78 protein-coding genes, 3 tRNA genes and 3 pseudogenes are annotated in these 88,227 nt (G+C 54.2%); 59 read left to right on the top strand and 25 right to left on the bottom strand.

The genetic code is table 11. The annotated features are described in order from the left end of the window. The 3 genes and pseudogenes from ACT3TY_RS10145 to ACT3TY_RS10155 form a co-directional block, all read left to right on the top strand. A partial coding sequence (locus tag ACT3TY_RS10145; protein ID WP_444628081.1) for a hypothetical protein occupies positions 1-327 on the top strand: 327 nt, incomplete at its 5' end. A 25-nt stretch (positions 328-352) separates the two neighbouring features. Continuing rightward, on the top strand, positions 353-694 hold the full coding sequence (locus ACT3TY_RS10150; protein WP_444628082.1) for a hypothetical protein: 342 nt from the start codon (positions 353-355) through the stop codon (positions 692-694). Between the two features lie 120 nt (positions 695-814). Then, positions 815-925: pseudogene (locus ACT3TY_RS10155) on the top strand (DUF1993 domain-containing protein); the annotation flags it as partial. Between the two features lie 106 nt (positions 926-1,031). On the opposite strand, the gene recD reads toward ACT3TY_RS10155, so the two are convergent. Together recD and recB are read right to left on the bottom strand one after the other, a co-directional pair. Next, a complete protein-coding gene (gene recD, locus ACT3TY_RS10160; protein ID WP_444628083.1) occupies positions 1,032-3,344 on the bottom strand; it encodes an exodeoxyribonuclease V subunit alpha in 2,313 nt (770 codons plus the stop codon). Continuing rightward, positions 3,341-7,102, bottom strand: a complete 3,762-nt coding sequence (gene recB / locus ACT3TY_RS10165; protein ID WP_444628084.1) for an exodeoxyribonuclease V subunit beta — start codon at positions 7,100-7,102, stop codon at positions 3,341-3,343. Before recB ends, recD begins: the two co-directional genes overlap by 4 nt. Before the next feature lie 245 nt (positions 7,103-7,347). Here recB and pncB point away from each other — a divergent pair, with 245 nt between their 5' ends. Next, complete coding sequence (gene pncB / locus ACT3TY_RS10170) at positions 7,348-8,526, top strand: nicotinate phosphoribosyltransferase (RefSeq protein WP_172116057.1); 1,179 nt, start codon at positions 7,348-7,350, stop codon at positions 8,524-8,526. Between the two features lie 30 nt (positions 8,527-8,556). On the opposite strand, the gene recC is transcribed toward pncB, so the two are convergent. Further along, positions 8,557-12,183: an exodeoxyribonuclease V subunit gamma gene (recC, locus tag ACT3TY_RS10175; RefSeq protein ID WP_444628085.1), complete on the bottom strand. Its 3,627-nt coding sequence runs from the start codon at positions 12,181-12,183 to the stop codon at positions 8,557-8,559. Positions 12,184-12,345: 162 nt separating this feature from the next. On the opposite strand from recC, the gene ACT3TY_RS10180 reads away from it, so the two are divergent. The 4 genes from ACT3TY_RS10180 to chrA all read left to right on the top strand — a co-directional run bounded on the left by ACT3TY_RS10180 (position 12,346) and on the right by chrA (position 16,681). Further along, a complete protein-coding gene (locus tag ACT3TY_RS10180; protein ID WP_172116059.1) occupies positions 12,346-12,666 on the top strand; it encodes a type II toxin-antitoxin system RelE/ParE family toxin in 321 nt (106 codons plus the stop codon). Further along, on the top strand, positions 12,666-12,953 hold the full coding sequence (locus ACT3TY_RS10185) for a helix-turn-helix domain-containing protein (RefSeq protein WP_172116060.1): 288 nt from the start codon (positions 12,666-12,668) through the stop codon (positions 12,951-12,953). The genes ACT3TY_RS10180 and ACT3TY_RS10185 overlap by 1 nt, the downstream gene beginning before the upstream one ends. A gap of 100 nt (positions 12,954-13,053) precedes the next feature. Continuing rightward, positions 13,054-14,739: a dihydroxy-acid dehydratase gene (gene ilvD / locus ACT3TY_RS10190; RefSeq protein WP_441679712.1), complete on the top strand. Its 1,686-nt coding sequence runs from the start codon at positions 13,054-13,056 to the stop codon at positions 14,737-14,739. A gap of 748 nt (positions 14,740-15,487) precedes the next feature. Next, positions 15,488-16,681: a chromate efflux transporter gene (gene chrA, locus ACT3TY_RS10195; protein ID WP_172116062.1), complete on the top strand. Its 1,194-nt coding sequence runs from the start codon at positions 15,488-15,490 to the stop codon at positions 16,679-16,681. 77 nt (positions 16,682-16,758) lie between these two features. On the opposite strand, the gene ACT3TY_RS10200 is transcribed toward chrA, so the two are convergent. Next, entirely contained in the window at positions 16,759-17,031 is a 273-nt protein-coding gene (locus ACT3TY_RS10200; protein WP_018918645.1) for an XRE family transcriptional regulator, read from the bottom strand. A gap of 203 nt (positions 17,032-17,234) precedes the next feature. Here ACT3TY_RS10200 and purE point away from each other — a divergent pair, with 203 nt between their 5' ends. Continuing rightward, positions 17,235-17,750: a 5-(carboxyamino)imidazole ribonucleotide mutase gene (gene purE, locus ACT3TY_RS10205; protein ID WP_087108461.1), complete on the top strand. Its 516-nt coding sequence runs from the start codon at positions 17,235-17,237 to the stop codon at positions 17,748-17,750. An 11-nt stretch (positions 17,751-17,761) separates the two neighbouring features. Next, positions 17,762-18,898: a 5-(carboxyamino)imidazole ribonucleotide synthase gene (locus tag ACT3TY_RS10210; protein WP_444628086.1), complete on the top strand. Its 1,137-nt coding sequence runs from the start codon at positions 17,762-17,764 to the stop codon at positions 18,896-18,898. A 126-nt stretch (positions 18,899-19,024) separates the two neighbouring features. On the opposite strand, the gene ACT3TY_RS10215 is transcribed toward ACT3TY_RS10210, so the two are convergent. The 6 genes from ACT3TY_RS10215 to ACT3TY_RS10240 all read right to left on the bottom strand — a co-directional run bounded on the left by ACT3TY_RS10215 (position 19,025) and on the right by ACT3TY_RS10240 (position 24,440). After that, complete coding sequence (locus ACT3TY_RS10215; protein ID WP_444628087.1) at positions 19,025-19,831, bottom strand: TraX family protein; 807 nt, start codon at positions 19,829-19,831, stop codon at positions 19,025-19,027. A 283-nt stretch (positions 19,832-20,114) separates the two neighbouring features. Beyond that, the gene (locus ACT3TY_RS10220) at positions 20,115-20,885 is read right to left on the bottom strand and encodes a transporter substrate-binding domain-containing protein (RefSeq protein ID WP_172116066.1); all 771 of its coding nucleotides are present in this window, start codon (positions 20,883-20,885) and stop codon (positions 20,115-20,117) included. Between the two features lie 131 nt (positions 20,886-21,016). Continuing rightward, the gene (locus tag ACT3TY_RS10225; protein WP_193057385.1) at positions 21,017-21,748 is read right to left on the bottom strand and encodes an ABC transporter permease; all 732 of its coding nucleotides are present in this window, start codon (positions 21,746-21,748) and stop codon (positions 21,017-21,019) included. 1 nt (position 21,749) lies between these two features. After that, positions 21,750-22,451, bottom strand: coding sequence for an ABC transporter permease (locus ACT3TY_RS10230; protein ID WP_444628088.1), 702 nt, complete (start codon positions 22,449-22,451; stop codon positions 21,750-21,752). A gap of 14 nt (positions 22,452-22,465) precedes the next feature. Next, on the bottom strand, positions 22,466-23,236 hold the full coding sequence (locus ACT3TY_RS10235; RefSeq protein WP_406565410.1) for an ABC transporter ATP-binding protein: 771 nt from the start codon (positions 23,234-23,236) through the stop codon (positions 22,466-22,468). 205 nt (positions 23,237-23,441) lie between these two features. Continuing rightward, positions 23,442-24,440: a succinylglutamate desuccinylase gene (locus ACT3TY_RS10240; protein ID WP_444628090.1), complete on the bottom strand. Its 999-nt coding sequence runs from the start codon at positions 24,438-24,440 to the stop codon at positions 23,442-23,444. 346 nt (positions 24,441-24,786) lie between these two features. On the opposite strand from ACT3TY_RS10240, the gene wrbA reads away from it, so the two are divergent. Beyond that, positions 24,787-25,386: an NAD(P)H:quinone oxidoreductase gene (wrbA, locus tag ACT3TY_RS10245; protein WP_087108478.1), complete on the top strand. Its 600-nt coding sequence runs from the start codon at positions 24,787-24,789 to the stop codon at positions 25,384-25,386. A 67-nt stretch (positions 25,387-25,453) separates the two neighbouring features. Here wrbA and ACT3TY_RS10250 read toward each other — a convergent pair whose 3' ends face one another. Continuing rightward, a complete protein-coding gene (locus ACT3TY_RS10250; protein ID WP_193053912.1) occupies positions 25,454-26,527 on the bottom strand; it encodes a tartrate dehydrogenase in 1,074 nt (357 codons plus the stop codon). Positions 26,528-26,638: 111 nt separating this feature from the next. Here ACT3TY_RS10250 and ACT3TY_RS10255 point away from each other — a divergent pair, with 111 nt between their 5' ends. Further along, positions 26,639-27,580 carry a LysR family transcriptional regulator gene (locus tag ACT3TY_RS10255; RefSeq protein WP_444628091.1) on the top strand — a complete coding sequence of 314 codons (942 nt, stop codon included), beginning with the start codon at positions 26,639-26,641 and terminating at the stop codon, positions 27,578-27,580. 205 nt (positions 27,581-27,785) lie between these two features. Here the strand turns inward: ACT3TY_RS10255 and ACT3TY_RS10260 are convergent, their stop codons facing one another. Then, entirely contained in the window at positions 27,786-28,736 is a 951-nt protein-coding gene (locus tag ACT3TY_RS10260; RefSeq protein ID WP_444628092.1) for an ABC transporter substrate-binding protein, read from the bottom strand. 285 nt (positions 28,737-29,021) lie between these two features. Here ACT3TY_RS10260 and ACT3TY_RS10265 point away from each other — a divergent pair, with 285 nt between their 5' ends. The 4 genes from ACT3TY_RS10265 (at position 29,022) to ACT3TY_RS10280 (ending at position 32,563) form a co-directional block, all read left to right on the top strand. Next, the gene (locus ACT3TY_RS10265) at positions 29,022-29,897 is read left to right on the top strand and encodes a LysR substrate-binding domain-containing protein (protein ID WP_172116073.1); all 876 of its coding nucleotides are present in this window, start codon (positions 29,022-29,024) and stop codon (positions 29,895-29,897) included. Positions 29,898-29,992: 95 nt separating this feature from the next. Next, entirely contained in the window at positions 29,993-31,444 is a 1,452-nt protein-coding gene (locus ACT3TY_RS10270) for an alanine/glycine:cation symporter family protein (RefSeq protein ID WP_172116074.1), read from the top strand. Between the two features lie 169 nt (positions 31,445-31,613). Further along, the gene (locus ACT3TY_RS10275) at positions 31,614-32,222 is read left to right on the top strand and encodes an FMN-dependent NADH-azoreductase (protein ID WP_172116075.1); all 609 of its coding nucleotides are present in this window, start codon (positions 31,614-31,616) and stop codon (positions 32,220-32,222) included. 35 nt (positions 32,223-32,257) lie between these two features. Further along, on the top strand, positions 32,258-32,563 hold the full coding sequence (locus ACT3TY_RS10280; RefSeq protein WP_087108490.1) for an MGMT family protein: 306 nt from the start codon (positions 32,258-32,260) through the stop codon (positions 32,561-32,563). Between the two features lie 153 nt (positions 32,564-32,716). Here the strand turns inward: ACT3TY_RS10280 and ACT3TY_RS10285 are convergent. From ACT3TY_RS10285 to ACT3TY_RS10305, 5 genes and pseudogenes are all read right to left on the bottom strand, one after another. Next, positions 32,717-33,892, bottom strand: a pseudogene (locus tag ACT3TY_RS10285) (multidrug effflux MFS transporter); the annotation flags it as partial. Further along, positions 33,885-34,487, bottom strand: a complete 603-nt coding sequence (locus ACT3TY_RS10290) for a TetR/AcrR family transcriptional regulator (RefSeq protein ID WP_172116077.1) — start codon at positions 34,485-34,487, stop codon at positions 33,885-33,887. The gene ACT3TY_RS10290 and the pseudogene ACT3TY_RS10285, both read right to left, overlap by 8 nt. Before the next feature lie 176 nt (positions 34,488-34,663). Beyond that, complete coding sequence (locus ACT3TY_RS10295) at positions 34,664-34,924, bottom strand: nuclear transport factor 2 family protein (RefSeq protein WP_253926933.1); 261 nt, start codon at positions 34,922-34,924, stop codon at positions 34,664-34,666. Further along, positions 34,914-36,479 carry a GNAT family N-acetyltransferase gene (locus tag ACT3TY_RS10300; RefSeq protein WP_441678261.1) on the bottom strand — a complete coding sequence of 522 codons (1,566 nt, stop codon included), beginning with the start codon at positions 36,477-36,479 and terminating at the stop codon, positions 34,914-34,916. The genes ACT3TY_RS10295 and ACT3TY_RS10300 overlap by 11 nt, the downstream gene beginning before the upstream one ends. Before the next feature lie 47 nt (positions 36,480-36,526). Next, positions 36,527-37,438 carry a DMT family transporter gene (locus ACT3TY_RS10305; RefSeq protein ID WP_172116079.1) on the bottom strand — a complete coding sequence of 304 codons (912 nt, stop codon included), beginning with the start codon at positions 37,436-37,438 and terminating at the stop codon, positions 36,527-36,529. Positions 37,439-37,598: 160 nt separating this feature from the next. On the opposite strand from ACT3TY_RS10305, the gene ACT3TY_RS10310 reads away from it, so the two are divergent. The 5 genes from ACT3TY_RS10310 to ACT3TY_RS10330 all read left to right on the top strand — a co-directional run bounded on the left by ACT3TY_RS10310 (position 37,599) and on the right by ACT3TY_RS10330 (position 46,031). Beyond that, a complete protein-coding gene (locus ACT3TY_RS10310; RefSeq protein ID WP_444628094.1) occupies positions 37,599-39,620 on the top strand; it encodes an FAD-dependent oxidoreductase in 2,022 nt (673 codons plus the stop codon). Between the two features lie 144 nt (positions 39,621-39,764). Next, positions 39,765-40,820 carry a threonine aldolase family protein gene (locus ACT3TY_RS10315; RefSeq protein ID WP_087108506.1) on the top strand — a complete coding sequence of 352 codons (1,056 nt, stop codon included), beginning with the start codon at positions 39,765-39,767 and terminating at the stop codon, positions 40,818-40,820. Positions 40,821-41,190: 370 nt separating this feature from the next. Beyond that, a complete protein-coding gene (locus tag ACT3TY_RS10320) occupies positions 41,191-43,113 on the top strand; it encodes a PrkA family serine protein kinase (RefSeq protein WP_444628096.1) in 1,923 nt (640 codons plus the stop codon). Positions 43,114-43,153: 40 nt separating this feature from the next. Next, on the top strand, positions 43,154-44,443 hold the full coding sequence (locus ACT3TY_RS10325) for a YeaH/YhbH family protein (RefSeq protein ID WP_444628097.1): 1,290 nt from the start codon (positions 43,154-43,156) through the stop codon (positions 44,441-44,443). Positions 44,444-44,468: 25 nt separating this feature from the next. After that, entirely contained in the window at positions 44,469-46,031 is a 1,563-nt protein-coding gene (locus ACT3TY_RS10330) for a SpoVR family protein (RefSeq protein ID WP_444628098.1), read from the top strand. Between the two features lie 65 nt (positions 46,032-46,096). Here ACT3TY_RS10330 and ACT3TY_RS10335 read toward each other — a convergent pair whose 3' ends face one another. Next, positions 46,097-46,411, bottom strand: a complete 315-nt coding sequence (locus tag ACT3TY_RS10335; RefSeq protein ID WP_441678271.1) for a high-potential iron-sulfur protein — start codon at positions 46,409-46,411, stop codon at positions 46,097-46,099. A 277-nt stretch (positions 46,412-46,688) separates the two neighbouring features. On the opposite strand from ACT3TY_RS10335, the gene ACT3TY_RS10340 reads away from it, so the two are divergent. Then, positions 46,689-46,964, top strand: coding sequence for an Lrp/AsnC family transcriptional regulator (locus ACT3TY_RS10340; protein WP_172116086.1), 276 nt, complete (start codon positions 46,689-46,691; stop codon positions 46,962-46,964). 81 nt (positions 46,965-47,045) lie between these two features. Continuing rightward, entirely contained in the window at positions 47,046-47,909 is an 864-nt protein-coding gene (locus ACT3TY_RS10345) for a DNA/RNA non-specific endonuclease (RefSeq protein ID WP_444628100.1), read from the top strand. A gap of 194 nt (positions 47,910-48,103) precedes the next feature. Here ACT3TY_RS10345 and ACT3TY_RS10350 read toward each other — a convergent pair. The 3 genes from ACT3TY_RS10350 to ACT3TY_RS10360 form a co-directional block, all read right to left on the bottom strand. Next, a tRNA-Leu gene (locus tag ACT3TY_RS10350) sits at positions 48,104-48,190 on the bottom strand. A 41-nt stretch (positions 48,191-48,231) separates the two neighbouring features. After that, a tRNA-Leu gene (locus tag ACT3TY_RS10355) sits at positions 48,232-48,318 on the bottom strand. Between the two features lie 78 nt (positions 48,319-48,396). After that, positions 48,397-48,483, bottom strand: a tRNA-Leu gene (locus ACT3TY_RS10360). Positions 48,484-48,516: 33 nt separating this feature from the next. On the opposite strand from ACT3TY_RS10360, the gene ACT3TY_RS10365 reads away from it, so the two are divergent. The 20 genes from ACT3TY_RS10365 (at position 48,517) to rloA3 (ending at position 66,465) form a co-directional block, all read left to right on the top strand. After that, positions 48,517-48,744, top strand: coding sequence for a hypothetical protein (locus tag ACT3TY_RS10365; RefSeq protein ID WP_441678273.1), 228 nt, complete (start codon positions 48,517-48,519; stop codon positions 48,742-48,744). Continuing rightward, positions 48,741-51,131: a ribonuclease R gene (rnr, locus tag ACT3TY_RS10370; protein ID WP_192527945.1), complete on the top strand. Its 2,391-nt coding sequence runs from the start codon at positions 48,741-48,743 to the stop codon at positions 51,129-51,131. Before ACT3TY_RS10365 ends, rnr begins: the two co-directional genes overlap by 4 nt. Positions 51,132-51,133: 2 nt before the next feature. After that, positions 51,134-51,931, top strand: coding sequence for a 23S rRNA (guanosine(2251)-2'-O)-methyltransferase RlmB (gene rlmB / locus ACT3TY_RS10375; RefSeq protein ID WP_172116090.1), 798 nt, complete (start codon positions 51,134-51,136; stop codon positions 51,929-51,931). A 240-nt stretch (positions 51,932-52,171) separates the two neighbouring features. After that, entirely contained in the window at positions 52,172-52,567 is a 396-nt protein-coding gene (rpsF, locus tag ACT3TY_RS10380) for a 30S ribosomal protein S6 (protein WP_087107800.1), read from the top strand. Between the two features lie 33 nt (positions 52,568-52,600). Then, the gene (rpsR, locus tag ACT3TY_RS10385; protein ID WP_009097135.1) at positions 52,601-52,828 is read left to right on the top strand and encodes a 30S ribosomal protein S18; all 228 of its coding nucleotides are present in this window, start codon (positions 52,601-52,603) and stop codon (positions 52,826-52,828) included. A 12-nt stretch (positions 52,829-52,840) separates the two neighbouring features. Further along, positions 52,841-53,692 (top strand): hypothetical protein, encoded by an 852-nt coding sequence (locus ACT3TY_RS10390; RefSeq protein WP_087107798.1) that lies wholly within the window; start codon positions 52,841-52,843, stop codon positions 53,690-53,692. Between the two features lie 15 nt (positions 53,693-53,707). Beyond that, entirely contained in the window at positions 53,708-54,154 is a 447-nt protein-coding gene (gene rplI / locus ACT3TY_RS10395; RefSeq protein ID WP_444628101.1) for a 50S ribosomal protein L9, read from the top strand. Between the two features lie 248 nt (positions 54,155-54,402). Beyond that, complete coding sequence (gene dnaB, locus ACT3TY_RS10400) at positions 54,403-55,788, top strand: replicative DNA helicase (protein WP_172116092.1); 1,386 nt, start codon at positions 54,403-54,405, stop codon at positions 55,786-55,788. A gap of 72 nt (positions 55,789-55,860) precedes the next feature. Further along, a complete protein-coding gene (locus tag ACT3TY_RS10405; RefSeq protein ID WP_087107793.1) occupies positions 55,861-56,154 on the top strand; it encodes a hypothetical protein in 294 nt (97 codons plus the stop codon). Positions 56,155-56,299: 145 nt separating this feature from the next. Further along, a complete protein-coding gene (locus tag ACT3TY_RS10410; protein WP_172116093.1) occupies positions 56,300-56,602 on the top strand; it encodes a DUF6482 family protein in 303 nt (100 codons plus the stop codon). 427 nt (positions 56,603-57,029) lie between these two features. After that, positions 57,030-58,109, top strand: a complete 1,080-nt coding sequence (gene hemH, locus ACT3TY_RS10415) for a ferrochelatase (RefSeq protein WP_444628102.1) — start codon at positions 57,030-57,032, stop codon at positions 58,107-58,109. A 387-nt stretch (positions 58,110-58,496) separates the two neighbouring features. Beyond that, positions 58,497-60,848, top strand: a complete 2,352-nt coding sequence (locus ACT3TY_RS10420) for a putative monovalent cation/H+ antiporter subunit A (RefSeq protein WP_444628104.1) — start codon at positions 58,497-58,499, stop codon at positions 60,846-60,848. Beyond that, complete coding sequence (locus ACT3TY_RS10425) at positions 60,841-61,272, top strand: Na+/H+ antiporter subunit B (protein WP_087107785.1); 432 nt, start codon at positions 60,841-60,843, stop codon at positions 61,270-61,272. The genes ACT3TY_RS10420 and ACT3TY_RS10425 overlap by 8 nt, the downstream gene beginning before the upstream one ends. 18 nt (positions 61,273-61,290) lie before the next feature. After that, the gene (locus ACT3TY_RS10430; protein ID WP_192527950.1) at positions 61,291-61,638 is read left to right on the top strand and encodes a Na+/H+ antiporter subunit C; all 348 of its coding nucleotides are present in this window, start codon (positions 61,291-61,293) and stop codon (positions 61,636-61,638) included. Beyond that, positions 61,635-63,230, top strand: a complete 1,596-nt coding sequence (locus tag ACT3TY_RS10435; protein WP_193054999.1) for a Na+/H+ antiporter subunit D — start codon at positions 61,635-61,637, stop codon at positions 63,228-63,230. Before ACT3TY_RS10430 ends, ACT3TY_RS10435 begins: the two co-directional genes overlap by 4 nt. Continuing rightward, entirely contained in the window at positions 63,227-63,700 is a 474-nt protein-coding gene (locus ACT3TY_RS10440; RefSeq protein ID WP_172116098.1) for a Na+/H+ antiporter subunit E, read from the top strand. The genes ACT3TY_RS10435 and ACT3TY_RS10440 overlap by 4 nt, the downstream gene beginning before the upstream one ends. Continuing rightward, a complete protein-coding gene (locus ACT3TY_RS10445) occupies positions 63,700-63,969 on the top strand; it encodes a monovalent cation/H+ antiporter complex subunit F (protein ID WP_192527952.1) in 270 nt (89 codons plus the stop codon). The genes ACT3TY_RS10440 and ACT3TY_RS10445 overlap by 1 nt, the downstream gene beginning before the upstream one ends. Next, the gene (mnhG, locus tag ACT3TY_RS10450) at positions 63,962-64,366 is read left to right on the top strand and encodes a monovalent cation/H(+) antiporter subunit G (protein WP_193055000.1); all 405 of its coding nucleotides are present in this window, start codon (positions 63,962-63,964) and stop codon (positions 64,364-64,366) included. The genes ACT3TY_RS10445 and mnhG overlap by 8 nt, the downstream gene beginning before the upstream one ends. A gap of 323 nt (positions 64,367-64,689) precedes the next feature. After that, positions 64,690-65,868, top strand: coding sequence for a lytic murein transglycosylase (locus ACT3TY_RS10455; RefSeq protein ID WP_444628124.1), 1,179 nt, complete (start codon positions 64,690-64,692; stop codon positions 65,866-65,868). Between the two features lie 45 nt (positions 65,869-65,913). Next, the gene (gene rloA3, locus ACT3TY_RS10460) at positions 65,914-66,465 is read left to right on the top strand and encodes a retropepsin-like aspartic peptidase RloA3 (protein WP_444628106.1); all 552 of its coding nucleotides are present in this window, start codon (positions 65,914-65,916) and stop codon (positions 66,463-66,465) included. Positions 66,466-66,475: 10 nt separating this feature from the next. On the opposite strand, the gene ACT3TY_RS10465 is transcribed toward rloA3, so the two are convergent. Further along, positions 66,476-67,189 carry a 16S rRNA (uracil(1498)-N(3))-methyltransferase gene (locus ACT3TY_RS10465; protein WP_444628107.1) on the bottom strand — a complete coding sequence of 238 codons (714 nt, stop codon included), beginning with the start codon at positions 67,187-67,189 and terminating at the stop codon, positions 66,476-66,478. A 133-nt stretch (positions 67,190-67,322) separates the two neighbouring features. Between ACT3TY_RS10465 and phaR the strand changes: the two genes are divergently transcribed. The 7 genes from phaR (at position 67,323) to ACT3TY_RS10500 (ending at position 71,981) form a co-directional block, all read left to right on the top strand. Then, complete coding sequence (phaR, locus tag ACT3TY_RS10470) at positions 67,323-67,784, top strand: polyhydroxyalkanoate synthesis repressor PhaR (protein WP_193057051.1); 462 nt, start codon at positions 67,323-67,325, stop codon at positions 67,782-67,784. Positions 67,785-67,851: 67 nt separating this feature from the next. Next, complete coding sequence (gene purD, locus ACT3TY_RS10475) at positions 67,852-69,138, top strand: phosphoribosylamine--glycine ligase (RefSeq protein WP_441678289.1); 1,287 nt, start codon at positions 67,852-67,854, stop codon at positions 69,136-69,138. 62 nt (positions 69,139-69,200) lie between these two features. Beyond that, entirely contained in the window at positions 69,201-69,641 is a 441-nt protein-coding gene (locus ACT3TY_RS10480) for an acyl-CoA thioesterase (protein WP_441678291.1), read from the top strand. Further along, positions 69,641-70,513: a phosphoribulokinase gene (locus ACT3TY_RS10485; protein WP_172116106.1), complete on the top strand. Its 873-nt coding sequence runs from the start codon at positions 69,641-69,643 to the stop codon at positions 70,511-70,513. Before ACT3TY_RS10480 ends, ACT3TY_RS10485 begins: the two co-directional genes overlap by 1 nt. A 51-nt stretch (positions 70,514-70,564) precedes the next feature. Next, positions 70,565-70,906, top strand: coding sequence for a histidine triad nucleotide-binding protein (locus ACT3TY_RS10490; RefSeq protein WP_172116107.1), 342 nt, complete (start codon positions 70,565-70,567; stop codon positions 70,904-70,906). 78 nt (positions 70,907-70,984) lie between these two features. Then, positions 70,985-71,626, top strand: coding sequence for a 2-polyprenyl-3-methyl-6-methoxy-1,4-benzoquinone monooxygenase (gene coq7, locus ACT3TY_RS10495; protein ID WP_444628109.1), 642 nt, complete (start codon positions 70,985-70,987; stop codon positions 71,624-71,626). A gap of 196 nt (positions 71,627-71,822) precedes the next feature. Then, on the top strand, positions 71,823-71,981 hold the full coding sequence (locus ACT3TY_RS10500; RefSeq protein WP_018918588.1) for a DUF1328 domain-containing protein: 159 nt from the start codon (positions 71,823-71,825) through the stop codon (positions 71,979-71,981). Positions 71,982-72,120: 139 nt separating this feature from the next. Here the strand turns inward: ACT3TY_RS10500 and ettA are convergent, their stop codons facing one another. The 3 genes from ettA to ACT3TY_RS10515 all read right to left on the bottom strand — a co-directional run bounded on the left by ettA (position 72,121) and on the right by ACT3TY_RS10515 (position 75,786). Next, entirely contained in the window at positions 72,121-73,782 is a 1,662-nt protein-coding gene (gene ettA / locus ACT3TY_RS10505) for an energy-dependent translational throttle protein EttA (protein WP_172116109.1), read from the bottom strand. 192 nt (positions 73,783-73,974) lie between these two features. Next, on the bottom strand, positions 73,975-74,181 hold the full coding sequence (locus ACT3TY_RS10510; protein ID WP_172116110.1) for a PA3496 family putative envelope integrity protein: 207 nt from the start codon (positions 74,179-74,181) through the stop codon (positions 73,975-73,977). Positions 74,182-74,472: 291 nt separating this feature from the next. Continuing rightward, on the bottom strand, positions 74,473-75,786 hold the full coding sequence (locus ACT3TY_RS10515; RefSeq protein WP_444628111.1) for an MFS transporter: 1,314 nt from the start codon (positions 75,784-75,786) through the stop codon (positions 74,473-74,475). An 82-nt stretch (positions 75,787-75,868) separates the two neighbouring features. On the opposite strand from ACT3TY_RS10515, the gene ACT3TY_RS10520 reads away from it, so the two are divergent. The 9 genes and pseudogenes from ACT3TY_RS10520 to ACT3TY_RS10560 form a co-directional block, all read left to right on the top strand. Then, on the top strand, positions 75,869-76,138 hold the full coding sequence (locus ACT3TY_RS10520) for a SelT/SelW/SelH family protein (protein ID WP_287077975.1): 270 nt from the start codon (positions 75,869-75,871) through the stop codon (positions 76,136-76,138). Next, positions 76,135-77,022, top strand: coding sequence for a DMT family transporter (locus ACT3TY_RS10525; RefSeq protein WP_444628113.1), 888 nt, complete (start codon positions 76,135-76,137; stop codon positions 77,020-77,022). Before ACT3TY_RS10520 ends, ACT3TY_RS10525 begins: the two co-directional genes overlap by 4 nt. Before the next feature lie 256 nt (positions 77,023-77,278). Beyond that, entirely contained in the window at positions 77,279-78,730 is a 1,452-nt protein-coding gene (locus ACT3TY_RS10530) for a TolC family outer membrane protein (protein WP_444628115.1), read from the top strand. A gap of 142 nt (positions 78,731-78,872) precedes the next feature. Further along, positions 78,873-81,053, top strand: coding sequence for a type I secretion system permease/ATPase (locus ACT3TY_RS10535; protein ID WP_444628117.1), 2,181 nt, complete (start codon positions 78,873-78,875; stop codon positions 81,051-81,053). Continuing rightward, positions 81,053-82,483, top strand: a complete 1,431-nt coding sequence (locus ACT3TY_RS10540; RefSeq protein ID WP_444628119.1) for an HlyD family type I secretion periplasmic adaptor subunit — start codon at positions 81,053-81,055, stop codon at positions 82,481-82,483. Before ACT3TY_RS10535 ends, ACT3TY_RS10540 begins: the two co-directional genes overlap by 1 nt. Next, positions 82,483-83,091, top strand: a complete 609-nt coding sequence (locus ACT3TY_RS10545; protein WP_444628121.1) for a LuxR C-terminal-related transcriptional regulator — start codon at positions 82,483-82,485, stop codon at positions 83,089-83,091. Before ACT3TY_RS10540 ends, ACT3TY_RS10545 begins: the two co-directional genes overlap by 1 nt. A gap of 127 nt (positions 83,092-83,218) precedes the next feature. Further along, positions 83,219-86,413, top strand: a complete 3,195-nt coding sequence (locus tag ACT3TY_RS10550) for a Mur ligase family protein (RefSeq protein WP_444628122.1) — start codon at positions 83,219-83,221, stop codon at positions 86,411-86,413. 366 nt (positions 86,414-86,779) lie between these two features. Beyond that, positions 86,780-87,562: a hypothetical protein gene (locus tag ACT3TY_RS10555; protein WP_444628123.1), complete on the top strand. Its 783-nt coding sequence runs from the start codon at positions 86,780-86,782 to the stop codon at positions 87,560-87,562. Further along, positions 87,543-88,227: pseudogene (locus tag ACT3TY_RS10560) on the top strand (ABC transporter ATP-binding protein); the annotation flags it as partial. The gene ACT3TY_RS10555 and the pseudogene ACT3TY_RS10560, both read left to right, overlap by 20 nt.

An 88,227-nucleotide genomic window follows, 5' to 3' on the forward strand; every position in this document is an offset into this window, starting at 1 on the left:
GTTCAAGAAATAGATGTCTATAGTGCAGACATTCCTGTTAATTTGAATAAGCTTGAAAATATAGTGGATGAAGACGTTTCGGATGCTATAGCAACGTGTTCCGCCACCCAGAGTGTATGGCTAACTGTTGATACTTTGTTAGCGACCCTTGTTAGTGAAGATGGTATTGTCTGCATAAGTGCCGAAAAAGTTGTTAGCGAGCATGCTTATAAGCTACCTTACACTAAAAGAAGGCCTGGTATTCAGTTATTTGCCTTTGATGCTGTTCATGTGCCGGTATTTGAATCAGATATTAGAGAGCTTTTTGAAATAAAAAAACAACGATGATTTAATAGTGTTGCGGAAACTTATGATGAAAATTGGCAATAATATAGCCCAACACCAATCTTTCTCTGATGGATTTTATCTTATACCGATACTGATTCAGATGAAATTGGCGGAACCTAATAATAAGCTCAATAAGTTTTTAGCAGAATCTCTGATTAATTTATCTTTAAGAGCCCAGGTTTTTGTGCAAGATGAAATGACATGTGAATTTCGCTTGGCCTCTTCGTATTTTAAAGTGCAAAGATTTTTGCAAAAACATAATCTTAAATCGCCAACAACTTTATACTATTACGAGCGCTTTGCTCAAGGGCATTTCATGGATATTAATAGTATAAACGGACATTTAAGAGGGTTTTTTGAAGAATGAGACATGCTTGATATCGACCTAGACAGCGTTCTGGTATACGGGTTTCCGAACGGTGTAGTGCTCAGTTTGGTCGCCGAGTAATATACGCGCGACTGGACGCTGGCTTAGTCCTATTTTCGCGTCATGACCGCCTATTCCATCTTGCGTAGCGAGAAGGTGGGGCTTGGAAAAGAAGATTATGTCGCGTACTTGTTTCCATATATTCGCCCTGAAACGATTCTTAAAGCTTGAGCGCAGGGTGCCCGCGTAACTATTGAGCGCGCTTAGCCTGTCCGTGCATACTCTCCGGCTGGTTTTTCTCTGCACTAAAACCAGCCTCGTGTTCAAGTAGTGAGCTTCACGCCTCAGCCCCACTCACCCGCATAACCTCCCTAACCACCGCATCATTCAATATCCCTCGTTTGGCTTCCACCAACGTAAGCCATTCGCGGGCGCGGGTGATGCCGGTGTAGACAAGCTCCCGCGTTAGAATCGGGTTGGGCGTTTGCGGTAGTAGCAGTGCGGTGTGCAAGAACTCTGAGCCCTGGGACTTGTGTACCGTCATCGCGAATACGGTTTCTACCGCGTGCAGGCGGGAGGGCAGTACCCAGCGGATGGGATTTTTCGTATCGCTGGTCGGAAAGGCGACTCTATATAAGGTTCTTCCTACGCCGCGCGGGTCGGGCACTGCTAGCGTAATGCCAATATCGCCGTTCATTAGCCCCAGGCTGTAGTCGTTTTGCGTGACCAGCACTGGGCGGCCTTCATACCAGCCTTTCTCTAGTTCGATATCGCTTGCGCTTAATAGCGTGTGGCTGCGCAGTACCTTGGCGATGCGTAAATTCAAGCCTTCCACGCCCCACGGCCCTTTGCGTAGCGCGCAGAGCAGTTGGAAGTGGCCGTAGGCGTTTAGCACCTGGCTGGCCCACGTGTCGTAAATGCCTTTGTTTTCCTCAAACGCTAGCGTTACCTCGGGGCGCTGTTGGTCCAAAACCGTGAGGTAGTGCCGGTATCCCGTGGGTGGCGCTATTTCTTTATTGGTTTTCTTATCAAGGCGGCCTTTACCGGCATTGGGGAAGCGCTCCGGGGAGCCGGTCACCACTAGGCGCTCCAGGGCGCTGTCATTTTCCCCGCCCAGCACCAAATGATGCAGGTCGGCATAGCCGTGGCGCAGGGCGTTGTGTACGGCATTCTGTTTATCGCGCTCGTTAAGCGTGGCGCTTAACGGCTGGTTAATCGCCTCGGCCAACTGGCCAATGCCGCTGGCGGTGTCAAAGCGGTGGCTTACCCGCAGCATGGTAATCGCTTGGTCGAGCGCCTGGCCGTTGGGGCAGGTTAGCGCTTCGGGCAGCGGCTGGCTGGTGAGTTCGGCAAGCCACTGGGCGGTTTCCGGCGTGTAATGCGCGGCCTCGGCGCGGCGGCATAAATCACCCAATACGGCACCGGCTTCAACTGAAGCGAGCTGGTCTTTATCGCCCAGCAGCACCAGCTTGGCGTGAGCGGGCAGGGCGCTTAACACGGCGGTCATCATTTCGATATCGACCATAGAAGCTTCGTCGATTACCAGTACGTCCAACGCCAACGGATTGTTGGGGTTGTGGCGGAAGTGGCGGGTGTCGGGCCTGGCGCCTAGCAGGCGGTGTAGGGTGGTGACTTCGGTGGGGATGGAGATTCGTAGATGCTCTGTGCCTGAATCATCGCCGAATGAATTCGGCTCCCACAATTCGCTCTGCTCCCATAGCGCCGCAAGGTCTTCGATAGGCAGCTGGCTTACCTGCCCGGCAATGGATTCATTCAGGCGGGCGGCGGCTTTGCCGGTGGGGGCGGCCAAGCGAATGCGCAGCGCTTGCGTTGGCGAGTGGGCCAGTTGTAGGGTTTGCAGCAGGGCGAGCAGGCGCACCACGGTGGTGGTTTTACCGGTGCCGGGGCCGCCGGTAATAATCGCAAAGTGGCTGCGGGCCGCCAGCGCGCAGGCGACCTTTTGCCAATCCAGGGTGCCGTTGTCGGGGAACAGGGTGTTCAGGGCTTGTTGGAGCAGGCCTGAATCAAGCACATCACTACCCATCACCGAAAGCGGCTCATGCCCAATTGCCGTGTTAGCGCCTTCTTCAAGCGCCAAGCGAGCGGCGATTTCCTGGTGCAGGGTTTGTTCGTACTGCCAGTAACGGCGCAGGTAAAGCCGGGTGGTGTGCGGGGTGTCGGAGCGTACCAGCGGTGTGTTGCCGTGGCCGTTGCTGATCAGCGAGGGGTGCTCAAGCGCGGCCTGCCACTCGGCAAGCGTTAGCGTGGCTAATACCTCGCTGGGTAGCGGCGGCGGGTCGCTTAGGTCATCGCCTTCTGGCGGTAACGAAAGAGCGAAATCCGGTGCGTTCAGTGTGGCGTTTAAGTCCAGGCACACATGGCCTCGGCCCAACTGATGGCTGGCAAGCGCGGTAGCCAGCAGAAGCAGCGGCGACACCTGGCCTCCCTCGCGGGCGAAGAAGCTGACCAGCGCGCGGTCCAGGTCGCGTAGCCAGCCTCTGGCGACCCAGCGCTCGCAAAGCGCCATTAAAGTGCCCGTATCATTCAGCGCAGGGTGCCGTTGGTGGCCAGGTGCTACTGTGCTGTTACGCGGTGTGGCAGGCGCAGGCTCGTTTTCGCCGAACAGGTCCAGGGTTTGTGAATCTTTCATGCCGTTTCCTTAAGGCCAGTGCCGCTGGCCGTGCCTGCAAATAATGCATCCAGCGCTTCAATCAGCGCCACCGGGGCGGGTTCGGGGTGTACGCCGCGTGCAGGCGTACGGCTGCCACGCAAAAATACGGTCAATGAGCCGCCCAAATGGACGTGCGGGTCGTAGTCGGGCAGGCGGGCTTTTAACAGTCGGTGCAGCGCCAGCAGGTACAGCGCGGCCTGTAGGTCGTAGCGTTTTTCCAGTAGCGCGGCACTCAGTGCCTCGGCACTATAAGCGCTGTCGTCTGCGCCCAGGTAGTTGGATTTCCAGTCCAGCACGTAAAAGCGGCCATCAAACTCAAACGCCAAATCGATAAAGCCTTTGAGCATACCGTTGAGCGTGTCGGCATCCAGCGCGGGCCGGGCAAGGCCGGGAAGTAAGTGCTGGCTAACCAGCGCATCCAGCGCCTGCGTATCCACCTGGTGGGCAGCAAACCAGAACTCTAGTTCTACCTGATAACCGCTTAGCTGTTGAAGCGCCACGGCACTTTGCTGGCCGGGAAGCGGCAGTTGAGTGCCGAGCAAATCCTCAAACCAGCCTGCCAGCGGTTCATACCACGCTTGCCAGCCGCGCAGTTGCAGGCGGCGGCGCAGAGTGTCTTCACGGGCGGCGGCGTCTTCAAGCGCCTTGGCAAAGCCCAACTGGCCTGCCCATTCCAGCAAGCCGTGTAGAAAGGTGCCAGGGCCGGGGCCGCGAGGGAAACGGTGCAGGTGGCTTGCGTTTGCACTCGGCTGGTCGCTGTCAGCTGGTAATGGGGAGTGAGTGGTTACACTCGCCATGGGCTGCCCGGTCAATGGAGAACCTTGCAGCAGGTCTTGCGGTTCATCCAGTACTTCAAACGTGGTGGCTTCCTGGGGCGTGGTGGGTTCCGGCGTGGGGGCAGCGGTGGATAGCAGCCCTGAGATGCCGCCCGTGGTGCGCAGCGCCGAGTAGCTGGCGATCCACCACTGCTCGCGGGCCGGGCGCGTGGGCGTGCGGGCTTGCCCCAGCGCTTCTTGCTGCTGGGCGGGCGTAAAGCACAGTGCGGTAGGGGCTGGCGCAGGCTCCAGGGCTATGTCGCTTTTATGGACCAGCGCGCCAAGTGCTTCGCCGAACTCATTGGGCGCAATGTAGTCACCGCCATTAAGCAGGTAACCCAAGGCGCTGCCTTCACCATCCTTTAACGGCGCAAGCCCCAGCCAGGTGGCGTGGCGGGCACGGGTAAGCGCCACGTAAAGCTTGCGTAAGTCTTCGCCTAACCGTTCGCGGTCGGCGGTGGCGAGTGTTTCTGCATCGGCGCTTAGGCTTAGCTGTAAATTGCCTTCGCCATCGTGCCAGCGCAGTGGCACATCGCCTTTTTTAGTGGGGCGATGATTAGCAATAAACGGCAGAAAGACCAGCGGGTACTCAAGCCCCTTGGATTTATGGATGGTCACGACCTTGACCAGGTCCGCATCGCTTTCCAGGCGCAGCTTGTGGCTGTCGCCGTGGCTTTCCGGGTCGGCAATCGCTTCCGCCAGAAAGCGAATTAGCGCGTGCTCGCCATCCAGTTCCTGGCTTGCCTGCTGAAGCAGTTCGCCCAGGTGAAGCAAGTCGGTTAGCAAGCGCTCACCGTCGGTCAACGCAAGCAGCCGGGTAGGAATATCGAAGTCCACCATCAGCTTGCGCACCAGCGGCAGCACGCCTTGGCGCTGCCACAGGCGGTGGTAACGGCTGAACTGCTCTACCCGGGTCTCCCAGGCAAGCTCGCTCTCGTTAAGGTGATCAAGCTCGCTAAGGCCCACCCCAAGCAGCGGCGTGGCAAGCGCTGCGCGCAGCTTGGCTTCAGCCTGGCGTGAATTGGCCTGGGATTCCGCACAGGCGCGCAGGCAGGTTTCCACCTGCTGGGCGATAGATGAGCTAAATACCTTATCGTGATCCGAAAGATAAACGCTTTTAACCCCACGGCTGGCAAGCGCCAAGCGAATAGCGCGGGCTTCCTGAAGGCCGTTCACCAGCACCGCCATGTCGGAAGGTTTGAGTGGCGTGAGTTCATCCTCGGTTTTAAAACCCGCTTGCCGCTTGCGACCCGCTTCCAGCAGGGCGGTCATGTGGGAAGCGCAGCCTTCGGCCATTTCAAGCTGGTAGGCGGTTTTGGAAAGCGGCTCGTCAGCCGCCATTTGCCACAGCGTCATGGCGGGCAGTGGCGCGCCGTTCAACACCAACTGATCGGCGCGGCCTTTGGCGTCTACCGGTAAAAACGGCAGAGGGTTCTCGCCGCCTTGTTCACGAAATAAAAACGCGCCCGCTTCATGCTTGTCGGCGTAGTTAAAGCAGTGGTTAACCGCGTTAACCATTGCAGCGCTTGAGCGAAAGTTAGTGCCCAGCGTAACGTGGCGGCCATCGGTGTCGTGGCGGGCTTTCAGGTAGGTGAAAATATCTGCGCCACGGAAGGCGTAAATGGCCTGCTTGGGGTCGCCAATCAGCATCACGGCACTGTCGCGGCGCGGTGTAGCAACGTTATACACCGCGTTAAAAATGCGGTACTGGATTGGGTCGGTGTCCTGAAATTCGTCGATCAGCGCGACCGGGAACTGGCGCTGGATTTGGGCGGCCAGCGCTTCTTTATTGGGGCCTTGCAGGGCGCGGTCGAGGTGTGTGAGCAGGTCGTTGGGGCCCATTTCAGCGCAGCGCTCCTGCTCGCGTTCCAGGCGCTTGCGGCACCACTGCACGGCGTGAATCAGCAGGTCGTTGCGCGGTTCGGGCAGAGCATTAAGCTCGCCGGGCAGTTGGGCGAGCGCTTCCCACACCGCTGGGCAGGGCGGCGTGCCCACTTTCCAGATATCGGCCATGCCCTCAGGCGTCATGCGCCGCCAAGCGGCATCGGTAAGCTGGGGGCGGTCGGCATCGCTGGTGCACCAGTCACGCAGCGCGCCCAGCCAGTTGGCGCGGCTTTTGGCGTTAAAGCTTTGGCCCTTAAAGGCTTTTTGCTGGGCGGCTTCTTCCAGCGCGGGCACCACATCGTTCAGCCATGCAGCCCAGGGAGCTTTTAACGCGCTGAGTTTGGTGGCTCGGGCGGCCTGGCAGTTCGTCAGCGTTTGCAGAGGTGCCGGGCGTTGTTCGCCCAGCGCGTCGCACTCGGGCAGTAGGCGCTGCAAGCTGGCGTGCAGGTCGTCGGGGGATTGCCAGTAGCTAACAATGCCTTCCAACGCGTCGCTCTCAAGGGCGTAGTAAAAGCTGCGCCAGTAGTCGCGCACGACGTCTTGTTCTAGCTCGCGCTGGTCGTTCTCCAGGTTCAGCGAGAACAGGCTGCCGCTATCGAAAGCGTGCTCGCGCAGCATGCGATAGCACCAGCTGTGAATGGTGGAAACGGCGGCTTCGTCCATCCACTCGGCGGCCAGTGCCAAGCGCCGTGCGCAGGCGGGCCAGGCCGAGGGTGGGTACTCACTGCGCAGCTCAAGCAGTAGTTTGTCGCCTGCGTTTTCATCACTGCGGAAAATCTCAGCGGCTTCCACCAGCCGGTTACGAATCCGCTCGCGCAGCTCCTGGGTCGCGGCATTGGTAAACGTGACTACGAGAATTTCCGGCGGCGTGAGCGGGCGGATAAAGGCGTCGTCATCCTCTTTGCTGCGCCCGCCCAATACCAGGCGCACGTATAAAAGCGCGATGGTGAAGGTTTTGCCGGTACCGGCGCTGGCTTCGATCAGGCGGCTGCCGTGCAAGGGCAAGCTCAAGGGGTTGAGTGGGGCGGGATGGCTCATCACTGGTCTCCAGGAGCAGGCGCTAGCAGGCACAAAAACAACACGCCCCGGGTGGGGCAAATAGGGGCGGCTGGAGAACTATATCGCGATGACCCTTAGGGAGCAAAAAGCAGCGAGCAAAAGCCACAAGCGAGCGGGTTGGGCTGGGAGCCAGCGCCATCACCTGATAATCTTGTCGGCTAGCCACTTTGCGGGCGACCGGTTTACGCTACCGCGGCTTCTGTTCACGTTGATGATGAGACTTCATGCTGACCTCGCTTCTGGATAACGACTTTTACAAAATCACGATGCAGAACGCCGTGATTAAACGCTTCCCGTATGCCCATGCGCGCTACGCTTTTATTAACCGTGGCGCGCATGCCTTTCCAGAAGGGTTCGGCGCTGCATTACGCCATGAAGTCGATAATATGGCGGCGCTTCGCTTAAACGACGAAGAGAAGCGCTATCTCGAAACGACCTGCCCTTATTTGGACCCCACTTATCTCGATTTTTTGGCCGGGTTTCGTTATGACCCCAGCGAGGTCATTATCGAGCAGCAGGGGGCGGACCTTTCCGTGGTGATTGAAGGCCCGTGGTATCGCACTATCCTTTGGGAAGTGCCGTTGATGGCGCTGATCAGCGAGCTTTGGTATCGGTTGCGTGGTATTACGATTACCCCTGAAGCGGATGCGATGATCGAGCAGAACGCCCAGGAAAAAATCGAGCTTTACCACCGCATGGGGCTCAAAATCGCTGAGTTTGGTACGCGTCGACGTTTCTCCTTTAATGTTCACGACCGTGTGGTGGGCGCGCTTCGCCATCACGGCGGCGAGTCGTTTACCGGTACCAGTAATGTGCTACTGGCGATGCGCCATGATGTGAAGCCGATTGGTACGCACGCCCACGAGTGGTTCATGTTCCACGGTGCCCGGTTTGGTTTCAAAATGGCCAACAGCCTGGCCCTGGAGCATTGGGTGGATGTGTACCGGGGCGACCTTGGCATTGCGTTAACCGATACGTTTACCTCGCAAGCCTTTTTCGACAGCTTCGATAAGAAGTTTGCCAAGCTGTTCGATGGCGTGCGCCACGATAGCGGCGACCCTATCGACTTTGCCTCACAAACCATCGCGCACTATGAGCGCCTGGGCATTGACCCGCTGAGCAAGACGATTATCTTTTCCGATGCGCTCACTCCGGAAAAAATCGAGCGCATTCATGCGTTCTGCAAAGATCGTATCGGCATGGCGTTTGGTATTGGCACCAACTTCACCAATGATGTGGGCGAGGAGCCCATGAACATGGTGATCAAAATGGTCGAGGCGCGCCCTGAGGGCCAGGGCTGGCTGCCGGTCATCAAGCTTTCCGATGTGGCCGAAAAGAACACCGGCGACCCCGAAATGATCTCGCTGGCCAATCGAATACTCCTGGTTAACCACCAGCATTAAGCGAAGCGCACCTCCTTTTACCGAGCAGTGCTACTCTTTCACCGCACGGTAGAGCGGCAGGTAAAGGGCATCTGCCAGGGCGGAGAAGCGGAGGGCGGAGTTAGCCCCTTTCTGGTTACCCTCGTTAAACAGCGCTTCAAAGTTGGGCCATTGGCGGGCGAGGTAGGCGCTTTGCGCTACTTCGCCGGTTTGAAAGCGCCCGCCTTCATAGGTGCTTGCCGCTGCGCTAAAGGCGTCGCTATCGGCGGTGCTGTCCACCGTTCCCTCTTTACTCAGCCAGGCAAACGCTGCCTGGGGGGCAAGTGGCAGCGGCATGGTCATTCCTTCTTTCCAGCACTGCAAAATAGTCGCTAGATGGCCCTGGGCGGTATCCGCTGCTAGCGGTTCAAAGCGCGCATGGCCTGCCTTGGAAAGCAGCTGTGTGGTCATCGGCGACACCGCATTGGCAGCCAGGTGGGCCACCCAAGGGCGGAGTAGATGCTGCCAACGGTACTGCCCTCGACCACGCGCATTACTAATCAAGCTGTTTCTCACCAGCAGCAGGCGGCAGCGCTTGCCGCTCTCATCCGTGCGCAGTTCGTTAATCCAGTCGTTGACCGAAAGTTCGTGGGCGTTAAATGCGACCGCTTGAGGGGCTTCCACGGCGACGGGCCACTCTTCGAGCGCTTTCCGATAGGCATCAAACAGCGCCTGCATGGGCTCGGCCAGCGATTCGCTCATGCGCTCGCCAAAAGCGCCTACCGCTAGCACGCCTTGGCCCTTGATGCGCTCAAGCGCGGCAAACATGGCGTCTTCACGCGGCTCGCCGTTGTCTACCGCATGGCGCTGGGCGGCAATCAGTTGGTCCTGCAGTTGCCAGTGTTGTAGGCCGTTAAGTACAAACGGCTCGACGTCTAACTGGGTCAGCACTTCCTGCTCAAAATACACGCCCAGGCGAGTGTTGAAGAACGCCTTGGCCGGTTCACGCAGAAAACTGCCTAGCTGGGCAAGCGTCAGTGGGACATCCTGGTTAAATTCGAGCAGGGCGCTTTGCTGTTTATTTGGGTTTTCCTGTGAGGCGAGCAGCGCGTGCTGTTCGTGGGCATCGCGCCATTCATGTACATAGGTAAAGAGCCGGGCCTGGGAGGCTGAACTGCCGGGCTGGGCAAAATAGCGATGGCTAAACGGTTGTAGCGGGTGCTCGGTGGTCAGCGCTTCAATCAGTGGCTCGTCAGCCTGGTGTTGGCTTACCCAGCCTGCCGCCAAGTGATCGCGCAGTTGGCCGACCAGCACGGAAGGCGGCATGGGGTTGTTGTCGATCTGGCTGCGGCCCACCCAACTGATATAGAGCTGCTGGCGCGCCGACAGCAGCGCCTCCAGAAACAGGTAGCGGTCATCCTCCCGGCGCGAGCGGTCGCCGGGGCGGTAGTCGCTGCCCATCAGGTCAAAATCCAGCGGCGGTTGGGAGCGTGGGTATTCGCCGTCGTTCATGCCCAGCAAACACACCCGCTTGAAGGGAATGGCGCGCATCGGCATTAACGTGGCGAAGTTGACCGCTCCGGCTAAAAAGCGCTGAGAAAGGCTGTGCTCATCAATTTGCGAGAGCCAGTGTTCACGCACCATGGAAAGCGGCAAATCATCATTCAATTTGGCCTCTTCGGTGCTGTGGAACAACTGCTGAAGCGCGCCTTCCAGCTTGGTCAGCATCACGCTCTCTGCAGCGTCATCGGTAAGAAAGTAGGTTTCCAGCAGTTCACGCAGCCGAACAACCCAGTTGGCGGCGGTGGTCGGCTGGCAAAAAATCTCCCACGTGGTTTCCAGCTTCTCAAGCAGTGTTGCCAGCGGCCCGGCAAGCGAGGCTTCAAGCCCGCCGATGTCATCAAACGGCTCGATACCCTGCCACGCATCCGCCACGCCCACGGTGTAGCCCAACAGTAAACGGCGCAGGCCAAACGCCCAGGTGTTCTGGCTTAAGCCCTGGGGCAAATCAAGCCGGGTGCGCTGCTGGGCGTTTAAGCCCCAGCGGATGCCCGCACCCTCAATCCAGCGGTTTAGTGTGGGCAAATCGCGCTCTTCAATGCCAAAGCGAGCGCGCAGGGCGGGCACGTCTAACAGGTCGAGCAGGTCGCTCACTGAGAGGCGCAGCTCGGGCAGGCGCAAGAGCTTTTCCAGCGCAATCATCAGCGGCAGGCGGTGGCGGCTGGCCTGGTCTGAAAGGGTGTAGGGAATATAGCGCGGGTCGTCGCGGCCAAGCGTGCGGTAGCTTGAGCGGTACTGACCAAACACCGCTTCAATATGCGGCGCGTAGCGGTCAATGTCCGGCACCATAACGATGATATCTCGCGGGCGCAGCTCGGGGTCGGCGCTGAACGCAGCCAGCAGCTGGTCGTGAAGAATCTCCACTTCGCGCTGGGGGCCGTGGGCGATATGAAACACAATGGAGTCGTCGTGGGTTGCATCAACCGCAGGCCAGGTCGTTTGGGTTTCGGCCACTGGGCGCAGCTCGCGAATATCATCCTGAAGCTGGCTGAGCAGGCAGGCGTGTTCGGGCGTGCTGAACGGCTCGAACATATCAATACGCAGCGCCTGTTGCTCAAACAGGGTTTGGTAGTTGCCCGCATCGTCATGCTCATCCAGCAGGCGCAGATAGTCACGCCCCTGCTTGCCCCAGGCTGCCAACAGCGGTTGGGCATGCAGATGCAGCGCGCTATCTACATCGCCGTCGCCGAGTACGTCCAGCGCTTCGGGCATGCCCGTTTTACGCTGTTGGCGGTAGCGGTTGGCGCGCAATAAATCCTTGTGTTCGATGATGTCCGCCCAGTAATACTGGCAGGGGTTATGCACGCACAGCACAATTTGGCAGCAGCGCGAAAGTGCTGCCAGGGCTTCCAGCGTTTGCTGGGGCAGCGAGGAAATCCCAAAAATAATCAGCCGACGCGGCAACCCCGGCGGGCACGCCTGGCCTTCCAGCTGTTCGGCAACCTCTAAAAAGCGGCTATGCACTTGGGCACGGCTGCTATTAAGCCCGGCCTCGCCCTGGGAGGCGGCAACATCATCACGCAGGGCGCGCCACAGCTCCGGCTGCCAGCGCTGGTGTTCATCCAGCGGGCGCGCTTCGCCGCGTGCAGTAATGAGTACATCTTCGCCCCGTGCCCAGGCGTCTAGCCAGTCGGCGCGGTACACTTGGTATTGGTCGAATAAATCCGCCAGGCGCTCGGCCAGTTGATAGTGCTTGCGCTGGTCGCGGTCGGTTTCCAAAAAGCGCGCCAATGGGGCAAAGGCGGGCTTCTCAGCGAGGCTGGGCAGTAAGCGCAGCAAGCGCCATACCAGGCGCGACTTATCAAACGGTGAGGTTTCAGGCACCGCCTGGGCATCACCGGTAATATGCGTTAACACCGTGCGGTAGGCCTGCCATAAAAAGCGCGCAGGCAGGGTAACGTTCAGCGCCGCCGCAATGCCCGCGCCGCCCTGTGCCGGGTCTTCCGCCAGTGCCAGCTTCAACCACTGCCCGATGCCGTTGCTCTGCACCAGAATCGTCTCGTTCTCAAGCGGCCCTAACGGATGAAGGCGCATCCACTCAACCGCTAACCCGCGCAGGTCTTCCAGGCGGTTGGCATGCACCACCATAAAACCCGGCGTAAGAGGCGATGTATTGGCAAGCAATGAGGGTGACGACATGCGGCGATATTTCCTTCAAGGCGGTAGCGATAAGGCACAGTGCTTAAGACACGTACTTAAGACTACTATGGTGCCATAAGTTAAACGTCTTTAGTGGGTGCTATCGATAGGAACTTTTGCAGCTTATGGGTTATCATAAGTGATAACTTTAGGGGCTGTTTAATGCAATGGCAGATTGATTTCTATCCTGGTGTTGAAAGCGACATCCTTGGTATGCCGCCAAAAATTCAGGCCAGGATGCTTCGGTTGTTAGAAATGGTTGAGCAGCATGGGGCGAACTTGGGTCCGCCGCATACGGAAGCGATGGGAGACGGTCTCTTTGAGATAAGGGCAAAAGCCAAAGAGGGTATAGGGCGCTCCTTATTTTGTTACGTACAGGGCCAGCGGATAGTTGTTCTCCATGTCTTTGTTAAAAAGAGCCAAAAAACGCCTCGCCAAGCGTTAGCACTAGCCCGGTCCAGACAGCGTGAGGTACAGCCGTGATGAATTTAAAAGCATTGAAAGAACAGGCGCTCCAGAATTCTGAGGTTAACGCTGAGTACGAGCGGTTGGCGCCTGAATTTGAATTAGCCAACACGCTTATTTCCATGCGTCAGCGTGCGGGCCTTACTCAGGAAGAGCTGGCTCAGCGATTACATACTCAGAAAAGCAATATCAGTCGGTTAGAACGTGGTGACAGTAATCCTGGCTGGAAAACACTGCAGCGTTATGCTCAAGCGTGTGGGTTTGATCTGTCTGTCCTGCCTCGACCCCATAAAGCAGCTGTTTAGCTTAAATAGATAACCATGTGTTTTTCATCTTCTCTTGCGCGCAAGCCAGGGTATCCCCAAGCTATGCAGATACTTTGAGTAAAGCCAAGAGGACTTCCCCATGACCGATACACCAAACCATACTCGCCGCCATTCCGCCCCGGTGGTCGATGGCGTGGGTAAAGCCGCCAGCCGTGCCATGCTGCGCGCAGTAGGATTTAACGACGCTGATTTCAAAAAGCCCCAAGTGGGCGTGGCCTCTACCTGGAGCATGGTGACGCCGTGCAACAGCCATATTGGTGAGCTTGCCGAGCAGGCCCGCGAGGGTGCCGATGCTGCAGGCGGTAAAGGTGTGGTCTTCAACACCATCACCATTTCCGACGGTATTGCCAATGGCACCGAGGGCATGAAGTACTCGATGGTCTCGCGGGAGGTGATCGCGGATTCCATTGAGACCGTTGCGGGCTGCGAAGGATTTGATGGCCTGGTGGCAATTGGCGGCTGCGACAAAAACATGCCGGGCTGCGTAATGGGGCTGGCACGTTTGAATCGCCCCAGCGTGTTTGTATACGGTGGCACCATCATGCCGGGCAAAGGGCACACCGATATCGTCTCGGTGTTCGAGGCCATGGGTGCTCACTCGCGGGGCGATATGGATTTGATTGAGCTCAAGCAGATCGAGGAAACCGCGATTCCTGGTCCCGGTTCGTGTGGCGGTATGTACACTGCCAATACCATGGCATCGGCCATTGAAGCGCTGGGCATGAGCCTGCCGGGCAGCTCGGCACAAAACGCCATTTCCCAGGAAAAACGTGACGACTGTAAAGCGGCGGGCGAGGCGGTGCTTGAGCTGCTGGCGCGGGATATCAAACCTTCCGATATCATGACCCGTAAGGCGTTTGAGAACGCGATTACCGTGGTGATTGCGTTAGGCGGCTCTACCAACGCGGTGCTGCATCTTATCGGCATGGCGCGCACTATCGATGTTGAGCTGACGCTTTCCGACTTTACCGAGATCGGTAAACGCGTGCCGGTAGTGGCAGATCTTCGCCCCAGCGGCCACTACATGATGAGCGAGCTTGTGGCGCTTGGCGGTATTCAGCCGCTGATGAAAAAACTGCTGGAAGCTGGCCTTCTACACGGCGACTGCCTGACGGTCACCGGGCAAACACTGGCGGAAAACCTGGCAGGCGTTGAAGCCTATCCGGATGACCAGAAAATTATCGCGCCGCTGGATAAGCCGATTAAAACCGAAAGCCATCTGCGGATTCTTTATGGCAACCTGGCGCCGGAAGGTGCGGTCGCTAAAATTTCCGGCAAAGAAGGCACGCGCTTCTCCGGCACGGCGCGGGTGTTTGGTTCTGAAGAAGAAGCTCAGGCGCGCATCAATGACGGCACCGTGGTGGCAGGCGATGTCGTGGTTATTCGCTACGAAGGCCCCAAAGGTGGCCCGGGTATGCGCGAAATGCTCACACCGACGTCGGCCATTATGGGGCGCGGCTTGGGCAACGACGTCGCGTTGATTACCGATGGCCGCTTTTCAGGCGGTAGCCACGGTTTTGTGGTCGGCCACGTAGCACCGGAAGCCTTTGATGGCGGCCCGCTGGCGCTGGTGAAAAATGGCGATCTCATCACCATCGATGCCGAAGCGGACACTATCGAAGTGCAGCTAAGCGATGAAGAATTGGCAACCCGCCGTGCTGCGTGGCAACAGCCCGCACCGCGCTATACCCGCGGCGTGTTGGCCAAATATGCACGGCTGGTAAGCTCAGCAAGCACCGGTGCCGTTACCGACCAAAGCGAGTAAGTGACGCTGGCGGCCCGGCCATTCGCGCCGGGCCGTCGTTACGGAACACGCCTATATGCGGTTTGGTGGCGTGCGACGATACGTTTACCGAATTTTGTAGCGCGTGGTAAGCGCCAGCGCACCCGCGGATGCAGCGCGAAGCGGTGCCGGGGTTAGGTGGCACGGCCCGGGCGGCTGGCGCCGCCATTCGCGGGTGCCTTGCCGTTCGTTCCTCACGGCGCGTTACCGCGCGCTACGATGTGTGCAGCCATTTGGGGTGGTTCTCGTAGCGCGTGGTAAGCGCAGCGCACCCGCGGATGCAGCGCGAAGCGGTGCCGGGGTTAGATGGCACGGCCCGGGCGGCTGGCGCCGCCATTCGCGGGTGCCTTGCCGTTCGTTCCTCACGGCGCGTTACCGCGCGCTACGCCTTGTGCGGCCATTTGGGGTGGTTCTCGTAGCGCGTGGTAAGCGCAGCGCACCCGCGGATGCAGCGCGAAGCGGTGCCGGGGTTAGGTGACACGGCCCGGGCGGCTGGCGCCGCCATTCGCGGGTGCCTTGCCGTTCGTTCCTCACGGCGCGTTACCGCGCGCTACGATGTGTGCAGCCACCTGAGGGGATTCTTGTAGCGCGTGGTAAGCGCCAGCGCACCCGCGGGAGCAGCGCGAAGCGGTGCCGGAGTTAGGTGACACGGCCCGGGCGGCTTGTCATCACTGCGTAAAATGCAGCGGGTATCGTGGGCACTTTCTATTACGCAAAAGAGCCTTCCGCTATGGCTGAAGAGAACAATTTACGCACGCGCGTCAGCGAAGTCTTTAGGGTTTTTCTATGGCTTGGTCTGACCTCCTTTGGTGGGCCAGTGGCGCATCTGGGCTATTTTCGGGCTGAGTTTGTGGAGCGCCGCCGTTGGCTTTCGGAGGCTGCCTATGCGGACCTGGTCGCGCTTTGCCAGTTTTTGCCAGGACCCGCCAGCAGCCAGGTGGGTTTTGCGCTTGGGCTAATGCGCGCGGGCCCTTGGGGAGCTGCGATGGCGTGGCTGGCCTTTACGCTGCCTTCTGCCATTGTGCTGGTGCTGTTTGCGTTCGGGGCGACGGTGCTGGATGGCCCGATTGTCAGCCGTATTATTCATGGCTTGAAGATAGTGGCTGTGGCCATTGTGGCCCATGCGGTATGGGGGATGGCGCGTAACCTATGCCCGGATAAAACCCGCACGGGCATTGCGCTACTGGCCGTGTTCACGGTGTTGTTGGTCAGCGGGCCGCTAGGGCAGGTGGGCGCCATTGTGTTCGGTGGCTTGGCGGGGTTCCTGCTATGCCGCGAAGCCGTGACTGCCATGCCAAGCGAAACACTCCACTTTGCTGTGTCGCGCTCAGTTGGGGTTATCGCACTGGGGCTGTTCGCTGGGCTACTGATTGGGTTGCCGTTGCTTGCGGGAAGTGCGGTTTGGCTTGATATTGCCGATGCCTTTTATCGTTCAGGCGCGCTGGTATTTGGCGGTGGGCATGTGGTACTGCCGCTATTACAAGCGGAAGTGGTGGAGTCAGGCTGGATAACGCCGGATGCGTTTTTAACCGGTTACGGAGCGGCACAGGCCGTGCCGGGGCCGCTGTTTACCTTTGCCGCATACCTTGGGGCGTTACTGCCCGGCATTAATGGCCTTGTTGGGGCGCTAGTGGCCTTGCTGGCTATCTTCATACCAGGGTTTTTACTGCTGGTGGGTGTGCTGCCATTCTGGAACCGCTTTCGCCAATGGGGAAGTGCTCAAGCGTTGATGCGTGGTGCCAATGCCGCAGTGGTGGGGATTCTGGGCGCTGCGCTTTACCAGCCGGTGTGGACCAGCGCGATTATCGGGCCGTATGAATTTGCCTTGGCGCTTAGCGGCTTTTTACTGCTTTCCGTGTGGAAGCTGTCTGCCTGGGCGGTTGTGGTTGTGATTGCACTGGGCGGTCTTTTGATACCGGTTTAGTAGATAATGAGCCAAAACCATACAAAAACGCCTCGCTTAAGCGAGGCGTTCGTGATTTAAAGGGCTAATGGCTGCTCCTATGGCGCCTCCAGCTCTAACGTGCGGCGCAGAACATTGAGCTCGTCAATGTTCAGGTGCTCAAGCCTGCCGGCGAGCAAGTCGCTAATCTTCTGTACTGGAAGCCCTGCCTGGCGGGCAATTTCCCGGCTTCCTAGATCTGATACTGCAATTAAACGCGTGATAATGCGCATTAGGCGCGTGCGTTTTTCTAATTCCCTGACATCGAGGTCAGGGCTGCTTCGCGGAGGATCCAGCGTTTCTGCGTGAGCAGTTGAGTATGCCGTACTCATGAGACTCCATCAGTCTGAAATGACAAGGACACAATGCCGCCAACGCAGGTGCATTTCAATATTTAATTTGATGAAAATTTCGCGACACTTGCGAACACCCGCTTGCGGCTTGGCTCTGGTAAACTATGCGCCTTATTTTAGCGTGCACGGCTGCTTCTGGCGTGCGGTACTTTATATATGGCCACTGGCCGGGGAGAAATGGCATGTCGTCGAATAGCGCACCCAAAGTGGGCGTCATTATGGGGTCCAAATCGGATTGGCCGGTGATGGAGCATGCGGTGACGATGCTGGAGCGCTTAGGCGTTGCCTATGAAACGCGTGTGGTCTCTGCCCACCGAACGCCTGACCTGTTGTTCGACTATGCGAAAAGTGCCGCTGAGCGCGGTTTACAGGTAATTGTGGCCGGTGCAGGCGGTGCCGCCCACCTGCCCGGTATGGTGGCCTCACAAACGCCGCTGCCGGTGCTGGGTGTGCCGGTTGAGTCCAAAGCGCTTAAAGGCCTTGATTCACTGCTCTCGATTGCGCAGATGCCCGGCGGTATCGCCGTAGGCACACTGGCGATTGGTAAGGCCGGTGCGACCAACGCGGGCCTGCTGGCCGCACAGATTGTGGGCCTTCAGGATAGCGCTGTGCGTAACGCGGTTGAGGCCTTCCGTGCAGAGCAGACTCAACTGGTACTGGATAACCCGGACCCGCGCCCCGCGCCGGATGCTGAGTAAAAGGAGCCCCCATGAACTCTGGTACGACAAACATCGGCGTTTTAGGCGCAGGCCAACTGGGACGTATGCTGGCGCTGGCGGGCTACCCGCTAGGCAATCGGTTTACGTTCCTGGATACCACAGGTAACCCAAGTGCGGGCATCGGCGAGGTCATTGTCGACCCGGATAATCAGCACTTGGCTGAGTTTCTCGCCAAGGTGGATGTCGTGACTTACGAGTTCGAGCATCTGCCGGTGACGCTTGTGCAGGAGATCGAAAAGCACAAGCCGGTGTATCCGAGCAGCCGAGCGATCGAGGTCTGCCAAAACCGGGTTGAAGAGAAAACCTTGTTTGATCGCTTGAACATCCCGACGCCTGCTTACCGTGTGGTTGAGAGCGCAGAGCAACTGGAAGCGGCCGCTCGCGAGCTTGGCTGCCCGGTGGTGGCAAAGTCCGTCACGGAAGGTTACGACGGCAAAGGTCAGGCGGTTTTAAAAGCTCCAGAAGAGGCGGCTAACGCTTGGCAGAGTATTGGTCATACACAGCTGATCGTTGAAGCATTTGTGGATTTTGTGCGCGAAGTTTCGATGATTGCTGTACGCGGTCGCGATGGCGAGGTGGTTTTCTACCCCATGGCAGAGAACCAGCATGTGGGCGGCATACTGCGTTACTCGGTGGCGCCGCTGCCCGACCTGGACGCCCAGGTGCAGCAAACGGCTGATACGTATATTCGTGCGCTGCTGGATGAGCTGGATTACGTGGGCGTGCTGGCGCTTGAACTGTTCCAAACCCGCGATGGCAGCCTGCTGGCTAACGAGATGGCGCCACGCGTGCATAACTCCGGCCATTGGACGATGGATGGAGCGGTTACCAGCCAGTTCGAGAACCATCTACGCGCGGTTCAAGGATTACCACTGGGCAGCACAGCGGCCATTGCGCCCACCTGTATGGTCAATGTGATTGGCCAGGAGGGCGACAACGTGGCCATGCTCAAGCTTGCCAATACCCATGTGCACCGCTATGACAAAGCCGAGCGGGCAGGGCGCAAGCTGGCCCACGTTAACGTGGTGGCCGCTACCCACGCTGAACTGCTGGAAAAGGTGCGCACCTGCCAGGCACTGATACCTGATGCCCCGGCGGTTGAGTGGAGTTTTGAGCGCTCATTATAGATAAGCGTTAATAAGTTACTGAAAAGGCGCCCCACGATGTGAGGCGCCTTTTTTAATTCCGGTGTTAAGCTCTTTTTTAAGACCGTTTTAAGCTCTGTTTAAAGTCTCTCGAACCAGCTTGAACGTTTACCAACCCAGCACAATACGCCCGCTCAGCAATAGCCACAGCGCGATTAACGCAAAATGCCCAGGGTACCAGGCCAACCAAAGCCTGCGAGGCATGGCAAACGTTACCACAGGCACGCGTTGAGCCAGGCCAGCAGCCAGTATCAGGACCACGACACAGGTGCCCACGGTAAACGATTTTGCCATATCCGAGGCGTTCATTTGTCCGGCAACCCAGAGTACGGGAAAGGCGGCTAAGCCTGCCCAAAGTCGCGCCTGAAAGTGGGTGCCCGCTTGGCTAAGTGAATGCATGGCAAACATGAATAGCGGAATCAACAGCAAGCCGTTGTGGCCGTACTCCACCCAGAAACCGAGCAGGTACCATACCGTGACGCCCGCTGCTGTGCCCAACAGCAGCCAGCCAAACCCCAGCGTTTGCTGTTGGTAGTGCTGCCAGCCTTGGCGCGCTAGTGTGCCCAAGGCCAGGCCACTGGCCAGCGTAAAGCAGACGTTAAAAATCAACGTATCCGATGCGCGTGGCATCATCATATAGGGGAGCTGCGCTACCAGCCCGATAACCAGAATACGCCGTGAATAGCGCATTGGGTTACGGGTATTAAATAGCCCGTGCCAGGCGACCATGGCGGCAAACAGTGGAAAGGCAATCCGGCCAATAGAGGAGCCTGCCCAGCTAAAATCCCCAGGCAGTACATAGCGGGTAAGGTGGTCTACCGTCATGGTAATGAGCGCGAGCCACTGGCCCCAGCCTGTCCAGTAGGAAGACGGGCGTCGGTCGATGTCTGGTGTGGCGCTAAGGGTTGCTGCCATAAAACCTCCCTGTTTTTATGACTAAATTACGGTGATAGCGAAATGACGTTTCATCGCTATATGGGTTATATCAGCTATATGAACCATATCGGCTATATGCACATGGAGAATGATACAGAGACCCTTTCACGCTGACCTGGTTCATTCCAAGGGGCAGCGTACTTGTTAATGGGCCTGCGTACCTGGTTTTTAAGCCGCTGATGAAAGGAGAAAAAAGGCCAAGGCGTAAATAAATCACCCCGGCAAAGGCCGGGGTGATGGGGGCAGTCACTACGCTATGTGATTACTCTTCGCCAAAATAGCGAGCGTGAATCTCATCGTAGGTACCGTTTTCTTGAAGCGTTGCGAGGGCTTCGTTGAATTTTTCGGCAAGCGCTTCATCACGCTGGCGGAACGCGATACCAAAGCCGTCACCAAAGTACTCTTTAGGCTCAGTGATTTTTTCGCCCACAATAGTGTAGTCAGCATCTTCGTTCTCAACCAGCGTTGACTGGCCGATTGGGAAGTCGAGGAAGACGATATCCAGACGCTGCGCGTCCATATCCAGCACCATATCATCGGCGGTGGAGTAGCGGCTGATATCGGCCACACTGCCGTAGTTGTCGGTGACGTAGTTGTCCTGAAGAGTGCCGCGTTGAACGCCGATGGTCAGGCCTTCAAGGGTTTCTTCATTGGCTTCGTCGATATCCAGGTCGCTTGCGGCAAACCAGGCAGACGGCATGGTGATGTAGGGGTCAGAGAACAGCACCTGCTGGCGACGCTCATCGTTGATGGTCATGGAGGACATGACAGCGTCGTAGTTGCGTGACAGAAGGCCCGGAATAATGCCGTCCCACTCCTGCTCGATCCACTCGCAGGTCACGCCGATTTCTTCACACATGGCGTTGCCCAGCTCGATATCAAAACCGGTCAGGTCGCCTTCAGGGGTGCGGAATTCCATCGGGACATAAGGTACATCAACGCCAATACGCACCTGATCATAATCACGTGCCTGGGCGGAAGAGGCCGCAGCAACAGCCAAACCAATTAAAGAAACTGATAGCAACTTTTTCATTATTTAACTCCGTTGTAAAACAGGTTCACCCGAGGTGATCCTCTTTAACGTAACCCAGGTTGGGGCCGGCGGAAAGAGGAAAACGCCTTGTGAACCAACGTTTGTTTGACGTTCGCTCGTCATCGAACCGTTTACGGGGTTTGTGGCTTTAAGTGCGCAAGTAATTTCTTCTCTAAAAAGCGGAAGAAAAACAGAATGGCAAACGTTAAGCACAGGTAAATAGCCGCGACAAACAGGAAGGGCTCAAACGGCGTATAGAACCGTGAATAGACATAGCGGGCCGCTCCGGTCAGGTCCATTAAGGTGACCACGCTGGCTATCGCGCTGGCATGAAGCATGAAAATCACTTCATTGCCGTAGGCGGGCAGAGCGCGACGAAATGCGCTGGGGATAATGATCCGGCGCATCATCAGGCTTTGGGACATGCCGTAAGCGCGGGCCGCTTCAATTTCACCTTTGGACGTCGCCTTGATAGCACCCCGGAAAATCTCTGTGGTATAAGCGGCTGTGTTAAGAGTGAAGGCGATCAGTGCGGGGTAGAAGGCCTCACGGAAGATCGGCCACAAAAAGCTTTCCTGGATGCCGTCAAAAAACACCACGCCATAGTAAATAATATACAGCTGGACCAGCAGCGGCGTGCCACGAAACACGTAGGTATAGGCATACACAGGCAGGCTGATCCATTTACGCCGTGAGCTGCGCATAATGGCAAGCGGCACCGCCAGCACCAGCCCGATTACCAGCGACAGAAACACCAGCTGTGTGGTGGTGACAAGCCCTGTCCAGTAGTAGCCCATTGTAGTGGGGGTGAAGATCAGGTTGCCGGACAAAAGGTCATTAAACCATGCGGAAATATCTAGCATGTCACTGCTCTCCAAAGCCGATGTCGTAGCGCTTTTGTAGCCGGGCAAAAATCCACTCGGAGATGCTGGCAATCAACAGATAGGCAACGGCTACAGGGATTAAAAACACAAACGGCTCATGAGTCGCTCGGGAGGCTTCAGCGGCCACGCGAACCATATCGGTCAGGCCGATTACCGAGACGAGCGCGGTGGTTTTCAGCAGCACCATCCAGTTATTGGAGAGCCCGGGCAGCGCATGGCGCATCATTTGCGGGAAACGAATGCGGCGAAAGACCAGTGTGCTGCTCATCCCGTAGGCTTTGCCTGCCTCAATTTGGCCGTTATCGACGGCCATAAAGGCGCCCCGGAAGGTCTCGCCCATATAGGCACCAAAAATAAACCCAATGGTCAGTACGCCCGCGGCAAAGGCGTTGAAATTAATGTAAATATCAATGTCGTAGCTGTAGTAAAGAATATCACTAATCGCGTTAACACCGATTTGGCCGCCGTAAAACAGCAGCATCATCAAGACAAGGTCTGGCACGCCGCGAATCAGCGTCGTGTAAACGGTTGCCGTGCCGTGCAATAGCCAGTGGCGCGACATCTTGGCTGTGGCGGTGAGAAGGCCTAGCGCGATGGCTAACAGTAGCGATAAAACCGCTAGTTGAACGGTGACCCCGGCACCTTCGATCAAACGGGGGCCGTACCCTTGCAAATCCAGCATGGTCGCCTCGCAGATCAGTAGTTAGGAGTAAGAAACTGTTTCAGTCGGGACGATTGGGGGTTGCCTAATACGTCATCTGGCGCCCCGGCTTCTTCCACCAAGCCCTGATGAAGATAGATCACCTTGCTTGAGACATCGCGGGCAAAGCTCATCTCATGGGTAACCACCACCATGGTACGCCCTTCATTGGCCAGGTCGCGCATGACTTTCAGCACGTCGCCGACAAGCTCCGGGTCCAGCGCCGAGGTCGGCTCGTCAAACAGCATAACCTCTGGGTTCATGGCCAGTGCCCGAGCAATCGCGCCACGCTGCTGCTGGCCACCTGACATTTGCGCCGGGTAGGCGTTGGCGCGGGCGGTTAGCCCCACACGCTCAAGCAGCGCATGGGCCTGTTCAATCGCTTCTTTTTTAGGAAGGCCGAGCACATGGATAGGCGCTTCAATTATATTTTCAAGCAGCGTCATGTGTGCCCAGAGATTGAAATTCTGAAACACCATGGAAAGCTTGGCACGCATTTGGACAACCTGTTTCCAATCGGCTGGCTCGCGTCCGTGCCGGTTCACCTTAAAGCGTATCGGGTCGCCGTGAAGGATAATCTCGCCCTCATCCGGCTGCTCTAACAGGTTCATACAGCGCAGAAAGGTACTTTTACCCGACCCTGAAGCGCCAATTAGCGTGATGACATCACCTTTTTGGGCTTCGAGTGAAAGGCCTTTCAGAACTTCCGTATCGCCGAAGCGCTTTTTAATATTACGCACTTCCAGGGGAGTAGCGGCCATAAACATAGGCTCCAGTACAAAGTTGCCGCGGTAGCAACGTGTTGAGTTAACGTAGGCTAAATGCGGCTGGCGCGAAAAAAGTGGCGATTCTATCAGGCTCAGCGAAAAATGCGTGCTTTCCTTATACGATAAATGTAGGAAGGCGGCCGTAAGTGATACGCGTGTGCCTCGATATTATCTCCATGTTGTTGTTATTAAATAACTATTAAACTTATTTTGCGGTTTGACTTGAGGAGTGAACCGGGGCCACCAAAAGCGCCGCCCGCGCACCCAACGCCACGTTGGCATTAGGAAATACGACATGTAGCGGCGTCTCGCTCACCACGAAATCGCCTGCCACGCTATCCCGGGCCAAACGCGTGCCGGGCTCAAAACAGCTGAAGTTGGGCATGTCAGCATCAACGTAGAGCGTAAAGTCCTCCGCTTGGCGCTTAAGCTCATGCTCTACCTGAAAGAATACCATGCTCGCGGGGTCTTGCTGGGCAGGCGTTTCGCCTTTGCTGAGCGACGTAAGCAGCGCGCCCATTGGGATTAGCGATGCCCTGTCATTTTGCCCGAAAGGGGCGACGCGGCCTAGCTCAAAAGTAAACGCTTGAGCGCCATGGTAGTGCTTGCTGTAGTGCGAGAAGGTCCAGCTTGTCTGGTGTTGATGAAGCACGGCCTGCATGCCCGCCGCAGCAAGCCACTGCCACTGCTCAGGCAGGGTTGCAGTGTTAGCAAACGGCTCGACAACAAAAATCGGGTAGAGGCTTTCACGAATGGCTGTGTGCAAGTCGTAGTGCAACCTGGGCCGCGCGGCATGAGTTGCATAAAATCGGTCTACCGCAGCCATTAATTCACGTGCGCGTTCTGGCTCCTCACCGCTGCCCGTTAAGTCACGCTTGAAGAGGCGGTTAAGGTTGGTTGCTATAAACCGTTGCTGAGCGCGTAGCGCGGGGATATTACCAAGGATGACCAGTACGGGAGCACCCAGCGGGGTAGTGCCTGCTTCCAGGGCGCTTAGGCACTCACCGAGCAATTCAACCGGAGCCGTTTCGTTGCCATGAATCGCCGCTGAAAAAACGCAGGCATAGGCCTCTGGCTGCGGCGTATGGGGGATAAGCTCCATAATGCCGGGGGCATGAAACCGATAAGTACCGCTTGGGAATTGGCCGCTACGCTGTACGGGAAGGTGCCCATCAAGGGTCCAGTCAAGCCAGTGATTCAGCATTATCGGCCTCTTGTTATTGGTTGGAAATTCACACGCTATCTTTAACATGCTCAAAAACGGGAGCAAGCACTAGCGTCGTGGTTATGAAAATGGCGGGCACTCGAGTGTAAGACGGTACCTAAAACGCTCACGGTGAGTGGGCGTTTTAATAGGAAGGGCGCTTTGCCACGCACTTTTGGGATTCAATGCGAGAAACCAGCCGCTGCTTTGTATCAGCGTAAGGTGAAAATCGAAGAGTGCAGGGGAAAACATTCGCTTTTCGCTGCTGCAGGCTAGGCTATGTTGTAGTCATTCCCTAATCGGAATGCCATTAACGTAGCTAAAACGCAGTCCAAAGGAGTAAGCAATGACAAAGGTATTGGTACTTTACTATTCCATGTATGGGCATGTTGATACCTTGGCCAAGGCCGTTGCAGAAGGGGCAAGGAAAGTTGAAGGCGTAGAGGTAACCGTTAAGCGAGTACCTGAAACCATGCCCGCAGATGCCTTCAAAAATGCCGGCGGTAAGCAGGATTACGATACGCCCGAAGCGACTCCCCAGGAACTGGCCGATTACGATGCGATTATTGTTGGTACCCCAACCCGCTTTGGCAATATGACCGGCCAAATGCGCACCTTTTTTGATCAAACCGGCGGTTTATGGGCTAACGGCACCTTGCGTGGCAAAGTGGCGAGTGTGTTTACCTCGACCGGTACCGGCGGTGGCGATGAGATGACGATTACCTCCACCTGGACGACGCTTGCCCACCACGGCATGGTGATTGTGCCCGTCGGCTATGGCATTGAAGAGCAGTTTGATATTTCCGAAGTCAGCGGTGGTAACCCATACGGAGCGGCCACCCTGGCAGGTAGTGATGGCTCCCGCCAGCCAAGCGAGCGTGAACTGAAGCTTGCGCGCTTTCAGGGCGAGCACGTTGCGAAAATCGCTGCGAAGTTAGCGGAGTAACCAATCGCTAATAAACAGCCATCCCGTCGATAATTATCTGCGGGGTGGCTTTCCTATGGCGAAGGGATTACTGGCTTAAACGTTTGGCAATCGCGCGGCCCAGGCTTTCCGTGGTGCCTTGGCCGCCAACATCACGGGTGACCACTTGGCTGTCACCTTCGCGAAGCACGTCTTCAATGGCCGTCACCATCGCATCAGCGGCTTCTTTATAGCCCAGGTGCTCAAGCATCATGGCACCAGACCAAATTTGACCAATTGGGTTGGCGATACCTTTGCCTGCAATATCCGGTGCGCTGCCGTGTACCGGTTCAAACAGGCTGGGGAATTTGCCTTCGGGGTTAATGTTGGCCGAAGGGGCAATGCCGATAGTGCCGGTACATGCTGGCCCCAGGTCGGAAAGGATATCGCCAAACAGGTTGCTGCCGACGACCACGTCAAACCAGTCCGGATGCAGTACAAAGTTGGCGGTCAGAATATCAATATGGAATTTATCGACATCAATCTCCGGATACTGCTTGGCCATTTCCAGCACGCGCTCGTCCCAGTAGGGCATGGTGATAGAGATACCGTTGGATTTGGTGGCCGAGGTGAGCTTTTTACGCGGGCGGGTTTGTGCCAGATCAAACGCGTACTTAAGCACGCGGTCAACACCTGTACGCGACATCACGGTTTCCTGGATGACAATTTCGCGCTCGGTGCCTTCAAACATCTTGCCGCCGATGCTTGAGTATTCGCCCTCGGTGTTTTCGCGCACCACGTAAAAGTCGATATCGCCCGGTTCACGCCCAGCAAGCGGGCTTTTAATACCGGGCATTAACTTGCAAGGGCGCAGGTTGATGTACTGGTCGAACTGGCGGCGAAACTGCAGCAGCGAGCCCCAAAGGGAAATATGGTCGGGCACTTTGTCGGGCCAGCCGACCGCGCCGTAAAACAGAGCATCGAACCCTTTTAGCTGTTCAAACCAGTCGTCCGGCATCATTTGGCCGTGCTCCAGGTAGTAGTCGCAGCTGCCAAATTCAAAGGTCGTGAACTCAAGGTCGATATTAAAGCGCTTGGCTGCGGCTTCAAGGGCGCGAATACCTTCGGGCATGACTTCGGTACCAATGCCGTCGCCAGCGATCACTGCAATACGGTGGGCCATTTGGATTCCTTGTTATTAAAAAAGATGAGCGATGAACGCAGTGTAGCCGCTATCTGAGTGATAATAATCAGGCTACTATTCAAGCTATTGTTGCCTGAAAGTGGAGAATCCATGTCGGCGCTAGACGATCTTGCATTTTTTCAGCAGTTAGCACGTGCAGGAAGTTTGACAGGAACGGCGCGTGAACTGGGGCTTTCGCTGTCGGCGGTGAGCAAGCGCTTAAAGCAGCTAGAGGCGCGGTTGGGCGTGGAGCTTGCCGCACGCACTACTCGGCGGCTGACACTCACGGCAGAAGGCGAACGTTATCTCTCCCGCGGGGCGCTGATTCTGGATGAGTTGGGGGAGCTTGAGAACTCTCTCAACGACACACATAAGCATGGGCTTAGCGGACGGCTGCGGGTTAATGCCACCTTTGGTTTTGGTCGGCAGCACATTGCGCCGCTGCTCTCCACCTTTTGTGCAATGCACCCAGCGGTTGAGGGATGGCTGGAGCTCACCAATTTCCCGCTTAACCTGAGCGATCACGGCTTTGATGTCGGTATACGGATTGGCGAGCCGCCGGATTCCCGTTTGATTGCTCGGCCAATTTTGCCCAATCGCCGAGTGCTGTGTGCTGCGCCTGGTTATATCGCCCGTATGGCACCATTGAACGCGCCTGGCGACCTTGCGCGCCAGGCATGCCTGGTGATTCGTGAAAACGATACGGACTTTCCCCTTTGGCGTTTTGAGCGCTGTAATGACCCTGGGTGTGTTCAGTCAGTGAAGGTGAGTGGGCGGCTGGCCAGTAACGATGGAGAAGTCATAACTCGGTTGGCCCTGGACGGACACGGGATAATGATGCGCTCCTGGTGGGACGTAAACGAGCACTTGGCCAGTGGGGCGCTGGTGCCGCTGCTGCCTGAATGGCAGGGCGTGCGGGCCGACTTTTATGCGGTATTTGAGCAGCGCCGCCATGTGCCCACACGGTTACGCGCATTTATTGATCATGTGCAGCGTGACATAAGCGGGCGAGTACCGCCGCTGCCAAGCCTCGGCCTCGATGAACGACAGTGACCAGCTCATCACGCACTGACATGTTTGGTCAGAAACCATTGGATAAAACAAGTATCTTGTTAGGGACTCAGTTAACCCTGGGCGTGCGTGATGGGCGCTGAGTACGTGGCAAGGCCTTTGGCGAGGCGAGCACCGCGACTGGTGAGGGCCGCGGTGCATCCTTGCTACGTTACATGGTTGCGATGCGTTGGCATAAGATTCGCACTCATAATGTAAGCTGCGCTTTAATAATTGGCCAAGCGGGTTCGCCGTCGGTGTTCGTTACATCGGTAAGCATGGCTTCTACCCGCTTGGGGTGATTGCTGATCCACTCCTGGGCTACCTCGGAAAGCGCACGCTCGTCTTGGCCAAACGCCTGGATCATCCAGCTTTGTTCGTCAGCGGTGAAGCTGAACTGCTCAAAAAACGTAGTGATATTGGGGTTGGCTTCAGCATAGTCGGCGCGCAGCACGGTAAGTACATCACTTTCACCATTGTTTTCACCGAACAGATTGTCTGGATCCTCCAGGTAACGCATGGGTAGCTCAAGGTTCATCCAGTGAGGAGTCCAGCCGACCCAGACCACCGCTTGTTCACGCTCGATAGCATCGCGAGCGGCGGACAGCATGGCGATTTCGCTGGTATCAACCAGGCGCCAGTCACCCAGCTCCCAAGCGTCATTATCAATGGCGTCATGGAGAATTTCGCTGGCGGCCGAGCCGGCGCCAAAGCTGAGAATCTGACCGTTAAACAGGTCGCGGTTTTCGGCAAGGTCAGCAAAACTTTGAATGCCGCTCTCGTAAATATAGCTAGGCACCGCCAGCGTCATTTGCGCGCCGTCAACGTTGTTCGCCACATCAATCAGCACGCCTGACTCTTTGCGTGGGGTGAACATGTCACGCTGAGCAGGCAGCCAGGCGCCCAGAAATACATCGATATCACCGCTCTCCATACCCTGATAGATCACCTGCAGGCCAATTTCTTGCGCGCGGGTTTCATAACCCAGCGGGTTTAACAGCTGTTCGGCTATTTCCGTCTTTACGGTGATGCCAGGCCAAGCGGGAACACCAAAATCAAGTGTTTGATCATCGCCGTGCGTGGTGGACGCAAAGGCAGCGGATAAGAGTGCTGTGGCTACCAACGGCATGCTGGGTGAGAGGCGTAGGCGGGTTTTCATTGAGATCTCCTTGCTGAGTTTTTATATCGCGCGGGGCGGTTTATGAGTGGCGTGCCAACACACGCAGGCGAGAGGCGAGCATGTCGCGGTCCAAATACGTGCCCTGGAGGTGACGAGCGCCGCTATCAAGGGTAATGACGGGGGCACGAACGCTAATATCGGTTGCCTCGTCCTGAAAACGAAAATCGACCGGGGCTCACCCGGATAGGATGCGCACTCGTCATGGCTCAAACAAATGATTAATATGGCCTCTAAGACCTTATTTTACTTATAGGTGAATTTATCATGAGTCAGTTACCGCCACTGTTATGGCTACAGGCATTTGAGTCGGCGGCGCGAACGCTCAGCTTTACCGCGGCTGGAAATGAGTTGGCTGTTACCCAAGCGGCCATTAGTCAGCGAGTTCGGTTGTTGGAAGAGCGGTTGGGGCAAAAGCTCTTTGTGCGCCATGCGCGAAGCTTAACCCTCACGCCTGTAGGGCAAGCCTGGCTGCCCAGTATCAATGATGCTTTTTCGCGGATCAGCGAAGGAACGGCTGAGGTGTTTGGCGCTACTAGTGGGCAGCCTGTGACATTAAGAGCCACGCCGATTCTCCAGCAATCCTGGCTGGCGCCGCGTTTGGCTGCTCTTTACCAGCACTGTCCACACATCACCATTCGCCTGGTCAGCGCTATCTGGCCTGATGACTATGGGGTAGAGGGCGCTGATATCGAAATCCGTTATGGGCGGGGGGAATGGAGTGGCGTTGAAATGCACTCGCTAGGTGATGAACAATTGCTGCCAGTGTGTTCGCCAACGCTTGCTGCAACGCTAACAACGCCTGCCGATTTAAGAGGGCACACGCTACTTCACGCAGTAGGTTTTGGTGTCGGCTGGTCAGGCTGGCTACAGGCGGCGGGCGTAGGTCACTTGGAAACGCAATGTCGTTCTATGACATGCGATAACCAGGTGATGACGTTAGCGTTAGCTAGCCAAGGCGCAGGGGTAGCGCTTATTCATCACCGTTTGTTGGAGCAGCGCAATGACCTGGTGACGCCGTTTCCGGCCATTAGTGTGCCAAGCGATGAGCAGTTCTGGCTGGTACGTCCCAGCCGTCGGCAGGTAGATGACGAAGCCGCCTTAGTCTGGGCGTGGTTAGCGAAAGATATTGGGGCTGCCTAGGAGCGTTTTAAGAATAAATGCTCCAATTTTCTTGCCATTTTCGTGCAGGCGTGAAGAATGAAGCGCCTTCGATAAGTTAAAAAAAGGCGTGTTGTATGGATTTCTCGGTACCTCAACTGTTGACCGCGTTGGTTGATCGCGGCAACGGGCTGTTATGGGGCAGTGTGCTGATCTACTTGCTGATCGGCGCAGGCCTCTACTTTACGATACGAACCGGTGCGATCCAAGTGCGCTATTTCGGTCACATGTTTAAACTGCTGCGCACCTCGCGCAACGCAGGTGACGGAATTTCTTCATTCCAGGCACTCTCCACCAGCCTGGCGGCACGCGTAGGCACCGGCAACCTGGCAGGTGTGGCGGTGGCGATCTATTTTGGTGGCCCAGGCGCGATTTTCTGGATGTGGATGACCGCCATGGTGGGTATGGCGACCAGCTTCATTGAATCTACCTTGGCGCAGGCCTATAAAACAGACCATGGGGATAGCACCTTTCGCGGCGGCCCCGCCCGTTATATTGAACGTGGGCTTGGGCTGCGCTGGCTGGCCGTGCTGTTTTCCATCTGTTTGATTGTAGCGTTTGGATTGGCGTTTAACAGCGTACAGGCCAACTCCATCGCCCAGGCCATGGAGCAGGCATTTGCTGTTCCCACCTGGGCCATGGGGTTAGTCTTGGTGGTAGTTGTGACGCCGATTATCTTTGGTGGCTTAAAGTCCATCGCCAAGGTCGCGGAGCTGGTGGTGCCATTAATGGCTCTGCTTTACCTGCTACTCGCGCTTGTTGTGGTCGGGCTTAATATCGGTGACTTCCCAGCAGCCATCATGACCATTGTGAAGAGCGCCTTTGGCCTTGAGCAAGCGGCTGGTGGGGCTGTGGGGTATGCCGTGTCACAAGCGATTATGAACGGCATTCAACGCGGCCTGTTCTCCAACGAGGCGGGCATGGGTTCGGCGCCGAATGCGGCAGCCACCGCCAGCACGCGGCCTAATCATCCGGCTGCCCAGGGCTTTATTCAGATGCTGGGTGTGTTTCTGGATACGCTGGTTATTTGTACGGCCACGGCGGCCATTATTATTATGGCAGGGCCTGAGCTGTTAGCCGGTGAAGAGACGAATGGTATCCAACTGACCCAAATGGCGCTTTCAAGCCACGTAGGCGATTGGGGAGGCATGTTTGTAGCTGTCGCTATCTTGCTGTTCGCGTTTACTTCTTTGATTGCCAACTACTCTTACGGCGAGTCCAATATTGAGTATTTAGCGGGTCGCCGAGCGCCGGTAGCGATTCTCCTTTACCGCTTGGCGGTGCTGGCGATGATCATGGTGGGATCGATGGCGAGTCTGGGGGCGATCTGGAACTTTGCGGATCTTTCCATGGGTATGATGGCAATTATTAACCTGGTGGCTATCCTGCTGCTTTCACCGGTTGCTTTTGCGCTGTTCCGTGATTACGAGGCGCAGTTGAAGGCAGGCAAAGAACCTACCTTTGACCCCAGCAAATTCCCCACGTTAGCCAATAAGGTTGATCCCAAGGCGTGGCCTAAAAAGCACTAATCATCAGCCAACTAAAACCCTGCTCACACAAAAGCGGGGTTTTTTTATAGATATCATCATAATTCGATTTTATCGAACGTAACACTCATATCATTGCGCTTTTGATTAATCAAAATCATCGTAAAATAGCGTTAATTCCTTATTAACCCTACGTTGGAGCTTTTTTTAAATGACAACTCGTGCCCTGCTGGTTACCTCCTCTGTACTTGGTGAAAACGGCCAATCTATCGCCTTGGCCAACCACTTCCAAAGCCGTGCGGCTGCCCGCGAAGGCGTCGATGTCACTAAGCGTGACGTGATTGCCGATGCGCTGCCTCACCTGGATATTGCGGAACTGGGCGCATGGCAGACACCGGCTGACGAGCGCAGCGACGAGCAGAAAGCACTGGCTGCTCGCTCTGATGAGCTGTTGGCCGAACTGCGTGCTAATGACGTGTTGGTCCTGGCGGTACCGATGTATAACCTGGGTATTCCTTCGCAGTTAAAAGCCTGGTTTGACCGTGTACTGCGTGCTGGCGAAACGTTCCGTTACACAGAAAACGGCCCACAAGGTCTCGTCGAAGGTAAGCGGGTGATTATCCTGGCGGCCCGTGGTGGTATGTATGCGGGGTCGGACAGGGATAGCCAAACGCCGCACCTGAAAAGCATGCTAGGCTTGATAGGCATTACCGATGTTGATGTCGTGTACGCAGAAGGTCTGAACATGGGCGAAGAGCAGCGTGCTGCAGCACAAAAAGAAGCGTTTCAGGCAATTGATCAGTTGGTGGAAGCGCTATAAGCCCGTTAGCCTGAGGTAATTACGGAGAATTTGTTATGGCCCGTCCCGAGCTATTGGAGCAGATCTATACGATTGTTGATCAGATTCCGGCGGGGCGAGTCACGACGTATGGGCGTATCGCCGCTATGACCGAAGGCGCCACCCCCCGAATGGTGGGGTCTGCCATGCGGCACTTGCCCGATGGTCATGAGCTTCCCTGGCACCGGGTGATTGCGGCCTCACTTAAACTTGCTGACCACGGCGGTGCTACCCGTCAGCATCAGAAATTGCGTGATGAAGGCGTGATGTTTGATGCCAAGGGCCGCGTGCCGCGTCACCTGGTGTGGCCGGATGAGCCGTAGAATACGTCCTTTCAATGAGAAGCCGCGCAGTTGCGCGGCTTTTTCGATTGTACGTTTATTTATTCCTTTCTGAAAAGCGCTAAGTACGTGCCCCATCGAGGTGAACGTCCTGTGCTTTTTTGTCATGGCACCGGCAAGCCGGCAGAGCAATAAAGCGGCCACGCCACACAGCGTAAGTGTTAGTAGCATCAAGTGAGGCCCTTGGGTCGCCAGGCTGGCAACATAGCCGACGGCCGCCGCGATCACATAGTGCAGGGTACCCATCAGCGCCGACGCCACACCGGCCTGCGCCCCGCCAGCGTTCATGGTCAGCGCGGTCAAATTACCAAACACCAGCCCGAGCGCGCCGATCGCTACCGCTAGCAGCGCCACGTACGTTTCGAACGTGACCATACCCATCGTGACGACCAGATATAAAAGCGCCCCCGCCAGTGTATGTATACCAAGCCCGAGATAAGTCACCCCGGCAGGCGTCATACCGCGTGCAGACAGCGCATTGGACAGCATGCCACCCATAATTAGCCCGACGGAATTGGCGGCAAACAAATAGCTGAAATGGGTCGGTGTCATGCCAAAATGGTCGGTAAACACAAACGCCGCGGCGCTGATATAGGTGAAAAGTGACCCCAGAACAAAACCACCGGCCGCCGTATACGCCATGAAGACCCGACGACGCGACTGAGCCAGATACCCACGCACGACACTGCCTACGCTAAGCGCTGTGCGCTGCCTAACGTCAAGCGTCTCGGGAATGCCTGTCAGGCTCCATGCCAACCCGATGACGCCCAAGCCGGCCAGCGCCCAGAAGATACCGCGCCAGCCACCGTGCTCAAGCAGAAAGCCCCCCATCATGGGCGCCACGACGGGTGCAATCATCATGACTTGCATCAATAGCGAAAAGATTTTGGCAGAGCTTTTCACATCGCAAAGATCGGCCACAATGGCACGTGGAGCGACCAAGCCTGCGGCCGCGCCGATGGCCTGTAAAAAGCGTGCGGCGAGCAGCCACTCAAGCGTGGGTGCCATGGCCGCAACCACCGAACCCACCACAAAGATTACAAGCCCCACCAGAAGCGGCATCCTCCGCCCAAAACGCTCCAGCAGCGGGCCATAAAGACACTGCCCCAGCGCCAGCCCTGCCAAAAAGACCGACAGCGTTTGCTGCACGCTGCCCGCCGAGGCCTCATAGGTCTGCGCAATCATCGGCATGCCGGGCAGGTACATATCAATCGCCATGGCATCGAGTGCGGTCAAAAGGGCCAGCAGAATGACCAGCGCCATACCCACTGTACTTTGGTGAGTATTCTCACGAATGACCTGTTCAGTCATGATGCTCTCCTGCAAGCCTTGCGATACTGTCGCCCATGAGGCGTTCAAGTGCGTTGAGACGTGCCTCAAAGCGCTCGGTGCCAATATAGATAAGCGCCACGTGGAGGCTATCCACCATGCCCATGTAGGCGTGGCCTAGCATCAGGGCATCCTGGTCAGAAAGCGCCTTTCCAACATGGCGACGCAGCGCTGTCGTGAAATCTGCTAACAGCTGTTGCATGTAACCCTCGTAGCCTTCCTGAAGTTCATGAAAAAGCGACTCGGGCGGGATATATGAGGTGCGTAGCAGAAACCGAAAGTGCTCTGAGTCGGCGTAGCGTGCCAGCAACGATTCGCAATAGTGCTGGCCTGGCAGTCCAGTATTGGAGTGCTCAAAGCATTCCTGGGCAAATTGCGATTCAACTTTCAAGGCATCTTCAAACACCGCCGAAAACAGCGCGTCCTTATTTTTGATATGCGAATAAAGCGACGCTTTGCGAATACCGGCGTCGGCAGCAATTCCCGACAATGAAGCGCCCTCATAACCATGCTGGGCAAACTGGGCAACGGCTGCGTTGAGCACCCGGCGCAATGCGGGTGTCGTTGTGGGTAACATTTCTTGCTCTCCAAACATGAAGTTCTTAATGGCGCATGCGTCAAACATGTCAAACCCAAGCGATGCATCATAATACAAAAGCTACCGACCGGTAGGTAGTTTTTTTGTTTATAAAAAAGGCCCTTTAGGGCCAAATAAAATTGACTGCTACCCGATTTAAAACGTAGCTGTCTAATTTAAAACATCGTGTTGTCGTTGGCCGCTTCTTCCGGCACAGACTGGATGACATCCCAGTGCTCGACGATCATTTCATTTTCAACGCGGAAGATATCCACAACGGCCTCACCGCGATCCTCATCACCCCAGACCAGGTCGTCATCGGTCGCACTACGCACGATCTCGCTCTGGTAGTCCGGGTTTTCCTTGAAGCAGCCTGCAAAGTAATCCACGAAAGGCGCTTTGCCATCCGGTACTTCCGGTTCGCACTTATACTTCAATGGAGCCGGATTTCAAGGACCAGTCGCGCCAGCGTAGATCAAAAAGATCCTTGCGGCGGTCTTTCAGGTTGGTCACTGAGCCTTCTGCACGCACCACCGTTAGGCGAGTCAAATCCAGGTCCGAGAAGAAAATCATCTCGGTATTGGGCGTGGTTTCTGCCAGTACTGCATCATGGGGGAAGGCAAAGTCAGAAGGGGTAAAGACCGCAGACTGCGCGTACTGAATATCCAGGTTTTCAATCGAGGGCAAGTTGCCGACGCTACCGCAGAGCACTACGTAGCACTCGTTCTCAATGGCGCGTGCCTGACCGCAGTGACGAACCCGCAGGTAGCCATTTTTGGTGTCGGTCCAGAACGGCACAAACAAAATGTCCATATCCTGGTCGGCCAGTAGACGGCCGAGTTCCGGGAACTCTACGTCGTAGCAGATCAAAATGCCCACGCGGCCTGCATCGGTGTTAAACACCTGCAAGTTGTCACCGCCTTCGATTACCCAATCGCGACGCTCCTGAGGAGTGATATGCAGCTTGGCTTGCTTGTCGACTTCACCATCGCGGTGGAAGAGGTAGGCAACGTTGTAGAGCCGGTCATTTTCGCCCACTTCAATCATTGAGCCGCCAACAATATTGATATTGTAGGAGACCGCCATGCGTGAAAGTTCGGTTTTAAAGCGTTCGGTAAAGCCTGCCAGAAAACGTATCGCCGCCATTTGGTCCTGCTGAGCGGCGCGGTCTTGCAAGCCCATCAGCGGGGTGGTGAACAGCTCCGGAAAAACCGCAAAGTCACTCTGGTAATCTGAAAGCGCGTCGACAAAATACTCAATCTGCTGGAGGGCGGCTTCTACCGAGGCAAACTCACGCATCTGCCACTGTACGGCGCCAACACGCACTTGGGTTGGGCGCGTATCCAGCACGTTTTCGGCAGGCTCAAAGAGAATATTGTTCCACTCGAGCAGGGTCGCGTAGCCCTTTGACTGCTCATCTTCGGGCAGGTATTTGCGCAGCAGGCGTTTTACTTGAAAGTCGTTAGCCAACTGGAACGACAGAATGGGATCATAAATCTCCTTGCGAGAGACTTTTTCGATGTACTGGGCCGGCGTTAGCTCATCGGCATGCTGATAGTATTCGGGAATGCGCCCACCCGCCAAAATGGCGCGCAGGTTATGCGAACGACACAGCTCTTTGCGTGCTTCGTAAAGGCGCCGCCCCAGGCGGTAGCCGCGGTAGTCCGGGTGAATCAGCACATCCAGCCCGTACATCGCATCGCCATTTTCATCGTTGAGAATAATCTCACGATGGCCAATCAGGTCGTCATATTTATGCGGGTTGGAAAACTCGTCGTAATCCACCTGAACCGTTAGTGCGACGCCTACCAGATTGCCGTCATCTTCAATGGCGATCTGGCCGTCGGGAAACTCCTGAATCAGCTTGTCGATGGTGTGACGGGGCCAGGCGCCGCCAATATTATGATAGACAGCGTCCATCAATGTCTTGAGCTGATCGTAATCATCGCTCGTCAGGTTGCGCACATTTAGATGCAGGTCTTCCAGGGACATATCAGGGGGTTCCAGAATAAAAAAGAAAACAGCCTAGTGCATGATGGCTAGGCGCTGCCCGGCTTATTCACCGACACGTTTCCCACCAGTGGGCGCGTCAAGGTTTGCGCCATGATGACGCCCGCCAGAATCAGAAGTCCACCGGTAAAGTGGAAGCCTGCCACTTGCTCGCCCAGCATCGCCATGGCAATCAGTGCGCTAAACAGAGGCATCAGGTTGATAAAAATGCTCGCCTGGTTAGCGCCAATTTGGCGGACCGCGCGCATCCATAAAAATGTGGTAATGACGGAGGCAGGAATGCCTGCATAGAGAATAAGCCCAATGTTTTGACTATCCACAGGCGTCATTGGCCCCATCAAATAGGGCGGCAGCAAAAACAGTACCGCAAAACATACCTGAGCATAGAGCATTACCCAAGGCGGTAAGTTCATTTTCCAGCGCTTTAGCATAACGCCGTAGAGCGCGTAGCAGCTTGCTGCCACCACCATTAGCGCATCGCCATGGGCAACCTCAAGCTGAAGAAGCGATAAGGGATTACCGCGGCCCAGCAACACGGTGACACCGATAAAGGCCAGCACGCCGCCCATAACGCCGCCCAGGGTTGGCGGCTCACGCAGGATAAGCGCACTCAGCAGCACGGTTAAAAGCGGCACCATCGCAGCTAGAATGCCCATGTTGGTAGCCGTTGTGGTTTCCGCTGCAACATAGGCCAGCCCTTGCCATAGCCCCATACCTAAAAGGCCCAGTAAGGCGAGTTTCGGCCAGTTACGGCGTATTTCCGCACGATGACGAAGCACGGCCGGAAGCACGAAGGGCGTCATCACCGCTAGCGCCAACAGCCAGCGTAAAAAAGCGATGCTGCTCGGCGCAATCGCGCCTACGGTCAACTGATTAATGGTCATGTTGCCCGACCAGATCAGCACGGTGGCTAGTGGTGGCAAAAAGTAAATCAACGGCATAGCGGTTTTCCTTATCGTTAGCCGAATAATGTTACGTGCTTTAACGCAATGAGCAAGACTGAGAAACGATGGCTCTGGATGTCGTTGGTAAGTCGTAAAGGGCTGTACGACGGCGATTGGATGTCATACGCTTGTTTGAATAACGCCAAGGAGAACCGTGATGACCCGTGCGCCCGCTTACCCGCATCTTTTCCAGCCAATTACGATTGGCCATTTAACGCTGCCCAACCGCATTTTAATGGGCTCCATGCATACCAACCTGGAAGAGACACCCAAGGGGTTTGCAAGGTTGGCGGCTTTTTATGCTGAGCGTGCACGGGCCGGGGTAAGTTTAATCGTCACTGGAGGGATTGCGCCAAACCCGGAAGGTGCGGTGTTTCAGGGCGCCAACGCGCTAACCGATGAGACCCAATTGGCAGAGCATCGCCAGGTGGTGGAGGCTGTTCACGCGGAAGGCGGGCATTTGTGCATGCAGATTCTCCATGCGGGGCGCTACGCCTACTCGCCTGAATTGGTGGCGCCCTCGGCAATTCAGGCACCCATTAATCCATTTACTCCCCGTGAACTAAGTAGTGACGACGTTGAACAGCAAATTGCCGACTACGTGCGCTGTGCGTCTCTGGCGCAACAGGCGGGTTATGACGGCGTCGAAATAATGGGTTCGGAAGGCTATCTGATTAATCAGTTTATTTGCCAGCGGACCAATCAGCGAAGCGATGCCTGGGGCGGTAGTTTTGAGCATCGCATGCGCTTTCCGTTGGAAATTGTTAAACGCATTCGAGCGGCGGTGGGCGAGCGCTTTGTGGTGATTTTTCGTCTGTCGATGATTGATCTGGTGGAAGACGGCAGTACGTGGCAAGAGATCGTTACGCTTGGCCAGGCGGTGGAAGCCGCAGGTGCCGATATCATCAATACCGGGATTGGTTGGCACGAAGCGAGGGTGCCCACGATTGTCACCAGCGTGCCACGTGCGGCCTTTACCGAAGTGACCCGGCGAGTAAAAGCAGCGCTTTCGGTGCCGCTGATCACTACTAATCGGATTAATATGCCAGAGATTGCCGAACAGGTGCTGTCCGAAGGCCACGCCGATATGGTGTCCATGGCGCGGCCGTTTTTGGCGGATCCTGAGTGGGTGCGTAAAGCCGAAGCGGGGCAGGCCGATGAAATCAATACCTGTATTGCCTGTAACCAGGCCTGCCTGGATCACACCTTTGCAGGCAAGTTAACCTCTTGTTTAGTTAATCCGCGCGCCTGCCATGAAACCGAGCTTGTGATTGAACCCGCCACCACGCCTAAACGCGTGGCCGTGGTGGGCGGTGGACCAGCGGGGCTTGCCACGGCCGTTACCGCCGCCAGCCGTGGCCATCACGTAGTGCTGTTTGAGCAGCGTGACACGCTGGGCGGGCAGTTTAATTACGCGCGCCGGATTCCAGGCAAAGAGGAGTTTAACGAAACCCTACGCTACTACCGCGTCATGCTGGAAAAGTACGCGGTAGAGATTCGTTTGAACACCCGTGCCATCCCAGAAGCACTGGCTGAGTTTGACGATATTATTATTGCCAGCGGCGTACGCCCACGCACGCTGTCGCTGCCCGGCGCTGAACACCCCAGTGTGCTGAGCTATGCCGATGCCATTGAATCCCCTGAACGGGTAGGCCGCCGGGTTGCCGTTATCGGGGCAGGCGGTATTGGTTTTGACGTTTCCGAGCTTTTGGCCCATGAAGAACATCCGGCCCTTGATATCGATACCTGGTGCGACGAGTGGGGCGTTGACCTGGCCGTTAGCGAACGCGGCGGTTTAAAAGCCCCTGTGGCGCCCGCTGTAGCACGTGACATTGTCATGCTACAACGTAAAACCTCAAAGCCTGGCAAGTACCTGGGTAAAACCACTGGCTGGGTACACCGGGCTTCGCTAAAGGCGCGCGGCGTTTCGACCTTGACGGGCTGCGAGTACCTTAAAGTTGATGATGATGGGCTGCATATTCGCCGCAATGGCGAGGACAGCGTGCTGGGTGTGGATACGGTGGTGGTATGCGCAGGGCAGGAATCGGTGCGTGATTTAGTGGCGCCGCTTGAAGCGCTCGGTAAACAGATTCATATCATTGGCGGTGCCGATGAGGCGGCAGAGCTTGACGCCAAGCGCGCTATTGATCAGGGAATGCGCTTGGCTGCCCAGCTTTAACCGCGTTGATAGTGGCGGGTGACGCTCGTCCATAAATGACGATAGACTGACTGATCCATCACCTTATTAAGCATAACGTGATGTTAAAGGCGCTAGTGGCACCCAGCTGGCGCTGTAACAATATGAGGTATAAGGATAATTGTCATGACGTCGGAGTGTACCCCCCGTTTTTTAGCCAGCGATAACACTTCTGGTATTTGCCCGGAAGCCATGGCGTATCTACTGGACGCTAATCAGGTTGATGACCTGGCGTATGGCAATGACCATTGGACCGAGCGAGCGGCGAACCGCTTTCGTCAAATGTTTGATTATGACTGCGAAGTGTTTTTTGTTTTTAACGGTACTGCGGCTAACTCACTGGCGCTTTCTGCGATGGGGCGCAGTTACCATAGCGTGATTTGTCATGAGCTGGCGCATATTGAAACCGACGAGTGCGGCGGCCCGGAGTTCTTCTCCAATGGCGCCAAGCTGCTGACCTCGCCAGGGGCGAATGGCAAGCTTACCCCTGAGGGGATTGAGGCGCTGGTGACGCGGCGGAGCGATATTCACTACCCAAAACCTAAAGTGGTTTCGCTGACCCAAGCAACCGAAGTAGGAACGGTATATACCCGCGAAGAACTACTGGCCATTCGTGCCATTGCCGATAAGCATGATTTGCGCTTACACATGGATGGCGCTCGGTTTGCCAATGCTTGTGCCAGCTTGAATGCTACGCCTGCCGAGCTGACCTGGCAGGTAGGTGTTGATGCACTGTGTTTTTCTGGGACTAAAAATGGCTTGGCGATGGGCGAGGCGATTTTGTTCTTTAATCGCGAGCTGGCAGAAGATTTTTCGTATCGCTGCAAGCAGGCAGGTCAGTTGGCATCCAAAATGCGCTATATATCAGCGCCGTGGTTGGGCCTTTTGGAGAGCGGGGCGTGGCTCACCAATGCTCAACATGCTAACGCAATGGCACAATATTTAACGCAAGGGCTGCAAGCGCTGCCTGGCGTGTCGTTGATGTTTCCTGCCCAGGCAAACAGCGTCTTTGTTGAGTTGCCAGCCCATGCAATTAGCGCCCTAAAAGCCAAGGGGTGGACCTTCTATACGTTTATTGGCGCCGGAGGAGCACGCTTTGTATGTGCCTGGAATACCACCGTTGAATTACTGGATTTACTTATCGCGGATGTCAAAATTGCTCTTGAACAGCATTCTGGATAGTAAGAGACTCTGGAGTTTTCAGGCGTATCGCTTTTTTTACCGCCTCTGCACACGCAGCGGCGGTTTTTTGTAGACGTTCAATAAAAGGGCGTGACGCCTGGCCCGCCATGCCAATGTTGATCATTAGAGAATCGTTAAACGTTTCTGATGAAGTGCTTTTTGGTTAAAACCCTGTTGTATCAACATCCTGCCTTTGAAGTGCGGGACTTTTCTGGCGTATGCCTATGCGTATCACATGTTAGCGTTGAAGTTTTAGTCATCACATTTTGCTAATGCTGGCTACGCTAATAGAGCGACACCTCGTTCGGCTCACCACAATAAAATATTCATCCGGGTGGTGATTGCCTGGGGATGGCCATAGGAGGGTTTCATGAGCATCTTTGACCACGTTCAAGACCGTTTTGCCCGCGTGCAGCAAGAAGACATGAGTTTGGAAGAGTATCTGGCGCTTTGTCGTCGTGACCCAACGGTTTATGCCAGCGCCGCGGAGCGCATGCTGGATGCCATCGGCGAGCCTGCTGTTATTGATACGGCAAAGGACCCGCGCTTATCGCGTATTTTTTCCAATAAGGTGATACGCCGCTACCCGGTTTTTGCTGAGTTTCATGGTATGGAGGAGGCCATTGAGCAGATCGTGGCTTACTTCCGTCATGCCGCCCAAGGGCTTGAGGAGCGCAAGCAGATTCTCTATCTGCTGGGGCCGGTGGGTGGCGGTAAATCATCACTTGCGGAGCGCTTAAAACTGCTAATGGAGCGCATCCCTTTTTACGCCATTAAAGGCTCACCCGTTTATGAGTCGCCGCTTGGGCTGTTCTCACCTGAAGAGGATAGCGAGCTGCTTGAAAAAGAGTATGGGATTGCGCCGCGCTATCTGAAAAGTGTGATGTCCCCTTGGGCCGCCAAGCGTTTAAAAGAGTACGGCGGCGATATTTCCCAGTTTCGTGTAGTGCGTCTTTATCCTTCGCGGCTGCACCAGATAGCAATTTCTAAAACGGAACCGGGTGACGAGAATAACCAGGATATCTCCTCGTTAGTGGGTAAAGTCGATATCCGCCAGCTTGAGCTTTACTCCCAGGATGACCCGGATGCTTATAGCTTCTCGGGCGGGCTTTGCCGCGCTAACCAAGGGTTAATGGAATTCGTTGAGATGTTTAAGGCGCCGATCAAGGTGCTACATCCGCTGTTAACCGCCACCCAAGAGGGGAATTACAACCCAACGGAGGGGATGGGCGCCATTCCGTTTGATGGCATTATCCTGGCGCACTCCAACGAATCCGAGTGGCAGGCATTTCGCAATAACCGCAACAACGAGGCCTTTCTTGACCGCGTATATATCGTCAAAGTGCCTTACTGCTTGCGAGTATCTGAAGAGATCAAAATCTATCAAAAGCTACTGGAAGACTCCTCCCTCAATGCCGCACCCTGCGCGCCCGATACGCTGCGCATGCTGGCACAATTCTCGGTGCTGTCTCGGTTAAAAGTGCCCGAGAACTCCAGTATCTACTCCAAAATGCGCGTGTACGATGGCGAAAATCTAAAAGATACCGACCCGCGTGCCAAGTCGATACAAGAGTACCGCGATGCGGCAGGTGTGGACGAAGGCATGCAAGGACTCTCCACTCGTTTTGCGTTCAAGATTCTTTCCAAGGTGTTTAACTTTGACAGCACCGAAGTTGCCGCTAACCCGGTGCATCTGCTGTATGTGCTGGAGCAAGCGCTTGAGCGTGAGCAACTGCCCTCTGAAGTATTTGAGCGTTATCTGGGCTTTATTAAAGAGTTTTTGGCTCCGCGCTATGTGGAGTTTATTGGCAAAGAGATCCAGACGGCTTATCTCGAATCCTACAGCGAGTATGGGCAGAATATTTTTGATCGCTATGTGACCTATGCCGATTTCTGGATTCAAGACCAGGAGTACCGCGACCCGGATACCGGCGAGCAGTTGAATCGCCAATCGCTAAATGAAGAGCTTGAAAAAATTGAGAAGCCAGCGGGCATCTCCAATCCCAAGGACTTCCGTCATGAAGTGGTTAACTTTGTGCTGCGAGCGCGTGCCCAGAACAATGGCATGAATCCCAGCTGGCAGTCGTATGAGAAGCTTAAAGGGGTTATTGAACACAAGATGTTTGCCAATACCGAAGAGCTTTTGCCGGTCATCTCGTTTAATGCCAAGGCCTCAACGTCGGACCAGAAAAAACACGAGGACTTCGTCGCTCGGATGGTGGAGCGCGGCTATACCGAGAAGCAGGTGCGCCTGCTTTCCGAGTGGTACCTGCGCGTGCGTAAGTCGCAGTAAGCACCGGTACTGCAAAGGCCCTTTGGGTTAAGGAGGTCGTATGACCTACTTTATTGATCGAAGACCTAACGCTAAACATAAGAGCGCGGTTAACCGGCAGCGCTTTTTGGAGCGCTACCGTCAGCATATCAAGCGCTCTGTTGAAGAGGCGGTTAACCGCCGCTCCATTACCGATATGGAGCGTGGTGAAAACATCTCTATCCCCACCAAGGACATTTCCGAGCCGGTGTTTCAGCATGGCCCTGGTGGGGCGCGCAATATCGTTTCGCCGGGTAATAAAGAGTTTTTACAGGGTGACAGGATTCGCCGCCCCGGTGGCCAAGGTGGCGGAGGCGGCGCGGGTGAAGGGAGCGCTTCTGACCAAGGCGAAGGTAACGATGAGTTTGCGTTTACGCTTAGCCGAGAGGAGTTTTTAGAGTTTGTTTTCGATGGTTTGGAGCTTCCGCACCTGCAGCGTAAGCCGCTTAAATCATTGGAAGAAGTGAAAATGGTGCGCGCGGGCCTTTCCCGGGATGGCGTGCCCTCGCGTATCAGTATTACGCGTTCCATGCGGGAGGCCTACGCCCGCCGTATTGCCATGCGAGCACCGATCAAGCGAGCGCTACAAGAAGCTGAGCAAGCGCTGGAGGCAGAAGAGCGCAAAGACAGCGTGTTACGTAATCCGGCACGGGTGGCTGAACTGAAAGCTGACATCGAGCGTTTAAAGAAACGCATCGAGGCAGTGCCGTTTATTGATACCTACGATTTGCGCTATCACCAGTTGGCCGCGCAACCTCAGCCCTCAAGCCAGGCGGTAATGTTCTGTGTCATGGATGTTTCAGGCTCCATGACCCAGAACCATAAAGACATTGCGAAGCGGTTTTTTCTGCTGCTTTACCTTTTTTTAGAGAAGCACTACGAAAAGGTCGAGCTGGTGTTTGTTCGCCACCATACTGCCGCAAAAGAAGTGAGTGAGGAGGAGTTCTTTTACTCCCGCGAAACGGGCGGCACCATTGTCTCAAGCGCACTCACGCTGGTGGATAACATTGTTCAAAAGCGCTATCCCGCCGAGCAGTGGAATTTATACGTGGCCCAGGCATCGGATGGCGACAATTGGGACGATGATTCCAGTACCTGTCGCAATTTGTTGATTAAAAAGCTGATGCCTCAACTTCAGTACTACGCATATGTAGAAATCACCCCTCACGATCATCAGTCGCTTTGGCATGAGTATCAGAGCGTTGCTGAGCACTTTCCTGAACGCTTTACGATGCGCCAAATTGTCGAAGCTAGCGATATTTACCCTGTTTTTCGTGAGCTGTTTAAACGCCGCTTGAACCAAGCGCGCTAAACGCGTGCGTGTTGAGGAGTGCGCTATGAATGCATCCCAAAAGCCCATTGCGACCGGTTCTGACTGGAGCTTTAGCGTCCTGGAGCGCTTTAACGACAAGCTCGCAGTACTTGCTGATGAGTACCGCCTGGATACGTACCCCAATCAAATGGAAGTCATCACCACCGAACAGATGATGGATGCCTACGCCAGCGTGGGTATGCCGGTGGGCTACCATCACTGGTCATTTGGTAAGCAGTTTCTGGCCGTTGAGCACGCTTACAAACGCGGCCAAATGGGCTTGGCGTACGAGTTGGTGATTAATTCCAACCCTTGTATTGCCTATTTGATGGAAGAAAACACTCTGATGATGCAGGTGCTGGTCATGGCACATGCCTGCTATGGGCATAATTCCTTCTTCAAGGGCAATTATCTGTTTCGTACCTGGACCGATGCCGAATCGATCGTTGATTATCTGGTGTTTGCACGTCACTACATTGCCAAATGCGAAGAGCGCCATGGCGTCCATGCGGTTGAGCAACTGTTGGATGCGTGCCACGCACTGCAAAATTACGGCGTTGACCGCTATAAACGACCTTCGCCGATCTCGGCTGAAGAGGAGGCCAGGCGCCAGGATGAACGGGAAGCCTACCTGCAAACGCAGGTTAATATGCTGTGGCGTACGATTCCTGAGCCACCTGGCAATGCGTCTCCGCTGCCTGGTAGCCTTAACAGCGACAACGATCCGCTAGGCCTGCACAGCGGCGGAATTTATCCGCCAGAGCCTCAGGAAAATCTGCTCTATTTTATTGAAAAAAATGCCCCGTTATTGGCCCCTTGGCAGCGTGAAATAGTGCGTATTGTGCGCAAGCTGGCGCAGTATTTTTACCCCCAGCGCCAAACTCAGGTTATGAATGAGGGGTGGGCATGCTTTTGGCACTACACATTGATGAACCGCTTGTATGACGAAGGCGATGTTGATGAAGGTCTGATGCTTGAGTTCTTACAGTCCCACGCCGCCGTTATTAATCAACCTGGCTTTGATAGCCCTTACTTCAACGGCATCAATCCGTATGCGTTGGGGTTTGCCATCTTTATGGACATCAAGCGGATATGCGAAGTACCGACCGAGGAAGATTATCAGTGGTTTGCTGATATTGCGGGCACGCCTTGGCGCAGTACGCTTGAATTTGCTATGCGCAACTTTAAGGATGAGTCGTTTATTCAGCAGTTTCTGTCGCCCAAGGTAATGCGCGACCTTAAGCTGTTTTTAATTGTGGATGATGATCAGGCGGAAACGCTCGAAGTGGCGGCTATTCATAATGAACAGGGCTATCGCCGGGTGCGCGATGCGCTTTCTACTCAGTACGCGCTGTCGGTGAAAGAGCCAAATATTCAAGTGGTTGAGGCTGATATCCGGGGCGATCGCTCATTAACACTGCACCACGTGCAGGACGGTCGCCGCCCCCTTGGGCGTAGTGCCTACCCGGTTATTCGGCACCTGCATGAGCTTTGGGGGTTCCCCGTACGCCTGGTTTCCATGGATGAAGGGCGGGTGACGCATCGCTACCGTTGGCCCATAGAGGAGGAAAGTAAAGACAACCCGTAAATGGTCACCGCTTACCGGTGAGTACAGTGAAAAGTCCCTGCGTTTGGCAGGGATGTTTAGCAGCCTTACCCCTGAGCCACCCAGGATTGACACCAGCCACCAGGTTCAACGCTGTTTTCAGGAAACAGCTGGCAGCCTTGATTAGCAGAGGTATAAAACATGCAGTTGTCGCACCGTTCACCTGATGTATAAGCAGGGTGGTCGCTGGCATCACTCGCTTTTTCAACATAGTTCAGCGCTTGGGCACTGGGTGCTGAAGGGGCAAGGCGAGGTAGCGATTGAGCAAAGGCCGTTCTCGATAAAATACCGATGCCCAAGGGGAGGGTTGCCAGCCCCCATACACTGGTGCGTATAAAATGACGGCGGCTCTGATTAGCCATGGTCTCTCCTTATAGGTCACTCTCATTTGACCCTAAATATCGCGTTGTTATCCATCCATGCTAACGAATAGATGCGTGGTGCGCGACTTCTTCGTTCAAGGCAAGGATTTAGAGAGATTTCGTGTCCAGGCTGCGGATTTAACCAGGCCTGTTATACTCCACGCTTTGGCGGCTGTTGACGTTTTTCTTGCGTATTACGCCACTAAACAGGTGTAGACGGTGTGAGTAAAATGACGATAGGCCTCGGTATCACTTACATTTTTTTAGTGAGGGCGCTATGCAAAACGCAGTTATTTTAATTAATACCGAAAAAGGCCAGGTTAAAGCAGTAGCAGAGCGCTTAGCGGACGTGGAAGGCATTAGTGAGGTGTACTCCACCTGTGGGCGTTATGACCTGGTAGCCATCGCGCGTACCCCGAATTTTGAAAGCCTGGCTGAGCTGGTGACCGAGCGCCTTAACGAGGTTGAGGGGATCAGCGATACGGAAACGCTTAACGCCATGCAGGTACATTCACGCCACGACCTTGAAACCATGTTTTCACTAGGCTGGTAATGTGGATATAGGCACCGGCCACCGCAATGGCCGCGTGTCATAAGCGGGCGATAAAAATTAGCGTGTGGGGAGTAGGGGAACGTGGGGATATCGTTTTGGCGCTGGCGTCGAGAGGGGCGGCGTCTGGGCGTCGCTTTGCTGTTTGTGGTCGCGGGAGCGGGGTTATGGGAGTTTCAGGAGCGTCAGCATCAGGATGCGTATACCTGGATGGGCGTTCCCACGTGGGAGAGTTTTCATCCCACCACGTTTCACCGCGTATTACGCAATGAGGGCTATTTAGTTGGCTGGTCGGATGTGCGTGTTAACCCGCTGTGGGTGAGTTACCAGCTGGAGGCGGTGCCGGAAGGGACCCAGATTGGCTCACGGCCCAGTTTTCAAGCGGATTGGCGGACCCTCTGGCCGGTAAAAACCGACAGCTATGCCCGGAGTGGCTATGACCGGGGACATATGGCACCTAACTATGCCATTGCCGCAGTGCACGGGCGCGATGCCCAGGTTGATACGTTTTTGATGAGTAACATGACGCCGCAGCGGCCTAATCTAAATCGCCAGCTATGGCAGCGGTTGGAAGAGTCGGTGATCAATCACTTTGTGCCGCGTTTTGATCGCGTACAGGTGATTACCGGGCCGATATTCCCGGAGCATTTTATGGATAATGTGTTTAATCGGGTGGGGTTTGTCGAAGTGCCAGAGGCGTTCTATAAGATTATTGTTGCCCCACACGATGAGGCACCGCTCGCGCTGGCGTTCATCATGCCCCAGGACGTTCGCGGCAACGAGCCGTTAGATGATTACCTGGTCACTATTAATGACATAGAAGCGCGTACCGGGATTAATTTTTTCCCGGACCTGACACCCGAAATGGAAGCCGTGCTGGAAGGTGAGTTGCGTACGCAAGGATGGGCACTGGAGGAGGTCGCACGGCGACCTGGGCGTTTTCAGTAGCGTAACGTTTTTGATTAACGTAAGTGGACTATTTAATGTGCTTCAGCTGGGGGCGGGAAAGCCCTCAGCGACATCGACGAAATAAGGAGGCTAAATACGACGTAGTAGAACAGCGCAAACGTAGGCGCAATATTCAAAATATGAGGATTAATAATAGAGAGGGTCGTTCAATGATGCGGACGGGACCAACGTAATGGTGCCCAGGAGAGGACTTGAACCTCCACGTCCATACGGACACTAGCACCTGAAGCTAGCGCGTCTACCAATTCCGCCACCTGGGCGCATCATTTGTACTGCGGGTATTTTGCTGATTGTATTCGTATGGTGCCCAGGAGAGGACTTGAACCTCCACGTCCATACGGACACTAGCACCTGAAGCTAGCGCGTCTACCAATTCCGCCACCTGGGCGAATACATATCAAGCATCAACCACATCAACTTGCCGCTGCACCCGCTACTCATGAAAAGAGGATAACATGAGAAAACATGGTGCCCAGAAGAGGACTTGAACCTCCACGTCCATACGGACACTAGCACCTGAAGCTAGCGCGTCTACCAATTCCGCCATCTGGGCAAGTGGCGCGTATGATACCGGGGTGCTGGTTAAATGCAAGACCTGAAAGATAATTTTATGGCGCAAATTGCACAATTGCTGCTTAAGGTGGTTGGGTCATGGAACATGCAGCGCTATACTGGCCCCATGACCAAACAAAATATGACGTTTTTCAGCTTACTGCTTATTAACGCAGTCGCTGACTATCCCTACCTGCAGCGACTATCCGCTGCTGTTTTTGTCCGCCTCCCGCAAATGCAATTAAGGATGTCGATCGCATGAAGTATTGGACGTTGAGTGATGATCCGCACGCCGAGCGCGAGGCGCAAAAATATGATAATCCGGCGCCTAGTCGTGAGTATCTGTTAGCGGCGTTGGAAACGTACGGCAAACCGATTACCCATGAAAATATGAGCCGCATGCTGGGCATCGAGGACGAAGATCACCTTGAGGCCGTTCGCCGCCGGATGGCGGCCATGGAGCGTGATGGTCAAGTGTTGCGTGACCGGCGCGGCGCTTATGCATTAATTGATAAGCTTGATTTGATCAAGGGCAGCGTACTGGGGCACCGGGACGGTTTTGGCTTCTTGATTCGTGATGATGGTAAAAAACCAGATCTGTTGTTACCTCCTCGCCAGATGCGTCGCGTGTTCAGCGGTGACCATGTATTGGTCCGTATCAGCGGCACAGACCGCCGTGGCCGCGACGAAGCGACCATTGCCGATGTAATCGCCCGCAATACGCAAACAATGGTGGGTGTATATCGCAGCAATACGCCGGAATTTGGCATACTGATTCCTGAAAATCCACGTATTACTCAGGAAGTTATTATTCCTCACAGTGCCAGCGCTGGGGCGAAGGATGGCCAGGTGATTTCGGCCAGAATTGTTCAGCAGCCGGCTACCCGCGTGCAGCCTGTGGGTGAAGTGATTGAAGTGTTGGGTGAGCGTATGGACCCTGGCATGGAAATCGATATTGCGATTCGTAGCTACGATATTCCTGCTGAATTTCCGCCTGAGGTGCTGGATCAAACCAGCGGCATTTCAGCGGAAGTGCTGGAGGAAGATAAAAAGCATCGCGTTGACCTGCGAGATACACCGCTGGTTACGATTGATGATGAGTCTGCCAAGGACTTTGATGATGCCGTGTGCGCGTGGCAAACCAAGTCAGGCAGTTGGAAGCTATTAGTCGCGATTGCGGATGTCTCTCACTATGTGCGTCCGGGAACGGCGCTGGATAATGAAGCCCGCACGCGGGGTAACTCGGTGTATTTCCCGGGGCAGGTGGTGCCCATGCTGCCGGAGCTTTTATCCAACGGTCTTTGTTCGCTCAATCCGAACGTGGATCGTCTGGTCATGGTCTGCGAGATGAATATCTCCAAGACTGGGGCGATTAGCCGCTACTCCTTCTATGAAGCCGTGATGAACTCTCATGCTCGCCTCACTTATAACAGCGTGGCGGCGATGCTTGATAACGAGAGCGAAGAGGGTAATGCGCTGCGTGAGGAACACCGCGAGCTGGTGAAGCCGCTGCAAAACCTGCATGAGCTTTATCACTTGCTACGCGGGGCTCGTGAAACGCGTGGCGCGATTGATTTTGATACCACTGAAACGGCGATCATTTTCAACGACGAGCGCAAGATCGAAAAAATTGTGCCGCGTAAGCGTAACGATGCGCACAAGTTAATTGAGGAGTGCATGCTGGCCGCGAACGTTGCGACCGCACGTTTTCTTGATAAGCACGATCTGCCCGCGCTGTACCGTATTCATGAGCGGCCAACGCCTGAGCGATTGGATAAGCTGCGCTTGTTCCTGAACGAGCTGGGCCTTTCCGTGGGTGGCGGCGATATGCCTACCCCGCAGGATTATCAGGCGCTTCGTGAGGCAATTGTTGATCGCCCTGATGCCGATATTATCCAGACGGTCATGCTACGCTCCATGAACCAGGCGGTGTACTCACCGCAGAATGAAGGTCACTTCGGCTTGGCATACCAGGCGTATGCGCACTTTACGTCGCCGATTCGTCGTTATCCTGATCTGCTCGTGCACCGTGCCATTCGTTCGGTCATTCGGGGGCCGCGTCAAACCAATACCGTCGTGCGCGTTGACGGAGCGCCGGTCGATCCGCCGAGCAAATGGTGCCCTTATACATTTGAGCAGATGCTTGAACTTGGCGAACACTGCTCAATGACTGAGCGTCGCGCCGATGAAGCGACCCGTGATGTAGAAAGCTGGCTGAAGTGCGAGTTTATGTCCGACAAGCTGGGCGAAACCTTTGAAGGCACGATTGCATCGGTTACCCAGTTTGGCTTGTTTGTGCGTCTGGATGCGTTCTATGTCGAAGGCCTGGTGCATGTGACGTCGCTGCCGTCGGATTATTATCACTATGAGGCAGAGAAGCATCGCCTGAAAGGCGAGCGTACCGGAACCACCTATCGCTTGGGTGATGGCTTGACGGTGCAAGTGGCGCGCGTCGATATGGACGACCGGAAAATTGATTTCAGTTTGACCGACGATAAGCCTCGCCCGCGCCGCCAGCCGCGTAAACGCCGCAGTGGTGACACTAATGAAGCGGCCGCTCCCAAGAGCGACGCTGCGCCCAAGAAAGATAAGCCATCTACGCGTCGTGGCCCGCGACGTACGCGTCAGTCAACGCCCAGGAGAAGTTAAGTATGAAATCGGCGTCGTCTCGACGTGGTGCACGTACTACGGTACGTACGCCGGATGGGCTGGACCAGGTCTATGGTACCCACGCCTTGCAAAGTTTGTTGGAGCGCGGTGAAACGCCGCGCGAGCTATGGGTTCAGCAAGGAGCCGGTAGTCGCTTGGCCGAAGTGGTTGCTCAGGCGCAAGCGCGTGGTGCGCGAATTAAAGAGCAGCCGCGTGACCTGCTGGACCAGTTGACTCAAGGGGCTGCGCATCAGGGAGTGGTGGCGTTCTGCCCGCCACTTACGCCTGAAGGCGAAGAGTCCTTGTGGTTAAAGCTGCGTGCCTGGCAGGCGCCAACGCCGCCACTTTTGCTAGTGCTGGATGGCGTGACAGACGTACATAACTTTGGTGCCTGCTTGCGCAGCGCCGATGCCGCTGGGGCACATGGCGTTATTGTGGCAAAAGACAAGGCCGCACCGCTAAATGCAACCGTGCGTAAAGTGGCTTGCGGTGCTGCCGAGGTAGTGCCGGTTTATCAGGTCACCAACATGGCGCGTACGCTTGCCAAGCTTAAAGATGCCGGCGTATGGATTACCGGTACAGCAGGTGAAGCCCAGGCTAGTGTATTTGACATCGATTTGACCGGCCCTACTGCGCTAGTAATGGGAGCAGAAGGGAAGGGCATGCGGCGTTTAACCCGGGAAGCCTGCGATAACCTGGCCAAGCTACCTATGGCAGGGCAGGTTTCAAGCCTTAATGTCTCTGTGGCTACCGGGATTTGTTTGTTTGAGGCAGTACGACAACGCCAGCTTGCAAGTTAACCCTGTGCCCACTAGAATACCTGCGCCCGTTTGTCTACAGGCGGGCGCAGATGTTTACGTTGGTTAAATGCCAGTACGTTGGTTAGATACCGTACGTTAGTTGAACACCAGTTCTGCTTAATGCCTTAAATTGCCGTTTGGCGGTAAGTTAGGTGCATTTCAGTAACTCCTTGCTTCCCTGTCGTCGTTCTCGCTTGTGCGGGGCACACACCGGAAGCTGTCAAACCGCAAGGAGATCTCATGCGTCATTATGAAATCGTGTTTATGGTCCACCCGGATCAGAGCGAGCAAGTGCCGGCTATGGTCGAGCGCTACACCAGCATCGTTACTGAAAACGCTGGTACTGTACATCGTCTTGAAGATTGGGGCCGTCGTCACCTGGCTTACCCGATCAACAAGATTCACAAAGCCCACTACGTGCTGATGAACGTTGAATGTACTGGCGAGACGCTCGAAGAAATCGAGAACATCTTCCGCTTCAACGATGCCATCATCCGCAGCCTGGTTGTACGCTGCAAGGAAGCGGTTACTGAAGCTTCTCCGATGATGAAGCCGGCAGAAGAGAAGCGTCCGCGTCGCGAAGACAAGTCGCGCGCTGATGAGTCCGAGTCTGATTCAGACGTCGAAACTGCCTGATTCTATCCACTGCACGTTTTAAGGAGCTAATCCATGGCACGTTTTTTCCGTCGCCGTAAGTTTTGCCGCTTCACTGCTGAAGGCGTCAAGCAGATCGACTATAAAGATCTGGACACCCTGAAAGCCTATATCACTGAAACTGGCAAGATCGTTCCGAGCCGTATCACCGGCACTAAAGCACGCTACCAGCGTCAGCTGGCGACTGCTATCAAGCGTTCGCGCTACCTGGCGCTGCTGCCCTACTCCGATAGCCACCAGTAAGCGTTTAACGTGATGCTGGCACTGGCAAGATGGCTAATGCGAGGGCTGCCTTACGCCGTAGGCGGGGCAGCGCTGGCCACGTTAGTGCCGTGGCTGTTTTGGTTAGGTGCTGCTATTGCTGCTTTGGTAACCCTGCGTAAAGGCTTTGCACCTGCGCTACCGGTTATTATCGCAGCGGCGCTACCCGCCGGTTTTTGGTGGTCGCAAGGCGACGTTATCCCGCTGGCCAGCGTATTGCTGGTAACGCTGATGGCGGTTGTCTTGCGTGAAAGGATGCGTTGGAGTGAAGCGTTGCTGGCGGGCACCTTCGTGGCTGCAGCAATGGTACAGTTCGGCATCTTTAGCCTGCCAGGCGACATGGGGCCAATGCTTGAGCAACTACGACAAGGCTCTCCGGACGTTGATCGTATGCTCACAGAGTTGGCTAATCAGGGGTACGATACCCAAATGCTGGCTGCCATTGTGGTAGGGGGCGTTACGGGGCTTGTGGTTCTGATTGCGTCGATTGCATGTTTAGCCTTGGCGCGAAGCTGGCAAGCGGGGTTATATAACCCGGGCGGGTTTCGTGAAGAGTTTCATGCGTTACGACTCGCACCTAAAGAGCTTGCCGTGTTAGCGGTGCTTTGTGTGGTCGGCATGATGCTTGGGGGGCATGCGTTAGCAGTACTCGGCTGGATACCACTACTCGTTGCCGGCATTGCGTTAGTGCATGGTTATATTGGATTAAAGGGGATGAACGGGCTGTGGCTGGTAGCATTTTATGTGCTGCTGATCACGACCTGGCCCACGATTCTCATTGTGCTGCTGTTGGGGCTGATTGATACATTCGCGAACATTCGCGCACGCCTTGCCCGCGGCAACTGACAAGAGGTTTACGAGATGGAAGTCATTCTGCTCGACAACATTGGTAAGCTGGGCGGCCTGGGTGACAAGGTCACTGTTAAGCCTGGTTATGGTCGTAACTACCTGGTGCCTTACGGTTTAGCCGTACCGGCCACCAAAGAGAACGTTGACGCGTTCCAGGCACAGCGTGCTGAGCTTGAAGCTCAAGCGGCTGAGCGTAAAGCAGAAGCCCAAGCCCGCGCTGAGCAGCTGAACGACATCGAGCTTTCGCTTGTGTCTAAAGCTGGCGACGAAGGCAAGCTGTTTGGTTCTATCGGTCCTCGTGATCTGGCCGACGCTATTTCCTCTGCTGGCATCGATGTTGCCAAGAGCGAAGTGCGTATGCCGCAAGGCCCGATTCGTCAAACTGGCGAATACGACATCGACCTCCACTTGCATGCAGAAGTGGACGCCGTTGTTCGCGTGGTAGTCGTCGCAGAGTAAACTTTGCAGCTGCTATTTACGCCAAAAGGGCGCGGGATTTCCCGCGCCCTTTGCTATTTAAGCCCTGTGTTATTTAAGCCCTGTGCTATTTAAAGAAGGTCTATTTCCAAGCGGCTAGTGGTTTATTGAAAGCCCCGAGCGTTTAGAAATAACCCTTTATGCGATGACCTACCGGTGGTTGCTAACGGTTTGTCCGATTAAGATAGTGGTCTTTGTCGGCTATGCTGCACTATTGAAAGGAGCTCGCTATGGACCAGCCTTCTGCTGATCAGGAAACGGCAGCGCTGAAGCTGCCGCCGCATTCGCTGGAGGCGGAGCAGTCGGTGTTAGGCGGGCTAATGCTGGATAATCAGGCGTGGGATACGGTTTCCGAGCGCCTGGTAGCCGATGACTTTTATCGTTATGAGCACCGTTTGGTGTTTAACGTCATGATTCATCTGGCGGAGTCTGGACAACCCCTTGATGTCATCACCTTGTCTGAAGCGCTTGAAGAGCGAGATCACCTGGATACCGTGGGTGGCTTGGCTTTCCTGGCGGAGCTTGCCCGCAATACGCCTTCGGCGAGCAATATTCGCGCCTATGCGGATATTGTGCGTGAGCGGGCAACGCTTAGAAAGCTGATTCGAGCGGCGAATCAGATTGCAGAAGGCGCCTTTGCCCCCCAAGGGCGGCCAGCCGATGAGCTGCTTAATGAAGCTGAGCGGTTGGTTTTTCAGATTGCCGAAGAGCGCCCTAAAACGGGTGGCCCAATTGGCATGAGCGAGCTTCTCACCAAAGCGGTTGATCGCATTGATGAACTCTTCAACCTGAAGGGCGAAATGACGGGGCTATCAACCGGCTTTCGTGATCTGGATGAGATGACGTCAGGGCTTCAGCCTTCGGACCTGGTCATCATTGCCGGGCGTCCCTCCATGGGTAAAACCACGTTTGCGATGAACCTGGTCGAACACGCGGTTATCTCCAGCGATAAGCCCGTGATGGTGTTCTCCATGGAGATGCCGGCTGAATCGCTAATGCTCAGGGTGCTGTCATCGCTTGGACGCATCGACCAAACCCGCGTACGTTCGGGGCAGTTGGAGGATGAAGATTGGCCGCGCCTAACGTCGGCGGTCAATCTGCTTAAAGACAAGCAGCTCTTTATCGATGACACCGCTGCGCTTTCACCTAATGAAATGCGCTCGCGCTTGCGCCGTGTCGTGCGTGAGCACGGCAATATGTCGCTGATCATGATCGACTACCTTCAGCTGATGCAGATCCCCGGTTTTTCTGAAAACCGCACGGGGGAGATATCGGAAATTTCGCGCTCGCTAAAAGGCTTGGCGAAAGAGTTTAAATGTCCGGTAGTGGCGCTTTCTCAGCTTAACCGCTCGCTGGAGCAGCGCCCCAACAAGCGCCCGGTTATGTCTGACTTGCGGGAATCAGGCGCCATCGAGCAGGATGCGGACGTTATCGCCTTCGTCTATCGTGATGAGGTGTATAACCAGGATAATCCAGATAATCAGGGCTTGGCTGAACTCATTATCGGTAAGCAGCGTAACGGGCCTATCGGAACGGTGCATATGGCGTTTATCGGCAAATATACCCGTTTTGAAGACCTGGCTCCCGACAGCTATGGCGAAGCTTTTGGTGACTAGAGTGAGGGTGTGACCAGCATCACGTCCTTGATATATTGAGCATACGGAAAAAAGAACGAACGGGAGTAATTCATGGCAGGTGGTTTTCGGCGTGGTAATCGTCAGCGTCTTCCCAAGCTTCAAGGGCGCGGAGAACTTCAGGAATTAGAGCGCGAAGGGCCTTTTAAAGAGTGGCTGGGTATGCCAGACCTTTATCGCTATCAGCTGGTCGTTGATGGTGAGAAGTACAGCTATCAAACAGAAGATGCTGAGCTTCCGGTCGCTATCGGCGATAACGTGGTATTTCGCTACAAAGAGACCAAGGGCGGTAACTGGATTGATCGTAACTCGCTTGGTAAGGCGATTGATCCTTCTGAATATCAGTAGCTTGGCTGTGTTAATAGACTGATAGCCTGGAAACCTCCTGAAAAGTTGCCCTCTTGGTCAATAAGTGCCAATGTAAGGTAACAGGAATGTAATAGGACGCAGTCATGCTGGGTCCTATTGTTGTATCCAATAACAGGAGGGAATCATGGAACTGAAAGCACTTAAACAGTTCGTCGATAGCCACGATAATTTCGAAATTCGCGTTATTACGCATTCGGGTAGTCGTTTTTATCAGCTTGAGCTTGAAGATGTAGAAGGCGCGCGGCATATGCTCACCCAACGTGGTAAGCCCATGCTGTTTCGCTCGTTAGATGATGTGTATTTGGAACTAAAACGTGCGGGTATTCATCGCGCGTATCTGGTTCAGCATGTGCCTCAGGACGAAGTTATTGGTCGTGACGCGCATTACAGCGAGCCGCTAGCCTCACGAATGCCGCTGGTTTTTTAAAAAGCGGTTGATGAATCACTCTGTGTATTTACTGAATGCACACACAACAGTTAGCGTAACGTTTTTCCCACCCTCGCCTAAACCCTAATGCGGTGACAGGCAAAGAAACAGCAGCCTGCATTCATCTCCTCTTGCAGGCTCGGTAGCAACAAAGCCCTACCAGCATCCTGGCCAGCGCACTGCTTTAACCGCTTAACTTGCCTCTATTCGCCGTGCTTTCCAGGTGTTTTGCTTCTGACCACCTTGCCGCTATTTTTTAAGTATCTTCGATCTGTGCTTAAAGCGTATTTGAAGTAAGGCGCGGGGCGGCGGGGTGCCACTTTACCGGTGGTTATACAAATGATGTTGATAGTATAACTTTATGCCGCGCCTTATCGAAAAGTGTTAAGATTTTTGATAATTAGAAGCCGTCTTTGGAGTAAGCGTAATGACCGATAGCGTTGTGGTGGACCAGCCGGGCGAAGGCCGCTTGGCCCATGCATCCAGTGATCATCCGGCCGTGCCGCGGGCAAAAGTAGGTGTAGTTCTGGCTAACCTGGGGACGCCCGATGCCACTGATTATTGGTCGATGCGACGTTATTTAAGTGAGTTTCTCTCCGACAAGCGGGTAGTCGATTATCCCGATTGGAAGTGGCAGCCGCTTCTGCAACTGATTATTTTATCCAAGCGGCCTTTTTCGTCGGGTAAAGCGTATAAAAGCATTTGGAACACCGAACAAAACGAAAGCCCGCTACTCACGATCACGCGGGCGCAAACCGAAAAACTGACGGAGCAGCTTAAGGCCTTATACGGCGACAACGTTGAAGTGGATTTCTGTATGCGCTACGGCAATCCTTCAACGCGCAGTGTGCTCACGCAGATGAAAAAAAAGGGCTGTGAGAAGATTGTTTTCTTTCCGCTCTATCCACAGTACGCCTCGCCGACCACTGCAACCGCCAATGACGAGGCGTTTCGCGCCTTAATGAAGATGAAGTGGCAACCCTCTATTCGTACGGTGCCCGCCTATTTTGATCACCCTGCTTATCTACAGGCACTGGCTAATTCAGTAACAGATGTTTACGCCGAACTTGAGACGCGGCCCACCAAGTTAGTTGCCAGCTACCACGGCGTGCCTGAGCGCTATTTGATGCAAGGCGACCCCTACTATTGCCAGTGCCAGAAAACCACACGGCTCCTGCGAGAAACGCTAGGCTTTAGCCAAGAGGAGGTGGATACCGCCTTTCAATCACAGTTTGGTCCTGAAAAGTGGGTGGGGCCTGCAACGGTCGAGCACGTAGCCGCGCTTGCCAAGCAGGGCCATAAACATATTGCGATTTTATCGCCTGCTTTCTCCTCCGACTGTGTAGAAACGTTAGAAGAAATCAAGGAGGAGATCCGCGATAGCTTTATGGAAGCAGGCGGCGAAACGTTTAGTTACATTCCCTGCTTAAACGATCGTAATGATCACATAAAGGCGCTGCTGAACATCGTAAATAACGAGCTTTTGGGTTGGCTTCCACGGTCGTAATGAGCCGATAATCAAGGCGTTATAAATGGCGATGAAGTAACGATAAGCACGCTATCTATTTGATTTTGAATGATTGCCTGGTAACAGGCAGTGGCCTGTTATAGAGTCTACGACTTTATGATCACCTCGCGTGTTTAAAATAGGCGCTGTTACTCTACGGCTTTCAGCGTGCTCGTTAAAATCTGGTCCGAGCGCTTAAGACAGAGCGCTTAAGACAGAGTGCTTGAGAGAGGGTGCTTGAGAGAGGGTGCTTGAGAGAGGGTGCTTGAGACAGAGCAGTTAAGAGAGAGCAGTGAACAGGGATGATGATCGCTACTCACCGCGAGAGGTATTGATGCTCAACGAACCCGCTTCATCATGGGGCAGATACACAGGAGATATCGCTAGATGCAATTCGCCGTTTTGATGGGGTTTGTATTAGCCGCGTTGGCACCACTTATGCAGCGCTGGTTTGCAGACCGTACGAGTTTGGTATTGGCCCTTTTTCCTGCGCTCATCGCTGCGTGGCTGTTTTCTCAAGCACCCACAATCATCAATGACGGCCCGCTGCTAATGGAGTGGCAGTGGGTGCCTTCGTTAGGTATCAGCCTCACCTTTATGCTGGATGGGTTGTCCTTACTGTTCGGCTTGTTAATCAGCGTTATTGGCGCATGCGTGTTGGTGTATGCGGGGAGTTACTTAAAAGGCCACCCGGAGATCGCCCGGTTTCATATCGCGCTGATGGCTTTTATGGTGTCCATGCTGGGGCTGGTGTTGGCCGATGGGCTGATCACACTGTTTATTTTTTGGGAGTTAACCAGCGTTACTTCGTACCTGCTGATCGGGTTTAACCATACCGATATGCAGGCGCGTAAGTCGGCTCGCCAAGGGCTTTTTGTCACTTTTGCAGGTGGACTTGCGTTGATGGCCGGGCTTATCTTGCTGGGCATCGCCAGCGACCAGTGGTCGTTAACCGATATTCGCGCCATGGAAACCGACCTGCGAGAGCATGCCCTTTATACGCCCATGCTCATCTGTTTGCTGTTGGGCGCCTTCACTAAATCAGCTCAGTTTCCCTTTCATTTCTGGCTGCCCAACGCCATGGCAGCCCCTACACCTGTCTCGGCTTATTTGCACTCCGCCACCATGGTGAAAGCCGGTATATACCTCATGGCAAGGCTTCAGCCTGAACTGGGTGGAACGGCACTCTGGATAAGCATCCTCTCTGTGGTGGGCGCAATCACGCTGCTGTTGGGCGCTTTCCTGGCGCTTCATCACACGAACATTAAAAAGCTGCTGGCTTACTCAACCATTATGGCGCTCGGCACATTGACGATGCTGCTGGGCATTGGCACCGAGTACGCCATGACAGCATTCGTAACTTTTTTGCTCGCACACTCCCTGTACAAGGGGGCGCTGTTCATGGTGGCCGGTATTCTCGATCATGAAACGGGCACCAAGGATGTCACCGCAATGGGCGGGTTAAGGTCTTTGATGCCGGTGACGGCCACCATTGCATTGATAGCGGCGCTATCACTTGCAGGGGTGCCGCCGTTGCTTGGTTTTATTGGCAAAGAGCTTAAGTTTGAAGCGGTGCTGGGCGCAGGGGATTTTCAAGGCTTGCTCGTCGTGTTCGCATTTGTCAGCGCGATTATGACTATCGCCGTGGCGGCGATTGTTGCGCTACGGCCTTTCTACGGCAAGCGTCACGAAACCCCAAAAACGCCGCATGAAGCACCTTTCGGCATGTTAATGGGGCCCGCACTGCTAAGCGTAGGCTCGCTGGTTTTTGGTCTGGCGCCCGCCATGTTTGGCGTTGACGCTCTTTTAACGTCAGCGGCAAGTGCGGTGGCGGGGCAGCCGAGCGAGGTGGCGTTGTCACTTTGGTACGGCGTTAATGCGGCGCTGATAATGTCCGTTGTTAGTCTGGGGTTGGGCTTTTTGCTGTTCAAGTACTGGGACAATGTACGAGGCAAGCTAACGCTGCTGGCCCCTGTTATGCGCTACGGCCCGGAAGCGGGCTATGAAGGCTTGTTAAATGGCCTGGTTCGGTTTGCGGAATGGCAAACCCGTGTGCTGCAAAATGGCTATATGCGCAACTATATTTTGGTCATGCTGGTCGTGCTGATTACGCTGTTGGGCAACTCCATTCTGGTACGCCACTCTCCGCTGTTAGCCTTTGAACTTGATGTACGGTTTCATGAGGCTATCGTCGTCGGCACAATGGTGATGGGCGCCCTATATGCAACAATCACCCGCTCCCGGCTGGGTGCTGTCGTGTCAGTGGGTATTATGGGGTTCTCAATCGCGCTGGTCTTTATTCTTTTCAGCGCCCCTGATCTTGGGATTACCCAGCTTCTGGTTGAAACGCTCACGGTTATTTTACTGGTGCTGGTACTGTTCAGGCTGCCTCGCTTCTCGCATCTCTCGACCAGTCTGGAGCGTATTCGCGATGGCTCGGTAGCTGCGATGATGGGGATATTGATTTTCCTTCTGATCATGACGGCCTGGAGTATTAACCAGTTCGAGTCCATTTCTACCTATATGGTTGAAAACAGCGCACCGCTCGCTTTTGGCCGCAACATCGTCAATGTCATTTTGGTGGATTACCGGGCGCTGGATACGTTGGGCGAGATGTTTGTACTGGCGCTAGCCGCCATTGGCGTTATCGCTATGCTGAAGCTGCGCCATGAGCCAGAAAGCGCTAAGCCCACCAATGACCGCGGGAATACTGATAGCAGGGAGCCGTACGATGGTTAAATCGGGAACGATTATTTTAAACACGGCGGCCCGCTTTCTAATGCCGCTACAGCTCATGTTTTCGATATTTTTGCTGCTTCGTGGACACGACGAGCCCGGCGGTGGGTTTATTGCAGGGTTAGTAGCGGCGGGGGCGTTTACCTTGTACCTGCTGGCGTTTGGCGTCAGTGCCACAAAAGAGGTTTTACGGATGGTCGACCCTCGCGACTTGATTGGCGTGGGGCTGTTGTTAGGCATGATTTCTGTTGTACCTGCCTGGTTTATGGGTCAGCCGTTTTTAACCGCGCAGTGGTGGACCATTCCGGTTATTGATTTTAAAGCCTCCACCCCGCTGATTTTTGATATTGGCGTTTACTTGGCGGTGTTGGGGGCGGTGATTGGCATGGTGATGGCGTTGATGGAGGTGGATAAGGATGAGCCTTAACATAGCAGGAGGATACGCATGGAACCGGTAATGGCGCTAGCGATTGGGGTTATGTACGCCACCGCTATTTTTATGATGCTGCGACGCTCCATTGTAAAACTGGTTATTGGACTACTGCTGCTTTCCAACGCTGCTAACTTATTGATCTTTACTACTGCCGGAATGACGCGGGGCGCGCCACCGCTGATTCCAGAAGGCATGGTTCAGCCTATGGGCGATGTCGCTGACCCGTTGCCCCAAGCCGTTGTACTGACGGCTATTGTTATCGCATTTGGTGTGCTGGCCTTTGCTGTTGTATTGATTCGTCGTGCCTATGAAGTGGTTAAGGCGGATGACCTGGATAAGATGAAGGATACTGATACGTGAGGCCTGAAGTTGCTCTTCCCGTCCTTTTACCCTTACTTTCAGGGGCTATTTCACTACTGTTTTGGCGTTCAAGGCCAATGCAGCGCTTTATCGCCGTTGCTGGAAATATAGCATTTCTGATCGTTAGCCTTTGGCTGTTTACGACAACCCTTTCCGAAGGCTATGTCACCATGCAAATGGGCAGCTGGCCTGCACCGTTTGGGATTACGCTCATCGCCGATATGTTAAGTGCGGTGATGGTGCTGCTGACCGGTATTATCGGCCTCGCCATGGGGATTTACTCGCTGGCGACGACCGGCCGTGGCCATGAGAAATTTGGCTATTATCCGTTAATGCACTTGTTGTTGGCCGGGGTGGCGGGAGCCTTTTTAACCGGCGATATCTTCAACCTGTATGTATGGTTTGAAGTAATGCTGGTGGCCTCTTTTGCGCTACTGATTTTGGGCGGCGAGCGGGCCCAGATGGAGGGGGCCATAAAGTACGTAACGCTTAACCTGCTGGCGTCGGTGATCTTTCTGACAGCGGTGGGGCTGCTGTACGGCACGGTCGGTACGCTTAACATGGCCGATATCGCACTGCGCATGAATGCCGTTGAGCACAACGGGATGGTCGAGGTGCTTGCGGTGATGTTTATGGTGGCCTTTGGGATCAAGGCGGCGGCCTTTCCGCTCTTTTTCTGGCTGCCTGCGTCTTACCATACGCCGCCGGTTGCCGTTTCAGCGCTGTTCGCAGGCCTTCTCACCAAGGTCGGCGTGTATTCACTGTTTCGTGTGTTTACCTTGATCTTTGACCAGACGATGGGCTACCTACAGGAGATAATGTTGTGGGGGGCGGTGCTTACCATGGTGACCGGCGTGCTGGGTGCGGCCGCTCAATATGAGTTTCGGCGTATTTTGTCGTTTCATATCGTCAGCCAGATCGGCTATATGATTCTGGGGTTGGCGCTGTATACCCCCTTGGCGATTGCTGGCGGCGTGTTTGCCATCATGCACAATATTATTGTCAAGACGAACCTGTTTTTGATTAGCGGTATCACCCACCGCTTGCAGGGCACGTATCAGCTAAAAAAGATGGGTGGGCTTTATAAAGAGCGCCCTTGGCTTGCCGTTGCATTTTTTATCTCAGCATTTTCCCTCGCGGGGGTTCCTCCGTTATCCGGGTTCTTCGCCAAGTTTGTCATCGTGCGGGCAGGTATTGAAGCCGAGGCGTATGTGATTACAGCCATTGCCTTGGGTGTGGGGTTATTAACGCTCTACTCCATGGTCAAGATATGGAACGAAGTCTTCTGGAAATCCTTACCAGACGATAACCAGGTACCTGTATCGAATACCCCCTCTGGGGATGACGGGCGGCTTATTAAACCCAGCCTGTGGATGATGTATTTGCCCGTGGTGGTGCTGGCTCTGTTTTCAGTGCTAATCGGGGTGTTTGCTGAACCCATCATGAGTGTGATGACCACTATTGGTGATCAACTGCTGGCCCCCAGAGGCTATATTGATGCGGTGTTGGGCGTGTCTGCGAGTGCTGAGGATGCGCTACTGGTGCCAGGCGAGTTGCAGGTAGAAATAATAGGCGGGGGGGACGCGCCATGACCGGTGCTATTTGGAACCTGCTGTTAGGATTGGCGTGGGTGCTGCTAAGCGGCGACTTCACTGGCTTAAACCTGCTGGTAGGCATGATTTTCGGCTATATCGCGCTGGTGATGATTGAGCCGCAAGTCAGCGCATTAAAAGGCTACCCGGCCAGAATTCCGCGCATTATTGGCTTTCTGGGCTTTTTTCTAAAGGAGCTTGTTCAAGCCAACCTGCGTGTTGCGTTTGATATTGTGACGCCGCCTTGGCATATGCAGCCAGGCGTGATTGCCATGCCGCTTTCCGCACGCACTGAAATGGAAATTACCCTGGTGGCTAACCTGATCTCTTTAACCCCGGGAACGCTGAGCCTGGACGTCTCTGATGACCGCAAGGTGCTTTATATCCATGCCATGTTTCTTGATGATGAAGAAGAGCTAAGACGCAACTTAAAAGAAATGGAGCATCGAGCCTTGGAGTTATTTCGCTAATGGATACGGTTCTCTTGATTAGCCAGATCATTATGGGGCTGGCGCTAGTGTTGACATTTGTGCGTGTGGTGCGCGGGCCAAGCCTGCCTGACCGAGTGGTGGCGCTTGAGCTTTTTTCTACTACGGTGGTCGGGCTGGTAGGCGTTTACGCCATTCAATCCGGGGTAGCCAGCTTTCTGGATGCCGCGATCGTTATTGCGCTAATGGGCTTTCTGGCCGCGATTGGCTTTGCACGCTTTTTGGAACGGGGAGGGCCTCGCGATGATTGAAACGATTAAAGGTGCGCTATTGCTGACAGGCTCTTTATTTATGCTCCTGGCGGCTATTGGCTTGCTACGTTTGCCGGATCTACTAACGCGTATGCATGCCACTACCAAAGCGGCGGCATTAGGCGTTATTTTGATCATGCTGGCATCGGCAATGCATTTTTCTGAGGTAGGCGTGGTCGCTCGCTCCTTTGCGATTATCGTGTTTATCCTGATGACAGCCCCCGTTGCGGCGCATGTGATAGGACGGGCGGGTTACTTTGTGGGCTCTCGACTTTGGAGTGGTACGGTCAAGGATGAGCTTCGTCCCAACTACGACCCGTTAACCCATGAATTAAAAAGCGGTATGGAAACGAATGAAAATGCTAAACGTCAGCCACGAGCGACGGATCCCGATTGATGTATTGCACTAATTTAGCGGCTAGTAAATAACTAATCGGTAAGAAGCCACCTTCGGGTGGTTTTTTATAACACAATGTATCAGCAGGAAATGTCAGCGCCGTGACTTTACCTGCTGAAAGGTTGGTAGGCAGGGTTTACGCCACAACGGCTAAGCACGCGTTGTTTTCGTACAAATTCTGGTATCTGCTTGTTTTCCAGGCCATCATCAGGCATGCCAAGGACAGCCTAGGAAGAGACACCATGTTGCCCAAGATTAATTTGCCATTACGTCGCGCTTTTTGTCATACATCACTGGTAGTTACTGCCGGGGTGCTATCGGTAATGTTTAGCGGAAGCCTCTACGCTAACCCGCAGTTGATGACAGAAGTGGATGCACGCGGTGCCGAAGAGCTACGCTATGCCAACTTTGAACAGTGGCGCAATGAGTTCCGTCGTTATGCAGCTGCTCAGGGGATCAGTGAATCAACGCTAGCCACCGCACTGGACAGCGTGCGCTACCGTGAACGGGTGATTGAACTGGATCGCTACCAGCCGGAATTCGTGCGGCCTATTTGGGAATATCTCGACACCGCCGCCTCCGATACGCGCGTCAATGCAGGCCGTGAGAAACTTGACGCCCACCGCCAGACGGCATTAGAAATGCAGCAACGCTACGGCGTGCCCTCTGAAATCATCGTGGCGATTTGGGGCATCGAGAGCAATTACGGAAGCAATTTTGGTGATTTCTCAACCCTTGAGGCGCTCGCTACCCTGGCATACGACGGGCGTCGCCGGGATTTCGCACGCGGTGAACTGCTTGCGGCGTTACGTATTATTGACCAGGGCGATATCGCAGCCGAGCAAATGAAAGGCTCCTGGGCGGGGGCTATGGGGCATACCCAGTTCATCCCCAGTAGCTTTGAAGCTTACGCCGTGGATGGTGATAACAACGGCCGCCGTGATATCTGGGGGAGTATCCCCGATGTGATGGCCTCCACCGCCAATTATCTGGCGCGGGCAGGTTGGCAAGCAGGCGAACCCTGGGGGGTTGAGTTAGCGCTTCCTGCATCGTTTGATTACTCACAGACCGAGCGCCGCAGTAGCGCTGAGTGGGCGAGTCAAGGTGTACGCGCCCTGCAGGGTGAACTGCCCAATTTCGAGAGCGCGGCCATCGTCATTCCGGCCGGGGCGGAAGGGCCCGCCTTTTTGGTAGGCACTAATTTTCGAGCGATTTTGCGTTATAACAACGCCACCAGCTACGCCCTGGCCGTGGCGACGCTGGCTGATAAAATTGCCGGGCGTGAGGGAATACGCCAGACATGGCCGCGAGGGCAGACACCTTTAACCCGCGACGATGTCAAAGAACTCCAGCGGCGCTTGAATGAAGCGGGCTATTCGGTAGGCGGGGCTGACGGTGTGATGGGACCCAATACACGCCAAGGCGTGCGTGACTTTCAACGCAGCCAAGGGCTAACGCCGGATGGCTTCGCTACTCAGGCACTGCTTGAAAGGCTGCGCTAGGTGCGTAGTTAATGATTAATCACTTATTTCACCAAGGATGATGCTATGGGATTTGTGGCAAAAACGCTGTTAAGTAGTGTGCTGGTAAGTGCATTAGCCGCCAGCGCAGTGGCAAGCGATGATGATAAAGTGTTTGGTTGGGTTGAAAATGCCACCATAGAGCCCTGGGGCATTATGGTGAAGGCCAAGCTTGATAGTGGTGCCCTGACGTCATCTCTGGATGCGCGTGATATCGAAGTGTTTGAGAAAGAGGGCGAGGAGTGGGTGCGCTTTCGCTTAAAGCTAAAAGACCAGCAGAACGACGAAGTGTTTAGCGACCGTCTTGAACGGCCGCTCTATCGTGAGTTGGCAGTGCGCGGTGCGGGCGGGCGTGATGAGCGCCCCGTTGTATTAATGAATGTATGCATGGGCGATACGGTTTACGAAGAGCAATTTAGCCTGCGTGATCGCGAAGAAATGCATTATCCACTGCTGCTTGGCCGGCGTACCATCAGCCATTTAGGCTTGCTGGACGTGCGCGAAACATTCCAGCAAGAGCCATCCTGCAGTGAAGATGCTGAGGTAGTGCCTCACGATCCGGAAGACCAGCAATCCTAGGTGTTGAGCTTTAAAACAGCCGTGACAGCAACGCTGTGACGGCTGTTTCAACGCGTAAAATGCGCGGCCCAAGATGCATCCCCTCACAGCCAGCGTCCAGCAGTTTCTCAACTTCCCATGGGATAAACCCACCTTCTGGGCCGACCAACAGCAGCGTATTGTCGCTGGTGCCACGTGGGCAGGCCATCGGCATGCCTGGGTGAGCCACAAGGCCACGGCGACCGCGAAGTAAAGCAGGCAGTTGCTCTTCAAGAAAGGGCCGAAAGCCTTTGGTCAGTGTCACGCTCGGTAGCTGGGTATCACGTGATTGCTCCAGACCCAGCACCAGGTGCTGATGAATTTTCTCGGGAAGAAGCTCTGGTGATTGCCAATAGCTTTTCTCTACGCGCTTGGTATGCAGTAAAGTAATTTCCTTCACCCCTAGCGCTGTCACATGCTCAAGTGTTCGCGCCAGCATGCGTGGTCGAGGTAGCGCGAGTACCAAATGCACGGGAAGAGCGGGGGGAGGCACGTCAGCTAACGGGTCAAGGGAAAATACGGCAAGCTCAGTGGTTAATTCGACCAGCTGTGCTTTTCCCATTAAGCCACCCTGAACACCCACCGTTAACCGGTCACCGAGGGCGGCGCGATGGATGTCGCGTAAATGCGCTAATCTGCGTGCGTCTGTTATACGCGCATGGCCTTGGTGGTCGAGGTCGCTGGGGTGAAGCAAAATCAAGTTCATAATCGGCATCTATTGGTCGAAGGGTGGGCACACTGTTGCGCAATATTCTACTCACATGGCTTGCATGGGCGCGTGGTGCAGGCACAATAATAGCATTGGGGAACACCCCCTATCGCGTTTAAGGAGATGCGCTGTGCGCGTAATTCGTAAGTATGCCAATCGCCGGTTGTACGACACTCAGCAAAGCCGTTATGTCACGCTTGAAGATCTGCGCCATCTTATTATTGAAGAAGCGCCGTTTCGGGTTGAGGATGCCAAAAGCGGTGAAGACCTGACGCGTACCATTCTGCTCTCCATCATTATTGAGCAGGAGCAGTCGGATAACGAAGCCGAAGTATTCTCTAACGACCTGCTGGCGCAGCTCATCCGGGTTTATGATATGTCGTCGCCTTTACCGCTGGCGCGTTATCTGGAGCAAGGCACGCAGCTTATGCTGGAGCAGCAAAAGCGTTTGCAAAGCCAATGGCAGCAGGCCATGCGCCATACGCCCATGGAGTTTATGCGCGAGCTGGCCGAAGAAAATATGCGCTTTTGGCAAAGCACCTTGAACCAGCCGCCCTCCACCAGCGACAAGGATGAGGATAAATCCTCCTAACGCCACGAGTGGTCACCTTGTGGCATAATGCGGCGCATAATCGCTCTCCCGTTCGAGAAGGAAGAACATGAAGGTTTTGATGATAGGTGGCGGCGGCCGCGAACATGCGTTGGCGTGGAAATTAGCGCAATCTGATAATGTTGAGCAGGTATTCGTAGCGCCCGGCAATGCCGGTACGGCGACCGAAGATAAGCTGACCAATATCGATATTGCGGCCACCGACTTGGCCGGGCTGGAAGCATTTGCGCTCCAGGAGCGTATTGGCTTGACCGTCGTCGGTCCGGAAGCGCCTCTGGTCGAAGGCGTCGTTGACCGCTTTCAAGCGGCTGGCCTAACCATCTTTGGCCCTACCCAAGCCGCGGCCCAGCTTGAAGGCTCCAAGTCGTTTACCAAGGACTTCCTGGCGCGCCATGCTATTCCAACGGCGGCTTATCAGACGTTTACCGCGGTAACGCCTGCGCTGGCATATTTACACACGGTCGGTGCGCCTATCGTTATCAAGGCGGATGGCTTGGCGGCAGGTAAGGGCGTGATCGTTGCCATGAGCGAAGTGGAGGCCGAAGCCGCCATTCGCGATATGCTCGAAGCCAATGCCTTTGGCGATGCCGGTGCTCGCGTTGTCATTGAAGAGTTTCTGGAAGGCGAAGAAGCGAGCTTTATCGTCATGGTCGATGGCGAAAACATCGTTCCCATGGCCACCAGCCAGGACCACAAGCGCGCCTATGATGGCGACACAGGCCCTAATACCGGCGGCATGGGCGCTTACTCACCTGCGCCGGTCGTTACGCCAGACGTTGATGCCCGCATCATGGAGCAGGTCATCGTGCCCACGGTTAAAGGGATGGCCGCTGAAGGCAATGCCTATACCGGATTTTTGTATGCCGGGTTGATGATCGACCAGACCGGGCAGCCCAAAGTGATTGAATATAACTGCCGCTTTGGTGACCCCGAAACTCAGCCCATCATGATGCGCCTGACGTCGGATCTTGCTGAGCTTTGCCTTGCCGGTGCCCAGGGGCAGTTGGCGGGTAAAACGTGCCATTGGGATTCACGTGCCGCGGTGGGTGTGGTCATGGCGGCGGGCGGTTATCCAGCCAGCTACCGTAAAGGCGATGTCATTGATGGTTTGGCAAAAGCCGAGCAGCACAGCAAGGTGTTCCATGCGGGCACCGCGCTGAACGCGAACAACGAGGTAACGACCTCCGGCGGTCGTGTACTGTGTGTGACGGCACTGGGTGAGAGTGTCTTTAGCGCACAGCAGCAGGCTTACAAAGGCGTCAAGGAGATTCGCTGGGAGGGCGCTGAATATCGCCGTGATATCGCTTACCGTGCTATTGCGAGAGAAAAAGCGTAATAAGCGCGTTGATACCGTAGCGCAAGGGGCGGGCCACTTATCACCACCGAAAGGAAACAGGTATGGAACGTGTCACGCTGGATTTTCCCGCTAACGCGGTTATTCATCGTCACCCTTTAACGGTGCGGGTAACCGATATGAATTACGGTCGGCATTTGGGGCATGACACAGTGGTTTCGCTGCTACATGAAGCCCGCGTTCACGCTTTTTCCGCCCTGGCGCTATCGGAATGGGACATGCACGGCTATCCAAGCGTGGTGGCCGACTTGGCCGTGCAGTATCAACGTGAAGCGCGTTGGCCTGATGCGTTGACCATTGAAACGGCGGTGCCTGAGCCGCAGGGCAAGGCATTAACCGTTTACCAGCGTATTTTGCAGCGCGACGGCGAACATATCGTGGCGACCGCCCGCGTTAACCAGTTGCTCATCGACGCCAATACTGGGCGGCCGGTTGCGATACCTGAGCCCATCAAGCAGGCCTTGGCCCAAGCGAGGAGCGCTTAATGTCGCGGGAATACCCCATTATCGCCGTGACAGGCTCTTCGGGTGCGGGCACGACGACCGTAAGACGAAGCTTTGAGCGCATGTTTCTACGCGAAGATGTACATGCGGCCATGGTGGACGGTGACGCTTTTCACCGCTATACACGCGATGATCTTCACCGCATGTTTCGTGAAGAGCCTGAGCGTAAGCATGAGCTCTCGCATTTTGCAGTCGAAGCCAACCTGCTTGACCGCCTTGAAGGGGTGTTTGCCGAGTACGGCGAGCATGGTACGGGCACGTTTCGGCACTATATTCACGCGGAAGACAAGCAGAAAATCGAAGCGGGCTACCGCGTAGGCACCTTTACGGAGTGGCAGTCGCTCCCATGTGGTACCGACCTGTTGTTCTATGAAGGTTTACATGGCGGGTTGGTAACCCAAGAGTATGACATTGCTCGCCATGTGGATCTGTTGGTAGGCGTTGCGCCGACCATGAATCTTGAATGGATTCAGAAGATTGACCGTGATACCAAGCTGCGTGGCTACTCCCAGGAAGCGGTGATCGATACGATTCTGGGCCGCATGAACGATTACGTGCGCTATATTCAACCGCAATTCTCCCGCACCCATATCAACTTTCAACGGGTGCCTACCGTTGATACGTCCAACCCCTTTGAAGTGCAGGATATCCCCACGGACGCTGAGTCGTTTGTGGTGATCCGGTTTCGTGATCCATCAACCGTTGATTTTCCCTGGCTTCTTGCAATGATCAAGGATGCCTTTATGACGCGGCCACATACGCTGGTCGTGCCTGGTGCGCGCATGTCATTAGCCATGGAACTGATTTTGGCACCCCTGGTGCGCCATTTATTATCCCAGCGCCGCTTTCGCTAACCGCGTTTGCAAATGCCGGGCGACAAGCTGCAACGATAACAAGGAGTGGGTATGGAGTGTTTATTCTGCAAAATCATCAATCGTGAGATCCCGGCTGATATCGTTTATGAAGACGAGCACGTTCTCGCCTTTAACGACATTAGCCCTATGGCGCCCACTCATCAGCTGATTATTCCCAAAAAGCACATCGCCACCTTAAATGACATTGAAGAAGGTGATCTTGAGCTGGTCGGTCGTTTGCAGTTCACTGCTGCCAGGCTTGCCAAGCAGCAGGGCTTTGCCGAAGACGGTTATCGTGTTGTGATGAATTGCAACGAAAAGGGCGGTCAGACGGTCTACCACATACACATGCATTTATTAGGTGGTCGTCAGTTTACGTGGCCTGCGGGCTAACATACGGCCTTCAAGCTACCTTTAAGACAGTCTTTAAGGCAGCCTTTAAGACAAGTTTGCTGTTAAGCGGAGTAAGCCATGAAGCGCCAGCTTAGTCGGTCTGATTGCTTAATTCATCAGTTTGATACAGCGTTACGGTCGCTGATGCCTCGCGCCGCTACATCACAGCGTAACCACCCCGCTAGTAAACTTGCCGATAGGGTGTTTGATGGCCACCAACGACGTCATACCGCAGGTCTGATGCGTGTTAATCATGTGATTGGTATAGCGAACCAGGCGCTGTATCAGGGCCAGAGTATTACCGCAGCGCTTCCCCACGCGCGTACGCAAATGGTGCAATCCGCTGCGGAGGCGTTTGATCACTTGGCGTGGTGTGAAGAGCGGCTGGCGCAACTGAATAGTCGCACCAGCTACTTTACGCCCTTTTTCTATACCGCTGCATTTGGGGTTGGGGCTATCTCTGGGTTAACCAGCGAGCGTCTAAGCCTTGGTATGATTGCCGCTACCTGCGAGCTTTCAGGTAAACACTTTGAAGAGCAGCAGGTCAGGCTAATGGCAGACGATCAGCGCTCGCATGCGCTGCTTCGCCAGATGGCTGCGGATGAAGCGCACCAGGCGCATTTAGCGATAGAGGCGGGGGGCCTGCGTTTCCCTGCGCCGATTAAATGGGGGCTACGGTTTATCGCTCAAGGTGCCACTAAAGGCGCCTACTATTTCTGATGTGTTATTTCTGGCGTGCTATTGCTTAGTACCGGCATCGGGAATGAAAAGCATCAGCAAGGAAGGCAAGTTATCCTTAATTTCTTGACGAATGGCGAGTTATCGCCAACGCTTAATCATGTCAACGCTAATCGTACGTAAGGTAGCGTGCGTTTTCTAAAGCAGAAAAGCGTCACCAGGGAAAAGGAGAAAGACGATGCTAGGCAATGCGATGCTGTTTTTGATTATTGCGATTATCGCCGGTGTGCTCGGATTTTCGGGGATCGCGGGGGTTGCATCAACCATCGCGCAAATTCTATTCGTTCTGTTTCTCATCCTGTTTGTGGTATCGCTCTTTACAGGGCGACGCCGTTAGCATAAGGGCTACTTATAGAGACCTTTCATAAAGACTTTTCATAAAGACTTTGGATAGAGCCAGCTAAACAAAAAGCCCCGCTTGGGGCTTTTTGCATACGGGCCAGCCGTACTGTTACCGGGTATGGAACGCTAAAAAATCAGGCATCAATACGCTTGTACTTCATGCGCTTGGGTGTATCGTTACCTACCCGCTTTTTATGATCGTCTTCATAGTCGGTATAGTTACCGTCGAAGAAGACGACTTCAGAATCACCTTCAAACGCCAGAATGTGCGTGGCAATACGGTCCAGGAACCAGCGGTCATGAGAAATCACCATGGCGCAGCCTGGGAAGGCAAGAAGGGCTTCTTCAAGCGCACGCAGTGTCTCAATATCAAGGTCGTTAGATGGCTCATCCAGCAGGAGTACGTTGGCGCCCTGTTTGAGCGTTTGAGCAAGCTGCAAGCGTCCTCGCTCACCGCCGGACAGTTCATCCAGGCGCTTCTGCTGGTCATTACCTTTAAAGTTAAAGCGACCAACGTAGGCACGTGAAGACACTTCGTAGCCGTTGATGTTGAGAATGTCCTGCTCGCCAGATACCGCCTGCCAAACCGTCTGCTTGTCATCAAGCGCATCACGTAGCTGCTCAACGTAAGCGATCTCAACCGTGTCTCCGATGACCACTTCACCCGTGTCTGGCTGCTCTTTACCGGTGATGAGTTTAAACAGGGTCGATTTACCCGCACCGTTTCCGCCGACGATGCCAACAATCGCACCTTGGGGAATAGTGAAGGAAAGATCTTCATACAGCAGCTTGTCTTCAAAGCGCTTGGAGACATTATGAAACTCGATGACCTTATCACCCAAGCGCGGGCCAGGCGGAATATAGATCTCATTGGTTTCATTGCGTTTCTGGAAGTCGCCGGACTGCATTTCTTCAAAGCGGTTAAGGCGGGCTTTGCTTTTGGCCTGACGACCTTTAGCGTTACTACGCACCCACTCAAGCTCTTGCTTGATGGCTTTTTGCCGCGATGCTTCCTGCTTGGCTTCCTGGGTCAGGCGGTGCTCTTTTTGCTCTAGCCACTGAGAGTAGTTGCCTTCAAACGGGATGCCTTGGCCACGGTCGAGCTCCAGAATCCAGCCCGCTACGTTGTCCAGGAAGTAACGGTCGTGGGTAATCGCCACAACGGTACCGTTATAGTCATGCAGGAAGCGCTCCAGCCAGGCAACCGATTCGGCATCCAGGTGGTTGGTTGGCTCATCCAGAAGCAGCATGTCCGGGCTTGAAAGCAGTAGGCGACAAAGCGCGACACGCCGTCGCTCACCACCTGAAAGGTTGCCTACTTTGGCATCCCACGGTGGCAAGCGAAGCGCTTCGGCAGCGACCTCAAGCTTACGCTCAAGGTTATGGGCATCGGCGGCTTCAATGATGTTTTCAAGGCGTGCTTGCTCGCTTGCCAGTGCATCGAAGTCGGCATCAGGCTCAGCGTAGGCAGCATAAACAGCGTCCAGCTTCTCCTGCGCTTCCTTGATAGCGCCTAGTGCTTCTTCAACGGTGTCGCGGACATTTTTCTCATCATCAAGCTGCGGTTCTTGGGGGAGATAACCGACATTGATACCCGGCATCGGACGAGCTTCACCCTCAAACTCTTTATCGACACCCGCCATAATGCGCAGCAGTGTGGATTTACCGGCACCGTTTAAACCCAAAACGCCGATTTTGGCGCCCGGGAAAAACGATAGCGAAATATCCTTGAGAATTTGTTTTTTGGGTGGCACAACTTTGCCAACCCGGTTCATGGTGAATACGTATTGCGCCATGGAAATCCGTTAGGTTGATGAATGAGACAGCAAAGTGCTGAGTAGCCTCAGATGATAGTGCTCTGTGCTTGGAAAGGCCAGAAGATGCCACCGGGCAACATCCAATGGCTATAAAAAGAAAGCGTGGGTTTTGTGATGTGTTGGATGGTGATGAAGAGGGCAACTGGCTCGCTGCCCACTTAAAGCAGCTATTTACGCATCCCAATCATCTTCAATGGCACGCTGTAAACGACGCTCCTCAAGCCACGCTTCCACCTGTCGGCGGGCGCGTAACGAGTCGGTTTTGCTTGGTTTATGCTTGCCGTATTGATCATCGTTTACGGCATCAAGATTATCGAATTCGTCAGCTTCAAGGTTTTCTGCTGAGTAGTTCTCACGATTTAAGGGGTCACGGCTCATGGTATGCCCTCCAACCCAGGCCGGCAGGCCGGCGTCACGATGGCTTCGTTTGAAAGAAGCGCCTAGCCGCTATATAGCGCTACATGGGCTGAAGGTCAAGTGTTGGCGTTAATTAATGAGTCCTGTGCTTTATGGGCGGTGTTATCACTGCGTTGTCATTCAGCTTCAGCTAAAGCCAGTTGTGCTTCCATGCTCTCAGTAACATCTTTTTGTACGCCGATGAAATACATCAGCTGGTCTGTTTCATCAAAAACGGGTGTTGTGGAGAGCGTTGCATTGCAATCATGTTTGTTATTCCACTTCTGGCAGTTTCAGCGCACTAAGCACCGCCCCAGCCGCCGTAAGCGCCAAAAGCAACAGCAACGCCGCACTACCTAGCCATTGGGCCAGCCCGCCAATAACGCCGCCGACGACGAGCATGAGCAGGCCGGTTAAGGTATTGGAAAGAGCAACATACAGAGCCCTGTCATCCTGGCTTGCCATATCCACAATATAGGTTTTGCGCCCCAGGCGGACACCGTGATGGACGATCACCAGCAACGCATACACCAAGGCATATGGCCAAACACTCTGAGTCCAGGCACCGGGTAGCCAGGCCAAGCCAGCGCCTAGTAAACAGCAAGTAACGGTGCCAATAGCCGCATTACGCATTACACGGCGGCTGGATTGGTCGGCTAATTTACCCCAGACAGGGCTTGCCACCATTGCTGCAAGACCTGATACCACGACAAGCAGACCAAGCCCACCCAAATCAGAGCCGCTTTGCTGCTGGCCGAGTAGCGCAATGTAGGGTAGCGCCAGTGCGCTGGAGAGCAGCAATGCTCTGGCAACATTGAAATGTAGAAACGTGCGATCCTTTTTTAAGAGCGATAAGCCAAGCTTGATGCTGTCCCAAGCGCTCTCTCCACCTTCCACTGCACCTGGTACTTCTTTAATACGTGCAACACAGAACGCGTTTAGTAGCCAACTGAAGGCGGCAACGCTTAAGAGTACCGCCAGGGAGAGGTTGCCTGGTTGATTACCCAGCAACATCAGTACGCCACCCGCCGCCAGGGTTGCGCCGCCCGCTAGGCTACCGCTCCACCCCATCAGGGCGCCTCGGCGGCGTTTGGCAATGGTTTTGCCCATGACATCTTTGCTGGCAATTGATGAAAGCCCGCGTGCCAAGGAGAGCAGCACAAGTACAGCTAACACCGCAGCGCCACCCAGGCTTCCGCTCCCCACAAGTGCCAAGACAGCAAGTGCAAATGCGGCAAGTGCCTGGAACAGCGCACCTAAAACCCAAACGCCTTTACGCTTGGGTTTTAGACGAATAAAGCCCGCCACGAATATCTGGGGTAACAGGGCACCAGACTCACGGATAGGCACCAACAGCCCCACCATCCAGATGGGCGCGCCAATAATCCCCATTAGCCAGGGAAGCACCAAGCGTGCGCTGGATAGCTCGTCAGCAAGCTTATTCCCCAGGGAGGCCCATAAGTGCAGAAAAAAATTACGTGGTTGTTCGGCGCAGGCCTGCTCCGGAATATCAGCACAGAGTCGGCTGTCCTCATCGCCCGTTAGCCACTCAAAAACACGCGCTTGAGAAATATTGGGTCCAGCCATGACAGCTCCTTGGCGGTTATACTCCTGGAATGACAAAATGCAGCGACAGAATGCCACCATTATATGGGTAAGGAGAGCGAAAGTGTCACGGATCCAGATTCGCTATTGCACGCAATGCCAATGGCTTTTACGCAGTGCCTGGTACGCTCAGGAGCTACTCTCCACTTTCGGGGAGGATTTAGATGAGGTGGCCCTTGCACCTGCGCATGGTGGTACCTTTGAAATTTGGTGTGATGACACATTAATTTGGGAGCGCAAGCGAGATAGCGGCTTTCCGGACAGCAAAGTGCTGAAACAGCGCGTTCGCGACCAGATCGAACCGCACCGTGACCTGGGGCATATCGACCGATGAACCAGGATCGTCAGGCTATTCTTTACGGGCTAGGTGCTGTGGCGCTGTGGTCAACGGTGGCGACTGCTTTTAAAGTTGGCCTGGGTTTGATGGGGCCGGTTGAATTAATGTGGCTGGCGGCGTTGGTTTCCTGGCTTTTAATGGGCGCTCTGGTGCTTAAACAAGGTGCTATGAGGCAGGCGTTAACCAGCGGATGGAAAACCGCCTTATGGGCGGGGATCATGAATCCCGTGGCTTACTACCTGGTGCTGTTTGCTGCTTATGATCGCCTGCCTGGCCAGGAAGCGATGGCGCTTAATTATACGTGGGCGCTAGCGATGGCATTTCTGGCGGTTCCCATACTGGGGCAGCGGTTAACTCGGGTGGATGTTTTGGCAGGTGTGGTGGCCTATGCGGGCGTATGGGTAATTGCTACACGGGGCGCGGTACTCAATGTGTCGTTTGCGGACCCTATCGGCGTGCTGTTCGCGCTTTCATCGACCCTGTTATGGGCGCTTTACTGGTTACTTAATGCACGTGACCGTCGCAAGCCTATCGTCGGGCAGTGGCAGAACTTCACCGTTGGACTACCGGTGTTAACCGTTTTATTGCTTATGGGGCCTGGGCTTCAATGGCATGGCTGGAAAGGTGTTGGTGCCGGGGTCTATGTTGGGCTGTTTGAAATGGGAATCGCGTTTGTCCTGTGGCAAATGGCCGTTCATAAGGTTTCGCGCACAGCAAAAGTCTCGACCCTGATTTTTCTTTCGCCTCCGGTTTCGCTGATGCTGCTTTATTTAGTGGTTGATGAGCCTCTGCTTTTCTCTACGTTTATTGGCTTGGGATTGATCTTATTTGGGTTGGCACTTCAGCAGCTTCAGGTGAAGCCTGTTGCCGACACAGTATAATTAGTGTTTATTTTTGTTTCAGTATTGTAAGTTGCGAGTTTTTTTTGTTCCATATTGCATCTGGATAAGTGCTGTCTACTCATTTGGGTAGCCAGGTTTTTAATATGCTATTGAAAATTATGCATATAGTTCTTTTTGCATAGTGAGTCTGCTAAGCAAGGGGGGAAGGCGTAAGCGCGGTATGGCTATAAAAGCCGCGAATTCATAGCTCACTAGGTATTTCAAGCAATAGGAACAGCTCTTAATGAACAGTGATATGAAAGTAAAGCTAAAAGAAATTGTCTTGCAGAGTGCTATTAAGCCGCTAACGATTGCTACTCTTGCATGCATGCCTCTTTCTGCCGCGGCGCAGCAGCTTCCTGCCAGCCTTTATGCACCTGGCTCTACGGATCTTTCCAGCGTTATTCAACAAACTATCGTGTCTAATCCTGAAGTGAATGCTGCTTGGGCTAACTTTACGGCATCCGGGAGCGATGTGAGGGGGGCGAAAGGGAATTACTTGCCTACCATTGATGTACGAGCAGGAGCGGGCCTGCATGATGAGCAATATGATAGTCAAGGCAGCTATAGCAAAGACTTTGTCGAGCTAACCCTGACACAGATGGTATTTGACGGTTTTGCAACACGTAGTGAAGTTGAGCGTTTGGATCATGCGCGTCTCATTGCCTACTTCGAACTGTTGGGTGCAAGCGAAGATATGGCTTTGGAGGCGTTTCGTACCTATCTTGACGTGCTACGTTATCGTGAGCTGGTTCGCTTGGCGCAGGATAACTATCAACAGCATCAACGCGTATTCGCGCAAATTGAAGAGAGAGCGCTTTCGGGGGCTGGCCGTGGCGTTGATTTGGAACAAATAAGCGGTCGTTTGGCGCTTGCTGAAGCCAATTTAATGTCGGAAGCTTCTAATCTGCACGATGTAACATCACGGTATCAGCGTATTGTGGGAGAGCTTCCTGCTCAGAATATGGCGCCCGTTACTCCCTTGACCGGGCAATTACCCGCCAGCGTTAATACGGCGGTTGAAATGGCCTTCCAGGGTAATCCTGATTTTTATGCGGCAATGGAAAATATTGAAGTTCAGCGTGCTGAGCAAAGCGGCGCTCGTTCCGCTTTTATGCCGCGCTTGGATATCCAGGGCCGTACGGGCACAAATAACCATCAGAATGACGCAACAGGGCGGCGTGACGAACACAGCATACAGCTGGTTGCCAGTATGAATCTGTACCGTGGGGGAAGCGATCGAGCGGCTTTTAACGCTGCAGCAACGCGTATCGAAGAGGCGGTTAATCAGCGTGAAATAGCTTGTAAGAATGTACGCCAAACCACCCAAATCGCCTATAACGATACTCAGCGGTTAACGGAGCAACTCACATACCTAAATGATCACCGCCAGTCTATTGACCGAGTTCGCGGTGCTTATCAGCAGCAGTTTGATATTGGACAGCGTACGCTGTTGGACGTTTTGGACAGTGAAAATGAGTATTTTGAAGCTAGCCGCGCGTATGCCAATGCTGAGTTTGATCGCACATTGGCAGAAGCTCGAACGCTGGCCGCGATGGGGCAATTAATGCAGGCTTTACAAGTAACGCGAGATGATATCCCAACTCTGGCTGACCTGAGCTATGAGGATACAGGTGTTAATGCTGGTCAAGTCTGCGCTATTGAAAGCCCGCAGGGTTTTACGTTAGGAGACTTTACATCAGGTTGACCGAGTAACAGAGCTGACTCTTACTAAATAGTCAAGTTTGGTTAAGCCGCCTTTGAAATGTAGTGTTCGCATGAGAATCTATAGATCATTGGCGGCATTCCTCGTATCACGTATATAGCAGCTTTAAAGTAATGAGGTCTCTGTGACGCAAAGCAAGCTGGATGTTTCCAGGCCCCTGCAACAACATGGTCAGCAAAATGTTAATGATGAGTTATTGGAATGTCTCAAGTCTATTGCAACATTTCATCAGCATGAGGTCTCGTCGGAAGCTTTAATTGCGGGTCTGCCTTTGGACGAGGGCAGGCTAACGCCTTCTGTTTTTGGAAGGGCAGCTTCGCGTGCAGGGCTAACGGCGCGTATCGTAAAAAGCAAGTTATCAGCGCTTAATCCTGCTTTATTACCTGCCATTGTGTTGCTGGAGCCTGGCCGTGCCTGTGTGCTGCTGGCGCTGGATTTGAAGGAGCAGAAAGCCCAGGTGATTTTTCCCGAGCTTTCAGAGGCCGCTATTGAGGTAACGCTGGATGAGCTTTACGTCGGCTATAGCGGAGAAGCTATCTATGTACGGCCCAGGTTCAGGGCTGATAACGCATCGGAACCTGGCGTCAAGAAATCGCGCGATCAGCACTGGTTCTGGGGAGTTATTCGTGAGAACCGGCGTCTCTACCGGGATATCGTACTCGGCTCGGTAGCGATCAACCTGTTTGCCTTGGCGATGCCACTCTTTGTGCTCAATGTTTATGATCGGGTTGTTCCTAATCAGGCGACTGACACACTTTGGGTACTGGCCGTTGGGGTGTTTATCGTCTTGTGCTTTGATTTGGCGCTACGTCTTATGCGCGCAAGCTTTGTTGATTTGGCGGCAAGCCGGGCCGATGTGAAATTGTCGTCCTCAATTATGGCCAGGTCACTGGGTATGCGGTTGGAAGAGCGACCGGCATCTACCGGCTCGTTTACCTCTACCTTGCAATCGTTTGAATCGGTGCGTGCGTTTATCGGCTCGGCGACGGTTCTAGGTATTGTCGACTTGCCTTTTGTACTGCTATTTGCCGCCATTATTGCGTTGATCAACCCTTGGTTAGTCATACCTGTACTAGCCGGGATCCTGTTTGTGCTGCTCTATGCGCTCGCCGCCCAGGGGAAGCTGCATGAACTGTCTCAGACGACGTGGGAAGCAGGGGCCAAGCGCAATGCACTGCTGGTGGAGTCAATCTCCCAGTTGGAGACAGTCAAAGCGTTGCGCGCAGAAAGTCGTATTCAACGCCACTGGGAAAAAGCATCGGCTTTCTTATCGCGCACTGGGGCTCAGCTAAAGCTTGTTAGCACCTCCGTTTCCAATGTGGCGCAGTGGGCGCAGCACAGTGTGGCTGTTAGCGTGATTATTGTTGGGGTGTATCAAATCATTGAGGGCAATTTAACCCAGGGGGGATTGATTGCGGCTTATATGCTCTCCTCACGCGCCATGGCACCTATCAGCCAGGCAGCCGCGCTGCTTGCCCAATACCATCAGTCTTCTACGGCGCTTGAGTCATTGAACAAAGTGATGGACAAGCGTGTTGAGCGCGATGAAGGAAAAGCCTACGTTGAAAAGCCGAGTGTGACGGGCGGTATTCGTCTGGAAAAAGTCACGCTGCGTTACCCCGATGAAGAGCGAGAGGCGCTTCGGGATGTCTCGATCTCAATTCAGGCCGGCGAGAAAGTGGCTCTTCTGGGCCGGATAGGCTGCGGTAAATCCTCTCTTAATAAACTGATTTTGGGGTTTTATCTGCCCACATCAGGCTCCGTACTGCTTGATGGGGTCGATATCCGCCAGATTGATCCTATGCAGCTTCGTGGACATATTGGCTATGTCCCTCAAGACGTGAGTCTGTTTTCCGGTTCGTTGCGCGACAACATTGTAGCGGGCGGAGGGAGTGACCGCGTTGATGATGCCGAGCTACTTAGAGCGCTGGAAATTGCAGGTCTGCAGTCGATGGTTAATGGACACCCTAAGGGTATCGATTTGCAAGTTGGCGAACGAGGGCAAGCGCTTTCAGGGGGGCAAAAGCAGTCGGTAGCCATTGCGCGGGCACTGGTTCAAGACCCGTCTATTTTGTTATTGGATGAACCCACCAGCTCAATGGATAACGCCAGTGAAGAGGCGTTTAAAGCAAACCTGACAAGAGTGGCGGAAGGTAAAACGGTGTTGGTGGTAACCCACCGTACATCGCTACTCTCATTAGTCGACCGTATTATTGTGATGGACGCAGGCAAAGTGGTTGCGGATGGTCCACGCGATAGCGTGGTTGAAGCGCTGCGCAAAGGTCAGATTGGAAGGGCATCCTAATGGCTAAAAAATCCTCCTCAACCGCAGAACAAAAGGGTTTTGATGCCATTGGCCGTTTTTCTGAAAAGGGCAAAAAACCGTTTAGTCCCTTTATGGATCGGCTATTTGCCAAGCGTGTTACCTCCGCGCATTTGAACCGCGACTGGGCTAGCGACACGGATTGGGCGCGCATGCAGCAAGAGCCCATTCGCGCACGGCTATTTCTCTATACCGTTTTACTTACCCTTATTGCTTTGTTGGTATGGGCCTATTTTGCTTCGATAGATGAAGTGACCCGTGGAACCGGTCGTGTGATACCCGCCAGTCAATTGCAGCGTATTCAGTCGTTTGATGGCGGTGTTGTTGAACAGATTATGATTGAAGAAGGGCAAGTGGTGAGCGCGGGTGAAGTATTGATGCAAATTGACCCGACCCGATTTGTCTCTGATTTTCGTGAAAACCGCGCACAGCGTTTTGCTCTTCAGGCTCGTGCCGAGCGGCTCCGTGCGTTGGCCACCGATACCGCCTTTGAACCCTCCGAGGAGCTGCGCCAGGAAGTGCCCGACATTGTGGTGCAAGAGCGTGCAGCCTATGAAAGTCGCCGAGAGGAGCTGCGCGAGCAGAGCAATGTGCTTGGTGACCGTATTCGCCAACGTGAAGAGGAACTGCGTGAAGCGGTAGCTCGCCGAGATACCGCGCAGCGAGAAGTTAATATGGCAAGCCAAGAGCTTAATCTGACACGGCCTTTGCTAGCCTCGGGCGCTGTTTCTGAAGTTGAAGTACTCCGATTACAACGTGAGGTGTCAACCGCGACCGGCGAGCGGAACCAGGCCGATGCAGCCGTCGCCCGTTTAACCGCCGCCGTAGAAGAAGCCGAGACACAGCTACGGGAGCTGGGTGCGGAGCGTAGAGGCGAGTGGCGTAACGATCTTGCTCAGGCGATAGGAGATCTCAATGCATTACAGCAGTCAGGAACAGGGCTGCAAGATCGAGTAAGGCTAACCGAAATACGCTCGCCGGTTGACGGCGTGGTGCAACGTATTCATATCAACACCATTGGCGGTGTGGCACAGCCTGGGCAAGAAGTTGTTGAAATTGTGCCCAGCGATGACCAGCTATTAGTAGAAGCTAGAATTGCGCCCCAGGATATTGCGTTTCTACACCCTGGGCAGCCAGCCACTATCAAGTTAACGGCTTACGATTACGCCATCTACGGTGGTTTGCAAGCTGAGCTTGAGCTTATAAGCGCAGATACCATTACCGATGATGATAACAACACTTTTTATCTTATTCGCGTCCGTAGTCTGGAAAACGAAAGTATCGCGGATCGGCTTCAGGTTATTCCTGGTATGACCGCACAGGTCGATATCGTGACCGGAAAAAGAACAGTGATGCAGTTTATGCTAAAGCCTGTATTAAGAGCGTGGCGTGATTCAATGGGGGAGCGCTAATGGCAAATTGGTTTGTGACAACAAGTGGCGATTTAAAAGCGCGCTGGGGAACAGCCTTTTCGGATGCACAGGCAGCACAGGCAGATAGTATTGAGGCGCATATAAACGCTGGAGATATTGCCTGGTTAGCCACCTCTGTACAGGCTTGGCCAGAACTAACGCAGCGCCTGGCCGCTGAAGGCGTTATCGTTGTTATTCTAAGCTATACGCCTAATGATCGTGAGGCGCTTAACGCCTTGGATCAAGGAGCGCGAGGCTATGTGCACACACTTGCAGCTGTTGATGTATTTAGGAAAGTAGCGCTGGTAGTGGCTAATCAGGGAGTATGGGTGGGTCAAGAGCTGCTTGCTAAAGTGCTGGGTGGATCCTTCAAGGCGCTTCAGCAGCGCAGTCGTACCATGACTGCGCCTAGTCCCTATCTTGAACTTCTTACTGAGCGTGAGCGTAGCGTAGCGCTCGCCGTGGTGAGAGGGTTGACAAATAAAGAAGTGGCACGTCAATTAGACATTACGGAGCGAACAGTTAAAGCACACTTGAGTGCTGTTTTTAAAAAGCTGGCTGTGCGTGATCGATTTCAGCTAATGCTTAAAGTAGCGCCATCAAGATGAGCTTTTTAAAGCATCCTCATATAAAGCCCTTGAGTGTAGCGGTGTAGGTAAAAATCTTAGCGTATTGTCATTAATTTTAGTTAATGATCTTATGGTCATTATTTTATTTACACTTTCGAGCAATTAAATGCCTGATACAGAAAATACCTCCTCTGGTCACCCCTTGCCTTCAAGCGAACTTGCAGAAAGGCAAGCTCAAGAGCAAGCGGGTAAGGTTGCACTTGCATTGGAGAGCATTGTTGAAACTTTGAGGCCGATGTGGTTAAAAAAGCATGCTCAGCCCTCCGAGTTTGCCTCAATAATGCTTGTATCGGCAAGTGATGGCTATGAGCGTGCGCAAGTCACTTCTGTACAGCTTGATCTGGATGATTTGCAGTCTGGTAACTGGAGCGCGTTGCTTCCCGCTTTGAAATTGGCATTGAAGCGACTTGAAAAGAAGTTCGTTCACCCCTTGGTGTGGTGCCGATTTGAGTGGCCTTTTGCAGTACGTGAATGGCATTGGCAAGCTCTAAAGCAGGAAATTACGCGTTATAAGCGAAACTATTTTCGTAGTGGCATAGCGTTTGTGGGTAAGAGATTTTCTCGACTCATGCTGACAGAGATGGAGCTCAACGCAAATGCCTGCTTATATGCTGGGAATAAGGTGGCGCATGCCGATATTAATCAGGCACACCTGCAGCGCTATATAAAAGCGCGGCATGGTTCAAGCCAAATGCCTGACTTTGACGATGATATGCCCGTCTGGAGTTTTTCCACTGCTGGCGTTTTTGTAGATATTAGCGGTGAAAAAGTAACGGTTCATGCTTTGAGTACTCAGCCTAGACAATGGGGACGGCGAGAGAGTTCTGCTCTAACGGCAGCATCCACTGGAGGCCTGATCGCGCGCTCCACCCGGTTTCTGGGTAACCAGGTAGGTCAAGATGGCCGCTATGTGTATGGTTATTTTCCCTGCTTTGATCGCCGCATCTCCACGTACAATGTCTTACGCCACGCCAGTAGCACCTATGCCCTGTTGGAAGGCTATGAAGCCTGTGTAGAACAGGGGCTTTTAAGTAATGAGCAGCTTGGCGAGTTATACCAGCAGATAGCCGCAGCGCTTACAGGTTTGTGTTCCCAGTTTGTGATTTATCGGCAATGTGCAGCCTATGTGGTGGATGTCGGCGATATTATTAAGCTAGGAGCCAATGCAGTAGCCATCCTTGCATTGGTAAAGTACCAGCAGGTCATGGGCGATGATCGTTATGCCGATCTGGCGGATGCGCTAGCGTTAGGAATTTTGAGCATGCAAGAAGCTGATGGGAGTTTTGTCCATGTGCTCAATGCTGCGGATTTATCAATAAAAGAAAAGACCAGGATAATTTATTACGATGGTGAGGCCGCCTTTGCACTAATGCGGCTTTATGACCAGACACGGGATAGTCGCTGGCTGAACTGCGTGATCAAGGCGTTTGACTATTTTATTGCTAGCGAGCACGAAAAAGCACACGATCATTGGCTTGCATATTGCTCCAATGAGCTGGTAACGCATTGCCCAGAGCGCAAGTATTTTGCGTTTGCGGTGCGCAACATCGCCGGTTATATCGATTTTATTCACAAGCGCGTTACTACTTTTCCAACGTTGCTTGAGCTGTCGATGGCATTTCATAAGACGCTACTCAAGTTGGAGGCGCATCCTGATTTAGCAGATGTGTTGAACGATCTTGATGTCAACGCGTTTTATCGTGCTCTGCATGCTAGAGCAAACTACCTCGTGAACGGTTTTTTCTGGCCAGAAGTTGCTATGTACTTTAAGGCTCCGGCGACTATTCTGGACGGCTTTTTTATCCGTCATCACAGTTTTCGCGTAAGAATTGACGATGTAGAACACTATCTGTCGGGTTTGGTAGCATATCAGCAGATTCTACGTCAGGCAGACTATGCCAGGGTCAAACCACCGCCAAGAGGTCGCCTGGATGCAAAGGCCATCGCTTCGGTAACCGGGGGGGCATGGACATCATCACCGCCTGATGAGTGGGAATGGAGCGGCGTATGTTATCGATCAAAATTCTTTCATACCGGTCAAATGGTGATTGCGCGAGGTAAGGAAAAGAGCAAAAAATTTTTACCACCGGCAACGGTGAGGTCGCTCGTCACCCAAGGCGCTTCCGCCGTGATTTGCGATGATCGCGACACGTATCGTGATATAGGCGTACCCGTGTTACAGGTAGCTGATGTGCGTGCAGCGACGCTGGCCATAGGATATTGGCAGCGGCGCTATTATACAGGCCGGGTTGTTGGTATTACCGGAAGTGCAGGCAAAACAACGGCAGTAGCCATGCTGGCCCATGCGCTGGGTTTTACCGGTGCAGTGGGGCAAACGCAAGGAAGCGCTAACCTTCCGATGGGCATTGCCTGGAACCTTGCTTGTATGCCGCAGGATGCACTGTACTGGGTAGTCGAAATGGCCATCGGCTCCATGGCCCAGAATACGGATATCGTCCGCCCAGACATTGCCATTATTACTAATATTGCAGCATCGCATTTGGAGTATCACCACTCATTAGACGAGATTGCCCGCAAGAAAGCGCTTATTTTCCAAGGCATGCCACTTGGTGGAGTCGCTATTCTCTATCGTGATATGCCTCAGTATACCTACCTGGCCGAGCAAGCAAGACGCTATCACCTACAGGTGGTTAGTTTCGGCGAGCACCCTGATTCAGATATTCGCATGCTTGATTTTGCGGGTGACCATGGTCGGATTATGTGTGATGGCGTTGTGTATCAGTTTGGAATAGGCGCCGCTGGACGTCATATGTTGCTGAATGCGATGGCGGTACTGGCCGTGGCAAGACACGATAATTTGCCTTTGGACATCGTCATATCCCGCCTGTCATCTTTTCAAGCGGTAGCAGGGCGAGGCGAGGTACGGTTTATAAGCGTTAAAGGGATACCAATCACCCTGCATGACGAAACGTACAACGCCAATCCTTTATCGATGCGTATGGCCTTGGAGGCCTTCTCATTGCTCCCTGTAGATGCCAATAAAAAAATATTGATTATTGGCGATATGCTAGAGCTTGGAGCAGATGCCGAGCGGTTGCACCAGGAGCTTGCTCCTCTTCTTGCTGCGCAGTCGGCCAGAAAAATAATGCTCTGCGGCCCGCACTGCCAAGGGCTGGTGCCACTATTGGGAGGGGAGGCGTCTGGAGTGTTTCACTTCAAGGATGTTCGCACTCTTGAGTCTGCACTGTCTGACCACCTAATGCCGCATGATAACGTGCTTGCTAAGGCGTCTAATGGTAGCGGGCTGTACGCGCTTTTTTCACGCCTGAAGAAAGAATAAATGCCACTGATAGACTACTTAGCCGCCGCGTGAAAAGAGAGCAGTGATTGCTTACTTTGCAGCGACGAAATGCAGAGGGATTAAGTGCAGATAGTAACTGTTGACGGCAAAAAAATAAGCGTTAATCAGACATGCTCACGGCAATGTTTAGCTGCGCTGATATTGCTTTTTATAATGACCGGCACGCCAGCGTCAGTGATCGCCCAGCCGTCCCCGGAAGCTGGTGAGTGTCACTTTCTGCAACGTGATAGACCACTTGAGATAATAGCAAATGAATTGAACCACACTGATGGCTTGGAGAGTGCTCACTTCTTTGTTGAGGCTACAGATCAGAGCGTATCGCTGAAAGCTACACGACTTGATAACTTGAAAATACAGCTTAAAGCTGCCGATGTGCTCTATCGTGAAGTGCTGGGGCTCACACCCCCTTTGCTCATGCCGCGCTATCAGCATGCCAACTTCATTATGGTGATACTGCGTGCTGATCAGTCACGTGGTGGGCAAGCGTATGATGAAGTTGTACGTAGCCCTGCCGAAGCTGATTGTCATATCCGCATGGCGTTAGGTGGGCAAGTGAAAGCGGTAGAAAACCTCACACCTGCGCATGAGTTGTTTCATCTGTATCAGAATGCACACATGATGTTTAAGCAAGGATGGGTGCATGAGGGATTGGCCCGATGGTCGGAGTCGTTACTGAGCGGGGACACACAAGAGGGGCATCCCTTACCTGCGAATGCCGAAGTGCTTGAAGCGGTGATGCAAGATAGCTACGGCGCCGCGACCTTTTGGCAGCGACTGTTTTACCTGCTTGACTCCCAAGGCGATAGCTCTATCCCAAAGGTGCTACAAGAGATACGTTATCACGATGGTAGCCAAGTAGTGGCAGTAAGTGAACGTTATGGCAGCGCATTTCTACCGCTACTTTTCTCTTCATTAAGTGAGGCCGGAAAGGCGCTTGCCCATCAAGAACAATGGCCGTTGTATGATTGGGAAGAGGCTGAACAGCGTAGCCTGCGCCACAATGGAATTATCCTATCCGCAGTGCACCATGCCGTTTCAACCTATATGCCGATAGACGATCAGCCAGACGAGTTACGTACATTCATGCAGCTTATCGAATCAATGATTGATGAGCAAACAGACGACTAACAGTCAGAAAAGCGAGATTCACAGGGGGCAAGTTTTCGAGCTGATGGTTGCGTTAGCTCGTGCGGTGCTTTGGCCGTTTCGCTGGCGCGTATTGTCTATCTTGTTTATGCAGATTATTAGCCAGATCCTGCTATTAGCAAGCTTGGTGCTGCCTTGGCAGCTGCTTCAGGTGTTGATCGCCGGGCGCAGTCGCATAGATGACTGGGTGCCTGGAGTGGAGAGACAAGGCGAAAAAATAGCGGCATTAATAGCGTTGGCAATACTCTGCTTTTGTACCTATGCCTTTCTTCAATGGATAATCAAAAAAGGCATTGCTCATCTTTCAGCCCTGATTCTAGGGCGTTTAAATAAAACCCGGTTGGTTGCCAATCATCGATTAATTGGTAAACGAGTATTGGGCATTGTGTTAGGTACCTTGTCATCAACGGTAATTGCACTACTTTTCTGCCTTGTAATTGCTCTTCTGCACCCTCTGCTAGCACTATTGTCAGTTGCATGCGTGTTAGGGCTGGTGATGATCGTTGGCTTTTACTATCGTTTTGAACGGATACAAAAAATTCAAAATATGTTGCAGGGCAACGTTCTGACGGTCATCAATATCAGCTTTGTGTTAGGGTTTTTAATTATTATTTTGGATTACTTCAATGGGGCAATGCGCCCGCTTT

Origin of the sequence: Halomonas sp. AOP22-C1-8, from assembly GCF_052378905.1 — a bacterium.
In the GTDB taxonomy this organism is placed as follows: domain Bacteria; phylum Pseudomonadota; class Gammaproteobacteria; order Pseudomonadales; family Halomonadaceae; genus Vreelandella; species Vreelandella citrativorans.

What these genes read in the sequence shown, in the direction of transcription:
- ACT3TY_RS10545 (WP_444628121.1), top strand. Translation starts at nt 82,483, where the DNA reads ATGGCAAATTGGTTTGTGACAACAAGTGGCGATTTAAAAGCGCGCTGG.
- purD (WP_441678289.1), top strand. Translation starts at nt 67,852, where the DNA reads ATGAAGGTTTTGATGATAGGTGGCGGCGGCCGCGAACATGCGTTGGCG.
- ACT3TY_RS10410 (WP_172116093.1), top strand. Translation starts at nt 56,300, where the DNA reads ATGGAACTGAAAGCACTTAAACAGTTCGTCGATAGCCACGATAATTTC.
- ACT3TY_RS10445 (WP_192527952.1), top strand. Translation starts at nt 63,700, where the DNA reads ATGGATACGGTTCTCTTGATTAGCCAGATCATTATGGGGCTGGCGCTA.
- ACT3TY_RS10430 (WP_192527950.1), top strand. Translation starts at nt 61,291, where the DNA reads ATGGAACCGGTAATGGCGCTAGCGATTGGGGTTATGTACGCCACCGCT.
- ACT3TY_RS10490 (WP_172116107.1), top strand. Translation starts at nt 70,565, where the DNA reads ATGGAGTGTTTATTCTGCAAAATCATCAATCGTGAGATCCCGGCTGAT.
- ACT3TY_RS10305 (WP_172116079.1), bottom strand. Translation starts at nt 37,438, where the DNA reads ATGCCGTTGATTTACTTTTTGCCACCACTAGCCACCGTGCTGATCTGG.
- ACT3TY_RS10525 (WP_444628113.1), top strand. Translation starts at nt 76,135, where the DNA reads ATGAACCAGGATCGTCAGGCTATTCTTTACGGGCTAGGTGCTGTGGCG.
- ACT3TY_RS10200 (WP_018918645.1), bottom strand. Translation starts at nt 17,031, where the DNA reads ATGAGTACGGCATACTCAACTGCTCACGCAGAAACGCTGGATCCTCCG.
- rpsF (WP_087107800.1), top strand. Translation starts at nt 52,172, where the DNA reads ATGCGTCATTATGAAATCGTGTTTATGGTCCACCCGGATCAGAGCGAG.
- ACT3TY_RS10310 (WP_444628094.1), top strand. Translation starts at nt 37,599, where the DNA reads ATGACCCGTGCGCCCGCTTACCCGCATCTTTTCCAGCCAATTACGATT.
- recC (WP_444628085.1), bottom strand. Translation starts at nt 12,183, where the DNA reads ATGTCGTCACCCTCATTGCTTGCCAATACATCGCCTCTTACGCCGGGT.
- ACT3TY_RS10270 (WP_172116074.1), top strand. Translation starts at nt 29,993, where the DNA reads ATGGATTTCTCGGTACCTCAACTGTTGACCGCGTTGGTTGATCGCGGC.
- ACT3TY_RS10280 (WP_087108490.1), top strand. Translation starts at nt 32,258, where the DNA reads ATGGCCCGTCCCGAGCTATTGGAGCAGATCTATACGATTGTTGATCAG.
- ACT3TY_RS10260 (WP_444628092.1), bottom strand. Translation starts at nt 28,736, where the DNA reads ATGAAAACCCGCCTACGCCTCTCACCCAGCATGCCGTTGGTAGCCACA.
- ilvD (WP_441679712.1), top strand. Translation starts at nt 13,054, where the DNA reads ATGACCGATACACCAAACCATACTCGCCGCCATTCCGCCCCGGTGGTC.
- ACT3TY_RS10150 (WP_444628082.1), top strand. Translation starts at nt 353, where the DNA reads ATGAAAATTGGCAATAATATAGCCCAACACCAATCTTTCTCTGATGGA.
- purE (WP_087108461.1), top strand. Translation starts at nt 17,235, where the DNA reads ATGTCGTCGAATAGCGCACCCAAAGTGGGCGTCATTATGGGGTCCAAA.
- dnaB (WP_172116092.1), top strand. Translation starts at nt 54,403, where the DNA reads ATGGACCAGCCTTCTGCTGATCAGGAAACGGCAGCGCTGAAGCTGCCG.
- ACT3TY_RS10515 (WP_444628111.1), bottom strand. Translation starts at nt 75,786, where the DNA reads ATGGCTGGACCCAATATTTCTCAAGCGCGTGTTTTTGAGTGGCTAACG.
- chrA (WP_172116062.1), top strand. Translation starts at nt 15,488, where the DNA reads ATGGCTGAAGAGAACAATTTACGCACGCGCGTCAGCGAAGTCTTTAGG.
- ACT3TY_RS10465 (WP_444628107.1), bottom strand. Translation starts at nt 67,189, where the DNA reads ATGAACTTGATTTTGCTTCACCCCAGCGACCTCGACCACCAAGGCCAT.
- ACT3TY_RS10185 (WP_172116060.1), top strand. Translation starts at nt 12,666, where the DNA reads ATGAATTTAAAAGCATTGAAAGAACAGGCGCTCCAGAATTCTGAGGTT.
- ACT3TY_RS10500 (WP_018918588.1), top strand. Translation starts at nt 71,823, where the DNA reads ATGCTAGGCAATGCGATGCTGTTTTTGATTATTGCGATTATCGCCGGT.
- ACT3TY_RS10335 (WP_441678271.1), bottom strand. Translation starts at nt 46,411, where the DNA reads ATGGCTAATCAGAGCCGCCGTCATTTTATACGCACCAGTGTATGGGGG.
- hemH (WP_444628102.1), top strand. Translation starts at nt 57,030, where the DNA reads ATGACCGATAGCGTTGTGGTGGACCAGCCGGGCGAAGGCCGCTTGGCC.
- ACT3TY_RS10550 (WP_444628122.1), top strand. Translation starts at nt 83,219, where the DNA reads ATGCCTGATACAGAAAATACCTCCTCTGGTCACCCCTTGCCTTCAAGC.
- ACT3TY_RS10300 (WP_441678261.1), bottom strand. Translation starts at nt 36,479, where the DNA reads ATGTCCCTGGAAGACCTGCATCTAAATGTGCGCAACCTGACGAGCGAT.
- ACT3TY_RS10215 (WP_444628087.1), bottom strand. Translation starts at nt 19,831, where the DNA reads ATGGCAGCAACCCTTAGCGCCACACCAGACATCGACCGACGCCCGTCT.
- ACT3TY_RS10315 (WP_087108506.1), top strand. Translation starts at nt 39,765, where the DNA reads ATGACGTCGGAGTGTACCCCCCGTTTTTTAGCCAGCGATAACACTTCT.
- rloA3 (WP_444628106.1), top strand. Translation starts at nt 65,914, where the DNA reads ATGGGATTTGTGGCAAAAACGCTGTTAAGTAGTGTGCTGGTAAGTGCA.
- mnhG (WP_193055000.1), top strand. Translation starts at nt 63,962, where the DNA reads ATGATTGAAACGATTAAAGGTGCGCTATTGCTGACAGGCTCTTTATTT.
- ACT3TY_RS10275 (WP_172116075.1), top strand. Translation starts at nt 31,614, where the DNA reads ATGACAACTCGTGCCCTGCTGGTTACCTCCTCTGTACTTGGTGAAAAC.
- ACT3TY_RS10390 (WP_087107798.1), top strand. Translation starts at nt 52,841, where the DNA reads ATGCTGGCACTGGCAAGATGGCTAATGCGAGGGCTGCCTTACGCCGTA.
- recD (WP_444628083.1), bottom strand. Translation starts at nt 3,344, where the DNA reads ATGAAAGATTCACAAACCCTGGACCTGTTCGGCGAAAACGAGCCTGCG.
- ACT3TY_RS10530 (WP_444628115.1), top strand. Translation starts at nt 77,279, where the DNA reads ATGAAAGTAAAGCTAAAAGAAATTGTCTTGCAGAGTGCTATTAAGCCG.
- ACT3TY_RS10255 (WP_444628091.1), top strand. Translation starts at nt 26,639, where the DNA reads ATGTCGGCGCTAGACGATCTTGCATTTTTTCAGCAGTTAGCACGTGCA.
- ACT3TY_RS10220 (WP_172116066.1), bottom strand. Translation starts at nt 20,885, where the DNA reads ATGAAAAAGTTGCTATCAGTTTCTTTAATTGGTTTGGCTGTTGCTGCG.
- ACT3TY_RS10240 (WP_444628090.1), bottom strand. Translation starts at nt 24,440, where the DNA reads ATGCTGAATCACTGGCTTGACTGGACCCTTGATGGGCACCTTCCCGTA.
- ACT3TY_RS10320 (WP_444628096.1), top strand. Translation starts at nt 41,191, where the DNA reads ATGAGCATCTTTGACCACGTTCAAGACCGTTTTGCCCGCGTGCAGCAA.
- ACT3TY_RS10330 (WP_444628098.1), top strand. Translation starts at nt 44,469, where the DNA reads ATGAATGCATCCCAAAAGCCCATTGCGACCGGTTCTGACTGGAGCTTT.
- rplI (WP_444628101.1), top strand. Translation starts at nt 53,708, where the DNA reads ATGGAAGTCATTCTGCTCGACAACATTGGTAAGCTGGGCGGCCTGGGT.
- rpsR (WP_009097135.1), top strand. Translation starts at nt 52,601, where the DNA reads ATGGCACGTTTTTTCCGTCGCCGTAAGTTTTGCCGCTTCACTGCTGAA.
- ACT3TY_RS10540 (WP_444628119.1), top strand. Translation starts at nt 81,053, where the DNA reads ATGGCTAAAAAATCCTCCTCAACCGCAGAACAAAAGGGTTTTGATGCC.
- ACT3TY_RS10230 (WP_444628088.1), bottom strand. Translation starts at nt 22,451, where the DNA reads ATGCTGGATTTGCAAGGGTACGGCCCCCGTTTGATCGAAGGTGCCGGG.
- wrbA (WP_087108478.1), top strand. Translation starts at nt 24,787, where the DNA reads ATGACAAAGGTATTGGTACTTTACTATTCCATGTATGGGCATGTTGAT.
- coq7 (WP_444628109.1), top strand. Translation starts at nt 70,985, where the DNA reads ATGAAGCGCCAGCTTAGTCGGTCTGATTGCTTAATTCATCAGTTTGAT.
- ACT3TY_RS10250 (WP_193053912.1), bottom strand. Translation starts at nt 26,527, where the DNA reads ATGGCCCACCGTATTGCAGTGATCGCTGGCGACGGCATTGGTACCGAA.
- ACT3TY_RS10440 (WP_172116098.1), top strand. Translation starts at nt 63,227, where the DNA reads ATGACCGGTGCTATTTGGAACCTGCTGTTAGGATTGGCGTGGGTGCTG.
- ACT3TY_RS10480 (WP_441678291.1), top strand. Translation starts at nt 69,201, where the DNA reads ATGGAACGTGTCACGCTGGATTTTCCCGCTAACGCGGTTATTCATCGT.
- rlmB (WP_172116090.1), top strand. Translation starts at nt 51,134, where the DNA reads ATGAAATCGGCGTCGTCTCGACGTGGTGCACGTACTACGGTACGTACG.
- recB (WP_444628084.1), bottom strand. Translation starts at nt 7,102, where the DNA reads ATGAGCCATCCCGCCCCACTCAACCCCTTGAGCTTGCCCTTGCACGGC.
- ACT3TY_RS10235 (WP_406565410.1), bottom strand. Translation starts at nt 23,236, where the DNA reads ATGTTTATGGCCGCTACTCCCCTGGAAGTGCGTAATATTAAAAAGCGC.
- ACT3TY_RS10420 (WP_444628104.1), top strand. Translation starts at nt 58,497, where the DNA reads ATGCAATTCGCCGTTTTGATGGGGTTTGTATTAGCCGCGTTGGCACCA.
- pncB (WP_172116057.1), top strand. Translation starts at nt 7,348, where the DNA reads ATGCTGACCTCGCTTCTGGATAACGACTTTTACAAAATCACGATGCAG.
- rnr (WP_192527945.1), top strand. Translation starts at nt 48,741, where the DNA reads ATGAAGTATTGGACGTTGAGTGATGATCCGCACGCCGAGCGCGAGGCG.
- ACT3TY_RS10485 (WP_172116106.1), top strand. Translation starts at nt 69,641, where the DNA reads ATGTCGCGGGAATACCCCATTATCGCCGTGACAGGCTCTTCGGGTGCG.
- ACT3TY_RS10425 (WP_087107785.1), top strand. Translation starts at nt 60,841, where the DNA reads ATGGTTAAATCGGGAACGATTATTTTAAACACGGCGGCCCGCTTTCTA.
- ACT3TY_RS10455 (WP_444628124.1), top strand. Translation starts at nt 64,690, where the DNA reads ATGTTTAGCGGAAGCCTCTACGCTAACCCGCAGTTGATGACAGAAGTG.
- ACT3TY_RS10510 (WP_172116110.1), bottom strand. Translation starts at nt 74,181, where the DNA reads ATGAGCCGTGACCCCTTAAATCGTGAGAACTACTCAGCAGAAAACCTT.
- ACT3TY_RS10290 (WP_172116077.1), bottom strand. Translation starts at nt 34,487, where the DNA reads ATGTTACCCACAACGACACCCGCATTGCGCCGGGTGCTCAACGCAGCC.
- ACT3TY_RS10325 (WP_444628097.1), top strand. Translation starts at nt 43,154, where the DNA reads ATGACCTACTTTATTGATCGAAGACCTAACGCTAAACATAAGAGCGCG.
- ACT3TY_RS10405 (WP_087107793.1), top strand. Translation starts at nt 55,861, where the DNA reads ATGGCAGGTGGTTTTCGGCGTGGTAATCGTCAGCGTCTTCCCAAGCTT.
- ettA (WP_172116109.1), bottom strand. Translation starts at nt 73,782, where the DNA reads ATGGCGCAATACGTATTCACCATGAACCGGGTTGGCAAAGTTGTGCCA.
- ACT3TY_RS10210 (WP_444628086.1), top strand. Translation starts at nt 17,762, where the DNA reads ATGAACTCTGGTACGACAAACATCGGCGTTTTAGGCGCAGGCCAACTG.
- ACT3TY_RS10340 (WP_172116086.1), top strand. Translation starts at nt 46,689, where the DNA reads ATGCAAAACGCAGTTATTTTAATTAATACCGAAAAAGGCCAGGTTAAA.
- ACT3TY_RS10225 (WP_193057385.1), bottom strand. Translation starts at nt 21,748, where the DNA reads ATGCTAGATATTTCCGCATGGTTTAATGACCTTTTGTCCGGCAACCTG.
- ACT3TY_RS10265 (WP_172116073.1), top strand. Translation starts at nt 29,022, where the DNA reads ATGAGTCAGTTACCGCCACTGTTATGGCTACAGGCATTTGAGTCGGCG.
- ACT3TY_RS10365 (WP_441678273.1), top strand. Translation starts at nt 48,517, where the DNA reads ATGCAAGACCTGAAAGATAATTTTATGGCGCAAATTGCACAATTGCTG.
- ACT3TY_RS10180 (WP_172116059.1), top strand. Translation starts at nt 12,346, where the DNA reads ATGCAATGGCAGATTGATTTCTATCCTGGTGTTGAAAGCGACATCCTT.